The sequence below is a fragment of the Bowmanella dokdonensis genome, assembly GCF_017254865.1.
Lineage (GTDB): Bacteria > Pseudomonadota > Gammaproteobacteria > Enterobacterales > Alteromonadaceae > Bowmanella > Bowmanella dokdonensis.
Window position 1 is genome coordinate 1 of sequence record NZ_JAFKCV010000007.1, and the last position, 115,343, is coordinate 115,343.

General features: G+C 55.1%; 98 protein-coding genes (1 of these 98 running past the window's edge). 54 read left to right on the top strand and 44 right to left on the bottom strand.

The features are described 5' to 3' along the window. The first annotated feature begins 66 nt into the window (after positions 1–66). Positions 67–2,046 (top strand): hypothetical protein, encoded by a 1,980-nt coding sequence (locus J0A66_RS12940; protein WP_206574251.1) that lies wholly within the window; start codon positions 67–69, stop codon positions 2,044–2,046. 184 nt (positions 2,047–2,230) lie between these two features. After that, a complete protein-coding gene (locus J0A66_RS12945; RefSeq protein ID WP_206574252.1) occupies positions 2,231–3,199 on the top strand; it encodes a 3'-5' exonuclease in 969 nt (322 codons plus the stop codon). Between the two features lie 291 nt (positions 3,200–3,490). On the opposite strand, the gene J0A66_RS12950 is transcribed toward J0A66_RS12945, so the two are convergent. The 3 genes from J0A66_RS12950 to J0A66_RS12960 form a co-directional block, all read right to left on the bottom strand. Then, positions 3,491–3,865 carry a VapC50 family PIN domain-containing toxin gene (locus tag J0A66_RS12950; protein WP_206574253.1) on the bottom strand — a complete coding sequence of 125 codons (375 nt, stop codon included), beginning with the start codon at positions 3,863–3,865 and terminating at the stop codon, positions 3,491–3,493. 350 nt (positions 3,866–4,215) lie between these two features. Continuing rightward, positions 4,216–4,782: a VapC50 family PIN domain-containing toxin gene (locus J0A66_RS12955; protein ID WP_206574254.1), complete on the bottom strand. Its 567-nt coding sequence runs from the start codon at positions 4,780–4,782 to the stop codon at positions 4,216–4,218. Beyond that, positions 4,782–5,255 carry a helix-turn-helix domain-containing protein gene (locus J0A66_RS12960; protein ID WP_206574255.1) on the bottom strand — a complete coding sequence of 158 codons (474 nt, stop codon included), beginning with the start codon at positions 5,253–5,255 and terminating at the stop codon, positions 4,782–4,784. Before J0A66_RS12960 ends, J0A66_RS12955 begins: the two co-directional genes overlap by 1 nt. A gap of 507 nt (positions 5,256–5,762) precedes the next feature. Here J0A66_RS12960 and J0A66_RS12965 point away from each other — a divergent pair. The 4 genes from J0A66_RS12965 (at position 5,763) to J0A66_RS12980 (ending at position 10,337) form a co-directional block, all read left to right on the top strand. Continuing rightward, positions 5,763–6,746 carry a CPBP family intramembrane glutamic endopeptidase gene (locus J0A66_RS12965; protein ID WP_206574256.1) on the top strand — a complete coding sequence of 328 codons (984 nt, stop codon included), beginning with the start codon at positions 5,763–5,765 and terminating at the stop codon, positions 6,744–6,746. A 445-nt stretch (positions 6,747–7,191) separates the two neighbouring features. Continuing rightward, on the top strand, positions 7,192–8,463 hold the full coding sequence (locus J0A66_RS12970) for a hypothetical protein (RefSeq protein WP_206574257.1): 1,272 nt from the start codon (positions 7,192–7,194) through the stop codon (positions 8,461–8,463). 9 nt (positions 8,464–8,472) lie between these two features. After that, entirely contained in the window at positions 8,473–9,606 is a 1,134-nt protein-coding gene (locus J0A66_RS12975) for a cytochrome-c peroxidase (RefSeq protein ID WP_206574258.1), read from the top strand. Continuing rightward, positions 9,606–10,337 carry an MbnP family protein gene (locus J0A66_RS12980; RefSeq protein ID WP_206574259.1) on the top strand — a complete coding sequence of 244 codons (732 nt, stop codon included), beginning with the start codon at positions 9,606–9,608 and terminating at the stop codon, positions 10,335–10,337. The genes J0A66_RS12975 and J0A66_RS12980 overlap by 1 nt, the downstream gene beginning before the upstream one ends. Before the next feature lie 55 nt (positions 10,338–10,392). On the opposite strand, the gene J0A66_RS12985 is transcribed toward J0A66_RS12980, so the two are convergent. Then, positions 10,393–12,456, bottom strand: coding sequence for a winged helix-turn-helix domain-containing protein (locus tag J0A66_RS12985; RefSeq protein ID WP_206574260.1), 2,064 nt, complete (start codon positions 12,454–12,456; stop codon positions 10,393–10,395). Positions 12,457–12,635: 179 nt separating this feature from the next. Here J0A66_RS12985 and J0A66_RS12990 point away from each other — a divergent pair, with 179 nt between their 5' ends. Then, the gene (locus tag J0A66_RS12990) at positions 12,636–13,400 is read left to right on the top strand and encodes a hypothetical protein (protein WP_206574261.1); all 765 of its coding nucleotides are present in this window, start codon (positions 12,636–12,638) and stop codon (positions 13,398–13,400) included. Positions 13,401–13,446: 46 nt separating this feature from the next. On the opposite strand, the gene J0A66_RS12995 is transcribed toward J0A66_RS12990, so the two are convergent. The 3 genes from J0A66_RS12995 to J0A66_RS13005 form a co-directional block, all read right to left on the bottom strand. Next, complete coding sequence (locus J0A66_RS12995; RefSeq protein WP_206574262.1) at positions 13,447–13,923, bottom strand: nuclear transport factor 2 family protein; 477 nt, start codon at positions 13,921–13,923, stop codon at positions 13,447–13,449. A gap of 40 nt (positions 13,924–13,963) precedes the next feature. Further along, a complete protein-coding gene (locus J0A66_RS13000; RefSeq protein WP_206574263.1) occupies positions 13,964–15,526 on the bottom strand; it encodes a 2Fe-2S iron-sulfur cluster-binding protein in 1,563 nt (520 codons plus the stop codon). 80 nt (positions 15,527–15,606) lie between these two features. Further along, positions 15,607–16,161, bottom strand: coding sequence for a carboxymuconolactone decarboxylase family protein (locus tag J0A66_RS13005; protein ID WP_206574264.1), 555 nt, complete (start codon positions 16,159–16,161; stop codon positions 15,607–15,609). 158 nt (positions 16,162–16,319) lie between these two features. Here J0A66_RS13005 and J0A66_RS13010 point away from each other — a divergent pair, with 158 nt between their 5' ends. Both J0A66_RS13010 and J0A66_RS13015 read left to right on the top strand, forming a co-directional pair. Next, positions 16,320–17,231 carry a LysR family transcriptional regulator gene (locus J0A66_RS13010; protein WP_206574265.1) on the top strand — a complete coding sequence of 304 codons (912 nt, stop codon included), beginning with the start codon at positions 16,320–16,322 and terminating at the stop codon, positions 17,229–17,231. 111 nt (positions 17,232–17,342) lie between these two features. Continuing rightward, the gene (locus tag J0A66_RS13015) at positions 17,343–18,710 is read left to right on the top strand and encodes a dicarboxylate/amino acid:cation symporter (RefSeq protein WP_206574266.1); all 1,368 of its coding nucleotides are present in this window, start codon (positions 17,343–17,345) and stop codon (positions 18,708–18,710) included. Positions 18,711–18,915: 205 nt separating this feature from the next. Here J0A66_RS13015 and J0A66_RS13020 read toward each other — a convergent pair whose 3' ends face one another. After that, entirely contained in the window at positions 18,916–20,697 is a 1,782-nt protein-coding gene (locus J0A66_RS13020) for a DUF885 domain-containing protein (protein ID WP_338143893.1), read from the bottom strand. A gap of 216 nt (positions 20,698–20,913) precedes the next feature. On the opposite strand from J0A66_RS13020, the gene J0A66_RS13025 reads away from it, so the two are divergent. Then, a complete protein-coding gene (locus J0A66_RS13025; RefSeq protein WP_206574268.1) occupies positions 20,914–22,230 on the top strand; it encodes a glycoside hydrolase family 2 TIM barrel-domain containing protein in 1,317 nt (438 codons plus the stop codon). A 97-nt stretch (positions 22,231–22,327) separates the two neighbouring features. Here J0A66_RS13025 and J0A66_RS13030 read toward each other — a convergent pair whose 3' ends face one another. Then, the gene (locus J0A66_RS13030) at positions 22,328–22,777 is read right to left on the bottom strand and encodes a hypothetical protein (RefSeq protein WP_206574269.1); all 450 of its coding nucleotides are present in this window, start codon (positions 22,775–22,777) and stop codon (positions 22,328–22,330) included. 3 nt (positions 22,778–22,780) lie between these two features. Next, complete coding sequence (locus J0A66_RS13035; RefSeq protein WP_206574270.1) at positions 22,781–24,061, bottom strand: alpha/beta hydrolase; 1,281 nt, start codon at positions 24,059–24,061, stop codon at positions 22,781–22,783. 219 nt (positions 24,062–24,280) lie between these two features. Between J0A66_RS13035 and J0A66_RS13040 the strand changes: the two genes are divergently transcribed. The 7 genes from J0A66_RS13040 to J0A66_RS13070 all read left to right on the top strand — a co-directional run bounded on the left by J0A66_RS13040 (position 24,281) and on the right by J0A66_RS13070 (position 29,707). Next, on the top strand, positions 24,281–26,326 hold the full coding sequence (locus J0A66_RS13040; RefSeq protein WP_206574271.1) for a winged helix-turn-helix domain-containing protein: 2,046 nt from the start codon (positions 24,281–24,283) through the stop codon (positions 26,324–26,326). Between the two features lie 339 nt (positions 26,327–26,665). Next, complete coding sequence (locus tag J0A66_RS13045; protein WP_241264190.1) at positions 26,666–27,361, top strand: crotonase/enoyl-CoA hydratase family protein; 696 nt, start codon at positions 26,666–26,668, stop codon at positions 27,359–27,361. Between the two features lie 451 nt (positions 27,362–27,812). Next, positions 27,813–28,238 (top strand): hypothetical protein, encoded by a 426-nt coding sequence (locus J0A66_RS13050; protein ID WP_206574272.1) that lies wholly within the window; start codon positions 27,813–27,815, stop codon positions 28,236–28,238. 29 nt (positions 28,239–28,267) lie between these two features. Continuing rightward, a complete protein-coding gene (locus tag J0A66_RS13055; RefSeq protein WP_206574273.1) occupies positions 28,268–28,690 on the top strand; it encodes a hypothetical protein in 423 nt (140 codons plus the stop codon). A gap of 117 nt (positions 28,691–28,807) precedes the next feature. After that, positions 28,808–29,080 carry a DUF4242 domain-containing protein gene (locus J0A66_RS13060; protein WP_206574274.1) on the top strand — a complete coding sequence of 91 codons (273 nt, stop codon included), beginning with the start codon at positions 28,808–28,810 and terminating at the stop codon, positions 29,078–29,080. A 94-nt stretch (positions 29,081–29,174) separates the two neighbouring features. Next, the gene (locus J0A66_RS13065) at positions 29,175–29,411 is read left to right on the top strand and encodes a type II toxin-antitoxin system CcdA family antitoxin (protein WP_206574275.1); all 237 of its coding nucleotides are present in this window, start codon (positions 29,175–29,177) and stop codon (positions 29,409–29,411) included. Beyond that, the gene (locus J0A66_RS13070) at positions 29,408–29,707 is read left to right on the top strand and encodes a putative type II toxin-antitoxin system PemK/MazF family toxin (RefSeq protein WP_206574276.1); all 300 of its coding nucleotides are present in this window, start codon (positions 29,408–29,410) and stop codon (positions 29,705–29,707) included. The genes J0A66_RS13065 and J0A66_RS13070 overlap by 4 nt, the downstream gene beginning before the upstream one ends. Before the next feature lie 11 nt (positions 29,708–29,718). Here the strand turns inward: J0A66_RS13070 and J0A66_RS13075 are convergent, their stop codons facing one another. Further along, positions 29,719–30,519, bottom strand: a complete 801-nt coding sequence (locus J0A66_RS13075; RefSeq protein ID WP_206574277.1) for a PhnD/SsuA/transferrin family substrate-binding protein — start codon at positions 30,517–30,519, stop codon at positions 29,719–29,721. A gap of 401 nt (positions 30,520–30,920) precedes the next feature. Here J0A66_RS13075 and J0A66_RS13080 point away from each other — a divergent pair, with 401 nt between their 5' ends. Further along, complete coding sequence (locus J0A66_RS13080) at positions 30,921–32,414, top strand: dipeptidase (protein WP_206574278.1); 1,494 nt, start codon at positions 30,921–30,923, stop codon at positions 32,412–32,414. Between the two features lie 13 nt (positions 32,415–32,427). Here the strand turns inward: J0A66_RS13080 and J0A66_RS13085 are convergent, their stop codons facing one another. Continuing rightward, the gene (locus J0A66_RS13085) at positions 32,428–33,531 is read right to left on the bottom strand and encodes a c-type cytochrome (RefSeq protein WP_206574279.1); all 1,104 of its coding nucleotides are present in this window, start codon (positions 33,529–33,531) and stop codon (positions 32,428–32,430) included. 228 nt (positions 33,532–33,759) lie between these two features. Between J0A66_RS13085 and J0A66_RS13090 the strand changes: the two genes are divergently transcribed. Further along, positions 33,760–34,752: a catalase family peroxidase gene (locus J0A66_RS13090; protein ID WP_206574280.1), complete on the top strand. Its 993-nt coding sequence runs from the start codon at positions 33,760–33,762 to the stop codon at positions 34,750–34,752. A gap of 5 nt (positions 34,753–34,757) precedes the next feature. Here the strand turns inward: J0A66_RS13090 and J0A66_RS13095 are convergent, their stop codons facing one another. Together J0A66_RS13095 and J0A66_RS13100 are read right to left on the bottom strand one after the other, a co-directional pair. Further along, positions 34,758–36,053, bottom strand: a complete 1,296-nt coding sequence (locus J0A66_RS13095; RefSeq protein ID WP_206574281.1) for a M20/M25/M40 family metallo-hydrolase — start codon at positions 36,051–36,053, stop codon at positions 34,758–34,760. A gap of 64 nt (positions 36,054–36,117) precedes the next feature. After that, positions 36,118–37,278, bottom strand: a complete 1,161-nt coding sequence (locus tag J0A66_RS13100; protein WP_206574282.1) for an FAD-dependent oxidoreductase — start codon at positions 37,276–37,278, stop codon at positions 36,118–36,120. 156 nt (positions 37,279–37,434) lie between these two features. Here J0A66_RS13100 and J0A66_RS13105 point away from each other — a divergent pair, with 156 nt between their 5' ends. From J0A66_RS13105 to J0A66_RS13135, 7 genes are all read left to right on the top strand, one after another. After that, complete coding sequence (locus J0A66_RS13105; RefSeq protein ID WP_206574283.1) at positions 37,435–37,902, top strand: DUF3010 family protein; 468 nt, start codon at positions 37,435–37,437, stop codon at positions 37,900–37,902. A 167-nt stretch (positions 37,903–38,069) separates the two neighbouring features. Continuing rightward, a complete protein-coding gene (locus J0A66_RS13110; RefSeq protein ID WP_206574284.1) occupies positions 38,070–39,491 on the top strand; it encodes an amidohydrolase family protein in 1,422 nt (473 codons plus the stop codon). An 18-nt stretch (positions 39,492–39,509) separates the two neighbouring features. Beyond that, a complete protein-coding gene (locus J0A66_RS13115) occupies positions 39,510–39,791 on the top strand; it encodes a superinfection immunity protein (protein WP_206574285.1) in 282 nt (93 codons plus the stop codon). Between the two features lie 46 nt (positions 39,792–39,837). Continuing rightward, positions 39,838–40,419 (top strand): acyl carrier protein phosphodiesterase, encoded by a 582-nt coding sequence (locus J0A66_RS13120; RefSeq protein WP_206574286.1) that lies wholly within the window; start codon positions 39,838–39,840, stop codon positions 40,417–40,419. 108 nt (positions 40,420–40,527) lie between these two features. After that, positions 40,528–41,562 (top strand): DUF2157 domain-containing protein, encoded by a 1,035-nt coding sequence (locus J0A66_RS13125; RefSeq protein WP_206574287.1) that lies wholly within the window; start codon positions 40,528–40,530, stop codon positions 41,560–41,562. Between the two features lie 311 nt (positions 41,563–41,873). Further along, positions 41,874–42,383, top strand: a complete 510-nt coding sequence (locus tag J0A66_RS13130) for a hypothetical protein (protein WP_206574288.1) — start codon at positions 41,874–41,876, stop codon at positions 42,381–42,383. 15 nt (positions 42,384–42,398) lie between these two features. Next, positions 42,399–42,788, top strand: a complete 390-nt coding sequence (locus J0A66_RS13135) for a Fis family transcriptional regulator (RefSeq protein ID WP_439098872.1) — start codon at positions 42,399–42,401, stop codon at positions 42,786–42,788. 68 nt (positions 42,789–42,856) lie between these two features. Here J0A66_RS13135 and J0A66_RS13140 read toward each other — a convergent pair whose 3' ends face one another. From J0A66_RS13140 to J0A66_RS13155, 4 genes are all read right to left on the bottom strand, one after another. Next, positions 42,857–44,134, bottom strand: coding sequence for a pectin acetylesterase-family hydrolase (locus J0A66_RS13140; RefSeq protein WP_206574289.1), 1,278 nt, complete (start codon positions 44,132–44,134; stop codon positions 42,857–42,859). 551 nt (positions 44,135–44,685) lie between these two features. Continuing rightward, complete coding sequence (locus J0A66_RS13145) at positions 44,686–45,072, bottom strand: hypothetical protein (RefSeq protein ID WP_206574290.1); 387 nt, start codon at positions 45,070–45,072, stop codon at positions 44,686–44,688. A gap of 139 nt (positions 45,073–45,211) precedes the next feature. Continuing rightward, positions 45,212–45,649 carry a GNAT family N-acetyltransferase gene (locus tag J0A66_RS13150; protein ID WP_206574291.1) on the bottom strand — a complete coding sequence of 146 codons (438 nt, stop codon included), beginning with the start codon at positions 45,647–45,649 and terminating at the stop codon, positions 45,212–45,214. Positions 45,650–45,669: 20 nt separating this feature from the next. Next, entirely contained in the window at positions 45,670–46,602 is a 933-nt protein-coding gene (locus tag J0A66_RS13155; RefSeq protein WP_206574292.1) for a LysR family transcriptional regulator, read from the bottom strand. Positions 46,603–46,872: 270 nt separating this feature from the next. On the opposite strand from J0A66_RS13155, the gene J0A66_RS13160 reads away from it, so the two are divergent. The 7 genes from J0A66_RS13160 (at position 46,873) to J0A66_RS13190 (ending at position 55,289) form a co-directional block, all read left to right on the top strand. Next, on the top strand, positions 46,873–47,496 hold the full coding sequence (locus J0A66_RS13160; protein ID WP_206574293.1) for a class I SAM-dependent methyltransferase: 624 nt from the start codon (positions 46,873–46,875) through the stop codon (positions 47,494–47,496). 157 nt (positions 47,497–47,653) lie between these two features. Further along, complete coding sequence (locus tag J0A66_RS13165; protein ID WP_206574294.1) at positions 47,654–49,924, top strand: TonB-dependent receptor; 2,271 nt, start codon at positions 47,654–47,656, stop codon at positions 49,922–49,924. A gap of 2 nt (positions 49,925–49,926) precedes the next feature. Further along, on the top strand, positions 49,927–50,868 hold the full coding sequence (locus J0A66_RS13170; protein WP_206574295.1) for an alpha/beta hydrolase: 942 nt from the start codon (positions 49,927–49,929) through the stop codon (positions 50,866–50,868). A 22-nt stretch (positions 50,869–50,890) separates the two neighbouring features. After that, positions 50,891–52,147: an esterase/lipase family protein gene (locus J0A66_RS13175; RefSeq protein ID WP_241264191.1), complete on the top strand. Its 1,257-nt coding sequence runs from the start codon at positions 50,891–50,893 to the stop codon at positions 52,145–52,147. Positions 52,148–52,291: 144 nt separating this feature from the next. Further along, positions 52,292–53,287 carry an AraC family transcriptional regulator gene (locus J0A66_RS13180; protein ID WP_206574296.1) on the top strand — a complete coding sequence of 332 codons (996 nt, stop codon included), beginning with the start codon at positions 52,292–52,294 and terminating at the stop codon, positions 53,285–53,287. Positions 53,288–53,380: 93 nt separating this feature from the next. Further along, positions 53,381–54,295 carry an ABC transporter ATP-binding protein gene (locus tag J0A66_RS13185; protein ID WP_206574297.1) on the top strand — a complete coding sequence of 305 codons (915 nt, stop codon included), beginning with the start codon at positions 53,381–53,383 and terminating at the stop codon, positions 54,293–54,295. Further along, positions 54,288–55,289 (top strand): ABC transporter permease, encoded by a 1,002-nt coding sequence (locus tag J0A66_RS13190; protein WP_206574298.1) that lies wholly within the window; start codon positions 54,288–54,290, stop codon positions 55,287–55,289. Before J0A66_RS13185 ends, J0A66_RS13190 begins: the two co-directional genes overlap by 8 nt. A gap of 52 nt (positions 55,290–55,341) precedes the next feature. Here the strand turns inward: J0A66_RS13190 and J0A66_RS13195 are convergent, their stop codons facing one another. Further along, positions 55,342–56,676: a methyl-accepting chemotaxis protein gene (locus J0A66_RS13195; RefSeq protein WP_206574299.1), complete on the bottom strand. Its 1,335-nt coding sequence runs from the start codon at positions 56,674–56,676 to the stop codon at positions 55,342–55,344. 227 nt (positions 56,677–56,903) lie between these two features. On the opposite strand from J0A66_RS13195, the gene J0A66_RS13200 reads away from it, so the two are divergent. Next, complete coding sequence (locus tag J0A66_RS13200; RefSeq protein WP_206574300.1) at positions 56,904–58,268, top strand: M28 family metallopeptidase; 1,365 nt, start codon at positions 56,904–56,906, stop codon at positions 58,266–58,268. A gap of 575 nt (positions 58,269–58,843) precedes the next feature. After that, entirely contained in the window at positions 58,844–59,248 is a 405-nt protein-coding gene (locus tag J0A66_RS13205; RefSeq protein WP_206574301.1) for a hypothetical protein, read from the top strand. 98 nt (positions 59,249–59,346) lie between these two features. Here the strand turns inward: J0A66_RS13205 and J0A66_RS13210 are convergent, their stop codons facing one another. Next, positions 59,347–60,180: a class II glutamine amidotransferase gene (locus J0A66_RS13210; protein ID WP_206574302.1), complete on the bottom strand. Its 834-nt coding sequence runs from the start codon at positions 60,178–60,180 to the stop codon at positions 59,347–59,349. Beyond that, complete coding sequence (locus J0A66_RS13215; protein WP_206574303.1) at positions 60,165–61,118, bottom strand: ATP-grasp domain-containing protein; 954 nt, start codon at positions 61,116–61,118, stop codon at positions 60,165–60,167. The genes J0A66_RS13210 and J0A66_RS13215 overlap by 16 nt, the downstream gene beginning before the upstream one ends. Before the next feature lie 205 nt (positions 61,119–61,323). On the opposite strand from J0A66_RS13215, the gene J0A66_RS13220 reads away from it, so the two are divergent. After that, positions 61,324–63,090, top strand: coding sequence for an N-acetylglutaminylglutamine amidotransferase (locus J0A66_RS13220; protein WP_206574304.1), 1,767 nt, complete (start codon positions 61,324–61,326; stop codon positions 63,088–63,090). A 15-nt stretch (positions 63,091–63,105) separates the two neighbouring features. On the opposite strand, the gene cyoD is transcribed toward J0A66_RS13220, so the two are convergent. The 5 genes from cyoD to J0A66_RS13245 all read right to left on the bottom strand — a co-directional run bounded on the left by cyoD (position 63,106) and on the right by J0A66_RS13245 (position 67,443). Continuing rightward, positions 63,106–63,417 (bottom strand): cytochrome o ubiquinol oxidase subunit IV, encoded by a 312-nt coding sequence (gene cyoD / locus J0A66_RS13225; RefSeq protein ID WP_206574305.1) that lies wholly within the window; start codon positions 63,415–63,417, stop codon positions 63,106–63,108. Further along, a complete protein-coding gene (locus J0A66_RS13230) occupies positions 63,414–64,022 on the bottom strand; it encodes a cytochrome c oxidase subunit 3 (protein ID WP_206574306.1) in 609 nt (202 codons plus the stop codon). Before J0A66_RS13230 ends, cyoD begins: the two co-directional genes overlap by 4 nt. Next, positions 64,015–66,042: a cbb3-type cytochrome c oxidase subunit I gene (locus J0A66_RS13235; RefSeq protein WP_206574307.1), complete on the bottom strand. Its 2,028-nt coding sequence runs from the start codon at positions 66,040–66,042 to the stop codon at positions 64,015–64,017. The genes J0A66_RS13230 and J0A66_RS13235 overlap by 8 nt, the downstream gene beginning before the upstream one ends. After that, on the bottom strand, positions 66,039–66,899 hold the full coding sequence (gene cyoA / locus J0A66_RS13240) for a ubiquinol oxidase subunit II (protein ID WP_206574308.1): 861 nt from the start codon (positions 66,897–66,899) through the stop codon (positions 66,039–66,041). Before cyoA ends, J0A66_RS13235 begins: the two co-directional genes overlap by 4 nt. 94 nt (positions 66,900–66,993) lie before the next feature. Continuing rightward, positions 66,994–67,443 (bottom strand): ferritin-like domain-containing protein, encoded by a 450-nt coding sequence (locus J0A66_RS13245; RefSeq protein ID WP_206574309.1) that lies wholly within the window; start codon positions 67,441–67,443, stop codon positions 66,994–66,996. Between the two features lie 306 nt (positions 67,444–67,749). Here J0A66_RS13245 and J0A66_RS13250 point away from each other — a divergent pair, with 306 nt between their 5' ends. Continuing rightward, the gene (locus J0A66_RS13250; RefSeq protein WP_206574310.1) at positions 67,750–69,429 is read left to right on the top strand and encodes an amidohydrolase; all 1,680 of its coding nucleotides are present in this window, start codon (positions 67,750–67,752) and stop codon (positions 69,427–69,429) included. A 9-nt stretch (positions 69,430–69,438) separates the two neighbouring features. Here the strand turns inward: J0A66_RS13250 and J0A66_RS13255 are convergent, their stop codons facing one another. From J0A66_RS13255 to J0A66_RS13265, 3 genes are all read right to left on the bottom strand, one after another. Then, a complete protein-coding gene (locus tag J0A66_RS13255; protein ID WP_206574311.1) occupies positions 69,439–73,686 on the bottom strand; it encodes a hypothetical protein in 4,248 nt (1,415 codons plus the stop codon). Between the two features lie 88 nt (positions 73,687–73,774). Continuing rightward, positions 73,775–75,328: a PH domain-containing protein gene (locus J0A66_RS13260; protein ID WP_206574312.1), complete on the bottom strand. Its 1,554-nt coding sequence runs from the start codon at positions 75,326–75,328 to the stop codon at positions 73,775–73,777. After that, positions 75,321–75,860, bottom strand: coding sequence for a PH domain-containing protein (locus J0A66_RS13265; RefSeq protein WP_206574313.1), 540 nt, complete (start codon positions 75,858–75,860; stop codon positions 75,321–75,323). The genes J0A66_RS13260 and J0A66_RS13265 overlap by 8 nt, the downstream gene beginning before the upstream one ends. A gap of 136 nt (positions 75,861–75,996) precedes the next feature. On the opposite strand from J0A66_RS13265, the gene J0A66_RS13270 reads away from it, so the two are divergent. From J0A66_RS13270 to J0A66_RS13295, 6 genes are all read left to right on the top strand, one after another. Further along, positions 75,997–77,940, top strand: a complete 1,944-nt coding sequence (locus J0A66_RS13270; protein WP_206574314.1) for a methyl-accepting chemotaxis protein — start codon at positions 75,997–75,999, stop codon at positions 77,938–77,940. Between the two features lie 159 nt (positions 77,941–78,099). Continuing rightward, positions 78,100–79,521 (top strand): cytochrome c oxidase subunit II, encoded by a 1,422-nt coding sequence (locus J0A66_RS13275; RefSeq protein WP_206574315.1) that lies wholly within the window; start codon positions 78,100–78,102, stop codon positions 79,519–79,521. Beyond that, complete coding sequence (gene ctaD / locus J0A66_RS13280; RefSeq protein ID WP_206574316.1) at positions 79,514–81,247, top strand: cytochrome c oxidase subunit I; 1,734 nt, start codon at positions 79,514–79,516, stop codon at positions 81,245–81,247. The genes J0A66_RS13275 and ctaD overlap by 8 nt, the downstream gene beginning before the upstream one ends. Then, on the top strand, positions 81,244–81,900 hold the full coding sequence (locus J0A66_RS13285; protein WP_206574317.1) for a cytochrome c oxidase subunit 3: 657 nt from the start codon (positions 81,244–81,246) through the stop codon (positions 81,898–81,900). Before ctaD ends, J0A66_RS13285 begins: the two co-directional genes overlap by 4 nt. A gap of 3 nt (positions 81,901–81,903) precedes the next feature. Further along, positions 81,904–82,572, top strand: coding sequence for a heme-copper oxidase subunit III family protein (locus tag J0A66_RS13290; protein WP_206574318.1), 669 nt, complete (start codon positions 81,904–81,906; stop codon positions 82,570–82,572). A gap of 71 nt (positions 82,573–82,643) precedes the next feature. After that, complete coding sequence (locus tag J0A66_RS13295) at positions 82,644–82,964, top strand: cytochrome C oxidase subunit IV family protein (protein ID WP_206574319.1); 321 nt, start codon at positions 82,644–82,646, stop codon at positions 82,962–82,964. Between the two features lie 50 nt (positions 82,965–83,014). Here J0A66_RS13295 and J0A66_RS13300 read toward each other — a convergent pair whose 3' ends face one another. The 3 genes from J0A66_RS13300 to J0A66_RS13310 all read right to left on the bottom strand — a co-directional run bounded on the left by J0A66_RS13300 (position 83,015) and on the right by J0A66_RS13310 (position 85,499). Beyond that, positions 83,015–83,572 carry an NAD/FAD-utilizing enzyme gene (locus J0A66_RS13300; RefSeq protein ID WP_206574320.1) on the bottom strand — a complete coding sequence of 186 codons (558 nt, stop codon included), beginning with the start codon at positions 83,570–83,572 and terminating at the stop codon, positions 83,015–83,017. 135 nt (positions 83,573–83,707) lie between these two features. After that, the gene (gene cyoE, locus J0A66_RS13305) at positions 83,708–84,610 is read right to left on the bottom strand and encodes a heme o synthase (RefSeq protein WP_206574321.1); all 903 of its coding nucleotides are present in this window, start codon (positions 84,608–84,610) and stop codon (positions 83,708–83,710) included. Positions 84,611–84,674: 64 nt separating this feature from the next. Further along, positions 84,675–85,499, bottom strand: coding sequence for an HDOD domain-containing protein (locus tag J0A66_RS13310; RefSeq protein ID WP_206574322.1), 825 nt, complete (start codon positions 85,497–85,499; stop codon positions 84,675–84,677). A 548-nt stretch (positions 85,500–86,047) separates the two neighbouring features. Here J0A66_RS13310 and J0A66_RS13315 point away from each other — a divergent pair. From J0A66_RS13315 to J0A66_RS13335, 5 genes are all read left to right on the top strand, one after another. Then, complete coding sequence (locus J0A66_RS13315) at positions 86,048–86,575, top strand: acyloxyacyl hydrolase (protein WP_206574323.1); 528 nt, start codon at positions 86,048–86,050, stop codon at positions 86,573–86,575. 178 nt (positions 86,576–86,753) lie between these two features. After that, on the top strand, positions 86,754–90,428 hold the full coding sequence (locus J0A66_RS13320) for an ATP-binding protein (protein WP_206574324.1): 3,675 nt from the start codon (positions 86,754–86,756) through the stop codon (positions 90,426–90,428). Then, entirely contained in the window at positions 90,425–91,060 is a 636-nt protein-coding gene (locus tag J0A66_RS13325) for a condensin complex protein MksE (RefSeq protein ID WP_206574325.1), read from the top strand. The genes J0A66_RS13320 and J0A66_RS13325 overlap by 4 nt, the downstream gene beginning before the upstream one ends. After that, entirely contained in the window at positions 91,057–92,277 is a 1,221-nt protein-coding gene (locus J0A66_RS13330) for a phosphoenolpyruvate carboxylase (RefSeq protein ID WP_206574326.1), read from the top strand. The genes J0A66_RS13325 and J0A66_RS13330 overlap by 4 nt, the downstream gene beginning before the upstream one ends. A 10-nt stretch (positions 92,278–92,287) precedes the next feature. Next, positions 92,288–93,142, top strand: a complete 855-nt coding sequence (locus J0A66_RS13335; RefSeq protein ID WP_206574327.1) for a DUF7281 domain-containing protein — start codon at positions 92,288–92,290, stop codon at positions 93,140–93,142. A gap of 48 nt (positions 93,143–93,190) precedes the next feature. On the opposite strand, the gene J0A66_RS13340 is transcribed toward J0A66_RS13335, so the two are convergent. The 3 genes from J0A66_RS13340 to J0A66_RS13350 all read right to left on the bottom strand — a co-directional run bounded on the left by J0A66_RS13340 (position 93,191) and on the right by J0A66_RS13350 (position 97,670). Then, positions 93,191–94,003, bottom strand: a complete 813-nt coding sequence (locus tag J0A66_RS13340) for a class I SAM-dependent methyltransferase (RefSeq protein ID WP_206574328.1) — start codon at positions 94,001–94,003, stop codon at positions 93,191–93,193. Between the two features lie 148 nt (positions 94,004–94,151). Next, positions 94,152–95,645 (bottom strand): dGTPase, encoded by a 1,494-nt coding sequence (dgt, locus tag J0A66_RS13345; protein WP_206574329.1) that lies wholly within the window; start codon positions 95,643–95,645, stop codon positions 94,152–94,154. 90 nt (positions 95,646–95,735) lie between these two features. Beyond that, on the bottom strand, positions 95,736–97,670 hold the full coding sequence (locus J0A66_RS13350; protein ID WP_206574330.1) for an alpha/beta hydrolase family protein: 1,935 nt from the start codon (positions 97,668–97,670) through the stop codon (positions 95,736–95,738). A 123-nt stretch (positions 97,671–97,793) separates the two neighbouring features. Between J0A66_RS13350 and J0A66_RS13355 the strand changes: the two genes are divergently transcribed. Continuing rightward, entirely contained in the window at positions 97,794–99,545 is a 1,752-nt protein-coding gene (locus tag J0A66_RS13355) for a monovalent cation:proton antiporter-2 (CPA2) family protein (RefSeq protein WP_206574331.1), read from the top strand. Here J0A66_RS13355 and J0A66_RS13360 read toward each other — a convergent pair. The 9 genes from J0A66_RS13360 to J0A66_RS13400 form a co-directional block, all read right to left on the bottom strand. Then, complete coding sequence (locus tag J0A66_RS13360) at positions 99,542–100,162, bottom strand: GntR family transcriptional regulator (protein ID WP_206574332.1); 621 nt, start codon at positions 100,160–100,162, stop codon at positions 99,542–99,544. The two genes, J0A66_RS13355 and J0A66_RS13360, sit on opposite strands and share 4 nt — an antisense overlap. A 1-nt stretch (position 100,163) precedes the next feature. After that, positions 100,164–101,327, bottom strand: coding sequence for a benzoate/H(+) symporter BenE family transporter (locus J0A66_RS13365; protein WP_206574333.1), 1,164 nt, complete (start codon positions 101,325–101,327; stop codon positions 100,164–100,166). A gap of 82 nt (positions 101,328–101,409) precedes the next feature. Beyond that, positions 101,410–101,796, bottom strand: a complete 387-nt coding sequence (locus J0A66_RS13370; RefSeq protein WP_206574334.1) for a PAS domain-containing protein — start codon at positions 101,794–101,796, stop codon at positions 101,410–101,412. 81 nt (positions 101,797–101,877) lie between these two features. Further along, positions 101,878–102,480, bottom strand: a complete 603-nt coding sequence (locus tag J0A66_RS13375; RefSeq protein ID WP_206574335.1) for a LysE family translocator — start codon at positions 102,478–102,480, stop codon at positions 101,878–101,880. A gap of 20 nt (positions 102,481–102,500) precedes the next feature. Continuing rightward, positions 102,501–103,079 (bottom strand): thymidine kinase, encoded by a 579-nt coding sequence (locus tag J0A66_RS13380; RefSeq protein WP_206574336.1) that lies wholly within the window; start codon positions 103,077–103,079, stop codon positions 102,501–102,503. A gap of 121 nt (positions 103,080–103,200) precedes the next feature. Then, on the bottom strand, positions 103,201–104,436 hold the full coding sequence (locus J0A66_RS13385; protein ID WP_206574337.1) for an efflux RND transporter periplasmic adaptor subunit: 1,236 nt from the start codon (positions 104,434–104,436) through the stop codon (positions 103,201–103,203). 4 nt (positions 104,437–104,440) lie between these two features. Next, positions 104,441–106,804 (bottom strand): ABC transporter permease, encoded by a 2,364-nt coding sequence (locus J0A66_RS13390; protein WP_206574338.1) that lies wholly within the window; start codon positions 106,802–106,804, stop codon positions 104,441–104,443. Between the two features lie 7 nt (positions 106,805–106,811). Next, a complete protein-coding gene (locus tag J0A66_RS13395; RefSeq protein ID WP_206574339.1) occupies positions 106,812–107,537 on the bottom strand; it encodes an ABC transporter ATP-binding protein in 726 nt (241 codons plus the stop codon). A gap of 490 nt (positions 107,538–108,027) precedes the next feature. Then, positions 108,028–108,195 carry a hypothetical protein gene (locus J0A66_RS13400; RefSeq protein ID WP_206574340.1) on the bottom strand — a complete coding sequence of 56 codons (168 nt, stop codon included), beginning with the start codon at positions 108,193–108,195 and terminating at the stop codon, positions 108,028–108,030. A gap of 512 nt (positions 108,196–108,707) precedes the next feature. Here J0A66_RS13400 and J0A66_RS13405 point away from each other — a divergent pair. From J0A66_RS13405 to J0A66_RS13425, 5 genes are all read left to right on the top strand, one after another. Next, positions 108,708–110,552 (top strand): hypothetical protein, encoded by a 1,845-nt coding sequence (locus J0A66_RS13405; protein WP_206574341.1) that lies wholly within the window; start codon positions 108,708–108,710, stop codon positions 110,550–110,552. A gap of 158 nt (positions 110,553–110,710) precedes the next feature. Then, the gene (locus tag J0A66_RS13410) at positions 110,711–111,529 is read left to right on the top strand and encodes a TetR/AcrR family transcriptional regulator (protein ID WP_206574342.1); all 819 of its coding nucleotides are present in this window, start codon (positions 110,711–110,713) and stop codon (positions 111,527–111,529) included. After that, complete coding sequence (locus J0A66_RS13415) at positions 111,526–113,856, top strand: efflux RND transporter permease subunit (RefSeq protein WP_206574343.1); 2,331 nt, start codon at positions 111,526–111,528, stop codon at positions 113,854–113,856. Before J0A66_RS13410 ends, J0A66_RS13415 begins: the two co-directional genes overlap by 4 nt. Next, positions 113,825–114,628 carry an outer membrane lipoprotein-sorting protein gene (locus J0A66_RS13420; RefSeq protein WP_206574344.1) on the top strand — a complete coding sequence of 268 codons (804 nt, stop codon included), beginning with the start codon at positions 113,825–113,827 and terminating at the stop codon, positions 114,626–114,628. The genes J0A66_RS13415 and J0A66_RS13420 overlap by 32 nt, the downstream gene beginning before the upstream one ends. Positions 114,629–114,638: 10 nt before the next feature. Then, positions 114,639–115,343, top strand: partial view of a hypothetical protein gene (locus J0A66_RS13425; RefSeq protein WP_241264192.1) — the 5' portion only. It continues 480 nt past the right edge of the window; 705 of the gene's 1,185 nt are visible here — the first part of the coding sequence; the start codon lies at positions 114,639–114,641; its stop codon lies off the right edge, out of view.

Here is a 115,343-nt window from a genome sequence, read left to right on the forward strand (position 1 = left end):
TCATGCTGCTTAATGGCCTTGATGATTTGTTCTTCGGTATAACGTTTTTTCATTCTGAGATCTCCATTGGCTCCAGTTTATTGGAAATCTCATCAAAGTCATGGTGTTAAATCTGGGGAGAAGGTCACACACAAGAGCATCAATGTAATGCTTCAGTTTACAGGACGTTTTACAAGGACGACAAAAAATGTAGGTGATGCTAAGTTTATTGCCAATATTGCAAACCCTAATGTAAATGAAAGTCTAGAAGAGCTTTATAAGGAAGATTCTGATTGGAACAATGTCATCAGTAGTATTAGTTCTAAAAAAATCAAAGGTGAAAAAGCCTATCAAGAGTTCAGAGAAGAGTTTTCTGAGCCGAGCAAGCTTTTAGATCTGGGCCTGACGCCAAGTATTAGTACTACAGTATATAGAATGCGTATTGCCAAATGGAGCCCAGAAAGGTTCATTAGATTTGGAAGCAAACAGTTTCAGATCGTTGATTCTGTAATTAATGATGAAAAAGATACATTGGTTTTTTCGATTAAGTCCTATCTTCCTGTAGGGTGGACTAGTTCTAGGGAGCTTTTTGATGAATCTTGGGACTTATATATTGCGTTCTATGACAAAGAAAATGATTTGTTATTTATTCATTCTTCTGCAAAGGATGGCCTAGTGAAAAGGCTAGTTAAGTTGATTGCTGAGGATGCTACTCAAGTTAAGGGCGAATATGTATTCCGAGCGTTAGCGGGACTCAAGCGTTTGAAGTTGCAAAATGTCGGTCTCAATAAAAACAAAAAGGGTCTGCGATACTCTATGCACACTGGTACAGAGATTAATGAACAAATACCTGATATTGAAGCCAATAGAGCTAAAAAATCTAACATCTTTGGCAAGGGCTTTGAAAATGGAAAGCTAGTAAGTATTGGTTGTTCTCATAAAGGTAAAGTTTGGGCAATGGATAGCGACTCTTTAGATCAATGGATAGCCTGGTGTAAAGGGGTTGGTAAAAAGATATTGGACGACAGAATTGATACAAATGAAGTTATGAAAACCGCCATGCAAACCGAAGAGCTTGATGAGTTTCCAAATATACCTGCGCTCGCTATTGATTGGCCTATTGAAATACTTAGAAAAAATGAAATGAAAATTTCAATTAAGTCTGCCACATGGGAAGAAACACTAATAAATTGTGAATTATTGCTAAGTGATCTACCTGTCACTGATCCTAAAGAAATTAAATTTATCCTCAATAATGAATACGGTAAGCACAATATATCGATGAGGATTAAAGGTGGCGAAGAAGTTGCTATCAGCTTGGAAAGTAATTTAGACATTAAAATTGGGGAGCAGACCACCTCGCTCGCTGAGTTCTTTGAGGAGCATCCCCCCACAATATTTTTAAGCGACACATCATTAATAGATGGTGCATTTAGATATTACCCTAATGAAGATTACGCTTATAAATACGATGTGAATAATATAGAAGATTGGGATTGGAATGGTGTTGATATATCAGTTGAATCACAGACGGCTAATAAGTTGGCTAATTCAGTTCAATACTATACGATTCATAAAATTTTAAATGAGTATGATTTGATTTTTGACGATGATGGAGCTGGGGAAATTGCAGATGTTGTCGCGATAAAAAACATAGATAACAATAGGCTGGTGGTAGATTTATTTCATTGCAAATATTGCTCTAAAAAAGGTGGGGTGGCGACTCCGGGAGCAAGAGTCGATGACGTTTATCAAGTCGTAGGTCAAGCTGAGAAAAGTGTTAAGTGGTTTTCTGACAAAGAAAAATTGATCCTGCGACTGATGGAGAGAGAGCGTGGAAGGCTCAAAAATGGAAGAACCTCTCGAATAGAAAAAGGCACATTTGAAGACCTAGCAAATCTAGCGAGAATATCTCGATATGCTGACTTTAAATTAGGTGTCTCGATAGTTCAGCCTGCTATCTCTAAAGCAAAAGTTTCTGATGATCAGCTAACTGTAATAGGTGCGACAGCAGCATACATAGATGAGATAAGTGGAGTAAAACTTAGGGTCATTATTAATAAGTAATGTCTACCTTTAAGAAGCGGGATCAAAGGGTCCTACTGATTAATGGATGACCCCGCAGCGCTCACTCCATGCCGTCGCCGGCACGGTCGCTATTTTAACGAGTCGTTGGCAGAGTATGGTGATATTCTGGTAATCAGCCTGACAGGTTCATAGTCTGGCTTGATGCGTTCCGTAGGATGAATTGATGAATTCTCTTCCCGTTGCTATCGCGCTTTTAGTTATCGTCCTTGTAATCTGGCTTGGATACTATTTCAAGCCCCCAAGTAAAGGCACTTCCAGCCAAAAGGCCAAGCCACTTCAGATACACGAGGATCCCGTCCAGCAGAACGGCCCTATCGATCTGCGCGACTATATTGTCCTAGATACAGAGACCACTGGGCTGTCGGAGGGCTATGAAGCGATTGAAATTGCTGTTGTGGATTGCAATGGCCAGGTGCTGTTCAACCAGCGAGTAAGACCGACGATTGAGATCGAGCCTCGCGCAGTGGAAGTGCACAAAATCACAAGCTCACAACTGACAACCTGCCCGACTTTTGATTCGGTGAGCGTGTCACTGAGTCAGGTTTTGCAAGGCAAAACTATTGCGGCTTACAACTTACCCTATGACATTAACGCGCTACTCAATAGCGCCTTGGCAACCAAAGCCGAGCTATCTATCAATGGTCCCAGTGTCTGTATCATGGAGTTTGCAACCAGACTTTTTAAACGGGAACGCAACCTTAAGCTGACGGCCCTGATTGAGGGGTTTGGCATCAAGGTGGTCGATGCGCACAGTGCACTGGGCGATGCAAGGATGGCCATGGAGGTATTTAAGATCCTGGCACACCTTGATGATAGCCATCCGGATGGGTTTATGCCGGGATTTGAGAATATCGATCCTGCTGTCTTGTGGGGGTGCCGTGACAATGAAGAGCTTAAATACTGGGAGTCACCGGACAAAGATAGAGCAGGGTTGTTCACCGGATGGTCAGCCGGAGGGAGCGGTAAAGTTGCCATGCTGACACAGGAATTTCATCGCCAGGTCATGGCGCAGGAAGCATCCGGAAAAACGGCAGTATTCACCGTTCGTTACAGCAATGGTATCCCGATCGTGCATCTCAATATGTTAACTCAGGAAGGAATAAAAGGGGTCAGATCCACTTTAAAGGAATAAAAGGGGTGAATAAAAGGGGTCAGATCCACTTTAAATCGCATCGGCCTTCTTCCTCCATCCAACCCGTCTACCCCGTTTTCCTTCCCGTAGCCTTTTACCTGTTAGAGTCTCAACTTCTTTAGCAAAGCGTTCACTGCCCAGTACCAGCCCTTTGTTGGCTGCTTTGCGGATATCCTCGGATCAAAGGGTTGATCAAAGGGTCAGAGTTGTTGAAACGAATGTTCAAGGGCTCAGCCCATTAGAGCGCGGCTATCCAGCCGACTTGCATAGTGAATGGCCAATCGCGAAAGGCTACAAATTCTCAGCATATCCTCGGAGGATTTCAGCGCTGACAACCAGGCCACAAGCTTCCAATGTGTCCAGGTAATCAGCAATGGATTTTGGTGGCTTTCTTAACGATTCCCGGTGTCTCTTGATCACCTGACATACCAGTGCTGGATTCAGATCAAACTGGTTTTGGACAAATACATCTGGGGGGATGGCCTCAATACCGTACTTGTCGAGCTCTTCTGCAGGAAAATCTTTCAGGTTGAATGTCACAATTGCCTGGGCGCCACAGGCAATGGCCGCAGCCAGTACGTGCCGATCATCCTCATCAGGCAACTTTACAAATGGCTCAAAGGCCTCATAGCCGGTGACCAGACAGCCCCGGACATGCTTGTTCATCAGTTCCCGGGTTCGCTGCAACTGCTCAGGTTTTAGGTCTGGCCGATTCCTAAGGACATTGCGTATCCATTCCTCGTGTGAATAAAAGGGGTCAGATCCACTTTAAATCGCATCGGCCTTCTTCCTCCATCCAACCCGTCTACCCCGTTTTCCTTCCCGTAGCCTCTTACCTGTTAGAGCCTCAACTTCTTTAGCAAAGCGTTCACTGCCAGTACCAGCCATTTGTTGGCTGCTTTGCGGATATCCTCGGATCAAAGGGTCAGAGTTGTTGAAACGAATGTTCAAGGGCTCAGCCCATTAGAGCGCGGCTATCCAGCCGACTTGCTTAGTGAATGGCCAATCGCGAAAGGCTACAAATTCTCAGCATATCCTCGGAGGATTTCAGCGCTGACAACCAGGCCACAAGCTTCTAAAGTGTCCAGGTAATCAGCAATGGATTTTGGTGGTTTTCTTAACGATTCCCGGTGTCTCTTGATCACCTGACATACCAGTGCTGGATTCAGGTCAAACTGGTTTTGGACAAATACATCTGGGGGGATGGCCTCAATACCGTACTTGTCGAGCTCTTCTGCAGGAAAATCTTTCAGGTTGAATGTCACAATTGCCTGGGCGCCACAGGCAATAGCCGCAGCCAGTACGTGCCGATCATCCTCATCAGGCAACTTTACAAATGGCTCAAAGGCCTCATAGCCGGTGACCAGACAGCCCCGGACATGCTTGTTCATCAGTTCCCGGGTTCGCTGCAACTGCTCAGGTTTTAGGTCTGGCCGATTCCTAAGGACATTGCGTATCCATTCCTCGTGGATCCTCTCTGTCCATCGGGCTGCATAGAGATCTCTGAGCGCCAGATGCATCAACAAATCCCGCAAGGGAGCGGGATAAAGTACATTGGCATCCAGTATGGCGACAAATTTCATCAATAACCCATGTCCAGCTCTTGCGCCTGCTCTGAAAGATCATCCAACACCTTCAGCCTCTGTTCATCAATGCGGGCCTTGTATTCCTGTACATCTTTGAACAGTACGCGACGATGGGTCCCCTTCATCGAAAACGGGATTTCCTTCTCCTCCAAAAGCTTCACAAGATAGGGGCGGGATACATTTAAAATATCTGCTGCCTGCTGTGTCGTCAGTTCTGCATGGATGGGAACCAGGGTAACCGCATTGCCCTGCGCCATCTGCACCAGGATACTTTTCAATAATTCCAGCACAGCACTGGGCAAAACGACCTCTTCGCCCTTCTCATCCTTAAACTGGATGCGCTCTTCAAACTGTGCTTCTTTCTTATGTCTTCCCAAAATCTGGGAAATCACAGATGCACTGGCTCTGGCCAGATCAACATCATGCTCCGACGGACTATATATACGCCCATATTGACTTGCACTCGCCATAACTGCCTCCTGATAAATACTACGAGCTGTAGGATGCGAGTAACGCCATCCCTGAAGAGAAAATAAACGAAATAACCGAAACGGGCAATAAACGAAATATCCGAAACTGATTTGCCCTGTCAATCTCCTTTGACGGCCTGCCTCATAACTGCTGTTGGCGTTGTCCAGAATAAAAAGGGTCGGGATCAAAGGGTCAGAGTTGTTGAATCCGTTCTTTCGGCAGCTACAGTTCCAGTACGCATTCAAAAAAACGGGTCGGGGAAATTGGGTCGTAGTTAATTAAGCAAACATACACGCTCAAGGCGCAAAGCGACTGAGCCTTATTGGCCGGCAACGCCCTCAAACCCCTTGGCCAGCAAGCGGTATTAACGCATCATTTCAGCAAGCTGTTCGGTAACTGAGCCTTCGCCGTTACCAGGTAACGACTGCTAACATTTTTCCCCTTGCCAAGTTGTATGACCTGCTTGGATGATGCCTTTACCCAGGGCATTACAAGTACAGGTCCATATGAACAAACAGAATCTGCTGGCAGATCCGCGACCTTCGCTTTCGCACGACGCACAGGAATCATCTTCTGAAAATGCCAGTGCAGATCCTCAGCCAAAGCCAAGCGGTACTCAACCTGGTGCCAAACGCCACCTGAGCATTCTCAAAGCCATACTGGTTGAATTGTTGCTTGGCGGGGCGGCAGTCATTGGCGCCATAGTGGTCTATCGACAGGGCTTGCTGCCAATACTTGATGCTGCCTTGCAACTGGATCCTGAACTGCTTAGCGCATTGAGGCGTATGGGCATTCCTCTGGTGGCCGTGCTGGGTTATTGGGCCTATGTTCGCTGGTTTGAAAAACGCGACGTCACCGAACTGCGGTTGCAGCCGTTCAACCTGCTGCTCGGCGGCCTCAGCGGTGCCCTGCTGGTCGTATTGCCCATTACATTACTCTTTGCGCTTGGCGCCTACGAACTGATGCAGTTTCGCGGCTTTTCGTCGGCGCTATTGGGCGTAGGCGTGTTGATTGTGGTCGCTGCCACCCTTGAGGAACTGATTTACCGATGTTTGTTGTTCCGGGTGCTTGAACGGGGCTGGGGCACAGGGATTGCACTGATAGCGCAGTCCCTGGTATTCGCTCTGATGCATATGGGAAACCTGGCGCAAGGCGAGGTCAGCGATGTGGCGACGATGTTAGTGTCGGTCACCTTACTGGGCCTGCTGTGGTCAGGGGTATACGTGCTGACCCGCAATCTTTGGGTAGCAGTGGCCAATCACGCTTGCTGGAACTTCACCATACTATTGTGCGGTGTGCCTCTGTCCGGCAATGAGGACTGGCGTGCGTTGGCGCCATTCGAAAGCCGTTATGCCGGGCCAGACTGGCTGACCGGCGGCATGTTCGGTCCGGAGAATTCCCTGCTGGTGATTCTGACCGTCTCGGTCGCCACAGGGGTATTGCTACGCACGGCGAAACGAAGAGGGGCCTTCCTTAAACCCAGGATCTAAGCAAGGGGAAAAAGGGGGCGTAGTGAATTAGCACCAGCCAACCCCTTGCGCCCACAGCCCCACTACCGAACAGCGCCAGTCCATACTAACCAGTAATTCATCCGTACCCTCTGTGTCTCTGTGGTTTACCTCCCGCGGACAACTACCCGGCGAAAGCAAAGAGCCGGGGTTATAACCCCAACTGGATCAGTCCCGGATGACCTTTAGGTCTTAGGTAGGTGGGCCAGTGGATGAGATGGCCGCCGGCACCTGGTCTTTGGTGGAAATATTTCCGCCAGGAAAACTCTTAAGGCTAATCTGCCAGTATCTTGCCCTGAAAGGTTAAACCACCCTGATAAGGGTTAACACTTGTTCAATAAGTGACCTATCTTAATTGATCACACCCTTTATGATCAGAGTCATCATGACCATCACGAAATTCATACCCTGCGTTGCATGTTTAAGTTTGTTGCTTGCTTGTTCACAAGCCCCGGAACCTGCTGTAGCTGACTTCAATAGTGAAAAGACTCAGGGGCTGGTACTGCTCAGTGGATTGCCCGCCCTGGGCACCAAAGATAGCCTTGCCATTGTTGAGCTGGACCCCGAGTCAGCCAAGTTTGGCGAAATCCTCTACGAATACGAACTCCCCGAATTTGATGCCCCGCTGCATCATCTCTACTACAGTCCCAGCGGCCGGCTCTACGCCACTGGCCTGGGGACTCAGTGCAGTCTGGCCGAGGTTAAGTTGGTCAGGAGCGCATCGGGTGCGCCAGCCGTAAATGACGTGGATTGCCTCAACACCCATGGGCAGGTAGTGGGTGAAGACATCATGTGGCACGCTGTCGATGGCACCCAGTACATGTTTGTTACCTTTATGGGCGGCACCGGATTGGATCAGGCTGACGGGGGCTCTGTCGGCGTGTTTAATTCGCAGAATAATGAGCTGGTCACCATCATCGAGGCGCGCAAGTCAGTGGTCGGTGAAGGTCAGCCCTACATCATGTACCCCCACGGTATTTCAGCGTATGAGGATCGCATGGTGGTGTCGTCCACCGTGCATCCCGATTTGGCCACCGGCGTGGGCAACGCGGTGACGGTAATAGACCTCAATACCTTCGAGCCGATTGAAAACATCATCACCGAAGAAGCCAAGCCTGTTGGCTTTCCAAGTTCGCCGGTGGAAGTGTTATTCGTACGTCCAAGCATCGTAGCAGGGGCGCAACCGGCGGTGCTGGTGAATACGATGTTTGGCTTTGAAACCTGGAAAATCCCCTATAACGCTGAGGCAAAAACCTTTGGCACACCCGAGAAGCTTTATGACGGTGCCGCCGCTGGTACCGGTGTGCCACTGGAGTTCTACGGCAATGAGGAAGAGCTGTTTATCAGCCATGCTATCCCCGGGGTGGTCAAACGGTACAGCCTGAAAGACTTACCCGACTTGGTCTCCAGTGGTGAAGATATACAGGCGGAGCTGGGGGCTCACCATATGATCTTCTTCGAAACTGCATCCGGCAGAAAACTCATCGCAATTCAGAACAATCTGCTGAATTTGGGTAATGCACAGGATAACGATCCCACGGATGTCGACTTTATCGCCAAGCTGAATGATCACTCCGTCACTGTGCATGACCTGATCACGGGGGAGCGCCTTGGCGCCGTGAATTTCAAAGCCAAATTCAATAAAGGCATTGATAATATTGAAGCGCTGTTTGGCTCCGGGTTTGTTCATCATCATTGATGCAAGGCAATGAGCAAACGACAGGTTGTGCTGCTCGCCACCGCTTTTGCAGCGGTGGCGGTCTTTTCGACTCTGTCCTTCCTCCTGGTCAATACGGCTCCACAGGGCAAGCCGCTTAAAAACTTTACCGCGCCTTTTGTCTATGGTCGCTTTGCGATCCCGCCAGATAACCCGCTGACCGAAGAGGGGGTGGAACTCGGCAGAAGGCTGTTTTACGACCCGCGATTGTCATCCAACAATCAGGTGTCTTGCAGTACCTGCCACCAACAGAGTCTGGCATTTACCGATGGGTTAACCGGCTCCGTGGGCGTATCCGGTAAACCACTGGCTTTCAACAGCATGAGTCTGGCTAACCTCCTCTGGGGCCCCCAGTTTTTTTTCTGGAATGGCCGCTCAGACTCGCTGGAGCAGCAAGCCCTGATCCCCCTCCAGCACCCCGATGAAATGGGCCAGGATCTTGACGAACTTGTCCAGGAGCTCGAACAGGACACCACTTACCGGCAGCTGTTTAGAATTGCCTACGGGGGAATCTCGGCCGAGACTATCGCCAAAGCCCTGGCCAGCTTTCAGCGCACTCTGGTATCAGCTAACTCCCGCTATGATCAGTTTCTGCGCGGGGAAATCCAGTTAACCGAGCAGGAAGAGTGGGGAAGAAAGCTGTTTATGGCCCACCCCGACACTAAGGCCAGCCTGCGCGGCGGAAACTGCATCGATTGTCATAGTCAGTTTCTGACCAGCGGCTTTAACACCAAATTTGATGGGTTTATCAATAACGGACTGGACGATGAAGCCAATCTGTCACCGGGTCTGGCAGAAGTCACCGGTAACGAGGCACATAGAGGCGTTTTTAAAACGCCTACCTTGCGGAACATTGCCGTTACCGCGCCCTATATGCATGACGGACGATTTCAGACTCTGGAGCAGGTGTTGAAGCACTACAACGGCGGCATCAAGCCAAGCAAAACCCTGAGTCCGCTTATTGCTGAAGCCGACAACCTCGGTAATTTCAGTGACGGTAAAATCAGCCTTAACCTGAGGGAAGAAGAAGCACAGGCGATTATCGCCTTTTTACATACGCTGACCGATGAAACCTTTCTGACCGATCCGAGATTTTCCAATCCCTTTAGCGACAAGGCCAAATAATGAAAACCCGCAGAGACAGTGTGAAGAGTATATTGCTGGCGATGGCTTTTTTTATGGTTACGGCGTGTCAGTGGTGGCAGGCCAAACCATCAACGCTGGTATTGCGTTTTTATCCCTTTGTCGGTGACAGTCCGCTGGCGCTCAGCTCTGGCCTCTACCCTAATCCAGGAGGGGAGGGCAGCTACAGCATCCGGGATTTTCAGTTTTTTATCAGTAACCTGAAGTTCAAGGGCAAGGAAGCAGAGCACAGGGTACCGCAAAGCTACCACCTGGCCCGTTTTGATAATCAACAGGGTATTTACGAATTAGCGATAACCCTACCCGGGGGGCAAGAGTTTGATCTGATGGAACTGGGGATAGGGGTTGACCCTGAGGCCAATGGCACCATTACCGTTGCTGGCGATTTGGACCCTAATGGTCGCATGGCCTGGAGCTGGGATGTTGGCTATAAGTTCATCCTGTTGGAAGGCCGGCTCAATCAGGGTGACAAACTGCTGCCGCTGGTCTATCACGTGGGCTTTGATGAAAACTACACGACCACAGCATTTTCCCTCCCTGGCGATACTGACGTGCTTAACCTCAAAGTGGACATCGCCCGACTCTTCACAGCGAATACCCCAGTTGACTTGGCCAGCCTGCCCACCGTGAAGTTCGACCGTGCAGACGCTGCCCGTATTGGGGAGGGATTAAACACAATGCTCAGTATGTGTAAGGATGAGTGCGCTGAGTAATGCCGGTAAGCAACATTCTCCTCAATACCTACCTCTGCGCCCAAAGCGTCGGGACCTAATCACTCACACTCAGCTCAACCAGCTCGCGTCTGCCGCCGATGAATTTGGTGGCCAGCATTTGGTCGGACTTTACGTCGCTTATATAGATAACGTCTTTGTGGACCTGGGCGATAGTTTCGAATTTATCCGTTGCCAATTCATATCGCCACAGCTGATTGTCGCGGTCCAGGCCATAGAGGTGGCCGTCTTTGAGCACGGCCCGTTTTCCGTAAAGCTTGCCTTGGAGCGCCGTTAGCGGCTCTTTTTTGGCCTGGGACCATAGCCAGAAGTGCTTTTGGTTGTCGCTGTAAATAATTCGATTGTCATCCGTATAAGCCGCCCACATAACATCCTTTAATTTCAAATCTGTGGTTGCCCCGGTATTTACGTCAATGCTAAACAACTGATCCTTGTCTGACTGATTGGCTGTTACCAATAAGTAGTCCGGATTGGTCCAGGGCATTAAGACATTGACGGCGATGGGGGAGTCGATGCTTTGATGACGCCCGTCGAGGTTGACCATGACAACCTTATTGTTTGCGTTTACCGCCAGTGCCTCCCCGCTTGGTGCCCAGCTGTAGAGTAGCCCCCGCATACCATCTTCAAAACGGGTGAGCTGATAGGTCGTCTCGCCATCTGTGATCCATAGCTGGCTGTCGCCTGAGCGGTACGAAGCAAAGGAAATCAGATTTCCGCCGGGTTGAAACTGGGAGTTGATATCCACTTCTGTTGAGCGGGAAAACACCTCTACATCAGCCATGCCCTGCAATGTGGTAAGAAATCCCACATCGAAGTCTTTGCTTCCCTGGGTTGCGGCAATTTTTGTCTGGTTTGGGTGATAGACGGCGTTTGATAAGCCGCTGAAACCGGCAGTATGTAAAAGCTCTAAATCGCCATTGGGGCTTAGCCGGAAAATCTGCCCACCCACCTCGGTCAAAAAGTGCTCACCATCAGGAGAAAAAGTAATAGGGAAGTCCCGATACACAGAATGCTGGGGCAATCGCTTGATGGTGGCTTCTGAGAGTATCTGGCCGTCTGTAGTGAAGGTTCGCAGTATATGGTTATTGCCTTCCACTGTGCTGGTGCTGGCGAATATGTCTTTGGCTCTTGAATAAGCCAATGAATACAACTGGCCACCATGATCCATCGGCACTTTGGTTACCTGTTCAGATCTTGCGTCATGAATAATCAGTGCCGGGTGCTTATGATTGGCGTCGCTATATTGAAGGAGCGCAATCCGCCCGTCGTTTAACCACAGCGGATGAGTGGTTGGCGTTTGCTCGCAATCGAATCTTATCAGGCTGTTTGCCTCGCCTTTCCATGCCTGCGCAAAATCCAGCGTCTGTAACTGCCAGCACTGCTGCACCTGCTCGTTGGCATCCTCGCAGCTCGACTGCAGCACCAAGGCGATGCTGGAACCGTCTGCCGACCAAGCCAGGCCATCATAGTGGCCGGGCGCATCGCTTAGACGAACCTCCTGATTGTTAGTGAGATCCTTTGCCCATAAATGACTGATGCATTGGCCGACATAGCGGTTAAAGACCAGATATTTGCCGTCGGGGGAATAGGAGGCGTTAAATTCCTGCTCATCACTGGCCGTTAAGGGTGTCAGTTGGTCATACAACTCAGATTGGGGTTTCTTGCCTGCCCATAAGGCGCCAACAGCCAGTATGACGACCACTGCAACAATCCATACGCCTTTGTTCGCCTTTGGTTTCGTTGCCGCTGGTGCACTATCTGCCTGCAAGGGCTGGGTTTTACTCTCCTCCCACCGGACATTCGCTTCGAGGCTGTAACCTTTTTTGGCATGGGTCTTGATAAAGGCTTGCTGTTTGCTGTCATCACCAAAGGCTTTTCTGAGTTGAGCGATGGCCCGTTGCAGGGTGTTTGGGCCCACAACACTTTTTCCCCACACCAATTCCATGAGTTCGTCGAGACTCACCACGTCGCCTGCACGGGATGCCAATACTTCCAGGACTTTTAAGGCTTTAGGAGGGAGTTGGGTGGCCTGTTGTTGATGCCGTATTTGATTGCGACTGATATCAACAAAGTAGTTGTTAACCCAGAAATGTTGCGCCATAGGAAAAAGGAATCATGCAAAAGACTTATGCCGAGCTTACTGCAAGGTTCATTGCCGGATAAAGCTTAAAGCTGATAAATCAGCGAAACGTCAGTTTTTTTTCATGTCCTTCAGGCCACGGTGGGCTTCAATAGGCCACGAAATGTCAACTCCAACAACAACAGCAGGTAAGCAAATCCATGAAGATCCGTTCTCCCTTTAAAAAAATGGCGGTTGCAATGAGTATGGCGGCATTGTTGGTCGCCGCTTTTCTGATCCATGCGTTGGCTGGGTTGGGGGCTAGCCCCATCGTCTTTGCCGATCCCCCTTCGTTAGTTCAGCAGCATGCAATGACACTGAGTGATACCGGGCAGGCCATTGCTGCAGACATACCCGACAGGCTCAACAAGGGTGATGCCTCTTCTGGGGCGAAAAAGATAACCGAAGACATTGCCGCAGAAAAAGCACTGGTTCACAGGGTGTTCTTTGACGGTGAGTCACCGGATTTACTTTTTCAGTTGTTTGCCCACCCGGACAAATCACAACGGGTGAAAATTGCGGCAGCATTTTCTGCTATCAATGTTGAATTTACCCACGACGAGGAAAGTGGTTTTCCCAAAAAAAGGGAGGCGTTCTGGAAAGATGCCGAAGGGCATCTTGCCAATATGCGCAACGCACTGTTCGAAGCGCTTATTACCTCCGCGGAAGAAAACACAGTAAACCAAATTCCCTACACCTTGGCCTGGATGCCCGGCCAAGGCCAGGAAACCGTCGAAGTGTTGGCGTGGGCTGCAAAACATCATCCGAACTGGTGGATAAGGCGGTTTTCAGTGTTTTTCGTCGCGGAGTTTGGGCAGAACGAACCCTTGGCCGAAGCCATACTCAGCAGTCAGACTCACGATCCTGATTACCGGGTTCGCAGAGAAGTATTGGATCAGCGCATGAGTAAAATCCTGGGGAGTTAACAGGATAATTTTCCTCCCGATAGCCTGATATCAGCCAAAGCTGGGGTTATAACCCCAGCTCGCTCAGGCCTGGATGGTCTTCTGGTCTTGGCCCTGTGGGCCAGCGGAATTTGCGTTCAGATTCGGTGATGGCCAAATCATTGATGCTGGCATGGCGATAGGCCATCAGGCCCTGGTCGTTGAATTGCCAGTTTTCATTGCCGTAGGAGCGAAACCACTGTCCGGCCTGGTTATGCCATTCGTAGGCGAAGCGCACGGCGATGCGGTTACCGGTATGGCACCAGATTTCCTTGATCAAGCGGTAATCCTGCTCTTTGGCCCATTTTTCCTGCAGGAAGCTGATGATGGCCGCACGGCCCTGCAGGAAGCGGTCACGGTTGCGCCACACTGAATCTGCTGTGTAGGCCAGAGCAACGGCCTGCGGGTTCTGCCCGTTCCAGGCATCCTCGGCTTTACGTACCTTGATGATGGCGTGCTCCAGGCTGAATGGAGGCAGGGGTGGCCTGGCAATATTGTCTGTCATAGGAACCTCGTTAGTTTGCCGCTTTGGCGGCTTGGTGTGATTAAAGTGTCAGGGTCAGGCTGGGACTGCTGGCCCGCGAGACACAGGGGCAGATCAGCGTCTTGCGCTCCTCTTGCGTCAGTACTCTATCGCGATGATCCGGAGTGCCGTCCGAATAGCCGACGGCGCACTGTTTGCACTGGCCTGTTTGGCAACTGAAAGGGGCGTCGATGCCGTTTTCCAGCAGCGCATCGAGCAGGCTGGTTTGTGCCGGCACCTGAATCTCCCGGCCGGATTCTGCCAGTTTCAGCAGTACCGGCTGATCATCCTCTGACGGCTCAAAGCCGAAACGCTCCATGCGGATTTGCGATGCCGGAATGGCAAGTCGGGTGGCCAGGACCTGTACCTCCCGCAGCAGGCGCTCGGGCCCGCAGACAAAAAACACCGTCTGTCTGTCGGCCTGCTTCATCAGCTCTGGTAAATTCAGTCGCCGGTCCTGGTCGCCGGCGTAGAGGCGCGTAATGGGGCCGGGCACCCCTTGCAGCTCATCGGCAAAGGCCATTGCTTTGCGTTGTTTGCCCGCGTAATGCAGCTCGGTGGGATGTCCCCGAGTCGGCAGGGCATGGGCCAGTGCTTTGACCGGCGTAATACCTATGCCTCCGGCAATCAGCATCACCGGCTGACCCGGTTGCAGCGACAGGTCAAAGTAATTGGACGGCGTTTCGCAGTGCAGGGTTACGCCCAGTTGGTAGGTCTGGTGAATAGCGGCAGAGCCGCCCTTGCCATTGGCCTGATTCAGTACGGCGATTTCATAGCGATCCGTTCTGGTAGGATCGGAGCACAGCGAATAGTGCCTGAGATCCCGGGTGCCATCCGGCAGTATCACCGGCACTTTAATATGGGCGCCGGGGCTGAATGGTGGCAGGGGTTGGTGGTCTTTGGATCGAAGTTCATAGGCGCGGATATTTTCACTGAGCTGGCGGATGCCGCTGATTTCCAGTGCCAACGGACCGTCGCCAAGTACCACTGGCTCGGCGCCAGAGGTTGACGAGGGGGCTTGCCCGGCCAGTCGACGGGCGAGGATCTGCTCCACCTCCTGTTCGCTGAATCTGGGGGTAATGTGTTGAGGACAGTTCCAGTCAAACGCCTCCACATGAATGATAAAACCCCGTTCCACCTTGGCCCGGTAGCGCTGCGGCTTTAGCGAGGCAAGCCTCTCTGGCTGGTCCGGGCCGACCTGTTCCACCCGGCCCAGCAGTTTCAGGCGTCGGCGATTGGGGTAGTCCATAAATATCAGAGACACCCGGTCGTTGACGCTGACATTGCCGGTACTGATGTACTGGCGGTTACCGCTGAAATCGGCAAAGCCCAGGGTACGGGCGTCCAGCACCCGCATAAAGCCCGCCGGGCCGCCGCGATGCTGCACATAAGGCCAACCGGTTTCACTGACGCTGGCCATATAAAAGCTGTCGCGTTGTGCAATAAAGTCTGCTTCCACGTTGCTAAGCAGGTAGTTGACGTCTTCGCCCTGCTCCATGCGCTCGTAATTGCTGCGGCTGCGCTGCTGGCGCTGAATGTCCTTGACGCTGTCGGTGAACATCAGCTTGGCGTATTGGTGACTCATGACAATCTCCCTTGGTATCCGGCCGCCGGCGTCTAAGCCGGGGGCCGGAAAAAGTGCCGGTGCAACCGGCAGGGTGCTGTTCAGGCGGCGTTGGCCCTCAGTGCCAGGTCGACTTTGGGAAAATCAATGTCTACCTGACTGGCTTTGCCGAGAATGTTGGTCAGTGCATTCATGCCCACATGGGTAATGATCTCGACGATGTCGGCGTCACTGTATCCAGCCTGGCGCACCTCAGCCAGTTCCTCGTCGGTGACCTCACCGCTGTGTTCGGCCAGCGCCTTGGCAAATTTTACCGCCACGGCGGCTTTGGCGTCCTGGCTGCTGCCGGCACGGTTGGCGGCGATTTCATCGCCGTTTAATCCGGCATGACGGCCAATGGCGGTGTGGGCAGACACGCAATACTGACATTCATTCTGCTGGGCGATGGCCAGGGCAATGCGCTCCCTTGTGGGCGCCTCCAGGCTGCCTTCACCGGCGATGCCGTGCAGCCCCAGGAAGGCTCGCAGGGCAGCAGGGGAGTTGGCAAAGACTTTCAAAAAATTGGGCACCATGCCCAGTTTGGTCTCAATGGCTTCAAACAGGGCCTGTTGTTCCTGGTTGGCATTGGATTTTTCAATCATTGCGATACGGTTCATGGACTTTCCTCTTGATATGGATGATGAGTAAACCTGGTCTCCGGGCAGACAGATGTCATTCCGGGTCAGTGATGTGACTATAGGAAGATTCGAAAAGAAGAAGAATATCCGTGAAATGCAATATATTATTGCGTTAAGTGGAATAATAGGGTCTGGCAATGGACAGGTTTCATCAACTGCGGGTGTATGTGGCGGTGGTCGAAGAACAGGGCTTTCAGGCCGCTGCCAGACGACTTAACCTGTCGCCCCCGGCGGTGACCCGGGCTGTGGCGGCCCTGGAAGCCGCTCTGGGTATCAAGTTGCTCAACCGGACCACCCGTCATGTACGAACCACCGAAGTGGGCTTGCACTATTTTGATGACGCCCGGCGCATCCTCAATGAGCTGGAGCAGGCCGATGAAGCGGCAGTCGGCATCAATGCCGAACCCCAGGGACATTTGGTGGTGACTGCACCCACCTTGTTCGGGCGCAACTTTGTGCTGGATTGCATTGTCGAGTATCTGCAGCGGTATCCAAAAATGCAGGTGGATGCACTGTTTCTGGATCGGATGGTGAATATGCTCGAAGAAGGCGTGGACGTCGGGGTTCGCATCGGTGACCTGCCCGATTCCACCCTGCGTGCCAGAAAAGTGGGCAGCGTACGTCTGGTCCTGTGCGCCTCACCGGCCTACCTGAAAAAAGCCGGCTTGCCTCAGCATCCTGAAGAGTTGAAAGCCCACAGTCTGATTGTCTCAAAAGCCGCCAGCAGCATGTACGACTGGCGCTTTACCCATGGGGATAAGAATCAGACTACCATCAAGATACCGCAACTCGCCCCCAGACTCACCGTCACCACCAATGATGCGGCTATTCATGCCGCCAAGCAGGGTTTTGGTATTACCCGGGTGTTGTCTTATCAGATAGCGGACGAGCTCGCCCGCGGGCAACTCAAAATTTTGTTGGAGAACTTTGAGCCCAGCCCCCGGCCGGTGAACATCATTCACCGGGAAGGCCGTTATGCCAGTCCCAAAGTGCGGGTGTTTATGGACTTACTGGCCGAGAAACTATCGGTCCTTGGAATTTTGAACTAAAACCGGCCGGATGCCTGACTTGCGACAGATCAAACAAAGTTTGCCCTGCCGGGAAACCTCACTCTTCATGCCCTAGACTGGTTGGCAATCTTGCTACCTGGAAGGATGCCCATGCACAGTCTGCCGCTTTTTCTGCAACCCCTGGTGACCCTGACGTCTCAGTTCGACAAGCTGATCCGGGACCGGTTATGGCTGAAGGTGCTGATTGCTCTGTTCTTAGGCGTGGTCTGTGGCATTCTACTGGGGCCGGATCTGCGCTTAGTATCAGCCGGTACGGTGAAAGTGATTACCGCCTGGTTGGCACTGCCCGGCCAGTTGTTTTTAGCCATTATTCAGATGATTGTGGTGCCGCTGGTACTGGCCTCTGTAGTGCGCGGGCTGGCGGCCAATAACAACCCGGCAGCCCTGAAACAAAACGGCCTGATTGCGCTGGTGTTTATCGTCGCCTCCACCGCCATTGCAGCAGCCATTGGCATTGTACTGGCATTGAATATCCAGCCCGGCGCCTATATTGAGGCCGGTATTCTGGCCGATGCCCAGACCGCGCCGCTGACCAGTGTGGTGGCCAGGGGCTTTCCCGAGCTGGCGGACCTACCCAATAAAGTTTCGGCGCTGATCCCGAAGAATCCGCTGGCCTCCATGGCCTCTGGTGAAATGCTGCAGGTGATCCTGTTTGCCGCAGTATTAGGGGCGGCGCTGCTATCCATTCCCGCCCAGCAATCCAAACCCTTGTTTGACCTGTTAGGTGCCTTGCAGGAGGTAAGCCTGCGCATTGTCTCCTGGGCCATGATGCTGGCGCCCTTTGCCGTATTTGGCCTGATTACCAAGCTGGTGGCCAATCTGGGCATTGAGGTATTAACGGGCATGCTGATCTATGTGGCCACCGTGGTGCTGGGCTTGGTGCTGCTGGGGATACTCTACTTTGTGGTGGCCAAGCTGACCTGGCCGGGTCCACTGCGCGAGTTTATCCGGCATAGCCGCGAATTGTTGTTGCTGGCCTTTTCTACCAGCAGTTCGGCGGCGGTGATGCCCATCACCCTGGATGTGACGGAGAACAAACTGGGCATTAAGGGGGATATCGCCCGTTTTCTGGTACCCTTGGGGGCCACCATCAATATGACCGGTACGGCGCTGTACCAGGGGGTGGCCACGGTATTTCTGGCCCAGGTGTTTGCGGTGGACCTGAGCCTGACCAGCTACCTTTTTATCGTGACCATGGCGGTGGCCGCTTCTATCGGCTCACCGGCGACGCCGGGGGCCGGGATTATTATTCTGAGCATGGTGCTCGAAGGCGTGGGTATTCCCGCGGCGGGTATCGCCCTGATCCTGGGCGTGGATCGGATTCTGGATATGTGCCGTACCGCGGTCAATGTACTGGGGGATGTGGTGTCCTGCACCACAGTGCAATACTTTACCGGCGGCAAGGCTGCGCCTGTGATAGAGGACAAGCTCTCAAGCCTGAACGAGCAGCAAAGCTGATTTCACCCCCGGATTTTGCCAATACTCGGAGGCTCAGGTCGCTTGCTGTTACGAATGTGCAGACTATGGGAAAAAGGTAGTAGTAAATGCGCATCATTTTCCCGTCCAGCTGTCCGCTGACACGTTTATATCGAGTGCCTTTGCCTGACAGCGGCAATTTGGAAAGACCCGCTAGAGGCCGGATCCCCGGATCCGGCCTGGGATGTTATTCAGCGCCAGATTTGTGGTTTTCAATATACGCCTGGATCTGTGCATCCAGCAGTTCCAGCGGCAAAGCACCATTACCCAGCAAGGTGTCGTGGAATTCTCGTATATCAAAATCTTTGCCTAAGGCCTCCTCGGCCCGGGCACGCAGCTGGCGGATCTTGATTTCCCCCATTTTGTAAGACAAAGCCTGACCCGGCCAGGAGATATAGCGGTCCACTTCGGCTCTAACGTTGGCCTGTGACAATGACGTATTGTCAGCTAGAAAATCCAGTGCCTGCTGGCGGCTCCAGCCCTGAGAGTGAATGCCGGTGTCGATGACCAGCCGGCAAGCCCGCCACATTTCATAGCTCAGACGACCGAAATGCTGATAGGGAGTATCATACAAGCCCATCTCCACGCCCAGACGCTCGGAGTACAGCCCCCAACCTTCACCGAAAGCACTTAAATAGAGTGTGCGACGAAAGTGCGGGACATTTTCCAGCTCTTTGGATAAGGCGCTTTGCAGATGATGGCCGGGCACGCCTTCATGCAAGGACAGGGCTACCAGTTCATACAGCGGACGCTGGTCAAGGGCGTAAGTATTCAGCCAGTAGGCACCGCCACGGGTGCCACCCACGGGGGCCGGGTTATACGAGGCCGTCGTGTAATTGGGGGCAATTTCATCGGGAACCGGTACGATGCCATAAGGCTGGCGGGGCAGTTTGCCAAAGAACTCTGGCAGCCGGTAGTCGGTACGCTTGGCAATGTAAGCGGCTTCTTTTAGCAGCTGCTCGGCGCTGGTGGCATAAAACTGGGGGTCAGTGCGTAAAAATTCAGTGAAGGCTTTAAAATCCCCCTCAAAACCGCTTTTTTCAATCAGACTGTCCATTTCAGAGCGGATGCGTTTTACTTCACTCAGGCCCAGGCTGTGGATCTCATCGGCCGTCATATCCTGGGTAACATAAGTGCGAATGGCGTGCCGGTAATAGGCCTTGCCGCCGGGCAGTTGTTCGGCCCCCAGGGTATCGCTGGCAGCGGTCATATACTCACCTTCCAGGAAGGTGGCGACACGGTCAAGGGCGGGCAGGGCGACATCACGTATTGCCGCAGTACCTTCTTTGACAAGTCGCTCGCGTTCAGATGCAGAAAAAGACGCCGGCAGATTGGCAAAAGGCTCATACAGGCTGCTCTGCTCTGGTGTATTACTGGCAAGGGCGCGCACTGTTGGCGCAATACCTTTGACCACAATTTTGGGCAATACAAAGCGATCTTGAATGCCGACCCGCATATTGGCCAGATGTTGGTCAACGTACCGCCCAAAATCCTGAATACGGCTGATGTAATCTTCATAATCCGCCACCGTATTCATGCTCAGGCCTTTACTGGCATTGAGGGCCGTATTCCAGAAGGCATAAAAGGTGTTTACCGGAATGCGGTCAAGATACAGCTCATTGGCTTCAATGCTGTTTTTCAGCACCCATCTGAGCATGGCGTGATTAACCTGATTATCGTCTGACAGCTCCTTTACCTGGATATTCTCCAGGCGCTTCAGAAACTGTTTTTCGGCGGCCAGTCGCCGCGCACGGTCTTTGTCAGCCACTGCCGGCAGGCGGTCACTGAAACCGGCTTCGCCCATGCGGCTGGCAGTAATGGGATCTTCGGCCAGGCTGTATTGCCAGTGATCCTCAATGATCTTTGCCAGGGCGTTGTCAGCGCTTTGGGCCGCGGCACTAACCGGTAAGGCCAAGGCCAACAGCAGACTCAGAAAAACAGACACAGGGAATGGATTTTTAATAGTCACCTTGGTCTCCACAGACATTTTTGAATTTGGCCGACTTTAGCATTAGCCTGTCCCAAGCGGGACAAAATTCGGCAGATGCCCTGTCAGTGCGGTTAAGCCTTTGATATGGCAATGATAAGGACGCAGATGGGATAACTTTAATCTTGCCACAGGCGTATGCATCCCCCTAGAGTATGTAAGCGCTATCACATTGATTTATAAGCAAAGGGTTGTTTTATGTTGTTATCTGCTACTGGGAGAATGCTTGCTTGTTGGCTGTTAGCACAGGCCCTGGCGGGCTGTAATGATCAGCCTTCAACTGAGTCGGCCAGTTCCTCTTTGGCGCAAGTGGAACTGGTGCAGCGGGATGGAAACTGGATCATTTTGCGTGACGGCGAGCCTTACTTTATCAAAGGGGCAGGGGGCAGCCGGCGACTGGATTTGCTGGCGCAAAGCGGCGGTAACTCCGTCCGTACCTGGAGCACCGATGAGGCCGAGCGGATACTGGATGAAGCTCATCAGCAGGGCCTGACCGTCATGCTGGGCCTGCGCCTGGGCAAGGAGCGCCACGGCTTTGACTATAACGATCAGCAGGCCGTAGCCGAGCAGAAGGAGCGAATTCGGCAGACCGTCCTCAAGTACAAAGATCATCCGGCGCTGCTGGCCTGGGGCATCGGCAACGAGGTGGACCTTTTCTATACCAACACGGATGTCTGGTATGCGGTAGAGGACATTGCCGCCATGATTCAGGCGCTGGACCCCAACCATCTGGTGACCACGGTGACTGCCGGCATCGATAAGCCCAAGGCCGATCTTATTGCCGAGCGGGTGCCCAGCATCGACTATCTGAGTATTAATATCTACGGCGGACTGGAAAACCTGCCGCAGCGGTTGACGGATATCGGCTACCAGGGGCCTTATGTGGTCACCGAATGGGGTCCAACCGGCCACTGGGAAGTGCCCAAAACCGACTGGGGAGTACCCATCGAGCAGACCAGTACCGAAAAAGCGGCCATTTACCGTCACCGATACGAACAGGGGATTGCTGGTGCACCGGGCCGGGCGCTGGGCTCCTATGCCTTTTTATGGGGCCAGAAGCAGGAGACCACCCCTACCTGGTACGGGGTATTTACCGAAGCGGGCAAGCCCAGCGAGGTGGTGGACAGCCTGACCTATCTGTGGACAGGGCAATGGCCGGCCAGCCGCGCCCCCTCCGTCGAAGCTTTTACTCTTAACGGTAAGACAGCGAAGCAGAGCGTGCATCTAAGTCCCGGGCAAACCGTTGAGGTGGCCTTGGATTACCAACCCGGCACAGGCGACAGCGCAATAGTTCGCTGGGAAGTCTTGCCGGAAAGCACCGATATCAAATCCGGCGGCGACCCCGAAGCCCGTCCGGGAGCGATGGATCTGACCTTTACCACTGGCAGCCAGCCAGGCCGGATGCAGTTTGCCGCTCCCACCAAGCCCGGCCCCTACCGGTTGTTTGCCTACGTGGAAAATGACTCAGGTAAGGTGGCCACGGCCAATGTGCCTTTTATGGTGGATACGCCCTGAGCTTTGGGGGCTTATTCCAAGCTGCTTAGTTTTTCGCAGTCACGGATTATCGGTTGTGCACTTTGCTCGCTGCAGTATGGGTAAAGAAGCGCTGCCTCTACCAATACTCAACGATGCGACTGACCTTATCGCCGGTAAACTCCAGTAAGGTCAGGCGCAGCTCCACACCGTTCTTACCCTGATACGCTCGCTGCACCGCCGCGGCCTGTTTACCCGGAATAATGCTGACCAGTTTGTAGCTGTCGGGGGCGTCGTCCCGGTAGCGCCCCTGTTTAAAAAACGCCACCGAGTTGTTGTACAGATGCTCCCTGCTGTAAATGCCGCCGTAGCCCTCATGCTGATAAACATAGTCATCAGTGTACAGGGCGAACAGGTCGTTGATGGCCTGTAGCGAGGAGAGGTGACTATAGGCGATGCGCTGGGCGCCAAGCACCTTGTTGGTCAGGGCAACAATCTGTCGTTGCTCGTCGCTTAACGGTGGTGTCACAGGTTCAGCCTGGATGGAGCCGCTCAGCAGTAATGTCAGAATCAGCAGTAGTGTTGGCATGAGTTAGTCCTGGTTGGGATTTGCAAGTTCTGTCGCCATCTGCTGGTAATGAGCCAGTAAGGGATCCTGATTGGCCTTGGCCAACGGGATGGCCCTGGCCATCAGGTCTTCGGCCATAGATAACTGTCCGGCGGCCTGGTAAGTGGCGGCAAGGGCCGCCAGCGCTTTGGCCGAAGACGGTTGCAGCTCCACCCAGCGCTTGCCCAGGGCCAAGGCTTCCTCGTAACGCTGTTCCTGGCGAAGCATCATGGCTGCTGCGCGCAAGCTGTCGGAATTTCTTGGGATATCGGCATTCGGCCAAACCTTAAATCCTACCAGCCTGCTTAGAAATGCATAATGACGGTCGATTTGCTCCAGCATCGTGCCGCCCTCAGGATTGGCGCGAAAAGCGTTAAAGTTGAGACCGATATCAAAGTGCTCCCTCGGAAACACCAGATCCAGCGCAGACAACAGCGCCGGAGCAGCCATGGGGTAGTGGCCAAAGCCATCGATTTGCTCGGTCCGCACCCGATACTGCCCGAACGCAGCCAAGCGGTTCTTAAGCCCCTGCAGTATTGCGGGCTGGCTTGGAGCTTCCTCTGCGTCGCTGCCGGCCGATGCCACATACAGATATCCTTTATGTTCCGGACGCTTGGCCAGGGTGTTTACCAGGCTGTCTGTCAGACTGGAGTCAGGGGTATAGCCCATGCCCACCACACTGGCGGCGGCGAACAGGAAGTGGGCGTCAAACAGATCCGGTTTCTGGATCAAGCTGTGTAAGGCGAAGGCGGCGGTGGGAGACATGCCGATTAGCACCCGGAATTCATGAGTACGAAACCGTTTATCCACCTCGGGCAATAACTCGTCCTGCAGGAATGCCAGGTACTTGTCCGCATCCTCACCCCAGAAAGTCTGATCCTCGGCGTTGCCTGGCAAACCGCTTTGGCTCTTGTAGAGTTTGGGCGCAATCCTCAGGTCTCCCTCGCTATACAGAGCCACGACGATGGATTTGGGCATGGACGCGGTATTGCCCAGATGCCGGGTCATGCCCGAGACCAATTCGGCCAGGGTCCAACTGTCCAGGGTATAAATCACCGGATAGCGAATGTGCTGCGCATCCAGATAATAGCCTTTCGGCAGATAGACATCTGCGGTCAGGGTCTGATTCAGGTGGGTGGAATGCAGCGAGAGGTGGATGCTGTTGTCCTCTCCCTGGCCGCTAATATTGGTGTTGGTCTCGGCATGGGTCCAGGGGCAATGCAACAAGATTGCGAGCAACAGCAATAAAGATGACATGCTGATCATTAAGAGATTTCCTTTTACTTGGAATTGGCAGGCCAGCCTAAACAAGCTGTCCAAGAATGCTTGATGGCGCTATGATTTATCACTGATTTATTTCTGATTTCTAGGATAATCAATTAGTTAAGTCATGGCTTCGGCCTGCATGGCAGGCCTTGAAGACGGCAGTGCCGGACAGGCTCTGTGTTACTATCCTTGGCCAGGGCAGGAGTATGGAACGCGAAAATGAATAAACAGTTCCGACTGGGCGAGGCCGCTGTCGACCTCACTCGCAATCAAATCCATTTGGCAGGCCGGGACATCACCCTGCAGCCCAAGGTGATGGCGGTACTGGCCGAACTGGTCCGCGCCAGGGGCCAGGTTGTCTCTCAGGAGCAACTGATGCAGCAGATCTGGGCCGGTACCATTGTCTCGCCCAATACCTTGCAGCGCTGCATTGCTCAGCTCAGAAAGGCTCTGGGTGATGACAGTAGGCAACAACGGGTAATCAGGACACACGCCAAGCAGGGTTACAGCCTGGAGTTACCGGTCTGCTTTGACCGGCAAGACAAGGAGCGGAGCAGGAGTTCATCCAGAAAACGCAGGTCGAGCAGGCGCTACCTGGCTCTGACGGCGTTGCTGCCCCTGTTGCTCGCACTCTCTTCCATTGGTTTCTACTCTTCGCAAGATCCGGCAGGCCGCTATGGCAAACTCAGCTATCTGACCACCACTGAGGGCAAGGAAAGTTTTGCCAGCTATTCTCCAGACGGCCGCTATATGGTCTTTCACCGCTATGAGGGATTGTGTGAGAACCACCTGTGGAGCAAGGATTTGGCCAGCCAGGAAGAAACTCGCCTGACCGGGGCTGCGGAATACTTTCAACAACATAGCTTCGCGCCGGGCGGTGACAGGTTGGCGTTTGTGGGCAAAAACCTGTGTGGCAAAGACGGGGTACCCGAGTGCTGGGAACTCAAGACCCTGGATTTTGCTGCAGCCCTGAACGGGCCGCAACAGCCGCAGACTCGCGTCAGTTGCGACGAAGGTATGCTGTACGGGGCGCAATGGATGAACAACGGCAGTATCGCCATGCTCAAGCGCCCCGAGGACGGGCACTGGCGGCTGATTACCTACCATCTTCGTGACGAGACCGAGCAAACCCTGTTTGCCCCGCCCGACCAGCGCCTGTACAACCTCGCCTATTCGCCTGGACTGGACAGGCTGGCTACCCTGGGCAAAACGACCAACGGCCGAAACCAGCTTACACTGCTGTCCAGTAAGGGCAAGGTGCTCAATACCATGACGCTGGTTTTGCCCGTGGCTCTTTCCCGCTATGAACTGCTGGAATTGAGCTTTCATCCCGCCGAGGAGAAACTGCTGATATACGGCCCCATCCACCAATTCGAAGTGGATCTGAACGGTCAGGTGACCCGCATCGACACTCAAGCCGCCGAGGCTATTGATTCACTGGTCTATGCTCCCCACGCCGACAGACTGCTGGGCACCTACGGGGTGATTGACTGGGACTTCTATCCCCATGCGCTACCGGGGCAGGCAGAGGACCCCATGACAATGCCGGAACCACTGGACTCCACCTTTGTGGACAAAGAGGCCAGGTTTCAGCCGCAAGGATCGCATATCGCCTTCGTGTCCAATCGTTCTGGCGTCGATCAGGTCTGGCTGGTGGCGCAGCAGCGAGTCTGGCAGCTCAGCCGATTTGAAAGCGGCGCGATTGCGGGTCTGGCCTGGTCGCCCTCGGGACAGCAGTTGTTGGTTAATCATAACGACGGCCTGTCTTTACTGGACCTGGACGGTGGCATCCGGCAACTCGACCAACCTTTTGCCGTTAAACAGCTTTATCAGTGGACGGGCGACGGTCATGTCCTGTTTTCCAGTGAGGTTGACTGGCAGCAGCAAGCCGTTGCCTACCACCTGGCTTCGGGCCAGTGGCGACGACTGGATGTCGGGGACAGTATCTGGATGCAGGCAGATGCAAAGGGGCAATTCTACAGCCTGGACAAGCACGGCCAGATCCGGCGCCTTGCTTCGGAAGACGGGGCACAATCCGCATTAGTGCTGGATGATATTGCCAAGCGTTTTGTCCTGGGCAATGACCTGTTATTGGCCGTGGATAAGCAAAATAATCTGGTCAGCTATGATCTGGCCCGTCAACAGCCACTCGACAGCCAGGCGCTTGCGCTGCCAAGCTTGTATGTGGACGACAGCAATGGCCGTCAGGCGCTGATCGCCCGCATCAGCGCGGCCCGACAGGACATAGTCGAACTGCGACGATAGCATCATTGCCAGCCGGCAACTCCATTACTCCTGGGTTAGCTCCGTACAATCAGGATTGAGCTTCCCTTGGCGGTTTTACGGCATCGGCGCGAGCTATTTTTGCTCTGCAGCGAGGTCGATCAGGACGTTCGCGCAAAATAACGTAGAACCACAGCGAGAGAGAACCTTTAGCTATTACTTTTCTTAGCGTCTTGGCGATCTCTGCGCGAGAGAATCCGGTCAGTAAGCCTGCTGGGAGAAGGGCATGCACCAAGCACCTACAGGCACAGAGAAAGTACAGATCCAATCTAAACCTGCACTGGCACTTTTCTATTGCTTATGGGATTCTGGTAGGACCACTTGAAAAAGTTGCTAGAGCCGATGGGACAGGACAACACAAACCGGGTATTGCTGGAAAAACAGGGGGCTATTGCTATCGTCACCCTAAACCGGCCGGACAAGCATAACGGCCTGGATGAGGCTATGTTTGTGCAGTTGCTGGATACGGCAAAACGGCTTAAGAAAGACCGGTCGGTGCGCTGCGTGATCCTGCAGGGCGCCGGGCCGTCTTTTTGCGCTGGGCTGGACTTTGCCTCGGTCTCCAAAAAACCGTCCATGATAGTGCGCTTTTTCTTAAAACTGCCCTGGTCCAAAGACAACCGCTTTCAGCGCCTGGCCCATTGCTGGCGCGATCTGCCCATGCCGGTGATTGCCGTGGTGCACGGCAACTGCTTTGGCGGCGGCATGCAGATCGCCCTTGGCTGTGATTACCGGATTGCCGCCCCTGACGCCAAACTGTCCATTATGGAAATCAAGTGGGGCATTATCCCGGATATGAGCGGCACCGTGACCCTGTCACGCCTGACAAGGGTGGATATCGCCCAGGAATTGACCATGACAGGGCGTATCTTCAGCGGCAGCGACGGGGCCGAATACGGTCTTGTCAGCAAACTCAGCGACCAGCCGCTGCAGGCGGCCATGGAACTGGCGACCACCATCAGCCAGAAAAGCCCGGATGCCATCGCCGCTGCCAAGGCCTTGTTTAAAAAGACCTGAAAAAAAGATACCCGCGGCGCCCTGTTCTGGGAGCGGTTGATTCAGTTGCGCCTGTTGGGTCGCAGGAATCAGCGCATCGCCATGCAAAACGGCCTGGCCAAAGACAAGGCACCTAAGCCTTTTAGCGACAGAACATCCTTCTAGTCTTGGGCCTGCACGCTGTAGCAGTGTGACGGGAAGTGGCCTCTCCCTGCAAAGGAGGCGGGCCACTGTCGGATGTTGTTGTAATCACAATCTAATAAAGCCAGTTTATATAGCCTAATATAATAACAACTCCGCCTGGGCCAGCTAGCATTGATCGCTGGGCACGGGGTGACTTCTATCCATCCCTTTGCGATGTCTCCATTGATAGTTCCTGTGTTGTATAGCACTTTGCGGACAACCAATGAAAACGCTTCTGTTATTGAGTTTGAGCTAGACAATTCTGCTGTTGGTATTGTCAGTACGACTCTTGTTCTCCACGCCACCGGCAACTCAGGTATCCGGCCACGACAGTGCTGTTCCTCAACCTGTTGAGCTCCCCCGGCCTGAAATCGTCACAGCTTTCTCCAAGGTGCCTGCACCGCCTGCAGATTTGACTGACCTGCGTAAGATCATCCGTGAAGAAATCGCAGTATTGGGACAGGTTCTCATAGCTCAGGCACAAGGTCCTGTGGCTCTTGCGGAAGAATCTCTTAGTGAAGAGGAGCCCCGCGAACAACAAAAGGTATTGGTTGAGCAGCGTCTGTTGGGGCATATCGCCGATGGTTATATCTCGGATGCGGATATGACGCGGCTTCAACAAAAAATTGCGCAACTCGATGTCAGGAGTCGCAAGGAAATGCTCGGCCGTTTGGCCCGGGCGTTACAATCTGGTGAGTTGGAAGGCCGTTTTTAGTTCCACACTCTATTAACGAGGAATAATAAATGAAAACCTTATCCACCGCTGTACTGATGGCTCTAGTTGTAAGCTCTGCCGGCGCTTTTGCCGGTACCACTCAACCTGCTCCCGTGGAAGTGGATCTCGATCTGATGTTTGCTCACGGGGACATGGAGTCGGCGAGGTGGGCCAAAGGCGATGATCTGATCGGTTGCGGTATCCGAACTTTTGATAATGGTGCAGGCGGGGTCGTCAACATTGGCTTCTGTCAGGCGCAAGATGGGGATGGTGACAGCGCAATTTGCACCACCGACAGAATGGATCTGCTCGAAACTATGTATGCTCTTAATGACGATTCATACATTCGTTTTTCCTGGGACATGGATGGAAACTGCACGGTATTGGGCTTTTCCACCCAGTCCTTGTATCACAATAAGGATAACCCCTCTTTTATCAACAAGAAGAACTGAACAGATGGCCGCTTGGTAGCAAGCGGCCATAGTTTCTTAGCTCCCCGGACCCGATGGAGCCATCATTGGAGGGGAGAATGTTAAGTAAGCATGGGTTTATAAGTCAGGAGACGCAAAATGCCAAAGTATGTGATTGAACGGGAGATTCCAGGTGCCGGCAAGCTGTCGGCCGAGGAACTTAAAGGGATTTCGCAGACCTCCTGCGGTGTATTAAGCGAGATGGGGCCGGAGATCCAGTGGCTGCAAAGCTACGTGACAGGCGACAAGATCTATTGCCTGTATATCGCTCCCAATGAACAGATGGTGCGGGAGCATGCCGAACGCGGCGGATTTCCGGCCAATCGGGTGTCTCAGGTGAGGTCGGTGATCGATCCCACCACAGCCGAGTAGCGTCTTTATTCCTATTTACAATCCATGCGCAAACTGTCTGCGCATGGATTGTGAGCTAAGCTGCTTGGCAACATGATTTTCTGACTCAATCCTGATGTCTGTTACCTCGACAAAGTCTGCTTGTAATACTTCCATCGATACTGAACTGCTGGCACAAGCCAGAGAGCTGAGTATCAGTCCCTCAGCCGTATTAGAAAGGGCACTGTACAAAGAGGTAAAGGCGGCCCGGGCCCGGCAGTGGCGCGAACAAAACACGGAGGCGATAGCCGAATACAATCTGGAACTGGAAAAGCAAGGTGGCACTTTTGCTGAGCGTATAGGCCAGCTATGAAGTTCGAACACTTTGATCTGGGGAAGATAGGTGAGCAAAGGGTGGTGCTGCTGACCAACCCCCTATTCCATGAGATCGATGCCTTGTTGGTTGCTACCCTTAAGCCACACACAGGAAGAAAATTGATCACCGGCCTGCAAATTCCCGTTGTCGTAGGTGACGAGGCATTGTTCGTAGACCTGCTGGATATGGGCTCTGTCTCCAGCAGCCGGATTAAGAGCGTGGCATTTACCTCATTGGCATCTTATCGAAGAGAGATAAAGTCCGGCCTGGATTTGCTGGTGGATGGTTTTTAACCGCCGCCCTTTTAGTGACTATGAGCATCTTTTATCATCAGTTCTATAAAAGGTTGATACGTTTGCGCATCTACTGCTTTGAACTGAGTTGTACCGCCAAATTCCGGCCACCCCCTGTTTAAACCTTCCATTACCGATGGTGGCAGGGTTTCTTTGCTTAACAGGGCGGCGCTTACCCGGTCGCATACCTCAGTTGCCAGGCGGCACAATACCGGGCCTACCGGGATAGGGGGAGAGCGCCACAGCTCCTGTACCCTGGTGGTTAGGCTGCTGTCTGCAGCCAGCGCCAGGTCATATACGCCGGAAGCCAGGCCGGCCAGATCGGTTTTGCCTGTCAGCACCGCCTGTAGCGCCTGATCGTGGCTGCCACTGTAGATAACCCTGGCGAATGCCGAAGCCAGGTTATTGAATCCCAGCTCCGCAAGATACCGGCGCGGCATCAACCCACCCGAGGTGGAATCCCGCCAGACCAGGGCCAGACGAAGCTCATGAGTGTCCCTTATCCATGCCTGCTGGCCGGCCACCTTCGGGGACGCGATCAACACTGATCGGTAGCCGTTTCCGGTGTCCGGTGACACGTCCGGCACCGCTGCGGTTGCCACGGGCAGGTCAAGGCTGGCGGCCTGCAGGTAACCAAGCAGATTGGGAACGGCAATATCGACTTTACCCTGGCCGATCATATTGATCAGGTCGCTTGGGGAGTCAAACAGCATCAACCGGGTCTGCCGGTCAAGGGTGGTTCCCAGATAGTCGGCCAGGGGTTTGATCGCCGCTGTGCGGTCCACTTTCGCATAGGCATAAGTTGCTATCACAAGGGGCGTTGGCTGGCTTGCCTGGACCGTAAATGGGCCGCCTGTTGTGATTAGAAGCCAACACAGCATTGTCTGCCAGAGCTTTGTCCGCCCTGATAAGCCGTTCAGTGTTTCCCGCATAACATTATTCCCGATATTTAGAGGCCCTGGCTGAGGTGCAGTATGCCCAGGCCAGCCAGCAATAACTGAATTTACAACAAGTTATTACTGATAACGTAACAACGGTCATCAAGATGCCAGTGCGCCGAAAACTTTTTAACTGATAGGGACAGGGAAAATCGCGTTACTGGTTTTTGCCTGTGCACTTGCATAAGCCAGCCTTATCCGACACTTAAGATCTAACTGTTTGTTTTGCAAAGGGTGGCTTGCTAGATTCTTGCTCCTTAATTAAGGAGCAAGTCATGTTTAAAGTCCTTCCCCTGATCCCTTTGCTTTTTTCGCCCCTGCTGTTTGCCAAAGAGCCTGGCGAGTTGGCCAAAGCCACGGCCGAGTACGCCGTTACCACTTACCAACAGGCCATGGTCGACAGCCTTAAAAGCCTGGTCAGGCACAATACGGTGGCGGTGGAGGGAGTCCCTTCGCCGGATAATCCGGTGCATCAGGCCTTTAAGCAGGACCTGATTCAGCAGGCCGGCGAGCTGGGCCTGGACTATCAGGACTATGGCTATGTGGTTGTCATCGGTCTGGGAGAGGGCCCGGAGCGGATTGGTCTGGTCACCCACGGCGATATCCAGCCGGTGAATCCAGATAAGTGGGCAAAATCGCCTTTTGAACTGGACATGACCACGGAGCCTGGCAAGCTGCTTGGCCGGGGTACCGAGGACGACAAGGGGCCAATTTCCACTGCCTTGTACGCCATGAAAGCCATAAAGGACCAGCAGATCCCGCTGACCAAGCGGATTGAGCTCTATGTTTATATGGCCGAAGAGTCAGACTGGGCGCCCCTCCAGGCGTTTATCAAAACCCATGAGCTGCCTGAGCTGAATATCACCATCGATACGGAATATCCGGTAGTGACGGCAGAAAAAGGCTACGGCACTCTGAGTATGACCTTTCCCCACCATAGCCTGAGCTCAGAGTCACCCTACCTGGAAAGCTTCGAGGGCGGCTTTTTCGGCAGTCAGATCCCTGAGGATGCCAGAGCCGTCATTGCCAATGCCTCACAGGCACTGCTTGAGCGCATTAAGCAAAAAGCCGCGGCGCAAACGGGCATGCAATACGACTATCAATGGCGGGACGACAGCCTGATTGTGACGGCGCTGGGCCGCTCGGCCCACTCTTCCAAGCCGGAAAACGGCGTTAACGCTATCACCCATCTGGCTGAGGCCCTGGATGTGCAAAGCTGGCCGACCAATGCGGCCGGGGCTTTGGTGACTTTTATCAATGAGCAACTGGGCACCGGACTGTACGGCAAAAAGTTTGGTGATATTGCCTACGAGGATGCGTTTATGGGTCCCATGACAGTGTCGCCCACCGTTATTAAGCAGCTCGACGCCGGTATTCAACTGAATATCAATATCCGCCGGCCCCGGGGTAAAACGGCTGAGCAACTGGAGCAGGAAATCAATCAGGCCGTCGACAACTGGCAGGTCAGCAGCGGCGTCATCCTGCTGGATCGCAACAATCGCATCGATGATCCCTTTGTGCAGACCGATGCGCCCCATGTCGGCACCTTACTCTCGGTTTTTTCCCATTATTCCGGCATGGAAGATGCCCAACCCGTATCAATCGGCGGCGCCAGCAATTCCAGGTTGTTTCCCACCGCCGTAGGGTTTGGCCCGTCCATGCCCGGCGAGGAGTACACCGGCCACTCTGAACACGAATTTATCAGCCTGGAGCAGTTTGTGCTGAACCTCAAAATGTACACTGCCGTGCTGGTGGAGCTCGCCCACTAGTTGGCAGCGGCGCTTAGTGCGCCGCTTCGTCTTCATCCTTGTCCGAAATACCCTCTGCCCGGGTCACCGGGTAGCCCAGGTTCATCCAGCCGAAGATACCCTCCCAGAGTACTGCGGTTTTGGTATAACCCTTATCGCGCAACTGGCGGATCACATGCTCGGTGGCGGCCCTGGGACAGGAGCAATAGCCGACGATCTGCACGTCTTTTGGCAGATCTGCCAGCTTGTCATCCAGATCGCTGTAGTAGGGAAAGGGAATGGAGCCTTCGATATGAGCGCGCTGCCATACCGAGGGCACCCGGGTATCCAGCAGAATCATCCGGTTTTTGGCCTGCAGGGCCTGATGCAGGTCGGCAGAGGACACATACATATCGTCCGTCAGGGTAAAATCCGGATCCTCGCCCTGGGGATTCACCACATATTGGTCCGGGGTGGGCAAGGTCTTTAGCACCGTCTTTTGTTCGTTAAAATCCCGAGCTTTGCTGCGGATAAAGGCGGTGACATTGTCGATATCCTGTTCGGAAAGAATACCGTCAAAGGACTGCATTGGCGTGCCGTCGCGACCATTGACAATGGCATAGCGGATAAACTCGTCCTTGTTGTGGGCCAGGGCCGATGGGTTGGCCAGGGCCGGCGCATTGACCCCTTCGCCATTCTTGCCATGGCAACCGGTGCAGTGTTGCTCAAATACCGCTTCTCCCCGGGTGATATCTCCTTCCACCGGGTTTTCCGTCAGCCTGACCCGCTCGGCGCCAGATTGCCAGAACAGCCAGTAGGTCAGATCCCAGACCTCATCAAGGTTCATCGGTCCTCCCACTTCATCCAGATAGCCGGCCATGGCAGTGCCTTCACGGCCATAGGACAGCGGTCGTAAAATCGAATGGGGTACGCCGGACTCGAACAGGCTTTTGCTGCGCAGGGAAGGGGCGTGGTCATTGGCGTAGCCTTCCCGGTCAGCCCCGTGACACAAGGTGCAGTATTTCTGGTAGTTGGCCGCAGCCCGGGCGGCCTGTTCTTCGGTGAGCTCCCGTGGCGGGTCCTGTTTTTCATAGACGGGTCTGGCTGCCAGCGGGACCGCAAGGGCCAGACAGCCCAGGGTCAATATTATTCTGTTCATGGGGTTCCTTGTTGTGCCTGCCTGCTCCGGTGAAACACAAGACGCAGACGCTGATATTCTGACCTTACCCGTTTTTACGAGATGTGTTCAATCTCTGCGCCAGACAACTTTTTTTAAGGATTAACGGAGGATGACCGGCAGGCTGAATAATCACGCCTTAGTGAAAGCTCAGTGGCGTCCTCTCGGTCTTTACTGGTTCTGAGCATAAGGATCAAGGAAACCAATACAATGAAGCAATCCAAATACGGGATACTGGGAGTCTGTCTGCTGGGCCTTATTCCTGCGACGTCCGGCCTGGCCCAGGAAAGAATACAGGCTCAGGACATGGTCGCCCTGTTTGAAAAATTGTCCGGTCCGCAGCCAGGGCACCGCAAGGCCCATGCCCGCGGACTGTGCGCCACAGGCACCTTCGCACCGGTTAAGCTTGCGACCGGGGAACCGTTTGCCGGCGCGGCGCTGTTAAGCAGCGGCGGGTTGCCGGTACTGATGCGGTTTTCCATCGGCGGCGGCAACCCCGATGCCGATGAGCGCATGCCTGGCACCCGTGGGCTGGGACTGCAGATTGCTCTGCCCAATGGGGGCCTGCACAACTTTACCGGTAATAACTTCCCGGTCTTTGCCGGTAAGGATGTGGAAACCTTCCACGGCTTTTTATCCACCCTGCTGCCCGATGAGCAGGGTAAACGGGATCCGCAGCGCACCCTGGACTTTGCCGATGCCAATCCCAGTGTGAAGGACCATATGGTCTGGCAAAAAAGCGCACAGACGGCAGCCTCCTTTGCCAATACCGAGTTCTACGGCCTGCATACCTTCTACTTTGATGGTGCCGACCAGCCGCGGGTAAAATTCCGCTGGCACTTAAGTCCGGATTTGGGGGTGAAGACCTTAACGGCCGACCAGGCCCAGGCCAAACCGGCGGCGTTTCTGGCCCAGTCCCTGGCAGGACAACTGGAACAGGGCCCGGTTAGCTTTAGCCTGATGGCCAGCCTTGGAGCGCCGGAGGATAGTGACACCGACCCGTCCAGCCAGTGGCCGGCCCACAGGCCTCAGGTGAAGCTGGGTACCCTTACCCTGCAGCAAAGTGGCGGCGATCAGTGCACGGGCAAGAACTTCGATCCCAATGTGCTTTCGGCGGGGTTTTCCGGCAGTGACGATCCGGTACTGAAGATGCGCTCCCCGGCCTATGCCATCTCCTTTGGTAAACGGTTGAGCGGCCAATAGCCGCTTTATCGCTGTGTCAGGCGGTGCATCAGTAACGCTGCCCGCTTGGCCTGTGCGGGCAGGGCATCCAGATGGCCTTTTTCTTCTACCGTGTGGCCGCCGGTGCCTTTTAAGCCCAGGCCATCGATGGCCATGTCCACATGGGCGGCGGCAAAGGAAACATCGGCCGCGCCGGCATTAAGCGGATTGACCGGCGTCACCTGTCCCTGATCCAGATCCTGGCTGACCTGGCTTAGCAGACTAAGCAGCTTTTTGTTGCCCTCAGTGGGCGCCATGGGCGGATAGCCTTCGCCGATTTCAATCACGGCCTGGGTTTGTGGCAGATGCTGGCCGACGATAAAGCGCATTTTGTCTTTGACCCGTTCGAGCTGCTGTGGAGAAACAGCCCGGATATCGCCTGTGACCAGCGCGTGTTCGGCCACCACATTGTTTTTGCCAAAGGCGCTGCCGCTGTTGTCTGCCGGATTATGCTCCACTGCTGTGCCGCCCAGGATGCGGCCGGGGTTAAAGGTCAGCAGGCTCTCGCTGCGCAGCTCGGTATAAAAGCTGTTCAGGATCCGGGATGCCTCATAAATAGCGCCGGCGCCGACGTCCTCTGAGAATACCTGCGAGGAATGGGCAGGATTGCCCTTGATCCGCAAGGTCCAGTCCACCGAGCCGCGGCGGGAAATATTGGCCGTTGCCGGGTTGCCGTCGCCGTCTTCAAAGCCGATGGCAATATCGGCCCATTTGGCCGCATCAAGCAGCGCTTTTTTGGACAGGTCCAGGGGCCGGCCACTGAGTTCCTCGTCGCCGGTGATCACCACACGGATATTCATCTTGTCCAGTTCGCCTGCCGCTTTCAATGCGCGCAGGGCTTGCAGCATAATCACATTGCCGCCTTTCATATCGCTGATGCCGGGACCCCTGGCGATATTCTCATCGACCATTTCAAATTTTTGGAAGGGACTGTCCGGCTCAAATACCGTATCCAGGTGGCCGATCAGCATGATCTTTGCGCCAGCGCCGCCGTTGAGTTCGGCCACCAGGTGTCCGGCGCGGTTAAAGGCGCTGCCATCTTCGAAACGCACATTAAAGCCCAGGGCTTCAAATTCCGGTGCCAGCCTGTCGGCCACCTTGCGCACGCCGGCAAAGTTCATGGTGCCGCTGTTGATATTGACCAGTTCCTCCAGCAGTTTGACTGCCTGCTCCTGGGTCTGATCGATATGGGCAGCCATCTGCATTTCGGCGTCGGATAAATCCGCCTGCACGGTCTGGCTGAGCATCGCGGAAAAGCTCAGGGCGAGTAGCGTTCTTATCATCGTATTCTGGTTTTATTTGCGGGATAGGGGCCATTACTATTACAAATTTAGGGGGGTATTGCGACTATGTCAGCATTGCCATTTTTTTGAGTATTCTCCGGCGAACCGGAGGCACGGCCATCGCCATATTGGCCAGGCTCAGCACCAGTCGGATCATCCTGCCCTGTCGCCACAACAGGATCCGGGTAAGCTTGTCGGTAAACCGGTTGACGCCGCTTTGAATCTCGTCCCGGCGGGACTGCGCGTAATGATGCAGCGGCGCATCGGTCCCTTTGTCCAGGGCGGCCAGGATGGCCGGGCCAAGCAAAGAAGCATCTATTATGCCGGCATTCATCCCCTGGCCCCCTACCGGACTGTTGAGGTGTGCGGCATCTCCGGCCAGCACAATGGCCCCTTGGGAAAACAAGGTGCTAAGCCGCTGGTGCAACCTGAATTCGCTTTGCCAGACGTTGTGATAGGGCTTGCCGAACAGGCTTTGTACTGCTTCTTCGATTCGCTGGTCCAAAGGGATGGAGTCGCCCGGGGCAAAGGGCAGGATCAGACGCCATCGGTTATCTGTCATACGGATGCCGATAGCAAGGGCAGGGCTCGTGGTGAGTCGGGGAAAGGGCAGATGTGCGCTGTCTTCTATGTCCACATCGGCCAGTGCCGCCTGGGCCTGGTAGGTTTTGCCTTCCAGGGCGGCGCCAATTTGCTCACGCACCAGACTCTTACCACCGTCACAGCCCACTGCGATCCGGCATTGAGCACGGCGGCGGCCCTCAGGTGCTGTGTAGCTTAGCTGTACACCCTGTTGCTGCTGGGAAACGGACTCCACCTTGCAGTTAAACCGGAGCCTGGCGGTGGGCTGCTGCAACAGCGCGTCCCGAAGTATGGCTTCAGTGTCTGACTGGGGTAACACCAGCAGTTGCGGGTAGGAGGTGATGTCAGACAACTGTGCCAGAGGGGCACAGAACAAGGTGCGTTGTTTATCCACGTCCTGCAACGACAGTCGAGGTACAGTGATGGCTTGTTGCAGAAATTGGTCGATAACCCCCAGATCGGCAAGGATTTCCTGGGTGGCGGGCCAGATGGCCGGGGCCCGCGAATGTTCAGCGGTGTCAGGGTTTTTTTCCAGCAGCAGCACCTCGGTGCCCTGCCGGGCAAGCCCTAAACCCAGGCATAGCCCCACCGGACCTGCTCCGACTATGGTGACCAGGCAATCATCCCTGTGAGTATTTTCCATGCTTCCCCTGCCAGCATTCCTACTGAGGAAAACTCTAGCCGCCCTGAGCCTGATTCTCCAGTCAGGTCGTGCCGCGGATGACATTCAGCGGTGTTTTGTCAGATTAAAACAACAATTAGGTTTATAATCCCGGCTTTACGCAAAATGGGAGTGAATATGAAAGTCTGTGGTGTTGAACTGAAAGGCAACGAAGCCAATATCTGTCTGTTGTCTCTCAAAGACGGCCTGTTTCATATTCCCGACTGCCGGGCCCGCAAACTGACTTTAAACGATGCCGGCGCTGCGGGTTTGAAGCACTTCCAGGCCACCTTTGCCAAACTGATGCAGGATTACAAAGTAGAGAAGGTGATCATTCGCGAGAGGCCGATGAAGGGCAAATTTGCCGGCGGTGCCGTGGGATTTAAAATGGAGGCGGCCATCGAGTTGATTGATAACCTGGAAGTGCAGACTTTCGGTCCCACCGAAATCAAGGCCTCGTTAAAGCGCAATCCCCTGTCCATCGATTTTGCCGGTACCGGGCTCAAGCAGTTCCAGGAGCCGGCCTTTAGTACCGCCTATGCCTGGCTGATGCAGGAAAAACACAGTCCCAAGGCTGTTGAACCTGACAGCCCCTGGGCCCGGTAACTGCCGGGCCAATAAGCGGCCGCCACCTCAGTTACCTGCCAGACACCCTGTTTTGCCGGTGTCTGTTGCCCAACAGAAAAATATTTTGCGGCTTGTTGTAATCTTTCTTAACTAGCCAGGACTACCTCCAGTGAACTCGGAAATTATCTGAATCCACTGGAGAAAAAATGACAACAGCAAGATGGACCATACTGGCCCTGGGGCTTATAAGCACCTTCTCTGTTTCGGCAGTAGAAGATTATCTGCTCCATAACGCCAACCTCATCGACCCCTATAGTGAAACACACACAGCCGACGGCTGGATCCAGGTAAAGGGCGACCAAATCGTTGCACTGGGCAGGGGAACACCACCTGATGCCGCTACCCCTATCGACCTGCAAGGGGCGTATCTGCTGCCCGGGCTGGTGGACGGTCATCTTCATCTGACTGCCGGTCCGCTGCAGGTCAGTATTGAGGACGGCGCCCCCAAAATCAGTATGAAGAGTGACGACGAGGTAACGAGGTTTCACGCCCTGGCAGCGCTTTCTTCCGGCATTACCTCGGCCTTCAGTCCCGCTGGCGATCCTATTGCCAACCAGGCATACCGGGACAAACAACAAGAAGGCCAGTGGCGCGGCCCGACTCTGACTTACGCCGGTCTGACCTTCGATCCTACGCCTATTGAGGGTGGCTCTGTATACCCAGCGAATGTACAGGACTGGCGGAATGAAATCGCCCGCCAGAAAGCCCTTGGGGTTACTCATATCAAGCTTTACCAGGGGTTGTCAGAAACAGAGCTGGCCCGGGGGATTGAGCTGGCCCATGAGGCAGGACTTAAAGCAATCGCTCATCTGGACAAAGTCAGCTGGCAGGTGGCGGTGGATGCCGGCGTGGATGCGCTGACCCATGCGCTGCCCACCTCAGCCGATCTGCTGCCGCAAACCAGCCGCGCTGCTTTTGAATCTTCCCTGGACCCGCTCAGCAGTAAGCACCTGTATCACTGGTTTGAGCTGGTGGACTTTGACGCGCCTCCCGTGCAGAGGCTGATTCGGGATCTGGCAGACAAGCAGGTTCGGGTGGACCTGACTCTGGTGGTGAACGAGATGATGTATTTCTATCCCGGCCTGGATGAGCGCTATCCGCACAACGGCTGGCAACAACACCCCAAAGTGGCGGCCAGTTGGCAGTCAAATCTGGGGGCCTCTTTGTATAACTGGAGCGAGCAGGATTATCAGCGGGCGCAGGCAGTGTTTCCCAAGGTGCTGGAGCTGATGACCCGGCTGCACCAGGCAGGGGTGCCGCTGTTGATTGGCTCAGACAGTTATTCTGGGGGGCCTTGGTTCTGGCGCGAACTGGCATTGCATCAGCAGGCCGGGCTGGACAACTGGAGCATATTGCAGGCCGTGACCAGCGAAGCGGCAAGCAAACTGGAACTGGGTAATGTGGGCCGGTTGAAGCCAGGCTACCAGGCCGATTTCGTTATCCTGCCCGCCAACCCACTGGACGATATCAGTGCCATCAGCGGCCTGACACAGGTGGTGCAAAAGGGCATCCGTTATGACGTGCAGCAACTTCGCCACGAACTTTCACAAACAACTGAACAAGACTAAATCAAAGAGGAACACAAGATGACTGAGTTTATCAATAACTTTTCCCAGGCCTGGCAGGACAGCAGTGTGGGCGCCTTAATCCTGTTCGGATTGTTCTTCCTGCTGGTGTATTTTCTGCCAAGCCTGCTGGCGGTGTTTTTTAACCGCCGCAACCTGCTGACCATTGCCGTGCTGAATATTCCGGCAGGCTTCTCGCTGATTGCCTGGGGCGCCCTGATTGTCTGGGCCTGCACCGGAAAAGCCGGGCGCTATATACAGACCAAGCTGGCGCAGCGTGGCCAGGCCGCCGGAGTGCAGTAGCAAGCTGGCACTTTGAGGGCCAGGGGATTCGGGCTAACCTAAAGCCATGAACTACCTGGCCCATCTCTATCTTGCCAAGCCTGACGCGGATTCCCTGACGGGCAATCTGTTGGGGGATTTCTGCCGCGGCGTGGATACCCTTCAGTATTCAACCAAAGTCCGGGCCGGGCTGGAAAACCACCGGCTGGTGGACCGTTTTACCGACCACCATCCCAATGTCAGGGCTGCCAAACAACGCTTCAGCCGGACCCGCCGCCGTTTTGCCGGTATCGCCCTGGATGTGCTGTTCGATTATTTCCTCATCCAGCACTGGGACCGCTTTGCCGATGAACCTTTTGAGGCATTCTGCGCCAGAGCTTACCAAAGGCTGGCGTCCCGCCTGCCGATTATGCCGCCGCGCATGCAACAGGTAGTGGGCAGCATGATACAAAGTCATTGGCTGGCCCATTACCAAAGCCTGGACGGGGTGGCCCACGCGCTGGACAGGATTGCCGGCCGTATCCGCTTTAGCAACCAGTTTGCCGGCAGCATTGTGGAAATTCGCGCTAATCTTGGTGAGTTCGAGCATTGCTTCGAGCAGTTTTTTCCTGCTCTGGTCACTCATGTTGACCGGCATGGACCCGAATAGTCCAGATGCCGGTGCTTGTGTTGCCCTTCGGCGTAGGGCATCTTGATAACCAGGTCCTGGCCGCTGCGGCCAGGCACAGATAATTAAGTTTGATTCAGGAAACCTCATTTGAACATCAGCAAAGTTCAGTTGCAGCAGGCGGTGGAGCAGGGCATTTTATCCCAGCAGCAGGCCAGTCAACTGGTAGAGTTTGTTCATAGCCATCCGGCCGGCAGTCCCCGTTTCGATTTTTCCCATCTGCTCTACTATCTGGGCGGATTGATAGCCATAGGCGCCATGACCCTGTTTATGAACCTGGGCTGGGAGCGCTTCGGCGGCTGGGGTGTGTTTTTTATCTCGCTGCTTTACGCCGGTATTGGCCTGAGGCTGTGCCAGGGTTTTGCCGCCCGGGGCTACGCCGTGCCGGCGGCTGTCTGCGCCACTTTTGTGGTGGCTGTGACGCCGCTGGCCATCTTCGGTCTGCAACAAGGGCTGGGCCTGTGGCCGGACGATCAGTTGTACCGGGACTACCATCGCCATATCGCCTGGCAGTGGCTGTATATGGAACTGGGCACCCTGGCAGTGGGGCTGATCATGGTCTGGCGATTGAAGTATGCCTTTCTGGTCATGCCCATTGCGGTGACCCTGTGGTATCTGTCCATGGATGTGGCAGCCCTGCTGACCGGCGGCTGGGTGGAGTGGGAGTTGCGGATGCTGGTCTCACTCTATATGGGGCTGCTGATTATCGCTCTGGCCTTCTGGGTGGATATGCGTTCGGTTAACCAGGCCGATTATGCCTTCTGGCTGTATCTGTTCGGCGCCCTGGCCTTCTGGTGTGGCCTGTCATTCCAGCATTCCGACAGCGAATGGTCGAAGCTTCTTTATTGCCTGCTGAATCTTGGCCTGATGGGCGTGGGTATGTTGCTGGTGCGGCGGATCTTTTTGGTGTTGGGGGCCCTGGGCGTTTGTCTCTACCTGGGGCACCTGGCCTCCAACCTGTTCCGGGACAGCTGGCTGTTTCCCATCGCTCTGACGGCCATTGGGCTGCTGGTGGTCTACCTGGGCATTCTCTGGCAAAAACATGAGTCTTCTATCACACAGCGCGTGCGTGGTGTATTGCCGGAGCCGCTGCGCCGGTTACTGGCCTCCCGCCTGCCGGCATAGGATCTTCAAATCTGCCACACCGTATTGACATCTGTCCTTCACGCTCTAATATTGGCGCCTCAGGTGGCAGAGACGCCTGTCCGCAGAAGATGAATTCACTCTGATCAACACTTTATCTGTCCCGGTTCAATTTGAACCTAAGTTGGCTTTGCGGAACGCCAAATATGCTTAGGAGAATTGAATTGTGAAACTTGCTTTTCCCTCGTCGCCTGCCTTCCCGAATTGTCCGCAATTATGGGCTCTGCCATTGATATCGCTTACCGGCCTGATTGCCAGATCTGTTTTTGCATCTTTTGTGCAGGAGGTGGCAAATGCAACTGGCCGTTAATGAACTAAAGATCCGGGCCAAACTGCTGTTAAAAGCACTCAGGTCGGGTCACAGGCCAGACTGGCTGAGCGGCTCGCAGAGCCTTCGCGACGAGTGGCAACTGAAGGATTGCCAGACGCTGCTGGCCCAGAAGAGTGGCTTTCGCGACTGGCATCATGCCCGGCTTATTCTCAGTGGCGAAGCGACCAGGGACGTGAGCCCGGACTTTGGTGAACTCTGGTATGCGCGCGCCTGTGGTGTTCTGATTAACCAGTGGTTTGCCGATTATGCCCCGGCGAGGCAGGCCCTGCTGGCCGAAGGGGGAAGCTGCCTGTTGCCCTACAAACGGCAGTTTGTAGTGGCCGCGCCTTTGTACACTGAGCTGCTGGGGTTGTCTGAGCAAACCCTGGCCTGGCATTCCCTGAACCATGATCTTATCGACGGCTATGGGACTCCGGCCTGGGATCTGTTGGCCCTGGCTTGTCTGTGCCATAAACTGGATAGTCTGAAATAACCCAGGGGCAGCGGTATGGCCGCTGCCCTGACCAACCCGCATCAGGTCCCTATGAACAAAACCATCAAGAAGCTGGATGACAATGTGGTCAAGGCATTGACTCTGGTCTGCGAAGACGCCAAAAGCTGGGCGCCGGGTTTCCTCTGGCTGACCCATACGGCCAGTTATGATCGTTTCCCCGGTTCGCTGGTGGTGACCTGTGTATTTGCCACCCAGATTCAACTGCAGGCAGCGTTCGATGACGAACTGGATAAGCGATTGCGTCGCGAAGTTCAGGGAAGGCTGTTGCGGGCCGGTATCCGGTTAAAAGACATTCGTCGTAATGTGCGCCTGGACAGCGAAGAAGCCTGCCAGGCACAGGATGACGGTAACTGGCAAAAGCGCTTGCAGCGCTTTGCCGGATAGCCACAGTGAGGATCGGGAGGACCGGTCCGGGAGCATGCCATCACCGGACCGGTCGGTTTTTTATCCCATTAACGTCGGTAGCTTAGGCTCATCTCCTGAAAACGCCTGGCATTGACGAATCGGTCCAGCCAGTCGGTAAAGGCCACACCTTGGGCACTGTCCTGCTGATAAAAGGGATGGGGGAGTTCTTCGGTGGCATAGGTGTCTGTGAGGACCGTATGGACAGTGCCTGCTCCGATATAGTACTGGTAGTTGTGTGTAGTGGCTGACAGGTAGGTCAGCGATAATTCCATTCTCAGGTTCCATTCCCAGAAATACAAAAAGTCAGTGGGCTGCAGGCCCCAACTGAAGGGATCCATATTCCCCCTGTCCAACTGGTGCATGATTTTCAGGAACTGTACCTGCACTGCGTCCCGGGCCGTGCTGTATTGAGCAAACCTGTGCTCGGGATAGGCCCTGCGCAACAGATCGAAGATCTCTACGTTCAGACCCAGGGCGGAATAAGTGCCCAGGCGATTCAGGAAAAGGGGTGCCAGGCTGTGTTCCAGATTCCAGGCCTTGCCCAGCGAAAACACGTTTTGGATGAAGCCATGGGTTACCACGGCGGCCGAGGCATCTGCCAGCAAAGCGGCGCGACTATGGGGAAAGATCTGCTCCAGGTAAGGAAAATTGAGGGTAGCCCCATAGCCTCCGGCACTGGAACCGGTCACCAGCAGTTTCTCGACATTGTCGTTGTCCAGGGCGAAATGTCCTTTCAGCCACTCCCTGACCGCCAGGAAGTTGTCAAAGCCCCTGTGTCTGACCAGGACAGGGGCACCGGGTGTGCCGGTGATGCTGCCGTCCTGGTCTGTATAAGGCACGTCATTGGAGCCTACATGGATATCCCCGGTGCAATAGGGGATAAATACCTGGCTCCAGTTTCTGAAGGGGTTGTCCGGGTTGTCATGGTCAAACACTCCGCCCGCTCCGACGGGGGTGTTTTCTATGGCCATGGAGGGGTTGTAGGCGGGCCTGGCCCCTGGTACATCTGACAACGCCAAGGAGGCCACGCAACCGGCATCTTCCCAGCATGAGCCCCCGCCATTGAAGAAGATCAGCAGGTTGTCGCTGGTGCCCTGCTTGAAATAAAAGCGAAAGCTGTTATCCATCGGCGTACCCTCAACCGGATCCATAACAGTCTCCAGGGCGCAGGCGGGCTCTATGACTCTGCTGCGGCCGTCCTCCTCGGTGATAGTCAACTGGGGAGCCACCTGAATGGTTTGCCACTGAGGCGCTTGTTGAGCTTGTACCTTGGCGGCCCCGCAAAGGGGGAGTAACAGTGCGATGTATAAGTGTGGAAGTTTCATTGTGTCTTTCCTTGTTAAATGAGGCGTGTGGGTTCAAATCCTTGGATTTGCTCTCAGCCTTGGGACTTCCTGGTTCTTCCTTGAAACCGAAAATCGGCCTGGGAAAACCATCCCAATGCCTGCACTGACATGGTGTATGTCAGGGCCTAAATACAATAGCCTGAAACAGGGGGGACTGAAACCAGGGGCGAGCAAACAAATCACCAGGGCTTGTTTATCTTTCATATTGACGCTCTGCTGGAGGCCATTTTTTTGCCCAGCAAGGAAGAAGGAGTGCAATTTAGTGGGCCTAAATAAGCGACTGATAAAGCTGCTGGACGGAAAAAATGCCCGGAGCATTTTCTTACAGCTTGGCTGGCCGCTTGTCGGCGAGTATCAGGGATGATACGAGTTAAAATGGCCCCAGCCCGAAGGATTGAGGCTAAAAATCCCTCACTCCGCGTTGCTCCCAACTTGTTTAGATGGCTAAACGGCGTTACTCGCGCCTTGATTGAGTGGTTTTTAGCTCTCAATAGAGGCCAATATGAAAGATAAACACGCCCCAGGGCCGGTCAGTCGCCACCCAGCAGTTTTCTCAGCTTTTGTTCTGCCAACTCAGCCGGGGTCAGGGTTTTGTCCTGTTGGCCAGGCTCGGTTGGGACAGGCTCCTCATCGCCAAACAATGCAGCCAGCCTGGCTTTGGCGGCCTGTGACTTATCCTGATATCCGCCGCCATAGGCGTTGGAACGGGGCTTAAAGTAGTCGCAGAAGTTGGCTTTTTCTTTGTCAGTGGGCGGTTCGGCGCGTTGCTCAGTGCAATGGCGTCCGTCGAACTCTGTGCAGAGCTTGCACACATGCTGGTCGGCCCCGCAGTGAACGCACGCTTCCCGTCTGGACATGGGAAGGATCAGATCCTTCAGCGTTTCGCCGCAGTGCCAGCAGACTATTTGTTCACCCATAGTATTCTCCCCGTTAGGCGTCATGCTACCAGCATAGCAAGGTAAAGGTCACAGACGCAGACGTTTGTGCGATGGCCGCCGCCGGTATTGCCAACCCTGCTTTGATGCTCAAGTACTGGCTAGCCACTTTGTCGTCGGGTTATTGGCTGAGAGTATGGCGGATAAAGCGGCACATACCTTTGCCAAGAGGTTCGCCGTTTCGTTCCAGATAGCCGTAGCGCCTGTAAAAGCCTTCTTTGCCCCTGGCTGCGAACAGTCCTACTGTGGCACCTGGTTTAGCGGTCTTGGCCAGATAACTTTCTATGCTATCCATCAGCCTGCTTGCGATGCCCTGGCCCTGATACTTCGGGTCGACGACCACGTCCTGAACATAAAAGTACAGGTATCCATCGCCCACTACTCTGGCCATGCCGATTAGACGCACGCCCTCACGGATCACCACATGATAGAGGGAGTGCTCGAGGCTGGATTTGGCCAGTACCAGGTCAAGGCTGCCCCAGCCAACCTTTTCTCTGAGACTGTTGAACTCGGCTGCATCAGGAGCTTTCTCGTCAATCTTGTATGGAAGTTGCGACATATTCCTGTCCACAAATCGGATTAATTATTAAGGTTCCCGGACAATCCAACTGTGCCGGATTTGGGTGATGAGCTGAGTGATTCGGCCAGAAAATCAAATACCAGTTTAAGACGCTTACTGGTGTGCAGCTCTCTGTGCACCACCAGCCACAGTTCCACCTCAAAGGCGGCAAAATCTGCCAGCACTCTTTCCACCAATGGCTCGGCATCGCCGATATCCTGGGTCATAAAGCCGATACCGACTCCGGCCTTGACCAGTTCCCACTGCACCAGGTGGTTGGCGATGGTGACGGGAAAATTCTTCTGCGTCAGGTTGAAGCCGCGCTTATTCAACTCGTCCTGAATGACGCTGGTATGGTCGAAGCAGAGAAAATCGGCGCCATTAAAATCTGCCGGGCAGCTGCGTTTGCTAAGCCGGCTCAGATAGCTGGTGGCGCCATACAGATGGGCGCGCAGGTCCTGCAGCTTGCGGGTGATCAGCTCCGGCTGGGTGGGACGATAGGCTCGGATGGCGATATCCGCTTCACGGCGGATCAGGTCGCTGCTGTCGTTGGTGGCAATCAGTTCGATTTCGATACCGGGGGCCTGCTGGCGGAGCCTGGCCAGAATAGGTGGCAGTACGAAGGCGGCGGTGGCCTCGGAAGCGCTGATACTGACCTTTCCGGCCACCGTCTGGGTGTGACCTGTGGCGGCCAGGGAGAAACGGTTGGCTGCATCGGCCATGCCTTTAACATATTCAAGCAGGTCGACGCCGCTGGGTGTCAGGGTCAGGCCCCGGGCCGAACGTTCAAACAGGGTCACCCCCAGCTCGTTTTCCAGCGCGCAGACCTGCCTGCCCAGAGTCGGCTGGGTCATATCCAGGGCACGGGCGGCAGCCGAAAATGAGCCCTCCTCGGCAGTGACCAAAAAGGCACGGGCCCGGTTCCAGTCAAAATTGATGGATCGCCAGCTCATAAATATCCGTATAGCTGAGGTACATTCTTAGGGCGTGTTTATCTCTCATATTGACGCTATGCTGGACCCAGCCCGAAGGGTTGAGGCTACAAACCCCTCACTCATCGTTGCTCCCAACTTGTTTAGATGGCTAAACGGCATTACTCGCGCCTTGATTGAGGGGTTTTTAGCTCTCAACAGAGGCCAATATGAGGGTTAAACACGCCCTGGCCATTCTAACTAATTTTTTGCATGGCTATGATGGTTTTTATTTCACCGAAGGAGTTTGAAATGCAGGAAAGCGCCAGATTCTGGGACAAAAATGCGCAACGCTATGCCAGGAGCCCCATTGCCGATATGCCCTCCTACGAGCATAAGCTTGAGATGACACGTCGGTATTTTCGCCCTGACACCCGGATACTGGAACTGGGCTGCGGCACCGGCTCCACGGCCCTGCTGCATGCCCCCCATGTGAAGGATATCCTGGCCACCGATATTTCAGAGGAGATGCTGGCGATTGCCAGGCAAAAAGCCAGGGATCAGGGGATAGATAACATTCGTTTCGAAAAGGCGGAGGTGTTGCAGGTGCAGCCACCTGAACCCCTGGATATGGTGATGGCCATGAGCCTGTTGCACTTGCTGGCCGACAAGGATGCCTTGATTACCAAGGTGTATGGCTGGTTGAAACCGGGTGGCCTGTTTGTGACCAGTACGGTCTGTCTGGCCGACAGCAACTGGAAATATATCAGGTATATCGCGCCTCTGGCCCGGCGGTTGGGTCTGATGCCCCTGCTCAGGATCTTCTCCGAGGAGGAACTCAAACAGAGCATGATCCGAGCAGGTTTTGATATTGATTATGCCTGGAAACCGCACAAGGGCATGGCGGTGTTCCTGGTGGGGAAAAAACCGGAATAGGCCGCCCTTGCCTGAATCACGCAAAGCAGTCGTGAGGGGCTCTGGACCCTTGTGAGCTAATTTGTCCTGTCAAACTGACTGCTTTTGTCCTGTTCGCTTCCTTAACAACTTGTTATCAATTAACCAACCACAGAATAACAAGCAACAAGAGGCGAAGATGTTGAGGTGTCAATTTGCGAAAGCTTCCGCCGGCAGGTGGCGCTTTTCATACAGCCGGCTGAATCTGGTACTGCTGTCGGCCCTGAGTTGCGCCGCGGTGGCGCAGCAGGAAGCGTCCGGTGGAACCAAAGCCGAACGCAGTGTGGAGGTGATAAAAGTCACCGCTACACGGCAGACCGAAAACCTGCAGGACGTTCCTATCGCCATCACGGCCTTGTCGGCCAATGAGCTGGCCAAATTGCAGGTGCAGGATCTCGGCGACCTGAAGTCTCATGTGCCCAACCTGACCCTTCACTCCGGCGATGCCTCCAATGCGGTGATCTACATTCGCGGCGTCGGACAGATAGATTCCATCTCTTTTAACGATCCCGGTGTGGGGGTCTATCTGGACGATGTCTATATGGGGCGGGTGCAGGGCTCGTTTCTGGATGTGGTGGATCCGCAGCAGATTGAGGTATTGCGGGGCCCCCAGGGCACTCTCTATGGTCGTAATACCATAGGCGGTGCGGTGAAATTTACCAGTGCCAAACCCACAGCCGAGACACAGGGATATGTGGATGCAGGATTGGGCAACTATGGATATCGCAGCCTCAAGGGCACGCTCAGCGGCGCGGTGGCGGGGGATAGTCTGCTGGGTCGCCTGTCGGTGGCCAGGCAGCAACGTGATGGTTATGCCACTAACCTTGCCGACGGGTCTGAGGACTATGACAAGGATACGTTCGCCTGGCGTGGCAGCCTGCTGTACGAGCCGGGAGAGGCGTTTTCCGCCTATCTGGTGCTGGACGGCTCCCGTAACCATCCGGATGCATCCCGAACGCCCCACCGTGAGACACCCATATACTCGGTCTCGCAAGGTGCATTTCGTCCGGCCCGGGACGATCCCTTCGAGGTCAATGTGACCTACAATGACCTGGAACGGCTTGATACCGAAGGGGTGGCGCTGACCCTGAGCTACCAGGTGGGCGACTCCACCTTGAAGTCCATCAGTTCCTACCGGGAAATGGAATACCGCACGCACCTGGATCTGGACGCCAGTCCGGACGAATCTTTCGGCATCTATAATTTTGAGGACCAGAGTCAGTTCAGTCAGGAGCTGCAGTGGCTGTACCGGGCCGAAGGGTTTTCCCTGGTATCCGGACTCTACTATTTTGACGAGGACGACTGGAGCTTCGGTGGCGCCATCGCACCGGCGTTTTTTGTCCCGCTGGCGGCCGACGTGTTTTTCCCCTATCCCATCATCAATGCCGGCGAACGGGTGCAGGACAACCGCAGCAGCGCTGCTTACCTGAATCTGACCTATGCCTTGTCCGAACGGCTGAATCTGACCCTTGGGGCGCGCTACACCCGCGAACAGAAAGAGGTGGTCAACCGCGGGGAGGAATTCTTCGGCACCGGCATCACCACCGCCGAGCAGATGGAAGCGGTGTTCGGCACCGGGGTAGGGTACGGCCAGACAGGTTACCAAGCGTCCGAAAAATGGAATGCCTTTACTCCCAAACTGGTACTGGATTACCAGTACTCGGATTCCACCTTATGGTATGCCAGCGCCAGCAAAGGCTTTAAGAGCGGCGGTTTCAATGGTCGTCTGACGTCCTTTGCTCAGCCTTTTGACCCTGAAACCCTGTGGAGCTACGAAATCGGCAGCAAGTCCATGCTGATGGGCAATGACGTGCGCCTCAACTCCGCCCTGTTTTATAACGATTATCAGAACTTCCAGCTCAGCCGCTTTTCCATCGATCCGGACACCGGTGCCTTCTTGTCGCTGTTTGAGAACGCCGGTGAGGCCAGCATCTACGGTGCAGAACTGGAGCTGGATGCGGTGTTGAGCGACAGCCTCGAGCTGAGTGTCAACCTGGGTTATCTGGGCGGGGGTTACGATGAGCTAATCGGAGATTTTGAGCAGGAAATCAGTGACCAGCGTGAACTGGTCAATGCGCCCAGATGGACTGGGCGGGCCGATCTGGAATACTTTTTCGAACTGGAGAATGGCGGCTCCCTGTCGCTGCGGGGCGGGCTGTCTTTTCGTAGCAAGACGTACCTGACGGTGAGCAGCAGCGAAGTGCTTGCCCAGGGAGGGTACGGTCTGCTCGATCTGGCGTTGCACTACGAAACCCTGGATGGGGACTGGCTGGTCAGCCTGTACGGCAAGAATCTGACCGACAGGCTTTACCGCGAACACGGCTTCGACTTATCTGCCTCTCCCGGCGTGCAACTGGGTTATTACGGTGCACCGCGCACCTTTGGTGTCAACGTCAAATACAGGTTCTAATCATGATGCTGGATAAACATAGCGCCGGGCTGTTGGCGCAATTCAATCAAAACACCCCTGACCTTCACGATGTGGAGATCAGTATCGAAACCTCCAGGGAAGGGGCCAGAGCCATGTTCCTGTCCCTGGCCGGCGAGGTGGCCTCCCACTGTGAGGTACAGGACCTGACAGTGGCGACGGGGCAGCACGACATTCCGGTACGGGTCTATCGTCCGAACTCAGGCAAGTCGCCCCGGCCGGTGGTGGTATTTGCCCATGGCGGTGGCTGGTCGCTGGGTGATCTGGACTGTTATGACGCCCTGGTCCGCGATTTGTGTCAGCAAAGCGGCGCCCTGTTTATCAGCGTAGGTTACCGGCTGGCGCCGGAGCATAAGTTTCCCGCGGGTCTGGAGGATGTCATCAGCGTGAGCCGCTGGGCGGTGAGCCAGGCGCAGGAGCTGGGGGGCGATGCCGCCCGTATCGCCCTGATGGGGGACAGCGCGGGCGGCAATCTGGTCCTCTCGGCCAGCCATCGCCTGCAAGGAAAGCTGCCACTGGCCGGATTGTATCTGATCTATCCGGTACTGGACTCCCATCGCCCCCACCATACCTATTTGTCCCGGGTCCGGTTTGGAGACGGCGACTTTCTGCTTACCCGGGAGGCTATCAGCGATACCTGTAGCTGGTACCTGGACAAGGAAACCCCCAGCGATCATCCCGAAGTGTCGCCGCTGTTCCTGCCACATTTCGGCAACCTGCCGCCGACCTCATTGCTGCTGGCCGGCCATGATCCCCTCTACGACGAAGGCCGGCTATTGGCCGACAAGCTACGCCAGGCAGGAGTACTGAGGCGATTGCACTGTTTTGAAAGCACCATCCATGCCTTTGTTTCCTTTGGTGTTTTGCCGATTGCGCAGGAAGCGCGGGCCGCCTTGGCTCAGCAGTTGAGAACGGATCTGTTTTAAATCCTCACAGGAGGAGTCTGATATGTGGTTATTGCAAGTCTCGTTTTACAGTAAAACGGCCTGGGCGAAGTTCACCCAGCGAACCCTGCTCTGCTGGCTGGTCTTTGTGCTTCCGGTTATGGCGGGAACCAGTCTGGAAGCCAGTTTCAGCAGCGGTATCGCCAACGGCTGGGTCAAGGTGGAGCGCTGGCGCGACACCTCGGGCAACATCGGCGCGGAAACCTATCCGGCCGACGGCCGGGGCGATCAGTCCGGGCAGCGGGCTACTTTCTTTGGTACGGGCCAGCCGCATCCCTCACGCTTTTTGCTTTATCATGCGCCCGGCTGGAACAGCAATACCAAGCCGGTGCCTGTGTTGTTGATCCACGGCGCCAACCAGGACGCGGATATTGCCTGGGCCAACCCCAACGAGGCAGGCAACTACGGCTGTGGCCGGCAAAGCTGTCCGGGCAGCGGCCTGATGCAGATTTTATCGGGTAACAACTTTAAAGTCTTTGCGCTGTCGCTGGCGCATAAAAACGGCGACGGCTACATTTGGAGCCAGCAGATCGCCAATGCCATTGCCCTGGTGAAGAGCAAGACCGGCGCCAGCAAAGTGGATCTGGTGACCTGGTCCAAGAGTGCATTCAATGCGCGTATGTATGTCTCGTCCCTGACCCAGTCCTGGGGACAATCCTACGCGTCGGATGTCAGGAGGCTGATCATGCTTGGGGCGCCCAACAATGGCATTGACTGGTCATTCCGTCATGGCTGGAACCACACTTTTGCGGTATACCCTGGATGTGGTGGCGTGATTAACGGTCCCACCGCCCACGATGAAATTTATTGCTACTGGCTGTGGCGAAGCGGTCCCCAGTGGACTTATGCCTCGAGCTATTTCCCGGGGGCCAGCCAGATGCTCAAACGCTGGGACGGACAATATAGCCTGCCGGTGGCCGAGCAGGACTGGTACACCACCTACTATGGGGGGCAGGGATATTACACTTACGGCCAGGGAATCGACGCCTTTACTCCCTATTCGCTGGTGGATATGGTTCGGCAGGCCGGCACCGATGCCGACGTGGAAGTCTTCAATCTGTGCGGTAATCAGGCGGATATTGCCCTGATCCACAACGAGCATACCGGTCCGTCAGATGGCGTGGTGTTTGTGCAAAGTTGTCTGGATGGGACAGGGATCAGCAATTATGCCGGCTCAGCTACCATCGCCGTCAATCATCTTGAACTGGGCTGGACAAATGCGGGGACCAGCCAGATCCAGGCCTGGCTCAACGCTCCCTGAGTCCAATTGCCGCTGCACTGAAGGCTGCAGCGGCGCCATCCCCTTAAAGGTCAATATTTGCTTTACCCGACAGCTTCATTACACTGGCCCACAGGTTCCTGTTTGTATGGCGACGCTATGGCCGAGCAAGTCCTGAGGACTGACATGAAGTCGGTATCTTCCCGGCATGGAGAGATGCTGGAATTGATGTTGGCCGAAGCCGGACTGAGCTGGGGGCCCATCGCCAGGGAGTTGGAACTGGACGACTTCAGTGAATTGAACAGCGTCGACTATCTGCGTATTCTGGGGCGCTGCGCCCTGGCATTGCGGGACGAGTCGTTTCACCTGGCCAGTCGTCGCCTGTTGCCCGGCACCAACGAATTTGTCTTGAAGAATATCGGCCAGAGCCTGTCGGTGAAGGCGGCGCTGCAAACCATCGCCAACTCCTACAATATTATTCACGGCGGCACCTATAATCGGGTAGAGGTCGGCGAACGGCATATTGCCTACATAATCGACGACCAGCAGTTTCCCTATTCTGCCCAGACCCGGGACGACTACATTCAGTTTATCCTGGACAATATGCTGGTGTTTATTCACGGCGTGCTGTCCACCCTGTTGTGCCGATCGCTGCAGCCTTATCTGTTCAAACTGGTAAGCAGGTCGCCCTCTGACTCCATCCTGGCTTCTACGTTCGGGGAGGTGCCGGTACGACAGGGGGGAGCCCATTATGGGTTGTATTATCATCTGGCCCTGCAGGACCTGCCCATACCCGAGTCCGTTGTGATGCTCAGTGCCGAGTTGGTCTATCAGACCCTGCATAAACATCTGAGCAGCCAGACTCAACCCAAGCTGGTCGTCAGGGTGCTGGAGTTACTGCACCAAGGCATTCACCGGCAGGAAGAGCTGGCGGCCAGAATGAACCTCAGCGTGGCGACGCTGAAGAGAAAACTGGCTGCCCACCACACCAGCTTTCGCCAACTCAGGGAGCAGAGTTTAAATCAACGGGCACAACAGCAGTTGTTGCAGGGCCTGGCCATGGACGATGTCGCCCTCAATCTTGGATTCTCCGATGCGCGAAGCTTTACGCGGGCCTTCAAGGGTTGGAATGGACTGACACCCGCCGCCTTCCTGCAGTCCCGTACCCCACTGGCCTGTTGATACAGGCTTCCGCTATTGGGCAGGCTGATCTCAGGACTTTGCCAATTGGACCGGCTCGGGCATCATAGGCCTTTGCCAACGGAAGGAGTCGGTATGTCGGCCTTTATCCAGGTCAGGAAGCTGACCAAGTCGTTCAAGAGCCTGCAGGCGGTGAAGGGGATCGATTTCGAAGTGCCCCGGGGAATTTGCTTTGGCCTGCTGGGACCTAACGGGGCGGGCAAGACCACCACTATTGAGATGATGGAGGGTATCGTCAGTATCGATAGTGGCGAGATCCTGTATGACGGTCTGCCCCTCAATCAGGGTATGAACCAGCGGATAGGCATCCAGTTTCAGAATACCGCCTTACAGGATCACCTGACTGGCCGTGAATGCCTGCAAATGTTTGCCAGCTTCTATCAAAAGGGTCTGCCGCCCCATGAGCTGATTAACTTGTGTCAGCTTGGGGATTTTGCCGATCAGGATCATCGCAAACTCTCGGGCGGGCAAAAGCAACGGTTGTTGCTGGCCATTGCCCTGGTCAACGATCCGCAGATCCTGTTTTTGGATGAACCCACCACCGGCCTCGATCCTCATGCCAGGCGCAACTTCTGGTCGTTGATCAACCGTATCAAGGCCCTGGGCAAAACCATAGTGCTGACCACCCATTACATGGATGAGGCAGAAACCCTGTGTGATGACATTGCGATAATGGACAAAGGGCAGATTATTGCCCGCGGCGCGCCAAGAGACTTGCTCAGCGAACATTTTCGTGGCGTGTTGATTCGTCTGCCCGAACAGACGCTGCCTAACGCTGTCATGCTAGAGTGCCAGCCGAAGCTTGAGCGTGGACACTGGTATGTCAACACGGACAAGGTGGAACACACCTTGAAGCTGCTGGTAGAGCAACAGGTCAATCTGGAGGGGCTGCATGTGAAATCGGCCAATCTGGACGATTTGTTCCTGAAACTGACCGGGCATGGTCTGCAGGAGCAGACCGAAGTAGTTAAGGAATCAGCCCATGTTTAAACGTTTCTGGGCGGTGTTTAAGGCCCGTAACCTGGAGTTTTTCCGCGACCGCTCGTCACTGGGCTGGAATATTGCCTTCCCGTTGTTGTTGGTGGTCGGTTTTGCCTTTATCTTCAGCGGTGACGGCCGCGCTGTCTATAAGATCGGCCTGATGGGCGAGGGTGCCGACAACGGTTTTTTCCAGCTTGAACATGTGGAGTATGTGCCTTATCAGGACCAGGAACTGGCCCTGCGCAAACTGCAACAGCACCAGTTGGATATTCTGGTGGACCCGGCGAGGTCCACTTACTGGATCAATAAATCCTCCCCCAGTGGCTATTTTACCGAGCAGTTACTGCTCGGCCAGTTGCCGGACTATGAGCGGGAGGTGCTGGAAGGACGGGAGATCCGTTATCTGGACTGGGTCATGCCGGGTATCCTGGGCATGAACATGATGTTCAGTTGTCTGTTCGGGGTAGGTTATGTGATTGTGCGCTACCGTAAATCCATGGTGCTCAAACGCCTTAAGGCCACACCGTTGAGGGCAGTGGAATTTATCGCCGCACAAATCCTGTCGCGTCTGTTTATTGTGTTGTTGATCACCGGCTTTGTGTTTGTGGCCTGCGACTGGATGTTCGACTTCTATATGCTGGGCAGCTATCTGGATCTCTTTATCGTCACGGTGCTGGGGGCTGCGGCCATGATTGCCATGGGCCTGTTGATGGCCAGTCGCAGCCAGAGCGAGGAACTGACCGGCGGTCTGCTCAATCTTATCAGCTGGCCGATGATGATGCTCTCCGGGGTGTGGTTCTCTCTGGAAGGGGCCCCCCAGGCCGTCCAGCAGGCCGCCAATCTGCTGCCGCTGACCCATCTGCTTGATGCGGCCCGCGCCATTATGAACGATGGCGCCGGGCTGCTGGATATCCAAATCCATCTTTGGACCCTGCTGGGTATGACGCTGCTGTTTATGGGCCTGGGCGCCGGCCTGTTCCGCTGGCACGGTGAGGGACGTTAAATATGAGCCAGTTACGGGACCGGCCGTTCAGGGAGTTTCAGACAAGCACAGTTCAGGCTTGCGGATGGTTTCCACCGATTTTACCTGGCTGCGTATTTGACAGATTAGCCACAGTGTCGGAAACATTTTCTGCACCCTGGCTGATCTCCTGAATGATACGTGCCACATCATCGATCAAGTCGAGGCTGGCTTGTGCACTTTGCAGCACAGACGCCACCCTGCCGGTAACCTGGCTGGTGATGTCGATATTTTCCTTTACCACCTCGCCAATTTGGTTGGTGGAAAGGTTCGTGCGGGCAGCCAGTTGCCTCACCTCATCGGCCACTACCGCAAAACCCCTGCCCAAATCTCCGGCCCTCGCTGCTTCGATGGCAGCGTTAAGCGCCAGTAGGTTGGTCTGATCGGCAATACCGGTAATAGTGGAGACTATCGCGCCAATCTGACCTGATTGATTGTTAAGCCTTTCAATCAGCCTGGCGGATTCCTCTACCTGGTTTCTCATTTGTATGGACGCTTCAATGGCTTGTTGGAGTGTGTCACTGCCTTGGACGGCAATTTGCGCAGTTTCCACCGCGGTGGAATAAGCAATTTCAGCCGCTTGTGAAACGCTACGGGCTTCTTCCACCCTGGCGCTGATATCCGCGGCAAACTTGATCACCTTACAAACCTTGCCATTGTTGTCGTAAATTGGGTTGTAAGTTGCTTCCAGCCAGACGGTACTCCCATTGAGGGCAACACGTTCGAATTGTCCGGACTTGTGTTGTCCCTGTGCCAGCTCAGACCAGAATTGCGGGTGGTTCCGGTAAAACTCTTCCGTACAGAAGAGTTTGTGGTGCCGGCCCTGAATCTCTCTCTGGGAGCAGTGCATTACATGCAGAAAATTCTGGTTCGCCGTGAGTATGGTGCCGTCAGGTTTGAATTCAATGATGGCCATCGCCTTGTCGAGTGCGTCTGATATGGCAACTTGACTTCTGAGCGACAGGTGCTCCCGGGTGACATCGGTAGCAATCTTAATCACTTTTTCCACCTGACCATTTCTGCTTACCGGGATGTATGTCGCGTCCAGCCAAATCTCCTGTCCGCTGCGATGTATACGGCATACCGTACCGGATTGGCCACGGCTTTGCCTTAACTCCTGCCAGAACTTTTCATAAGCCGGACTGCGGCTGTAATTAGGCGTGCAGAATAAGCTATGGTGCTGTCCCAGCAAGAATTGCTTGTCATATCCCATGGTTTGGGTGAACAGGTGGTTCACATCCCTGATCTCTCCATCGGGCGTAAATTCAATACAGGCGACATGGGACTTAATGGAGTCGAATATGGCCCTTTGCACTTCCAGATTAGACTGAAGGGTCTTGATGGTCGTTTTTAGCTTGCTATTGAACATGGGTTAACCTGTGATTGAGAATTACGTCAAAAAACTTCCCTGTCCGATATGCAACCCAATCTTTACTATGTCCGAATCATTTCGGATCACTTGCTCAGAGATCTTGTGTATCCCGTCGGTTAAACAGGTTGTTTGACTCGCATCCACAGCGACCCGTCCCGCCTGGTCTCGGTCACCTGCCTGAAAGGTGTTAGCTTGATAAAGATAAAAATACATGGGGGACAACAATGTTTTCAGTTAACCGACTGCTATTGATCGCAAGTTTTTTGGTATTGCCTGCTTCAGCGCAGGAGCCTGGTGATGAGCAGAAGCTTTATCAGATTGCCGAGGCTGTGTCGGCAAAGCGTATCGAACAGGATATCCGCAAATTGGTCAGTTTCGGCACTCGCCATACCCTCTCCGAAACCGAATCAGAAACCCGCGGTATCGGTGCGGCCAGACGGTGGATCAAGGCTGAGTTTGAACGTATTTCTGCCGAATGTGGCGGCTGCCTGGAAGTGTATTTTCAATCCGGGGTCATTGAGGGAGAAAAACGTATCCCCGAGGCCACCGAGGTAGTGAGCGTTATCGCGGTGCAAAAGGGCAAAACCGACCCGTCCCGTTACGTGATCATGTCCGGCGATATCGATTCCAGGGTCTCTGATGTGATGGATGCAGTCTCCGATTCACCCGGCGCCAATGACAATGCATCCGGGGTGGCAGGGGTACTGGAAGCGGCACGGGTCCTCAGTAAGCATCAGTTCCATGGCTCCGTGGTCTATGCTGCCCTGGCTGGCGAAGAGCAGGGCCTGTTTGGCGGCAACATCATGGCCGAACAGGCGCTTAAGGATGACTGGCGGGTCAAGGCGGTGCTGAACAACGATATGATCGGCAATATCGGCGGTATAAACGGAGTGATCAACAACACCACTGCCAGACTGTTTTCCGAGGGGACCCGGGTGGTGGAAACCAGTGAAGAGGCACGCAAGCGCCGCTTTACCGGTGGCGAGGTGGACTCACCGTCCCGTAACCTGGCCCGCTACATTGACCGTATCGCCGATCAATACATTACTAACCTGGATACCATGATGGTATACCGGCTGGACAGATTTGGCCGCGGCGGACATCATCGGCCCTTTAATGATGCAGGCTACCCGGCTATTCGTATTATGGAAACCAATGAGCATTATCATCGCCAGCATCAGGATCTGAGGACTGAGAATGGCTTTGAATACGGCGATACCCTGGATGGCGTGGATTTTGACTATGCGGCTAAATTAACCGCTCTGAATGCCGTGTCCCTGGCCAGCATGGCCTGGGCGCCGAGTCCGCCGGCCAAAGTGGAAATACGTGGCGCAGTTGAGCCCAGCACTACCTTGAGTTGGGCGCCGGCCTCCGCAGCGGAGCAGGCTCTGGTCAAAGGCTATAAAATCTACTGGCGCTATACGGATCAGCCACAGTGGCAGTTCAGCAGATTTGTGGGCAAGGTCAATACATTCACTCTGGAAAATGTGGTCATTGACAACTATTTCTTCGGTGTAGCCAGTGTCAGCCAAAGCGGTATTGAAAGTCCGGTGGTCTTTCCCGGTCCGGCCGGCGCCTTTGGTGAGTAACGACTTTTGAACAGGGCCAGGTTTGTTTAGCCCTGTTCTGTTATATCTGGCTTTAACCTTGTCTTAGAATGAGCAAGTTGGCACCGGCTCCGGTTCAGGTACAGGGCCGGGAGTAGGCACCGGTTCTGGTGCGGGAACTGGTGCAGGATCCGGATCTGAGCCTGTATCGTCTCCCTCGTCAGGGGTAGGGGAGGGACTGCCTCCGTCTGTAACCGGAGGGGTCGTGGGGTTAGAAGGGGAGGTGACACCCTCTCCTCCGCCACAGGCGCAAAGCATTACCATACTCATCACAACCAACCAGTTCTTCATTCTCGTCAACGACTACTACCTCTAACTCTGGTGAATCATTTTCTCAGGGGGCGGCATTTTAATTCCTGGCTGTACAAAAAAGAAGCAGCCGGGAGTATTTGTGCGTATGTAAAATAATACGAACGTATAGAGGAGAGGGGGTGAAACGGGAAACAGTGGCAGGCTAGGATTGCAGTCAAAACGCAGTCATTTTAACCAGAACTTGGCATCTACGGCCAGACTGAGCTATTTATCTTATGAATCCTGTCATCATTAGGGAGAATGAGATGAAATACGTAATTGGATTGCTTCTGCCATTTTTGCTTATCGCTTGTGTCGCCAATGACCATTGGGAAGGCTTTTCCACTGCTGAAGTTATGCGCTGGAAAGAGCTTGGCCTTCAGGAGCGTACTGCCCAGAAATACCAGGCCAATGGCCTGTCCGCGATGGAAGTCCAGGCCTGGATGAACCAGGGATTTGTCGATCAGGACAATGTTATCCTCTGGTCAAAGTCCCGTTTTAACCCAGTGGAAGCCAAAATATGGCGGGATGCCGGTTTTGATCTGGATGAGGCAAAAGCCTGGGCCTCAGAAAATTTCACCGCCATGGAAGCCACAAACTGGAAAATGCAGGACTTTACCCTTACCCAGGCAGTCAGGGAAAGAGCCAAGGGATTGTCGCCCACGCGTTAGACAGCTGCCTATACCGGGTCTCTCTTCACGGAGAGCCCGGTCTTTCAATGCATAGGCGTTTAGGTTACCAAGGGTAAACCGCAAAGCTGAGCCCAAGCTCAGCCATCCCAGAAGGTTTCGATCTCCACCTGGCTGTCATGAATACTGGTAAAGGTGTTGTTGGCTATTTCTGTCCATTTGTCACCAAAGGTATCCAGCGGTTCTGAGACGACCACGGTGCTGTTGGTGGGCATCTGGCAGTTTTCGGCTTCCAGGTCTTCCAGGCAGGCGGAGTGGGTGGAATAGAACTGGGTCATAGGGGCTTCGCCGTGTGAAAAACGCAGGGTGTAGAGATTTTTACCATCTGAAATAGCGCAGGACAGATTCAGTACCCCGTCCTTGTCAACTTTAAGCAAAGATTCCAGTATTCGGGCGACCATTTTCTGCAAGGCCTGTTTGGGTTTTTCCATCAGGCCGTAGGTCAGAGCCAACAGGAAAAACGTCTCGCTGTCTGTGCTGCCTCTGAGCTCACTGAACAGTTCCGGGGCGATGCATAGCTGTAATTCCCGCCTGATTTTGGAAAAATGACTGACATGGCCGTTGTGCTGGAACAGCCAGTTCTGGTAGGCAAAGGGGTGGCAGTTGGTGCGCTGGATGTCCCCTGTGGTGGTGGCCCGCACATGAGCCATAAAGGTATGCGCCTTAACCTGATGACAGAGGCTCTGCAGGTTGTTGTTGTGCCAGGCGGGCAGATCGTCCTTGAACACCCCAGGTTCATACCGGCTGTCGTACCAGCCGATACCGAAGCCGTCACCGTTGGTGCTGAGCAATTGTCCCGAATTGGTGAAGTTCATCTTGCTGTTAAGGCTCTGCACCACCAGGGAATGGTCCGGTTTGGTCACCAGTCTGTCCAGGTAAATGGGCTCACCGGTGTAGGCTATCCATCGGCACATAGACTGACCCCTTGAGTTTCCAGCACCCTGTCGGGGGCGGGATGTTCAGTTTTGAAGGCCCTGGCCTGCGCCACTGCATGGCGGACAATGGCTCTGGCAACATCCACGCCCGTGACGCTTTCGATGCCCTGTTCTCCGGTAAAGTCGGGTGAGACATTGATTTCAAGCAGCAAAGGGCCGTTATCGGAGCGGACAAAATCCACTCCGGCTACATTGATGCCGATGGACTCGGTGGCGGACAACACAATACTGTGCTCCTCATCGGTCAGATCGCAGGAGCAGGAGTGCCCCCCCAACGACACATTGGCGCGAAAGTCTCCATCCTGAGCATTCCGGCACATGGCAGCGACGACTTCACCACCCACTACGAAGGCCCTGACATCAGTACCGGCCGCTTCCTTAACAAACTGCTGGATCACATATGAGGCACCAAGCATATTGAAAGTCTTGACGAGATTGTCCATTTCCTTAAGGGTGTGGACGAGGAATATGCCTGTACCCTCGGTGCTTTCAATCAGCTTCACTACCATGGGCGTACCGATATGTTCGGCCAAAGGTCTGAATCCCTGTGGCGAGAATGCGATGCCGGTAGTAGGAAAGGGCAGTCCCCGTGCCAGCAGATATTGCAATGACTTCAGCTTGTCACGACCCAGTCTCAATGCCTCAGGTGATTCGCTGACGTAAGTGTCGGTACACATAAACTGTTGCAACACATTGGTACCGTAGTCGGTAAAGCTGACATTCAGTCGCGGGATAACCACATCGAAATGATCGGTAATCTCTTTATCCTTGTAGTAAATGGTGGGCTGATTTGGCATTAATGCCATGCTGATATCCCGGATATTATAAAGTTTTGTGTTGTGCCCCTCAGCCTGGGCTACCTCCAGTAAACGTGCATCATCTTGTACCTGGTCCGTGGACAATATGCAGATGTTCAAAATCTATCCTCCTGATTGGAATTTCCCTGTTCTGACTTTCCTTGAGTGTAGCACAGGCTTATAAGGCTGCAGGCTAGGTCAATTCTGAGCTGTAAAGACTTGGTCAGGTTGGAAAATCTGTCCTCTACGTTGAGATCTTCGTGCCAACTGCTATTAGTTAACCGATGGAAATATGATCTCAACAGACAAGGAGGCAAGCGGTAAAATGTGTGGAATAGCCGGTGAAATTAGTTTCTCTGGGAGGGCCGCGCCCAATCAGGTCAACAACATGTTGGAGATGCTGCAACCCCGTGGACCAGACGGAGCAGGAGTATGGGCGCAGGGCAATGTCTGCCTTGGCCATCGGCGACTGAATATTATCGATCTCAGTGCCAGGGGCAATCAGCCCATGCATGACCCCCATCTGGGTCTGACCATTGTCTTCAACGGCTGTATCTATAACTACAAATCCCTCCGTCAGGAGCTTGAAAAGCTGGGGCATCATTTCTTTTCCACCAGCGATACGGAAGTCGTACTTAAGGCCTACGCTCAGTGGCAGGAAAACTGCCTGCAATGGTTTAACGGTATGTTCGCCTTTGCTATCTGGCAGCGCGAGGACAATACGGTCTTTCTGGCGCGGGACAGGCTTGGCATTAAACCACTTTATTATCACCAGAATGACAATGGGCTGCGGTTTTCCTCCACCCTGCCGTCTCTGCTCAAATGTACCGGCGTCCCAACCCAGATTAACGAGCGTGCCTTACACCACTATATGGCCTTCAGGGCCATTATCGAGTCAGATACCCTGTTTCATGATGTGCATAAGCTGAAGCCTGGCCACTGGATGAAAGTCAGCCAGGATGGCGAGGTGAACATCCGCCGGTTCTGGAAGCTACAGTCCGACCCGGATGACGGCGAACGCCATGAACAGGACTGGCAGGAGGAATTGGAAAAGGCCCTTTTTACCAGCGCCAGACGAAGGCTGGAGGCCGATGTGCCGGTGGGGGTATTGTTGTCCGGCGGACTGGATTCTTCGCTGGTGGTGGGCCTGCTCAGTGAGTTGGGGCAGAAGCAGATCCATACCTTTTCCATCGGCTTTGACAATGTGGCCGAGCAGGAGGGAAACGAGTTCCGTTACTCCGATATCATCGCCGAGCATTACGATACCCGACATCAGAAAATCTTTGCCGAGCATAGCGAGTTACTTGCACAATTGCGTCCTTGTATCAGAGCCATGTCCGAACCCATGGTCAGCCATGACGTGATAGGTTTCTATCTGTTGTCCAGGGAAGTCAGCAAGCATGTCAAGGTGGTGCAGAGCGGGCAGGGAGCGGATGAAGTCTTCGCCGGCTATCACTGGTACCCGCCTATGTTGGAGGCCAGTGACGAGAAAGCCTTTCAGGTATATGCGGATGCCTATTTCTCCTGGGACTTCGAACAACTGTCCAAAGCCCTGGCGCCCAGATACCGCGAACATAACCTTGCCCTGCAATATGTTCAGGATTATTTCAAACTCTGTCCCGCCAAATTGCCCGTGGACAAAGCGTTGCTGCTGGATACGGCGGTAATGCTGGTGGATGATCCGGTCAAGCGGGTGGACAATATGACCATGGCTTTTGGTCTGGAGGCCAGGGTGCCGTTTCTGGACCACGAACTGGTGGAACTGGCTTTTCGCATACCCCATCGGCTCAAGATGAAGGACGGCGGCAAATACCTGTTGAAACAGGTGGCCAGGCAGATTATCCCTAATCAGGTCATCGATCGGCCAAAAGGTTATTTCCCGGTGCCAGCCCTGCGTCAGATGCAGGGAGAGTACCTGGATTTGGCCAGGGAGGTTTTCAGCCGGCAAGTAGCCAGGGAACGTGATATTTTCGAGATGAACTATATCGATCAGATGCTGGCCCGGCCGCAGGATTTTACCGGCCCCTTTGGTTCCAAACTCTGGCAGGTAACCCTGCTGGAGTTGTGGCTCCAGGAGCATAATATAGGTTGAAGAGGCAGGGGGCGTTTAATGTCCCATCATGCGATCGGTCAAATCCCACATGATCCACAGGCTGCCGCCGACCATCAGGCCGATTAACAGGAGGGTGAAGACAAGCAGCCAGAATCGCTCTTTAGCCTCAGACAGGCGAAGATGCAGAAAATAACGCAGATGCACGAGGACCTGCAGTACGGCGCAGATACCTATAGTGGCCATTGTGGGGAACCGATCCAGCCATTGATAATGGACGCATGCGAAAGGCACCAGACTCAACAGCAACGCCAGTACAAAGCCCAGCAAATAGCCACGGAGTCGTTCTTGTTGAGCCGGCGCCATCATGGCATGGCTCCAGGTAGATAGACCGCAGAAATAATCACTATCCAGACTACGTCCAGAAGATGCCAGTAGCTGCCCAGACGCTGCAGGCGTGAAGCGACTTCGGCGTCCAGACCCCGCAGCAGCAGTTGGCAGATCATGAACAGCCCCCAGAGCATTCCCAGACACACATGCAGACCATGGGTGCCAACCAGTACAAAGAAAGCGGACAGAAAGCCGCTACGGGAAGGGCCAGCGTCCTGCTCCAGCAGGTGGCGCAGCTCCTGCAGTTCCAGATAGAGAAAACCGCCGCCGCACACTAATGTCATCCCCAGCCAGAGAATTAGCGGATAACGGACTTTGCCGGATTGCCAGAACAGGGAGGCTATACCCATGGTCAGGGTAGAGGTCAGCAGCAGCAGGGTTTCCAGCAAGGGGCGCCTGAGTTCCAGCAATTCCTCCGCCGATGGACCGCCAGCCACCCGGTCAGCCATTACCCCGTAGGTGGCAAACAACAGGGCGAAGATAACCAGATCGCTCATGAGGAACAGCCAGAAGCCAAGCTCCCGCTCAGCAAGTCGGCTCGGCAGTTCTGGTGAGGGGCGGGGCGAGCGGATAATATCAGTCAACTTTATTCTCCCACCTGAAGCCTTCGTTCAGCGCGTGATGTCCGGCGAGCTTCTGCAACTGCTGGTGACGTTTTCTGTCGTACTGATATAAGTTTTCGGCGGAAATCCGTTTCTCACTGTCCCGCTGGAAGCTTCGCCTGGCCAGACATCCCGCACTCCCAAGCAGGGTAAGAATGGCCAGCCACCACAGATGCCAGACCAATGCAAAGCCCAGCCAGAAAGACAACACGCCCAGCACAAAAGGCAGACCATTGTTGCGTGGTAGTTCGATGTCCTGATAATCCTTCCTGGCTGGCAGAGGGTATGCGTGTCCTTTGCCCTTTTCGGCGGCAAAAGGATCCCGTTCATCTACATTGGGTATGACGGAGAAATTCCACTCCGGTGGCGGGGAGGCGATGGTCCACTCCAGCGTGCGGGCATCCCAGGGATCGCCTGTCCGGTCAGCCAGGGTCCGGCGTCGCCTGATACTGACAATGAGTTGAATCAACTGACACAGAGCGCCCAACAGGATGATCAGCGCACCTGCGCCGGCAACAATTAATAGAGGCTGCCACTCCGGCTGGTCGTATTGCTGCAGGCGACGGGGCATGCCCATCAACCCCAACAGATACAAAGGCATAAATGCCAGGTAAAAGCCCACCAGCCAACCATAGAAGCCCAGCCGTCCCCAATATTCATCTAGCCGGAAGCCGGTGGCCTTGGGAAACCAGTAAGTGTATCCGGCCATCATGCCGAACAGGGTGCCGGGTATCAGCATGTTATGGAAATGGGCCACCAGAAAGGCGGAGTTATGGACAACATAATCGAAAGGCGGAATGGCCAGCAGCACACCGCTTACTCCGCCCAGGACAAAAGTCATGATAAAGGCCAGGGCATAGAGCATGGGCACGCTGAAACGGATACGGCCCCGGTACAGGGTGAAGATCCAGTCATAGATTTTAACGCCGGTGGGCACGGCAATGACCATGGTCATGATACCGAAGAAAGCGTTTACCGATGCGCTGGAGCCCATGGTAAAGAAATGATGCAGCCAGACGGTAAAACTGAGCAGGGTGATCACTACAGTGGCGTAAACCAAGGAGCGATAACCAAACAAGGTCTTGCTGCTGAAGGTGGCGATGACTTCGGAAAAGACCCCGAAAGCAGGCAGGATCAGGATATAGACCTCAGGATGGCCCCAGAGCCAGAACAGATTGACGTAATGCATCATGTTGCCGCCCAGATCATTGGTGAAAAAATGCATGTCCAAAGTGCGGTCCAGAGCCAGCAGCAGGGTGGCGACGCTCAGGGAGGGAAAGGCGAAAATGATCAGAATGCTGGAGCAGGCGGTCGTCCAGACAAACAGGGGCAGACGCATCCAGCCCATGCCTGGGCAACGCCGTTTGGTGATGGTGACAAGGAAGTTGATCCCCGACAAGGTGGTGCTGATGCTGGACAGGGCCAGTGCCCAGATCCAGTAATCCACGCCAGTGCCGGGACTGAAGTCGATGCCCGTGTATGGCGGATATCCTGACCAGCCACCCGTTGAGAATCGTCCCAATAACAACGACATAATCACCAGACCCGCTCCTGAAGCCGTCAGCCAGAGACTGACTGCATTAAGCCAGGGAAAGGCCATGTCCCGTGCGCCTATCTGCAGCGGCAGTACCTTATTGATAAGGCCGGTGATGAAAGGCATGAGGACAAAAAAGATCATGACGGTGCCGTGGGTACTGAACAACTGATGAAAATGCTCGGCGTCCACAAAACCCGGATTATTCAGTGCCACCGCTTGCTGCGCTCTCATCAGCATCGCTTCGAGCAGGGCTCTCAACATCATCACAAAGGCGATGATAATGTACATAATGCCAATGCGTTTATGGCTCAGGCTGGTTAGCCATTCACGCCACAGATAGCCCCACTTCCCCGTCCAGGTAAGGTACGCCACCGTCATGACAATCAGGCTCAGAACCAGCACTGCTGCAAAGGTGACAATAGCGCCGTAGGTCGGCAGCGCCTCCCAGCTCAGGCGGCCGGTCATGGTTGCCCCTCCCTGGATTGCGGGACGACCACTTCCTGTTGATAGCGGCTGATGACCTGCCCGAACAATCCGGGTTGTACCTGATGATACTGATGTCGGGTCGATCCGGATGAGGGCAGGGCCAACTGCCGGTAGCGGACATTGGTCAGAGGTGGCGAGCCCTCTTGCACACTCCCCTGCCAGTCCTGGAACTCACTTTCCTCCACCACCTTGACATTGAAGTGTTGGCTGGAAAATCCCCGCCCGCTGAACTGGGTATTACGCCCCCATAGGCTGGCTGGTTTTGTCGCTTTCAGGTTAAGTTCCGTGCGCATGCCGGCCATGGCAAAGATCTGGCTGCCCAATCCCGGAATAAAAAAGGCATTCATCACGGTATCCGAAGTAATCAAAAAGCGCACCGGCACGTCGACCGGCAGGACCAGTTCATTGACAGTGGCAATGTCGGCGTCCGGATAGATAAACAGCCATTTCCAATCCAGCGCAATGACCTGGATCTCAAGGGGATTGCGGCCCAGGGCCTTGTAGGGATCCAGTGAGTGTGTCCTGGTCCACTGCAGGAAACCAATTACCAGTACAATCAGAGCCGGCACCAGCCAGATGACCAGCTCTATCGGCAGGGAGTAAGACCAGTCGGGGCGAAAGCGACTGGCTCTGTTACTTGCGCGGTAACGCCAGGCAAAGCAGATTGTCAGGATGAATACCGGTACCACCACGATCAGCATAATCAGGACGGCGCTGATTAATAACTCGTATTGTCCCTCGGCTACCGGACCGTTGGGATTGAGTATGGGAATCTGTGCACTGGCAGGACAAATGATCCCTGCAAGGCTGAAGAACAGCAAGCCGTTTCTGTTCATTGATCCTTCCTGTTTTGTTATTGCTCCTTTGGCCGCTGGTAAAGCAAAAACGGCCCGATGGGCCGTTGGCTGCTTGCAGGCAGGGTCTTACATTTCATGAACTGGACTTTTGCAATGACCTCATCTCGTCATGGCATTGCTGCATGGTCTGCAGAGACTGCCGCAACGCCGTCTCCACGGCCGGAGGCTGCTCCTTGTCCAGAGCCGTTTTGATTTCTTCCAACGTCTTGTCTTCTACTTCCTCCAACTGATCGATGTAGGTGTGGTTTTTGTCGGAAGACATTGAGCCGATGACCTCAGTGTAGACTTTGCGGGCTTCTACGGCGAAGGATGAACCGGTCTCCTTTTCCCCCTGTTTGCCGCGGAGGAAGGGTTGCAGGCGTTCTCTGGTCAGCTTTCGCGCAGCAATCATACGGTCAAAGAATTGCGCAACACTGCCATCCTTGACCTTTTCTTTCGCTTCAGAATAAAAATCAATACCGCTGTTGAGAACCTGAACAATATCGCTGACATGATGACTTTGGGTAGTGCCGGGATTTTCCATCTTGGATGCTCCTTTCTGGTATAAAAAAGTACGGCCGACTCTGCGGCGGTCTGCAGACAGTCTGAGACTGCAAAAGAACCGATGCAGTATGCAGACCAGTTTGGACTGATGAGATACCAACTTCTAATCCTCTGACAAATAAGGTTTTTTTCCTTTGTCGGCAATGGTTGGCACCTCCGACTGGCCTTGGTCAGGCAGATTTACCCGATCCCCATGTAGTTTTTTACGTCTGGGAGACAACCGGTTGGCAAATTCCCGGTAAAGGCTCTAGTTTTACAACTGTCTGAAAATTAAAGGGTAAAAATAATGGACATCGATTTGAGGGGCTGGGGCTGCCGGGGTTTGTCTGTGCTTGTCCTGGGCTTGCTACTGACGGCTTGCGGACAGAAACCGGCAGAGCAGGCAGATCTGATTATCCACCAGGCCAGAATCTGGACAGCTAATCCCCAACAGCCCTGGGCTGAGGCCCTGGCCGTCCGCGGTGAACAGATTCTTGCGGTTGGCACCAACGAGGAAATACTGGTCTATCAGGGCGGGCAAACCCGGATGATCAGTGTGCCACAGGGCATGGTGATCCCCGGCTTTATTGACAGCCATGTGCACTTCCTGACCGGCGGCTTCGGTTTGTCCTCGGTGCAACTCCGTGACGCTAAAAGCCCGGAAGAGTTCATCCGGCGAATCGCCGACTACGCCCGGACCCTTGAGCCAGGCGAGTGGATTCTAAACGGTGACTGGGATCATGAAAACTGGGGCGGACAGTTACCCAGCCGAGAATGGATAGATGAGGTCACCGCGGATAATCCTGTGCTCATCAATCGGCTGGATGGTCATATGGTCCTGGCCAACTCCAGGGCCCTGGAACTGGCTGCCATCGACCGTGCGACCCCTGAAGTGGAGGGCGGCGAGATTGTCCGGGATGACACGGGCAATCCCACCGGCGTGCTTAAAGATAACGCCATGCAACTGGTGTACGGGGTAGTGCCGGAGCCGACCGGTGATATGCGGGACCGGGCCCTGCAGGCCGCCAGTGATTATGTGGCCTCGGAGGGCGTCACCAGCGTTCACGATATGGGCGACTGGCAGAGTCTGGACACCTACCGGCGAGCCCGGGAGAAGAACCAACTCAATACCCGTATCTATTCGGTAATGCCACTTGCCGACTGGCAGCGTCTGGCGGCCGAGGTGGCCGCGCAGGGCAGAGGTGATGAATGGTTGCGCATAGGCGGGTTAAAAGGCTTTATGGACGGCTCACTTGGCTCCCATACGGCGGCTTTTTTCGAACCCTACACCGACCAGCCCGACGACAGGGGCTTCTTCATCAACCCGCCCGAGCGGATGCGTGAGTGGGCTTTGGCGGCGGATAAAGCCGGCTTGCACCTGATGATTCATGCCATCGGCGATCGGGCCATTCATAACCTGCTGAATATCTATCAGGAGATTGACCGGCATCAGGGCCCGGCGGACAGGCGCTTTCGCGTTGAGCATGCCCAGCATATTGCCCCGGATGATATTCCGCGTTTTGCTGAGCTGGAGATCATTGCCAGTATGCAGCCTTATCATGCCATTGATGACGGTCGCTGGGCCGACAGGGTCATCGGGCAGGAGCGGGCCAACACCACCTATGCGTTTGCGGACTTAATGAATAGCGATGCCCGGGTGGCTTTTGGCAGCGACTGGTTTGTGGCACCCGCTTCCCCCCTGATGGGTATTTACGCTGCCGTTACCCGCCGGACCCTGGACGGGGCTAATCCGGACGGCTGGGTGCCCGGGCAGAAGATCACCGTAGAGCAGGCCTTGACCGCTTACACCCTCAATGCCGCCTATGCGTCGTTTGAGGAGAATATCAAGGGATCGCTGGTGCCTGGTAAGCTAGCCGATCTGGTGATTCTGAGTGAGGATTTGACCCGTATCCCGGTTGAGAAAATCGCCGATACCCGGGTGTTACATACCCTGGTTGGAGGTAAAACCGCCTATCAGCGGGAATAGGTTACCGGGCTATTTCAAATGATTTTTGAAGGTCGAGGCACTGCCAAACAGATTACCCAGGGTGGTCAAAAGACCGGTGACGGCACCGGCAATCATTAACAGGGACTGACCGGAGGTGGCGGCCAGACCGACCACCAGCAGTAACACGATGGCGCCTATGGGTAGCTTGTAGTCCTGCCAAATGCCGGCTGCCCCCTGGCTTTCAAGAAGAGCCAGGGTTTCCTCGGTTTCTGCCGTAAGAATGAATCGGACCAGACTCTGATTGGTAATGCGCAACCTTTGTTGGTCCGGCATGGCCATGCCACTGAACACCAGTTTCTCCATCAGTTCCTGATTCAATGGGTTCAGGTTCTGGTCCATGGCGAGGTGGTAAAGGGCCAGCTTTTCCCTGTTCGAGCAGGTCTCCCACTTGAAGCGATACAGTGCATCTGCGTGCAGTAATATCCAGGTCAGGGTCAGGTTAGTCCGCTCGTCGTCCCTAAGCCAGATCGCCTCAGTTTGTGGCTGGGCCTCCGTCAGCGGTGGCAGCAGTTGGGCCAACTGTGGTAGGTCCCTGCACTCTGATTCAATCAGCCTCCTGTCCAGGCCGGCACTGAAATCGCCACTGGTCACCAGGTGAAAATCTATCAGGCACTCTGACCAGGACAGAAAGGCATCGGGTGCGCATTCCCCTTTACCTGGCTGACTGGACAGACGTGCCTTGGTCCGGATCATGTGCAGGCTGTTCGCTTCCATAAACAGTGTCAGCCGGGCAACAGTTTGTAACTGTACCAGGGCTTTCAATTCAATTATAAGCGACAGTAACTGATGGCGGTGCGTCTCGTGACAGAGACTGGTTTCGATGTCCCAGAGGGCGACTTCTGCCGATTCGCTGATATTGATTTTCACATTGGGCAGCGTTACCTGGCCCGGATCTGCCCGGTGCAAGCTGGGTAGTTTGTTGCGCAAGTTATTAAATAATGCCTGCAGGCCGTCAGTCGCGTCTTCCTGAGTTTGCTGACTCAAGGCGTTGAGCACCGTCAGATCAGTTCCCCCTGTTTGATGGGGAGCCAGCTTCAGCAATAGTTTGTGTTGCGGTGCCTGAGGGGCGGGCCCGCTGGGAGCAATCTTCGCATTTTTCTGTGGCGGGGTGCTGCCGGTGTCCCGGACAACGCCTTGTAACGCCTTCAGGAGCCTGATGGTTGAAGGATGGTAGTAAAGCCTCAACAACAGGATCTTGTGGTAAAACAGATACCAGATGAGCAGCAAAGCCGGCAACAGCCAGAAATATCCCCAGTGCTGCCAATAAGGCTGCCTTTGGGCCTGCTGCAGCTTTTGCAAAGGCTGCTGCAAGGCTTCGCCCGGCGGTTGCTGGATCCACTTCCACAAAAAATCTAGACCAAGCAAAGAGTTAAGTCGTGGATAGTCGGCAGAGTCGACCTCCGTCGGGTACTGCTCACAGGAGTAAGCGTTAATTGCGGCAGGTTGGCTAATCCAGTGGGTCTGATCCGGCAACAAGCTGAAAGGATCCCGTCGCAAACCGGTAATGCTGTTGGGGAAATTGTTTAGTGCCACACTCTGCATCTCGGCCCGTTCCTGATTGACCGAGTTACAGTAGGTATTGCGATAATGTTCAAGCAGCACGCCCAGTGGCCGGGATTCCAACCACCAAAGCGCCAGACTTAACAGCAAAACACTTATCGCCGCCGGCCAGAAGACGGAACCTGTCCTTGGGGTTACCAAGGGCAGACTGATGCTTGATCGCCTGTGCCACAGAGCCAGACCTACCCCGATAAGAGGGATTAATAGGATCAGCAGCATGATCAGCAGGTAGTCCGGGTGCAGGAAAGACTGATAGAGTCTGAGCCAGCTCCAGATCCAGGTGACGGCCACCAGCAGCATTGACCCCAGCAGCAAGTCTGCCCGGAACTGGTGATGGTCCTTGTCCGCTAGAGGGGAGCCCCAGAGGCCTTGTGGCTTGCCGGCATACAGCCAGCGAAGCAATGCGAGCAGCAGATGAGCCATCAGCAACAGGCCCAGCAACAACAGGAAATGCGTGAACTTAAGGGCCTGGAGGCTTTCATAGGGGTAAAAGACCACCACTGCCCAGTCGGGTACCGGCGTGCTCAAGCCGAGGAAGCGACCTTCCTGACCATGATAGGTACCGTCAAAGCTGGCCTCCAATCGCGGCATTGACTTGTCCAGCCCTGCCCGGAGCCAGGTTGTGATGTCAGTGGTTCCATCACCGGCCTGGAACAGGTTCTCGACCATGGCCCTGGCGGTATCAGTATGAAACAATACTCCCCCGTCATTGCGGTCCACCACCATAGTGACAAAATCCTGCAGTCCGGGGCGGCGCAGGCTGATACGGGGCAGCAATACATCGGCGGCAAGCACATAACTGTCCCTGACGCTCCGCGGTGCCGGATCCCCGTCGACAGGATTGAACTGTAATAAACGGGGTGTTTCTTCCAGGGGCATGGACAAGGTGGTGCCCCGGGTTCCCACGCCGATGTTAAGCAAGCGTTGGATAAACACATTGTCGAAGCGGCGCTCGGCGTAGCGGCTGCCATCTTCTGCTGTCCTGGCCAGTGACAGTGTCAGACCCTTGAAATCCCGAACCTGTTTAAAGTATTCCCGGTGCGACAGGTTGAAGTTGTTGGGCTGACCGTTGTCCTCAATAAAATACAGACTGGGCAATTCCATCCGGCCGCTGTTGTCGATGACGAAGACATTTTTCAGGTATTCAAGGTGATGGGGGGCTGTTACATAACTGTCTGTCACACAGATCCTGCCCCCCGGTGCATCTACCACCTGGATGCTGTTGGCGTAGATGTCGGCCAGCTTTGTGCTTCTTGCAGTATAGGGATAGACATGCAGATAGAAACGGGATTCATTATGTAGCAAGTTAGCCTGATGGTCCGGAGACACAGTGCCGAGCGGGGAAAGAGGTGGCGATTGTGGGGCCATCCATTGTTGGTACGCGGACAGCATCGCACCGGCTCCGGCTGGAAGGGTGGCTTGTGGATAGTAATTTGCCAGCCAGGGCCGCACCTGCTTTTCGATGTCGGCCTGGTGAAGGTTGACCCTGCATTCATTCCAGCCACGCCTATGTCCCTGGCCGGTATTCTCGCCCAAGGGGGTTTTCATTGCCTCCCTTATCCGTTTTTCCTGCGGTCCATAGTCCGACACCAGATGCCTGAAGAAAGGACGGTGGGACGCCAGGGCCGTGAAGGCCTCATAGAGATCCCGCTCTATGTCCCGGACCAGCTCCCTTGCAGTCAGTCTGGCATCGGCTTTTTTCAGTGAGCCGAGCAAGCTGTCCTGCATGGCCGCAATCAGATAAGACATGGTCACCAGATAAAATACATAGGCAATAAGCTGGCAGCCGACGCGTTTACCGCGGCTGATGGCCCGGTTGTCGGGGAGCAGGAATAGCCAGAGTAAAGTGAGGGAAAAGAACAACACGCTGAACAGAATGATCAACCAGGAGGGCGTCCACAATCCCCCCTCCAGTTTGTCCAGTTCGTGCATGGGTAGCAGCCCGACCAGATAGAGCTGGTCCAGTGCTGTATCGTCCTCAATATTCTTGGCGGTTTGCATCTTTTCGCCGGGTTTGATTTGCAACTCGGCCCGAAAAGGATAGATAAAAATACGGTATTCACCGTAGGACAGTGGCATGTCCAGATGGCGGCTCAGGCTGGGCAGCTGCACCTTGGTCTCTTTGTCGGTTTGTTGTTGACGGAAGAACTGCCACCCTTGAGTTTGTGTTTGCATGGCTTTGGCAATACTGGTCAGATCCACCACAGAAATCGTGCTTTCGACGCCGCTGCTGGCCAGCACTATGCCATCCTGGTTGGCAAACAGGTACTGGCTGAATCCATATTGGGGTAAGGGCAGTATGTCACGGACTTCAATGCTGTCATTTCTGCCGTCCTGATGGATGGTCAGTTCATGCCAGTCCAGTGAGTAACTCAGTGGGATATGCTCACCGCCGCTGTTGTTCCAGTCTTTACTGTAACTGGGAAACTGGGAGGTGATGGAGGGAATACTGGCGTCATAGGCGAACAGACTGTCCAGCTTGAACAGGTTCTCGTTAAATTTGTTCGCGGCTTCAGAGAGGATGCGGTAATAGTTGCGGTTAAGCAGCCGGTCCTGGGACTCGGCATACTGGTAGTAAAAATAGCCCGCTGCGATCAGGATAAAGATCGTGGAGTAGAGCCATTTCTTCCACTTTACGGGCACGGCATGGGAGCCCGAGCTTTCGTCGGTTGCCATATTCTTGTCCCTGAAGTTGCAACTAAGTAAGGGACAGGAACGGAAAAATTGCAAATAAACCGCTGCGTCAGCTCTGCTGTCAGGGGTTTTACATCCAGGATGCCTTCAGGCGCTCCAACTGATACAGGCTGATATCTATCAGGCGGCGACCGTCGATTTCAGGGAGAAAAGGAATGGTTTGCCCGCCGCTGGCCAGCACCAGGGTGACAGAGCAAAGCCGGGCCGGTTTCATCCAAATACTCTGCCGGAACTTGGTCTGTTGTACTTTTGGGAAGGGAAAACAATAATAGTCGACACCCAGCAGGCCTTTGCGCAGATAGACGAATTCTTCATCCACGGCCCATCCCCAGCGCCGCCAGCGTTGCCATATCAGCGCCAATGTCAGCAGATATGCCGATGCGCAAACAGCCATGGCCTGGCTTTCTCCCTTAAACAGCAGGATTCCTGTCAGTCCTGCGAAGGGCAGCAGGGCAAGCAGGCCGTTACGCAGGATAAAGCGTCGGCTGATACCCTGGTAGCGTATCTGTGCCATCTGATTAGAGGGGTAGATGTCGTCGATCAGCGCCTGGCACTGGACCTCGTCAATGGATGGCACCATCAGCTTGCCGCTGACGGCCACCGCCCCGGTATGCTCAATATTGGCATTGAGCTGTTCAAATTTGAGGTTGATGCGTCCTATCAGGCGGTCAAGCCAGTCCTGTTTACGCACGATGACCTGTAGTCTCGACAATTTCATGGACACTTCATGGCGGGTCAGCAGACCGCTGCGGCGGATATATCTGTCATCGCTCCTGGTCAGCCGGTAGCCGTAAAATGCGATGAGGGATCCGGCAATCGACAGCAGTGTCAGCAAGGCCATCAGGATAAAAACCAGGCTTACCACATAGAGTCCGAACTGCCACCAGGCCTGTCCGGCGGGATTCAGCAGGCCGTCCAGGTCCAGACCCAGGCGGCTTAGTTGCTCGTCGGCCAGTGCAAAAAGGTTGTCGAAGAAAGGCGCCAGTCCGCCGAGAAAAATCCAAATCCGGTTACTGGTGATACCATGCACCACCAGATCTGGAACGGAGCGGCTTATCAGCAGTTTTTCCTGTTCCGTAACGGCGGGGTCAGCCTCTTTGTCCGCTTGCTGCCCCTCAGTGGTCCCACCCTGGCGGAGGATTTCTCTTTTCAGTCTTTCCGCAAAATCCTGTGCCAGAGCGTATATTCTGGCTTCCTGCTTATGGGAACCGGCGCTGTCCAGCAACATGCAGACATGTCGGCTGTAGCGGTAGTAAAGAGGCTGCTCCAGCTTGATGTTCTGAATTCGCTCGAAGGGTAAATCCAGATGCTTTTTGTGCAGGACCCCTGAGCGAATCTGCAGATGTCCCTTATACAAACGGTAACGATAATAGTGAAAGGATAACCAGGCAAAAAGACCCACCAGCGTTAACAGCGCGGATAGGACCGGCAGCCACAGGCCCGGATTGTCGCGGATTTGCGCGTAACCCACCAGCAGCGCCGGCAACAAGTAAATAAACTGACTGGCCAGTTGACGGATCAGGCGCTCTGCGAAGTACAGGATGGCAATAGGTGAGAGCTTCTGCCATTTGCCTGGTTCGGAGGCGAGCAGTATCCAGGGGGTATCGGCGGGATCCTTATCCATCCCGACCCACATCCCCGTGGCTGAGAATGAACTGGCGAAGCTGTTTGGCGGTCTGTTCTGGCAGGCCCGGGATGGCAAAGGTATGCAGGGTCCCCCCCGCACTGTATACCTCAAGGGTCCCCAGCCCGGCCCGTCGCTCTACCGGTCCCCGCTTGAGCTCCACATGCTGGACCCGCAATATGGGCTGGGTGACGATACGTTCAAACAAAAGACCGCTCTTGAAACTCAGATCCTGCTCGCGCAGGGCGTAGCCCTTGCGTTTGTCTGCCAGGTACCAATAGGTGGGCAGGCAAATACCCAACAGAAGCAGAGTACCCAGCAGATAAGGAAAAGGCGCATCCAGCCATTGCGGTACAGCGAACCAGGGCTGCCAGCGGATGGCGCAGGCCAGCAGCATCAAAACAAGGAAAAAGCTTAGATTGCACAGCAGGTTGAGCGGCGCATAACGGCGTCCCAGCGGCATAAACTGCAAGGTGCTGATGGTGGGTAACCTGTCGTGGCTGAGATTGGTATTGGTAAAAAGGGTATCCATTTAAATGTTCCCTGCTAAGTCCCAGGAAAGTTCCGCTGGGGAACGGTGCTGGCTTGACAAAAAGGTTTAAAAATCAGCGCCTTCATTAAAAACTCGACTAAGCTTAGTCCCAGCCTTGGCACACCTGACTAACAACATGATAAAACTGAACAATTTCAAGCTGAAGACCCTGCTGGCCGGGGCCATGGTATTGGCCCTGTTCCTGACAACCCTGATCAGCTCACTGATCAGCATCAGCCAGTTTTCTTCTATGTTTTACGGGGTCACAGAAAAAGAACATTTGCCCAATGTAGCGGCCAGGGCGACATCCCAAATCAAGGCGGAACTGCAATCGCCGATCTCCCTGTCGCGCAGTATCGCGCAGAACTACTTTGTTCAGCAATGGCTGCTTAATGGTGAAGACCCTGGGAGACTGAATGAGGTTATCGCGTACTTTAACGGTTTTATCCGGGAAAATGGGGCCGAGTCGGTGTTCTGGGTCTCCAGTCTGAGCAACCGTTATTACAATCAGGAGGGGCTGTTCAAGCAGGTATCCCCTGAGGTTGAGCGCGACCGCTGGTTCTTTGACTTCATTCGTTCCAACAGGCCACTGGAGCTGGCCCTGGATGTGGATGAGACCAGCGGTACCCTGACCGTCTTCGTTAATGTGCTGGCCAAGTCACCGGATGGCAGGGTACTGGGAGTCACTGGCCTGGGTTTCGATGTGTCGGATATTATCAGGCTGGTACAGGAGTATCGGGTCGGAGAGCAAGGCTACATGTTTCTGCTTAATGCCGATGGTCAGATTGCGGCGCACCCGGACAAATCCTTGCTGGACAAGAATATTCGCGAGATCCCCCAATACAGTGCTGTGGCCGGCAATATTACCGCCAGCGCGGGGGAGTTCAGCCTGTTCGAACCCCAACTGGCGGACCAGAGCGTGTATCTGGCGGTAACAGACCTGCCTGAAGTGGGCTGGAAGCTGGTAACGGTAATGCCCAAAGATGAAATTACCGACAAGGTCAACGCTGTGGTGCAACTTTCCGTGCTGACCAGTGTGATCGTGGCGGCAATCTTTATTCTGCTTTCCCTGTATATCGCCAAGCGTGTCAGTGGCGCCATTACCCAGGTTGGGGACAAGTTGCTGGGCATGTCTGCCAATGGCGGCGACCTGACCGGCAGGCTGGACGAAAGTGCCGATAATGAGTTGGGTCACCTGGCCAGGGCATTCAACGCCATACTGGCCCGATTTGCCGATCTGGTGGGTGAAATCCAGCAGGCCGAAGCGGCCATTAATGCCGGCGTCGAGAGACTGCAAAGTACCTCGTCTGAGGCTTTGCGTTACTCTGAAGATCAACGGGGGCAGACCGAGCAGGTAGCTACCGCCATGACCCAGATGGGGCAGACTATCGGCGAGGTGTCGTCAGTGGCGCACAAGACGGCATCGGATACCAGCTCGGCGGTCAAGGACACCCACCAGACCAACGAGGTGATGATGCATGTGGCCAGCACCATGGAGATCCTGGCCGAGTCCATGAAACAAACCGAAGCCGCCATCAGCGAGCTGGCCGCTAAGGCTGAGTCGATTAATTCTGTGGTGGATGTCATCAACAGTATTTCGGAACAGACCAATCTGCTGGCCCTCAACGCTGCCATTGAAGCGGCCCGTGCCGGTGAGCAGGGGCGGGGTTTTGCGGTGGTGGCGGACGAAGTCAGGACATTGGCCAGCCGCACACAGGATTCCACCCAGGAGATCCGCGGGCAGATCGAAACCCTGCAGCATTCTGCCACTCAGTGTCTGACGGCCATCAAAGAAGGCACCCGGAACAGCCTGGAACTGGCGGACCAGGCCCAGCAGGCCAGTGGTTCCCTGAGCGCCATCCGAGAGCGCTTCGACAGTATCAGCGATGGCAACCATCAGGTGGCTTCTGCGACTGAAGAGCAGGCCTCTGTGGTGGAACATATCAATGAATCGGCGCAGCACATTGCCACCCTTGCGGCCAACATCCATACCAGTGCCGAAAGCCAGTTGCAGGAAATCGAAACCCTGACCGCCCGCGCCGAGCGGATGCGCAGCATTGTGAGCCAGTTCAGGATCTGATTTTTAAACACTGGCAGCCTGGAGCCGCTTATCTGGCATGGAAGCCCGGACCTATTCGCACAATTTGAATTCCCTGCCTACACTTGTCACAAACGGTTAATAAATAACCAGTTTGGCGGTTTCTGCCATCTCTGGTAAGCAGCAAAAAGGGTTGGGACTATGGGATTCGCACTGGTGCTGATTATCCTGGTCGTTGGCTCGGTGTTGTTTCACTTTCTTTCCCCCTGGACCATGACGCCGTTGGCTTCCAACTGGGGAAGCATCGATATCACCCTGGCTATCACCCTGATCATTACCGGGGTGGTGTTTATCGCCATCAACTTTTTTATCGCCTATGCGGTGATTAAGTTCCGTCACCAACCGGATCGCAAGGCGGACTACCAACCGGAAAACAAGAAGCTGGAGTGGTGGCTGACCCTGGGCACCAGCCTGGGCATCATTGCCATGCTGGCGCCCGGACTGATTGTTTATGCGGACTTTGTCAATGTGCCGGAAGAGGCCTATGAACTGGAGATTGTCGGTCAGCAATGGTCCTGGGGATTCCGGTTCCCCGGTGAAGATGGCCGGTTTGGCAAATCCGATATCCGCCATATTGCTGTGGACAACCCTTTTGGGATCAATCCGCTGGATGAAGCAGGCCAGGACGACAGATTGATCAGCAGCAACCAGATCCTGCTGCCGGTGGACAGACCGGTCAAAATGCTGATGCGCTCAAAGGATGTGCTGCATGATTTCTATATCCCGCACTTTCGCGTGAAGATGGATATGGTGCCGGGTCATGTCTCGCAGATGTGGCTGACTCCGACCCGTACCGGCGATTTCGAGATCCTCTGTGCCGAGTTCTGCGGGGTGGGCCATTTTAATATGCGTGGCTACCTCAAAGTAGTGGAGCAACAGGAATTCGACAGTTGGCTGGCTAATCAAACCACTTTCAGTCAGAGCCTGGACAAGGAAAAATCCCTGCCCCTAAGTGTGCAGGCCAAGGAAGGGCAGCAACTGGCACAGTCCAAAGGTTGCCTGGCCTGCCACGGCTTTACCGACAGCCAGGTGGGGCCAGGCTGGCAGAACCTTTACGGCGCCACGCGCACCATGGCGGATGGTGAGCAGGTTAAAGTGGATGACAGCTATCTTAGCCAGTCCATCCTGCAGCCTTCGGCCCGGGTGGTTCAGGGGTATGCGCCAATCATGCCCAAACTGGAACTCAGTGAACTGGAAGTGCAATCCATTATTGCCTATATCCGGGAGAGAGGTACTGATAAACCCGCGCAGCAGGGCGGAGGTAAGACGGGTCAGGACCTGGCCCAAGGCAAGGGATGTCTGGCCTGTCACAGCATCGATGGTACCCCGGGAGTGGGACCGACCTGGCAGGGCCTCTACGGTAAGGAAGTGCAACTGGCCAGCGGTGAAACGGTGCAGGCCGACCGGGAATACCTCAAAGAGTCCATCTTCCAGCCCAACGCCAGAGTTGTTGCAGGATTCCAGCCCGTCATGCCCCCAATGCCGGTCAGCGAGGCAGAAGCCGGGGCCATTATCGACTATATCCAATCCTTGCCCAAGCCGGAGGGAGAGCGCCATGAATGAGCATGACCAGCATCAACCTGGCAGTTTTTTTACCCGTTATATCTGGAGTCAGGATCACAAGGTTATTGCCATCCAGTATTCCATCACCGCCATTTTTGTCGGCTTGATTGCACTGGGGCTCTCGGCCCTGATGAGGCTGCAACTGGGGTTCCCCGGCACCTTCGATTTTATCGATGCCAGTTCCTATTACCAGTATGTGACCATGCACGGCATGATCATGGTCATCTACCTGCTAACTGCATTGTTCCTGGGGGGCTTTGGCAATTATCTGATTCCGCTGATGGTCGGCGCCAGGGATATGGTGTTTCCGTACGTCAACATGCTCAGTTACTGGGTTTATCTGCTGGCGGTCATTGTGCTGCTGGCCAGCTTTTTTGTCCCCGGTGGACCTACCGGGGCGGGCTGGACCCTTTATCCGCCCCAGGCCATCCTGCAGGGCACACCGGGAGCGGACTGGGGCATAGTGCTAATGCTTATTTCCCTGGCCATCTTTATCGTGGCGGCGACCATGGGCGGACTCAACTATGTTACCACCGTCCTGCAGGCCAGGGCCCGGGGCATGACCATGATGCGTATGCCCCTGACGGTTTGGGGTATCTTCATGGCTACTATCCTCGCGCTGCTGGCTTTTCCGGCTCTGTTTGTCAGCGCCATCATGATGCTGTTCGACAAGCTGGCCGGAACCAGTTTCTTTATGCCGGCCATCCTCTCTATGGGCCAGCCGCTGGACCATGAGGGCGGCAGTCCGATCCTGTTCCAGCACTTGTTCTGGTTTTTTGGCCACCCTGAAGTGTATATCGTGGCGTTGCCGGCTTTTGGCATTGTTTCGGATCTCATCAGTACCCATGCACGCAAGAATATTTTCGGTTACCGAATGATGGTATGGGCCATAGTGATTATCGGCGTGCTCAGCTTTGTGGTCTGGGCTCATCATATGTATGTCAGTGGCATGAATCCCTATTTCGGCTATTTCTTCGCCACGACCACGCTGATCATCGCCGTCCCCACCGCCATCAAAGTCTATAACTGGGTGCTGACTCTCTGGCGCGGCAACATCCACCTGACCCTGCCCATGTTGTTTGCCCTGGCTTTCGTGGCTACCTTCACTGTAGGGGGACTGACAGGGTTGTTTCTGGGTAACGTGGTGGTGGACCTGCCCCTGTCCGACACCTACTTTGTGGTGGCGCACTTTCATATGGTTATGGGGGTCTCGCCCATATTGGTGATTTTTGGGGGTATCTACCACTGGTATCCGAAAATCACCGGCCGGATGCTAAATGAAAGACTGGGCCAATGGCATTTCTGGGGCACCTTCCTGGGCACTTACGCCATCTATTTCCCCATGCACTACCTGGGGGTTCTTGGTGTGCCGAGACGCTATTATGCCTTTGAAAACTATGATTTTATTCCGGAATCGGCACAGGCGCTGAACGTTTTCATCACGGTCGCCGCCATCCTGGTGGCCCTGATACAACTCTTGTTCATCTTCAATCTGGTCTGGAGTCTGTTCCGGGGCCGCGAAGCGGGCAGTAACCCCTGGCAGGCCACGACATTGGAATGGCAGACCGAGACAACCCCGCCGGGGCATGGCAACTGGGGCAGGGAGCTGCCTGTTTGCTATCGCTGGGCTTACGACTACAGCGTACCGGGGTATGAGCAGGATTTTCTGCCGCAGAACATGCCCGGTACCCATAGTGCCGGTGAGCCGGCAGGAGTCAGGGTATGAGCCTGTTACAAGTTCTTCGGGAAAAGCCCTGGCAGGCACAGGCCGTCTCTGCCTCCACGTCCGGTGGCAATGTAGGGCGGACCGGACTGAAAATACTGCTAGGCGTGATTTCGGTATTGTTTCTGCTGTTCTTCGTCGCTTTCTTGATGCGTTCACAGTATCCGGACTGGCAACCTCTGGCCGAGGAGCCGGGGCAGCCCCTGTATAACAAATCGGCACTCTGGCTGAACACTATCTACCTGGGCGTGGCCAGCCTGATGTTTCAGTGGGCGAGCCGCAGCGCAGGGCGGAGCAACTGGCGCACTGCGCGGGTGGGTATGTTGCTGGGAGGCTTGTTTGCCGCCGCCTTTGTGGGCGGGCAGTGGATGTTCTGGCAGGAATTACAGTCTCAGGGGTTTCTGGTCAATGACAGCCCGGCCCTGAGCTTCTTCTATTTGCTGACCGGGTTGCATGCGGTGCATGTCTTGGCCGGCCTGCTGGTCTGGCTGCTGTCCATGCTGGGACTGGCAGGCAGGCTGCATCGAACTGATTTTGTGCGCCTGTGTACCCTCTACTGGCACTTCCTGCTGCTCTTGTGGCTGGTCCTGTTCGGTTTTCTTGTCAGCAAGCCTGAAACTTATGATGCCATCGCGGCTTTTTGTGGATTGGGGTGAGCCATGAGCCAGACTGACAGTAAGGCCGAGGGTCTCAAAGGCCTCATTGAAGACTGGGCTTCGGACCAGCGCGCGTTCCGAGTTCCCTGGGGCAAGGCCATGATGTGGATTTTTTTGCTCAGCGATACCTTTGTCTTCAGTTGTTTTCTGGTGGGCTATATGGTGGTTCGCATCTCGGTAACCGAGCCCTGGCCCCTGCCCACTGAAGTGTTTGCCCTGACTATAAGCGGCCAGTCCATTCCCCTGGTGCTGATCGCCATCATGACCTTTATCCTTATTACTTCCAGCGGCACCATGGCCATGGCTGTCAATTACGGATATCGGCAGGACAAAATCAGGGCGGCCTGTCTTATGCTGGTCACTGCCTTGCTGGGGGCTACTTTTGTCGGCATGCAGGCCTTCGAGTGGAGCAAATTAATCGAGGACGGCGTCAGGCCCTGGGGCAATCCCTGGGGGGCGGCTCAGTTTGGCGCAGCCTTTTTTATGATTACCGGCTTTCACGGTCTGCACGTGTCCATAGGGGTCATCTATCTGAGCATCGTGGCGCTGAAGATCCTGGCCGGCCATTATGAAAAAGCCGGCAACTACCAGATAGTCGAGATTGCCGGGCTCTACTGGCACTTCGTCGATCTGGTGTGGGTCTTTATTTTCGCGTTCTTTTATCTGTGGTAGGCATGTTTATGGCTGGTTTTAGGTTGTCAGCAGAACAGCTATATGGGGGATAGTTCCGCCCGGGAGGCAATATGCAACAGGCACAATCTCAAGGTCAGCAGCATCCCATTGGCCTGTATCTTAAAATCTGGGCATTACTTTTCGTGCTCAGCACCTTGTCCTATCTGGTGGACTATTTCCACCTTGAAGGGGCCCTGCGCTGGTCCCTGATCCTGATTTTTATGTTCCTCAAGGCGGGCCTGATCGTGGCAGTCTTCATGCATATGATGTGGGAGCGAATGGCCCTGATTACCGCCATTCTGGTGCCGCCCCTTTGTTTACTGGTACTGATTATGCTGATGGCCTCGGAATCCTGGTGGACCTTCCTGACCCGGCTGGATTTTTTCGGCTGATTTGAACGTCCAGAGGACGGAGGCGTGAATTCTCCTCACGCCTCACTCCGTTAAGGCATGGTTTTCATAAAGTCATTGAATTTTTCCTGCCCTTTGACCACCCACTTGGGCGTGGCCTCTCCGGTACCGGCCAGTTTGAGTCTGGGGTGGTGCTCAACTATTTCACTCACTACGGCTTCCTGCTCCTGGTCGAGGTCCACAAAGAGCACATGTTTGCCTTGCTTCAACAACTTCTGAAAGCGCTTGAACTGATAGTTGGGAACCTGGATGCCAATCAGACCCCCTTCCCAGGTACAAAACCCCAGAATCACCACGGCCAGAAAGACAAAGGGCACCCAACCTGCGGCTGTCTCGGTCCAGCCCAGATAATAGGCCAGCACCAGTACCAGCACGGCCCCAATCACGCCGAATACCGCACCGACCTCGGTGGAATGGACCACATCCTTTTTCAGCACATCCTCGATGGCATGCAGATGGTGTTTTTCCACTTCCGCGTCCTTTTCACTCAATACATGGATTTGGGGCTTGCTCAGCCCTCTGCTTTCCATTTCATCCTCGATCGCTTTCAAGTCACCCAGGTCATCGCTGATATAGTAATGGCGTATCATGATTCGCTCCTTACCCGCCGCGAGACGGATTGTTAATTGATTGTAAACAATCACTGGAAGTATAGCGTTGTTTGAAAAATACCGCTTAATTCAGGACATTGACTGTTTCTACGCGCACAGGACCAGAGTGGATCCTTACCCCTGCCACAGGACATCTGCCCACAGGGCCAGCAGTACCAGGCTCAGATAAAGGAGGCTGACCAGAAACAATTGCCTGGCTCTGTTACGACTGAAGCAATTGAACAACTGGCAGGCCCGCCAGACCATCAGCGAGCCACATGCCAGTGCTGTGGTCAGGTACAGTTTTCCCCCCAGTCCCAGTACAGGTGCCAGCAGGCTGATCACCAGCAAGGCGATACTGAACACCAGGATAATGCTGCGTGTGGCCAGGCTCCGGTCCGGGCGATCCGGCAACAGTTTGAAACCACCGCGCCGGTAGTCCTGTTCGTACAGACAGGCCAGGGACAGGAAATGAGGGATCTGCCAGAGGTACAGCAGGCAACCCAACACCCAGGCGGGCAGGCCTAGCTGACCATTCAGGGCCACCCAGCCCATCATAGGGGGCAGGGCGCCGGTCAGCGCGCCGGCCAGCACCGCCAGGCTGGTGCGGGTTTTCATCGGGGTGTAGACAAACAAATAGCTGTACCAGGTAAACAGGCCCAGGGCCGCCGCCATAAGATGCAAAGAACCCAGCAATCCCAGTCCGGTGGCGGACCAAAGGAGGCAGGCGGTCAGGGCAGTTTGCCGCGCCAACTGACCGGTAGTCAGGGGCCTTGCACGGGTTCTGAGCATCCTGGCGTCACGGTCTGCTTCCCACCATTGGTTAAGGCCGTTGGCCCCCATGGCAAGTAGCTGGCTGCCAAGCAACAGGCACAGGCCCCGCAGGGAAAACAGACTGCCCCCGGCCAGTACGAAACCCGTGAGGGCAGAAAAGGTCACCATGGCCGACAGCCTGGCTTTACCCAACTGCAGATACAGGCAAGTTCGTGTTTTGAGGTGGTGGGTAAGGGGCGGTGTCGCCCCGATTGCTCGGTTCATAGGCTCAAGCTTAGGAGACCCAAATGAGGTTGCAAGGGTGGTCCCGGATGCCTGGGGGTTGATCTCAGGGAATCAGAAAGAGTTCCGGATTCATGATCACCAGAATATTGTAGGCTTCCACCCTGGCATAGCGGATGGCTTCCTCCACTTCAGCTTCGGTGATTTTCAGGCTGTTGAGGAGCGGCTCATGAATCATCTGCGCGTAGCGAAATCTGTCCTTGTAAACAATCAACTGCGCAATACGCACGGACAAATAAACAATGGCAACGTCCGTCTGCGTGAGGGCCAGGGGCAGATTGTGCTGGTTGCTGATGGGAGTGAAAAGGCTGGATGGCAAGTTCCACAGCATCAGAATCTCGCCGCTGCACTCGGCGTAGGTAAAGCCCAGGACGCGCTTTTGCTGATCCCAGGGTAACTGGGTTTCTCCAAAGGCCTCACATTGTGCTGCCAGTGCCGGCGAGCGACTGGCTACCGCCAATTCGCCGAAGTTGTGCAGCAGGCCGAGCAGGAAGAACCGTTCCTGATCCCTGAGGCCCAATTCCTCGGCCAGTTGTTTGGCGACCAGACCGGCAAACACGCTTTGCTGCCAAAAGCGTTCCAGATCGATGGCATTGTTTTCGAAGTGCTTATAGGCGGTGCGGGCCGTTTCTGTCATCACCAGGTTATACAACGCCTTGGCGCCAATCACATTGACCGCCCGGCTGATGGTGCTGACTTCGGACGGGAAGCTGTACAGGGCGCTGTTGGCCAGTTTGAGCAATTTGACGCTCAGAGAGGGATCCAGGGACACCACATTGGCAATGTCTTCGGCGCTGGAGTTACCGTCCTCCAGCAACTCCTTGATCCTGGTACAGGCATCCGGCAGAGCAAAGGAATCTGTTACTGCCATCGCATAGTCAGTTGCATGCATAATCTTCAGTACTCAATGGGCTTACCGTCACATTCTATTTGAGAATAGCCGAAAGCAACCAGGTTTAAACCAAAAAGAACGCTAAATTATGCAATCCTGACATGAGGTTGTCTTCTTTTTCGCTCACCTGACACAGAGGATAGCGTCCCTTGCTCCTTAGGCTGCGCCCCGTCAATGTCTGACAGCCCGGGAAGGACATGGGCGCTGGCAAGGACAAAAGCATTTGAGGCCCTGACCAGACAAGGATGCCAAGCCGGAGGGGGAAAGCGGTTGACTGTATTAGGAGCAGCAGGGTAGGCATTCGATCCATAGCGGGTTCTCTGCTGGAACAGGAACTGGACAAGATCCTGTAGATCAGGGCGCTCTGGCTAGACGACTGGGTTTTCACCTGTCAGGTAAATCGGGACGGGGTTCCCCTTTTGCCCTTAGTTCAACTTTTCAGAAACACTGAATCGATTTTTCGCAATTATCCTTGGGCTGTTTCATCACTAGAATGCAACCAATAGTTTTTAGTGATGAAATTATCAATGAAGCATATATTAATTTTATTGTTTTTACTGACGGCCGTACTTCCTTCCTCCACTCAGGCCGATCAGGCCGTCGCCTTGGATCTGTTGCTCGGAGAGGGAGATTTGACCGGCCTGAGGCTGGCTTATCGTCCTTATCACTTGCCGGTGGGCAGTATCGACTGGCTGGGTGAGGTGGAGGTCTATTTCGAATTCAGCGCCAACTTCTGGGAGTATGGTGCCGACAATCACCATGACACCAATCTGGCACTGGCGCTCTCGCCGGTGATTTCCCAGCAATTTACGACGCTTTACGGCCGTCCGCTGAAATGGGAATTCGGCATCGGCGTCTCGCTGGTGGAAGACACCCGCTTCGCCGGTAAGGATATCGGCTCCCACTATCAGTTTGAGGACAGGCTGGGCCTGGTTCTGGTGCTCGAAGACCAAGAATCGGTGACCATGCGCTATATGCACTATTCCAACGGAGGCCTTAATGACAACAACCCCGGGATGGATTTTCTTAACCTGTCCTATGCGCTGAGGTTCTGATTTGCGTGGAGTCGCCTCACCGGCGAACCGGTTCAGCCGGTGAGGCATACTTTTGTATCCCTTTGAGCCCTCTTCAAACGTACCAATCCGTCGCTATTGTGGGTAAAATCCAGGCTTTGTTTTCAATCCAGCCAGTCGAAGGCTGGCAGTGGCCAGGCCACCATAATAAAGGAATCCCATGCCAGGATTAGTCCGCCTTATTCTGATCGATACCCACCTGCCCGGGGTGGTGGAACTCAAGCTCGACGGCCACACCAACATCTGTGGCACCAATGCCTCCGGCAAAACCACCCTTCAGCGTCTGATCCCGGTGTTTTACGGCGAGTACCCCAGCCGGGTGGTACCGGCCACACGTGACAGTTTCGAACGCTGGTATCTGCCCCGTGAATCCAGCTTTATTATCTATGAATACCTTACGGGCGAGGAGGAGCTGGCGCAACTGGTGCTGACCTCCGGCGGTAACGGCGTTAACTACCGCTTTCTTGCCAAGGGCTTCGAGCTGGAAGACTATCTGTTTAAGAACAAAAACGGCAGCCACGCCAGCCTGCCGGCAGTGGAGCAGGCCCGTTCCCTGGCCCGTAACGGCTATACGGTCAGCAAGCAGCTCAACACCAAGGAGTTTCGGGCTGTTCTGCAAAACGACAGGACGGTGATCAACGGCTCCACCAACGGCCGGGAACTACTTGGTTATGCACGACTCTTTGCCCTGTGCAGCGCTCAGCAGAGCCTGCGTCACATTGAAAAACTGGCCAAGGCGGTGCATTCCCGTGAAGGCAAGATGGAAACCATCAAAGCCATGATTGCGGCCATTCTTGAAGAAGACGGCGTCCAGCCGCCCAGTTCCAGCCTGAGTCGCAACAAGGTGGAAGACTGGATCCGTGAGTGTCACCTGATCAAGGAGTTCGATGCCATTCGACCCCAGTTCACCCGTCTTGAGCAGGCCAATCATGAACTGAGCGGCAACGAAATCCGCCTGGCACAGCTCAAACAACAGTTTTCTGTCGATCTCAGCCATCTGGCGGCCACCATCCTCGAGCAGGAAGGCAGGCTGGAAGAAAACATCCTGGCCATTCGCAAACAGGAGAGTGACTGGGCCCTCACCCGGGATAACCTGAACCAGAAGCTGTCCGAGGCCAAATCCGAAGTGCGCACCTATGAATCCGATCTGGAGCGGGTCGAGGAGGAATATCAAAACTGGCAGGACAAGGACATCGAAATACTGCAGAGCAACCTGCACAAGCTGCCCCAGTGGCAAAGCCAGTTGGACGGGGCCCAGTCCCGCTACAGCCTGCTGACCGATCAGCACCAGGACGTGGAGTCCAGCTTCAACAGACAGGTTGCCGCCATCAGCGAAAAGCTCAACCAGGAGCAGGAGTTGTATGGCGAAAAGCAGCAGGATCTGAAGGAAAAACTGGCCGATGCCCGCACCGATGAACAGCGCAAACTGGCCGAACTGCGCCAGGATTACCAACAGCAGCAGTCAGAGGTCAGGCAGGATTACCAGCAGCGTCTTCAGGAGCTAAAGGTTCAGCATGCGGATTATTCCAGCGCCCTGAGAAACAGTGGCTTCAACGAGTTCGAGCAAAGCCAGGTGGCCCTGCTGGAGGAGAGTATCAGCGAGGCGGCCGCCCTGGAAGATGCCGGCCGTGACCAGCAACGCCGTCTGCAACAGGAACTGGGCCAGGCACAAAAAGCCCGCAGCCATGCTGTGACTGAGCTGGAGCAAAGCAGAAAGCACCACGCCAGAACCCAGCAGCAGGTAGACAAGGTTGAAAGCCTGTTATATCCGGGTCAGGGCAGTCTGCTTGAATTTGTGCGTCGCGAATTGCCCCACTGGCCGGAGGATCTGGGCAAGGTAATCAATGCCGAGCTGTTGTCCCGCACCGACCTCAAACCAGCCCTGGCGGATAAGACTGATTCCCTGTTCGGACTGCACCTTGAGCTGGCCAGCCTCGCCACGCCGGATTATGCCCAGAGCGAGCAGCAATTGCAGCAGCAACTGGCAATGGCCCAGCAGCAGCAGGCCGAAGCCGTGGCCCAGCAAAACCAGGCCGAACAGAAGCTGGCCCAGACCAGTGAACAGGTGCGCAACCAGGAACTGAAGCTGGCCCAGGCCGACAGCGAACAGCGCACCCTGGAAGCCAATCGCAAGCGCCTGCAACAGGACAAGGAACAGCTGCTGCAGGAATATCGCGCCGCCCTGGCTGAGCGTAAGCAGCAGAACAAGGACAGGCTGAAGGATAACGAAAAGCGCCAACAGCAGTTAGAGGCCCAGCAGAAACAGGCCCTGGAAGAGATCCACGACCAGCAGCGTGATGCCGAAACCGAATTACAATTCCACTGGCAGCAGGTCACCGATGAGCTGCGTAGCCAGATTGGCCAGGTGGAACTGCATCTCAAGCAGTCTCGTCAGCAGGCTGCCAACGACAAGCAGCAGGCCCAGACCTGGCTGCAGAACGAACTGGCCAAGCGCGGCGTGGATGTGGATGAGATCGCAGCGTTGCGTAAACAAATTGAAACCCTCAAGGCCGATATCCTGCGTACCGAGAATCATCGTAGTCTGGTCAAGGACTATGAGCACTGGCACGCAACCGTATATTTGCAGCATAAGGTCACCTGGCAGCAGGGGCTGGCCAGGGCCAGGAAAGTGCTGGCCGAATCTGAGCGGGAACTGGCTAAACAGGAAGGGCAGTACAAGGAACGGCGCGGCCAGCTTAGGGATCAGCAGACCCGCGCCGAACAGTTGCTCAAAACGGCCAGGGAACAGGACATGGACGTGCAGGCGATTCACCGTCAACTGGCGAAACTCAGCCTGCCTCACACCGAACCCGGGGCGGATAAAAACAGTATCGTCCAGCGCCTGGGCGAAGGTCAGCAATTGCTGCAAAGCCGCGAGAAATTGCTGGCGGACATCAAGGCCTACGTGGAGCATTTCGATTCCCTGATTGCCAGCCAGGCTGGCACCGGTCTGGCCGATACCTGGGAACGCTCCCGGGAGGAGTGCGCCCTGATCAATGCCCAGGGTGTGCGCACCGTGGATCATCGTCGTCTGGTCAGCCATCTGGATCAGTTGCTCAATGTGCTGATACCGCAGAAGATCCAGGGCCTGCGTGACCTGGGCCGGACCTTTGGCGCCGATCTCAGCCAGTACTACAAGGTCCTGGAGGATATCGACAAGCGTATCGTCAGCCAGAGTCGTCGCATCAGCCAGGAAGTGGAAGAAGAGCTGTTCCTGGATGGGGTATCGGACTCAGCGGTACGCATCCGGTCGCGCATCAGTGAGCTGGAGTTCTGGCCCGAGCTGTCCCAGTTCAACCAGTTGTACCAGGAATGGCTGGAAGACGGTGCCAGCGAGCTGCCCAGTGACGACTACGCCACCAGCATGCGCCGGGTCATGGATATCCTCGGTCGGGCGGCCCTGTCAGGGGGAATAGGTAAGTTGCTGGACATCGAGCTCAAACTGCGCGAGGGCAAGAGCGATTTGGTCATTCGTACCGACCGGCAGCTTAACGAATCATCCAGTCATGGTATGGCCTATCTCATTCTGTGCAAGTTTTTGCTGGCCTTTACCCGATTGTTGCGCGGCAAGGCGGAGGCGGTCATCCACTGGCCCATCGATGAGCTGGGCACCCTGCACCAGAGCAATGTGAAAAAGATTTTCGATGCCTGCCAGAACAATAATATCTGCGTGGTGGGTGCCTTCCCCAATCCGGAGTCCGAGGTACTGACCCTCTTTGACAACCGCTATCTTATCGACAAGGCCAGCCGTAAGCTGCAGATAGTACAACCCAAGGTCAGCATTATCGGGGAGCGCCTGCGTCAACGGGCCGAGCAACAGGAGAAAAGCGCATGATCAGTGAACAGGGTCGTATTCTTGAGCGCCTGCTGGGAGGCGATTTTATCTGCGAAATCAGTGATGAGGACGCCTGGCGCTATCTGCAGCAGCCCGGTCATTTCGAGGCGGTGGATCAATACCTGGCCACCCTGAATCGCAGTCTGTCTACGGCTGCCGAAGGGCAGGTGTTTTTCGCCGCCTACCGCACCCTTGGCGACAACGAGCGCAAGGTACTGTCCACTCAGTTCCAGGAAATTGCCGCCGGCCTGATGCCGCTGGTGGAATGGCTGCTACTGATACAACAAAGCAGCGGATCGGACGTGCCGGTGACCCAGGGCAGTACCATTCGCTCCAATGAACTGCAGACAACCATCGAGGATACCCCGGCCTTTAAGGAGCAACTGGCCAAGATTGCCCGCTACCGCTTATTCAATTCCAACAGCACTGAAGTGGTGGGGCAGCTTAACCTGGTCTTCAAACGTCTGACGGAGCTTGGCTATCTGTTGCGGCCTAATCCCGACAAGCAGATTTATATTGCCACCGGCAAAGTGGAATATCTTTATGAGGTGTTGCGCTTTATCGATGAGACAGAAGCCCTGTCCCTGTCCGAACAGGCCGAATCGGCCATTGCCCAGGGCAGTCTGCTATGAGCCAGAGTTTGCATCAGGCCGGGGTTAAGCTGCTTAATGCCTTGTCCCGCAACGCCGACCTGATTATGCAGGTTTACCTGAGCGGTTCTTTGCATGAAGCCGAGGCCACCCCCGGGGTAGTGGAAAACCTCAAGAAGCTGGGCATACTGTGGCGTCCGGAGCCCGGCGCGCCACTGCGTCTGAAAAAAGCCATCCGCACCCTGCTCGAAGGCAGCCTGCATGACGAGCGAAACCGCCAGATTGACGCCAATATCGGCTCGGCCCTGGCCAGTCTCAAAACCCTTGCTCAGCATTACAAGGAAGCCCTGCACCACCATCGTTATGCCGAAGGTCAGGCCCATCTGAACGATCTGACCGAGCATGTGTACGCCCTGACGGAATCCCTTGGCAATAACGTGCGGGTGTTGTTCAGCCGTATCAACAACGAATTCGGCTACGTAGCTTCCATCGACGCCAAGATCCGCGAGAACGAACTGGCCCAGAACCAGGTGTCCGAGCTGCTCAGTCAACTGGAACTGTTTCGTTTCGATGAACTGTCCGACGTGGCGGGCAGCAACCGGGAGCTTCGTCATCTGCTGGTGGTGGCCCTGCAACAGAGCTTTTCCCGTTGCACCCAGGAACTGAGCATTGCCCAGTCCCGGCTGCTGGAACTGCTGGGGCGGTTCCGTGAATTCCGTGGCAGGACCAGGTTGCTCAAAGGCTTTGTGTTGCATATGGAGCAGCAGCCGGACTTTATGCCGGCCAATTATGCCAATCACAGTCAGGTTCCCCTGTTGTTCAATCAGGCCAGGCCATTGCTGCAACCGGCAGCAGTGGATGTGAACCGGGTCGATCACGAAGCCGAGCTGCTCGAACTGGTGGGGCGTATCAAAGCCCTGCATCGCGCCGACAAACCCAGGGACGAACAGCGTGCGGCCCAGAGTATCGATGTGGAGCAGCAGGGCCAGGTGGAGCTGGACGATCAGGCTATCCATCAGGCGGTGGAAAGCTACTTTTGCGAGATTATCGACACGGGAAAAAGGCTTACAGCCCTGGAATACCTGGGCCAGCAGCAACTGGAGTTCGATCCGGAAGTGTGGATTTACCAGGTTATCGGCGGATATCAGGGCCTCAACGATGAGGAACGCCAGTACTTCGAGCTGGCCACTGAGATAGAGGACCATCCCATCTTCGACGGCAACAAAATTGTCCGCGATGTGGAGCTTGGTCTGAGGTAAGGGGACAGACATGGAACTGAACCGGCGTGACGTCAATACCCTGAGCCGTTTTATGCAGGACAGGGACAGACTGAGCAAAAAGTTCAATGACAGCCTGAGGAACTGGCTGGTTGAGCACTACGGTGATCTGTTCCGCCTCGACGGGCAGCGATGCCGTTTTACCGCCGATCAGAAACGTCGTCTCAAAGAGGAGTTGCACAAAGACTATCCACGCTTCAACTGGCTACAGGGTCTGACCAGCGGTATGGAGCGGCTGGCGATGGCCTCCCTGTTAAACCAGGAGAAGCTTGCCGATATACGCCCTGACGATCAATATGTGCTGGTCCGCCAGGTAGCGGGCGATTTCTCCCGGGCGGGAGTGAAGGCCGGGCTGCCGCCACAGATCTCCCTGCGCCTGCCCGTGGATATGCTGCTTAAGGCCAACCCCGATACCCTGGTGGTAGTGGAAAATCTCGATGTGTTCGACCAGTGGCAACAGGCCAATGTCGGCGCAGAGATTCTCGACAGCCTGGTGCTGTACCGCGGCCACAACAGTATGACCCGTGGCGTTAAAAGCCTGCTTCAGCAAGTCCCCCCGCAGACCCGTGTCGTCCTCTTTTGCGACCTGGATCCCAAAGGCCTGGAAATGGGTTTTACCACGCCGGGCAATCCACAGTTGCTGCTACCCGTGACATTGGATGAAGCACTGGCACTGCGCAGCAATGGCGGGATATTCAAGAAACAGGCAAGAGCCCGGGCATTTTTGCAAAGACAATCTGCAGGGGCATGGAAACCCTGGATAGACTGGGTAGTAAAAGAGCATCGGGCGGTGATGCAGCAGCACCTGCTGGAAATGCAGGTGCCGCTTGAGGCCGTAACCTGCTGAGCGGAGCTCAGGCAGGTTCTGGTGGCTGTTATTTAATCATACCGGGCGCTAGGGTTTGACAAATTTCAGGGTCATGCGGTCACTCTCGCCGATGGCCTGGTATTTATCCTTGTTTTCTTCCTTGAGTGCCAGGCTTGGTGGCAGGGTCCAGACGCCCTTGGGATGATCGGCGGTGTCTTTGGGATTCGCGTTGATATCCGAGCTGGCTGCCAGTTTAAAGCCGGCTTTTTCGGCCGCCTTGATGACCACTTCTTCATGCATATAACCGCTGGCTTCCTGATCCCTGGCGGGTTTGTCAGCGGGCAGGCGGTGATCCACCACGCCCAGCACTCCGCCTGGCTTCAACACTTCGAAGAAGGCATTGAAGGCCCTGGCCAGATTTTCCTCACCACCCCCGCGCATATACCAGTTATGCACATTGCGGAAGGTCAGCACCATATCCGCGCTACCGTCCTCGGCGATGTCCACTCTGTCGGGGAGCTGGAATATGGTCACCTTTACCTTATCAAAGACGTCCGGGTTGGCGGCCAGCTTATCGACAAAACGGGCGGCATTTTTGCGGAAGTATTCCACGTCTGAGCCCGGATCATAGCCCGCAGCAATCAGTTGGCCCTGCTCGCGCAGGTAGGGAGCGAGGATCTCCGTATACCAGCCGCCGCCGGGAGAGATTTCAACCACTGTCATATCCGGTTCGATACCGAAAAACTTCAGGGTCTCAACAGGGTGACGGTATTCGTTGCGGGCTTTATTGGCTTCGCTGCGGTGATCGCCAGTGGCGGCTTGTTCAAGGCTCATTGCCTGGGCCGTCTGTAATCCGGCCAGCATAACTCCTGCTGCCATTAACCAGTTCAACTTTTTCATTTTTTGTCCTTTTCCTTGTTTGTCATGGGGAATTTGCATGGATACCACATTTGCCATGCTAGCAGTCAGAAGACCTGCTTGTCTGCTGCGGTCTTCCCTGGCATGGGGCAAAGTGCCGGAGTTTTCCGGTCAACAGCGGCCCCGAGGGTCAGGGTGCCAGGGCCATCAGTTCCTGGTATTCATCCAGGGCATACTGATCCGTCATACCGCTGAGCATATCCTGAATCAGACGGCAGCGATAATAGGCCTCCCACAGGGTTTCCTCTGGCTGACCTTTGTATTTGTCCGTGGCCAGCCGGTAAGCGCTGACATGTTTGTTGGGCAGACGCCTGGCCAGACGGGACTCAATCAGCAGATCCCGGTGTCCCCCGCTGATGACCTGGGCAAAATCATCCGCAGTCAGTTCCAACAGTGGCCGGTACTGGTTGAGCAATTCAGAAATGATCCGGTAACCTTGCAGTTCCAGGGTTTCCACCTCGGCCACACTGAAAATATGCCGGATGGCCACCCTTTTGAAGGTTTCGATCAGGCGGTGACACAAAGAATCGTCTTCTAAAAGTGCGCGGTTGAGCCGGCCCCGGCAGATGGTGTCGTAGTTGTCGATAAAGCTCTCGGCAGCATGCTGAACCAACGGATGGATAAGGTTGACCCGCAGTTTCATAAAATACTGGTGAGCCTTGTTCAGGGGCTCTTTGTCCGCCCGTTGGGTGACCGCCTCAATAACCTGCCTGAAGCTGCGAAGATCCTGACGGTTGCCGTTGTGAGGCAGAAACGCCACCCCCGCAAGCCCCTGGTCGCCGTCAAATTCGGCAATCAGCAGCTCGGTGAGACGGCGATAGCTGAGCAGGCCTTTCTCCACCCCGTCTTCAATATCGGCCAGACAATAGGAGATGTCATCGGCTGCTTCCATCAGATAGCTCAGCGGATAGCGGCAATAGGCTTCAAGCCCCAGCTTGTCCTGCAAGCGGGTAACGAATTCTGCCTCGGACAGATAGTAGCCTGGCTTCTTGCGCAGATAGCTCAGTGGCGCGTCCTTGTCCGGTCTGGCCTCATAGGCCGGACGGGTGTACTTGAGTACGCAGGCGCTTTGTACATAAGTGAGATTCAGGCCGAGCAGGGAGTGCAGCAGACGGATGGCCTGAGCATTGCCCTCAAAGCTGGACAGGTCAGCTGCCAGTCGGCCGGCCAGCTCCCCCTGGCCGGACGCAAGCAGGGGCAGCGTGGGCAGATGCTGCCGGAACCATTTGGTGATGGCCGCTTCGCCGAAGTGGCCAAAGGGAGGGTTGCCGATATCGTGCATCAGGCAGGCCATCTCCACCAGAGTTTCCAATATCCGCTCAAGACCGGTCAGCCCGTAATCACCGACCTTATCGCCGAGCTTATCGAAGATGGTGCGGACAATAAAGCGGCCGGTCTGCTGGACTTCCAGCGAGTGGGTCAGGCGCGATCGCACTGCCGCATTTCGCTCCAGCGGAAACACCTGGGTTTTCTGCTGCAGACGGCGGATGGCGGCGGAGTTAATAATCCTGCCCCGGTCACTTTCCAGCGCCCGCTCCAGTTGGCGGATATCCAGTGGTCCGTTGTCGGCATAACGCTGATAGGGGCGGGCGGCGGTGAGCAAAGAGTCAAATCGGATGGGCATGCCTTGGCGCAGGTTAGGAGGTTTTTCCTATGCTAACCCAGGCGCCTTGGCAGCTGTCAATTTTTGTTGGCGTGCAGACGGGCGAGACCTCTATAGGTGGGCGGCCAAAAAGGCTTCCAGCTCTCTCAGCGTGGTCAGGCGATTGTGCTGCAGCTCCAGGTAATGGTTGCCTTTTTCCAACTCCACATACCTGACCTGTTTTTCCAGATCCTGGAGTTCCTCAGCCATTTCACGGCTGTGATAAACCGAGACAACCCGGTCTTCCTCGCCGTGGATCAGCAGCACAGGTGCACTGATCTGCCCGGCCAGATACAGTGGAGAGGTGGTTTCCAGCTCATCCCAGTCGTCGCCCAGCTGTTTCCTGACCACTTTGGCATTGGTGTAACGGCGGGATTCATGCAGGATACGGGTAAGATCGGTGACGCCGTTGATGCTGGCGGCACAACTGAAGGTGTCACCCTGGGTGGCCAAGCCCATCAGGGCCGCGTATCCCCCGTAACTGGCGCCCACCAGACAGATTCGTCCCGGTATTGCCAGTTTTTGCTCAACCAGCCAATGTGCTGCATCCTGCAGATCCTGTTGCATTTCCTTGCCCCAGCCTTTGACGGAGGCCTGCTCGAAGTCGAATCCGTAGCCGGACGAGCCGCGAAAGTTGGGCTGTAAAACCAGATAACCCCGGCTGGCCAGAAACTCCGCCAGCCAGTCAAATCCGCCGTAATCCCTGGCCATGGGACCTCCGTGTGGCAGCACGACTGCCGGGATGGGATGATCTTGCGGTTTATTTCTGGGCAGGGTGAGATAGGCTTCTATGGTCAGGCCGTCTCTGGCCTGGTAACGGACTTTCTGATTGCCTGACAGGTTGGTCTCATCCAGCAGGGGATATTGTGAGCCCAGCGGATTCAGGGTGCTGTTGTCCCGATCACCGATATAGTAGTAGCCAGGGGCATCCTCCAGATAGGTGAGCAATACATAGCGCCGCTCGTCATCGCTCATGCTGATGATAATGTTGGCGGAATCCGGCAAGGCGTGGTCCAGGGCCTCCTGAAAGGCCATATACTCCTTGTCCCAGTAGATGCGGCCATTGTCAGCTTCACCATGGGACACACCCACCACCTCACCGGATTTAGGCGAATAGATAAGCCGGCCCTCAATATCGTAATGGGGATCGGCGTAGACCAGTTCCTGTGTCAGCGCCTCGTTGGCCAGGTTTACCCTGAAGATGGCGTAGCGTCCCTTGTGCAGGGCCCGGATATAAAGAATATCCGGGTTCTTGTCGAAGCCCATGATATCGATATCCGGGGCATCGAATATTTCGTATTCCCACAGGGTGCGCCATTCATTGGTCTTCCAGTCTTTGTGCAGATAGAAGATTTTCGTATCGTCCAGCCCTTCACCCAGCCTGACGCGGCCCTGCCGGTCCGCATGCCAGTGACGGATGTCCCGTCTGGAGCGTTGGAGTATGCTTCTGCCTAAGTCATTGAGGCTGAGCCTGTAAACATTGGGCCGGTTGGCTGAGTCCAGATCCACGGACAGCAGGAAGTGATCTTTTTCTGCCGGCAGCAGGCTGATGACATTGTCCTGGAACTGACTGAAATGGTCCCCGGCTATCTTGGATCGGCGGGGTCTAAAGGCCGGCTCAAGGCTGTCTTCCTTATGGATACTGACTTTCAGCAGCCGGGTCTCTGTTGTGTTCACACCGTAGCGCTTTGCCGGGTAGCGCGCGCCGATTAGAATGTATTCGTTGTTGGCCCACTGATACCAGTTGAACTTGATTTCTTTATTGTCGCTGACCGCCAGCACCCTGGACGACATCTTATCCAGGTTCACCCCTAATAAAATGGTCTGGCCCCCCTCATTACGCAGGGCAGCCAGGTGTTTGCCGTCCGGCGAAAGTTTGACGTTAGTGAGAGCGGGCAGGTTGCCAAATGCTTCGACGGGCAGTTTGTCCTGCTCAGTCGAAGCTAAAGCATTGATTGAAGTGAAGACACAAAAACAGAAAAAAAGGTACGAACTGACTATACGCATAAGTCATCCCTGGCTTGAATTATTTTGAATCCCTTTGTGGCGGGATTCTAAACAAATTGTCAGTGCCGCGCACTACTGGTATCAATGTTTGCTCACAGCGTGCTTTAAGGAAGTTGTCCTCCTATGTTGATTTCGGCCCTGATTTTTCTGCTTGCAGCGGTGATTGCCGTGCCCTTGTTCAAACGACTGAAATTGGGGGCCATCCTCGGCTATCTGGTGGCCGGCGTGTTGATCGGTCCCTCGGCTATGGAACTGATTCAGGATCCAGACCATGTGCTGCATGTGGCAGAGCTGGGCGTGGTGTTACTGCTGTTTGTGATTGGTCTGGAGCTGGAGCCGCAAAAATTGTGGAAGATGCGCCAGCAGGTGTTGCTGACAGGGGGAGGGCAACTGTTGTTCACCAGTTTGGTGCTGGTGGGCGCCCTGGTATTGCTGGTCGGTCAACGCTGGCCGACGGCGCTGGTGATTGGCCTTGCCCTGGCCCTGTCCTCCACCGCCTTTGCCATTCAGTTGATGGCCGAGCAGGGGATCCTTAAAACGGCTCCCGGGCAGAAAGGCTTTGCCGTGCTGCTGATGCAGGATCTGGCGGTGATCCCTATTCTGTTGCTGGTGGAAACCCTGGCTGGCGGCAATGGCGAGGCGGCGCCGCCCTGGTGGCTGAGTCTGATGGCCATCTTATCTGTACTCTTTGTTGGCCGCTATCTGCTTAATCCCTGCCTGCGTATGCTGTCACGCTATGGCAATGAAGAGGTGATGACCGCTGCGGCCCTGCTGATTGTGGTCGCCACGGCCCTGGTGATGGAACATGCCGGGCTGTCCATGGGCATGGGCGCATTTCTGGCCGGTATGCTGCTGGCCAATTCCAGTTTTCGCCACCAGTTGGAAACCGAGATAGAGCCGTTCAAAGGGTTGTTGCTGGGCCTGTTCTTCATCGCCATTGGCATGAACCTGGACCTGAACCTGCTGGTTGCCCGGCCTGGTCTGATTGTCGGCGCTGCGCTGGCGCTGGTGATCTGTAAAGCTCTGATCATCGCTGGGTTGCTCAGGCTCAGTGGTGAGAAAAGCGCCGACGCCATGCGAGTGGCGCTGATGCTGTCCCAGGGAGGGGAATTCGCCTTTGTGGTGATGACCACGGCCGCCGGCAATGGCCTGCTGGAGACCACCCTGGCCAGTCAGGTCAGCCTGATAGTCGGTCTCTCCATGGCCCTGACCTCACCTGTGGTCATCCTCTACAGTCGCTGGTTCAACAGCCGCCAGTGCCCGCCTGTCTATGATACGGTGGCCCATGAGGACGAACCGCAGGTGGTGATTGCCGGATTTGGTCGTTTCGGACAGATGAGTGGCAGGATCCTCACTGCTAAAGGCATTCCCTTTACCGCGCTGGACAAGGATGCGGAGCATATCGCCTTTGTGGAAAAATTCGGCAACAAGGTGTTTTACGGTGACGCCTGCCGGCTGGATTTGCTCAGGGCCGCCGGTATTGCGGGCGCCAAGGTGCTGCTGATTGCTGTGGACCGGGATGTGGAGGTCCTGAAAATTGCGGCTCTGGTTCGGGAGCATTATCCGCATATGCGTATCGTGGCAAGAGCGCGTAACCGCATGGTAATGCGTGAACTCAAACGCCTGGGGGTCACCGATGCCGTTCGTGAACTCAATGCCGGCAGCCTGGAGGCAGCAAACCTGCTGCTCCGGGCCTATGGCTTTTCCCATTCACGGGCCGACTATGTGGTCCAGGTGTTTCGTCATCACGACGAAGCCCTGCTGGCCGGTACCCTTGAGCAGGACGACGATCTGGATGGACTGATTGCCCGCAGCAAGGCGGGGCGGGACCAGCTTGAAGCGCTGTTTAAACAGGACAGCAAGGAACTGAGTTAAGCCTGTCGCAGGAAACTGACCAGGCCTTCGCCCGCCTCGACAATATGCGCCTGAAGCAGTTGCGCGGCCCGCTCCCCCTGACCTTGCTGCAGGGCATCGAGCAGGGCATGGTGCTCCTGCTGGCTGCGATCTTGGTAGTTCAGGCTCAATGACTGGTATCCGATGTAACGCTGGCATTGCAGGTGCAGGTGCTCCACCATGGCAAACAGGGTGGGGCGTCTGGCTGCCCGGTACAGGCAGGCATGAAATGCCCAGTTATGTTGGCCAATCTCGGCGGCCGTCAGATCTGAACGCTCATCCATGCTGCTCAGGATGTCCCTGGCCCGACCGAGAATTTCACTGTTCAGATGCTGCAGGGCGAGATTTTGCAGCAAGGGCTCAAGATGCTTGCGCATCAGATAGATATCTTCCACCTCAATGGGATCGAAGCCGGGCACGGCGATACCGCACTTGCCGTGAGTGACCAGCCAGCCTTCGCTTTTTAGTTTCTGTACCGCGTCACGCACCGGGATTCGGCTGACCCCATACTGCTCTGCCAGCTCACGCTGTTTGAGGACCTCACCGGGATTGAACCGGCCCTGCTGCAAATCCTGTTTGAGTCGCTGATACAGGGTCATGTCAGGGAGCCCGTCTGAAAATAAGCAGACAGAGCATACCCGAGAGTAATCCCCAGAAAGCCGCCCCTACGCCGAGAAATGACAGGCCGGAGGCGGTGACCAGAAAGGTGATGATAGCCGCCTCCCGTTCATCTGCCTGCATGGTGGCCACACTCAGGCTGTTGGCAATGGTTCCGAACAAGGCCAGTCCGGCCAGGCTGAAGATCAGGGCCTGGGGAAAGGCGCTGAACAGGGTGACTACGGTCGCTGCGCCAATGCCGGTCAGCAGGTAGAAGATACCTGCCCAGATCCCCGCCTGATAGCGTTTATCCGCATCGGGATGGGCTTCAGGTCCGGTACAGATGGCCGCAGTGATGGCGGCCAGATTCAGGGCAAAGCCCCCCAGGGGCGCCAGCAGAAGAGAGGCCAGGCCGGTTCCGCTGATCAGGGGCGATACCGGCACCCGCTCATAGCCGCTGGCCCGCAGCGTCGCGATGCCGGGGATATTCTGTGAGGTCATAGTGACAATAAACAGCGGCAGTCCCACGCCAAGCACAACCCCGAGATTGAATTCGGGCCAGACCCACACCGGCCGGCTTAAATGAAGCTCAAGGTGTTCAAACCGGATCAACTGGCCCTGCCAGGCCATCAGAAAGCCGGTGGCCAGGACCAATAAAATGGCATAGCGTGGCAGCCATCGCTTGCCCAGGATAAAAGCGATCAACATTGACCCCACCAGGGCAGGCTGTACCTGCAATGAGGTAAACACGGCCAGGCCAAACTGCACCAGAATACCAGCCAGCATGGCGCTGGCCAGGCTCAGCGGGATGCGGCGGATCAGCTTATCGAAAGTGCCGGTCAGGCCCACTGCCAGGATCAATACTGAACTGAACAGGAATGCGCCAATGGCCTGCTGGATGGGCACACCTATGAGGCTGGTGGCAAGCAGGGCGGCGCCAGGGGTCGACCATGCGGTAATGACCGGTGCCTTGTAATACCAGGAGAAACCGATGCAGGTCAGCCCCATCCCGATTCCCAGTGCCATGATCCAGGAGATAGTCATGGCTTCTGAAGCGCCTGCCGCCTGGGCGGCCTGAAAAACAATGGCCACCGAGCTGGCAAAACCCACCAGCACGGCCACAAAACCGGCGCTGAGGGTAGAGAGGTGCAAATTGAGACGAGGCATAAATGTATACTTTAATAAAAATGTATACATTTATTCTAGCGAAAGAAATACTGCAGACAAGCAAAAAAGTACACCAATCGGATTAATCCAGCTTGATAAAGAATACCTGGTAAATCGTGTCGTCATCCGGGTCAAGGACGCTGGTCAGCACTTTGTAGCGGAATTCCTCACCAGCCTTGTTGGTGATGCTGGTCTCCATGCTGAGATTCTTCTCGCCACGCTCCCTGGCCAGTTCGGATTCCAACTCCCACTGGCTGGTAACCACTTTCTGGTAGACGGGATCGGGGTAGGCATTTGACCACCAGTGCTTTTTATCCGGTATATCGCTGAGATCGTAGCCGAGATCCTGAATAAAGGCCGGATTGAGATAAAGAATCTTATGGTTCAGAGGCTCCTCACCGCCGGCCTGTGCCAGCAACGCAGGAAAGGGCAGTGTCTCCAGATACTGCTGATATTGTGCGAGCTCCATTTCAATATCCTTCTGGTTATTATTTGAGCAATATTAGCGGAGAAAATGCCCGCCTGGCAACCGCCAGCAAAAAACAGGCGTTCAACCCGACAGGTTATCAGTCAGAACCGGGATCAGGGAAGCGGCCAGTAATATGGCCATGGCGATATTAAAGCAACGCAGCCGTCCCGGTGTCCGCAGCAGACTTTGCATGCGCGAGCCCAACCACAGCCAGGTAAAGGTGCAGGGAGTGCCGAACAACAGGAAAAACAACGCGATAATCCCTACCTGAAGCTGATAATCCATTTGCGAGCTGGTGTAGGTCACCACCGCACCCAGCACCATCATCCAGGCCTTGGGGTTGACCCATTGGAAGAGGGCGGCCTGTACAAAGCTGAAGGGCTTACGGGCTTCTACCTGTATGCTGGTGACCGGGGAAGAAGCGATTTTCCAGGCCAGAAAAAGCAGATAACTCGCACCTGCCCATTTCAGTACCTGATGCAGCACCGGGTAGTTCTCGAAGAGGCCGGCCATGCCCAGTCCGACCGCCAGAACCATCAATGGGAAGCCGATATTGATGCCGATCATATGCGGCAGGCTGCGCAGGATGCCGTGATTGACCCCCGAGGTCAGCATCATCAGGTTGTTGGGCCCCGGCGTGATGGAGGCAGAAACCACAAACAGAAACAGAGCCAGCCATTCCATAGTTACCCTTGTCCCTTTCCTTAATCCCAGACCAGTTTCTTGAAATGAGCCCGGCACATGGAAACATACTTGTCGTTGCCGCCCACGTCCACCTGGGCCCCTTCCTTGACCGCCTGGCCAAACTCGTCCATACGCACGACAAAGTTGGCTTTACGGCCGCAGTGACAGACAGTTTTCAGCTCCACTAACTTGTCCGCCCAGGCCATCAGATAATGGCTGCCCTCGAAGGTCTCGCCGGCAAAATCGGTGCGCAGGCCATAGGCCAGCACGGGAATTTTCAACTCATCCACGACAAAGGTCAGTTGCCGCACCTGCTCTTTGGTCAGAAACTGAGCTTCGTCGATAAACACGCAATCGATGCGCTGTTTGCGGTTAAGCGTATTGATCTGTTCCAGCAGATGGCTACCCTGGTTAAACAGGTGAGCATCGGCTTTAAGGCCGATGCGGGAGGCGACCAGTCCGGTGCCGAACCTGTTATCCAAAGCAGCAGTAAACAGCTCCACGTGCATGCCCCTTTCCTTGTAGTTATAAGCGGATTGCAGCAGAGAGGTGGACTTGCCGGCGTTCATCGCCGAGTAGTAAAAATAGAGTTGCGCCATGGCTTGCCAACTGTCGGATTCCAGCCGGATATTGTGCCTTGCCCGAAGACGAATGAGAAGCTGAAATAGGCCAAGCCGCAACCGGACGGCAATACCAGAGCCTCAGCCTGAGGCCCCTTTGCTACTCAGTCTCTCGCCGGGCTACCTTGTCGCCGTCTTCCAGGCCCGGACCTGGGTACAGAACCACCTGCTGGCCGGCCTCGATGCCTTCGAGAATTTGCGCCTTCGTCCCGTTGTTATGGCCCACTTTGACCCTGGTCAGATGCGCCCGTCCCTCTTTGACCTTGAAGACGGCCCAATCCTGACCCTCGCGAAGCAGAGCGCTGGAAGGGGCAGCCAGGGTTTGACTGTTCTCCCACACCACTATCCGGGCTTCCACCCGGTATCCGTGCCCCAGCTTTTTGCGCTGTGCAGGGGGATCGGTAAAACGGATAATGGCATTGACCCGCTGTTCTTCCACCCCCAACGCCGAATACTTGGTAAAGCCCCAGGGCTCAATCCGTTCAACGGTGCCGTTGAGTGGCTGTAAGCCGCCCCAATTGTCGATCACCACCCTATCACCGGTATCGATTTTGACCGCATCGGTGGAGAGCAATTCGACAATCACTTCCAGATCATTGTCGGTGTCGCCTATTTCCAAAATGGGGGTGCCGGCGGTGAGGGTGGTTTCACTTTCCTGCATCACTTGTAGGATACGTCCCGATACCGGGGCGGTGAGCGGTACGGTATTACTGTCAACCCCTGCTGCAGTCTGACCGGCACTGCTCTGATCCTGGTCAAAACTGATCAATCTGGCCCTGGCATTGGCAAGCTCTGCCTCGCGCATGGAGATGGCGGCTTTGGCCGTGTCCAAGGCCGCGCCGGCGGAACGGGCTTCTCTCACTGCCTGATCCCGTTGCGACTTGGTGGCAATGCCCTGGACAAACAACTGCAGAATTCTTGTCTGGTCGGCATCGGCCAGTTCCTTGTCCGCCATCGCCCGGTTCAAATCGGCCCTGGCCATGCGCAGGGCGGCTTCGGCAGCGCCAATTGCGGCCCTGGCCTGCTCCCGGGTGCGGATATCCAGCAGCGAGGGGCTGATGGGAATGAGGCGTGCCAGCACAGTTTCCCCGCCAATTACTTCGTCCCCGGGCTCCGGCTCTACCCGCAGCAGGCGCCCGGCCACGGGGGCAGTGACCAGGTAGGCATCCCGCACCCGGGTACGGGCTTCCTCGTCGATGGTCACCAGCATGCTGGTTTCAGTGATTCGGCCCACATCCACCAGCGTGGGTCTGGGCCAGAAAGCATAAGCCACCAACAGCACAATCAGCAGTGCCGCAATGAGGGTAAGCCAGATTCGGGAACGTCGTTTCGCCATAAGGTCATTCTCGGGTCTTGAGGGCGGATACCAGATCCAGCCGGTTAATGTCTCGCTTTACCAGCGCCCCTGACAAGGTGGCGGCCAGCAGCACGGCCAGCGCAGCAGTGCCATAGCTGGCAGGGGAAAATTCTGTGGGCACCCGGTACAGATCCGTGCTGAAACCGGCGGCTACGGCCAGGGAAAAATAATAGCCAAGGGCCGCGCCCAGCGGCAGCGCCAGCAACGTTATCAGGCCCAGTTCCCCAAGTAGCACAAAGCCAGTCTCGGTGCGGGTCAGTCCGATCACGCGCAGACTGGCCAGATCCCTGGCCCGCTCGGCAAATGCGATACGGGCGCTGTTGTATACAATACCGAAGGTAATCACCGCCGCAATCAGGGCCATCACATAACGCATGGCGCCAGCCCCCGTGTCCATGACCTTTTTAAAGGCCCGGCGGCTGTCCTGTTGCAGACTGACGCCGGCCACCACCGGCATGTCCTTGAGCCGCCGGTACAGTTGCTGTCCCTGGCTGCTGTCAATTCGCAAATAGGCGCCGGACACCCGGTTTGGTTCCTTCATCAGCCGGTTGAGAGTCTCCAGTTGCATATAGGCCGGGGCTCCCATCAGGGTATCGGCCAGACCCGCCACGGATACTTCCAGTGTGGGGCGGCGACCTTCCCTGACATCCAGTATCATCTTCTGCCCGGCCTTCAGGTCGAGTTCGCCGGCCAGGGCGGTGGACAGTACTATGCCGTTTTCCGGCAGGGGGATGGCTTGCAAAGAGCTGTCCAGGGCACGAAACAGGCGCGGCTTTTCAGTCAGGGCCGTCACGGCTCCCCGGTAATGTTGGCGACCATTGTGCATGACGGCCGCCACAGTGCGAAAAGGCTCCACCTCTATGACACCCTTCATCCGCTTGAGTGCAAAAAGGGTCTTGTCGCCCAGGGGTTCCACAAATGTCACAGTGACATCGCTTCTGTCCAGCACCCCGAATGACAGATCGAGGGTCCTGTCAAATGCGCTCATCAGGCTGAGCATGGCCACAGACAACGCCATGCCCAGAGCGATACCCAGGATTGCCAGCAAGCCCCTAAGGGGCTGGCGAATCATATTGCGCAGTACCATCCGGGTAGGCTGGTCCAGCCATTTTCTCAGCCCGGGGCCAAAGGAAATGGTTTGGCTGAAGTTGGGAGGCGTGGGCGGACGCATGGCATCGGCCGGTGTCAGGGCAAAGACCCTGCGTAACACCAACACTCCACCGGCCGAGGCAGTCAGGACGCTGACGGTAAACCCTGTCACAAAGGCGGCAGGATCCACCCTGAACAACAGAAAAGGAAACTTGTAGTAAAGTTGGTAAAAGCCGCTCAGGCCCCGCCCGGCCAGCATACCAAGTGCGCAACCCAACAGGGCGCCGGTCAGGGCAATGACCAGCACGAATTTGAAATAGTGCAGGCCGACCTCCAGGCTGGTATAGCCGAAGGCCTTGAGCAGGCCTATTTGCTCCCGCTCGGCCTGAACCATTCTTGAGATCACTATGTATAACAAAAAGGCGGCGACCGAGAGAAAAATCGGCGGTACAGTGCGACTGGAGACCCTCAGCCCGGCGATTTCCTCGCTGATAAAGCGGTCGGACAAATGATCTTCCAGGCCATAGGCACCGGTCGCTCCATAAGGGGCAAGCAGCCGATCCAGTGAGTCGATAACGGCTTGCGGCCGGGCGTCTCTGGCGAGTGAGATCAGCGCTTCGTTAAAGGCGCCGTCCATATCGAAGGCCGCTGCCAGGGCCTCTTCGTTCATCCAGATGACGGCAAAACGGGCATCGTCCGGCACCAGTTCCCCCGGTGCTGTGGTATATAGGAACTCCGGCGCCTGTGCCAGACCCACAATATGGAATCGTCGTCTGGCCCCGTTCATCGTGGCAGAGAGGCTGTCACCCGGCTGCAGGTTATGTGCATGGGCAAAGGCTTCAAGCAGCAGGATTTCGTCCCGGTGGGACGGATTCAGAGGTCGGCCGGATGCCAGATAAAAGTCATTCAGTCTGGGGCTGCCGAACTCCGGCAAAGACACAGCCTGGGCCCGGACAGGAACGGCCTGGTCTGGCAAGCTGATCAGCGCCGCGCCGTTTATGCGGCCCTGCACCGCGCTGATGCCGGGTAGCTCGACGATTTCGTCCAGCACATGCCGGGGGGAGCGCTTAACCGGGGCAAACAAATCCGCCAGCCGGTAACGTTCATAATAGGTGCGTTTGGTTTCGCCCAGGGAATTGACCAGGCCATCCATCATCACCATCATCATGACGCCAAAAGCGATCACCAGCACTATGGCCAGTGCCTGGCCCTTGACCCGCCAGAGATCCCTGCCCAGCTTGCTGTCCAGCGGCTTCATGCTGCTGTTACCATTGAATCTCCTCGGCTTCTTTTACCTGCGGATTTTGTTCAATGTCGCGGATATCACCATCGGCAAAACGGATGATTCTGTGGGCCATGGCTGCGGTGGCCGCCGCGTGCGTGACGATCATCACAGTGGTATCCAGCTTGCGATTAACGTCCTGCAAGACCCGCAACACGGCGCGGCCTGTTTCGCTGTCCAGAGCCCCTGTGGGCTCATCGCAGAAAAGCACCGTGGGTTGCTTGGCAATGGCCCGGGCGATGGCTACGCGCTGTTGTTCACCGCCGGAAAGTTCAGACGGAAAATGATCCAGGCGCTTTCCCAGTCCGACAATGGACAGGGCCTCGGCGGCGTTCATCGGATTCTCGGCGATCTCCGTGACCAGCTCGACATTTTCCCTGGCGGTCAGGCTGGGCATCAGGTTGTAGAACTGGAAAACAAATCCCACATGATGTCGGCGGTAACGGGTCAGGCTGTCTTCGTCCTTGGCCGTGAGGTCCTGGTCGAAGAAATGCACCCGACCTTCGCTGGGCTGGTCCAGTCCACCAAGGATATTCAGCAGGGTGGATTTTCCGCTACCGGAAGGGCCGAGCAGCACCACCAGCTCACCTGCAGGTATTTCCACCGATACGCCGCGCAGGGCGTGCACAGCTGAGGGGCCTTCTCCATATACTTTGGTCAGTCCATGGGTACGAAAGGCAGGTAAACGCTTATCCAAGGGTCTGGACATTAAGATGTGTCTCGGCCGTGAGAACAAAGATTAATTCAAAGCATAACAACTCCCTTCAGGGACGAACATCCCTGTGGTTTGGTTGATTAGCCAAATACCGATGCAGATCAAGGAATACTGTCTGCAGCGCCCGTGAGAAAAAGGCGCGGGGAGATTAGATCAATTTGTTATCCTGGTCGCTGGTACAAAGTTTGCTGCTTTGGCAAGGGGGTTACGTGCTCCAGTCCAGGCCCCAAACAGGGCGATAAGCTTGGCCGTTTCCCCTGTAAAAGGCCCTCGGGCAGCCTTATTTACCCCTATGGCGCTCTTTTATATAGTAATACCAATCGGATTAATCTTTAGCGCCACTAGACCTTCATACGAGCGCCTTGGTATCGAACATTTTGTCTTTCGCTGAATGCACTGAAGATTAATCCGATTGGTATAAGGACACCCAAAGGCCGCTGAAGGTGGTGGCTGACCTTCCATGCCTTTTTTCCCATCGCCGGCTTCAGTTACTGCTGCGAAATACGCTTTGATACTCTGTTTTGCTGCCGGCAACAGCCAGCTTGGGCTGCAGCATATCCATCAGCTTCATGATGGTCTGGTAAGCGTTCTTGTTGGCCTTGCCCTGAGCGGCAATGGGCTCGATACGTTGTTTGCTTCTTTTCACTGACATAATAATTCTCTGATTGGTCCGGACCCGGATTTACCTCATTGACTGCATCATAATCCCATCGATGTCGCCAATAGGTATCGACCCTCTTGTATGGGTATTACACCCTGACAGGTCAGACGAGTGTGTCATTTACCAGCCAAGCCAGGTATGACAAGGCTTTTGCTGGTTCCGCGACGGTTTTTGCAAGAGGCGTCCATCTGGCTCTCAGGCTGTATTACCGACTTCATTGGTGTAAAGCCAAATTCGTGCCATGGCCTTTGGGCGGCTTCACGGCATCCGGAAATTTTTTCAACAAACTGCAGACCTTACCTGTCTTCAGCCTGGATACAACTGGGCTATCCCTTTCATAGTGGCGGGCTCCAGCAGTAAGAGTGGACAGGAAACTTGGTGCAGTTAATGCAGTACCTTTTTTGGAGAGAGTTTGAGTGAGGTAAGGCCGCCGTCTTTTGCAGTACCTGTAGTGGTTTTCGAATCAGGAAAAAGATGTTCGAAAAATACAGTCAGGAGGTGCTATGGAAGTCAACAGCTCCATACAGAACGGGCGCTTGAGCGCAGGTGCCCGTTTTTACGGAAATATCGCTAATCTCACCCGAACCCGCGCTGGCGAGCAGACATCCAGTGCGGTGACCGACAACCTCAGCCTGCCCAGGCCGTCGCAGAATGACGACGTCCGCTCTGCCCGACAGCAGCCCCAAAGCCTGTTACCGCAAGGCCTGCCGAGAAATATACCCGGCGTCGCCGATCAAGGGCAAGACCAACAGTCTGGGACCCGTCAATTGCCAGATGAGCAACCCCCTACCTTGCAACAGCGGCAACTGGACAGCATAGCCAGACAGGAAGCCGGGCAAGCTGAAAGACTGGCCGCTGCCCAGGCCAGTAATCAGACCAGAGTACGGACCGGTCCTGAGCAAAACCAGGCAGGCTCAGCCAATGGTCCGGCTTCGGTACAAATAGATGAGCAGCGCCTTGCCCGGTTGGAGAGAGAGCAGGCGCAGGCTCAGCAGAACCGGACTCAGCCGCCGGCTCGTCAAGCACAACCTGAGCGACCGGTCACTACAGCCGGTGAGCCAAATCCACCCGCAGGTGGCGCGGCCACCAGGGGACTGGAGGCGGATCGACCTGCTTCCGGCAACCTGACCCCGAGTGGCCGGAACGAGCCAGAACAAAGCAGCCTTCGGCAACCCGTGACGCCCGCTCAGCGGGAGGCGTTGCTTGAGGCCGAGCGACTGCAGCAGCAAACCCGTCGCCAGTCCCCCGCAGAGCGGCAACGGGAGAATATACGCCTGGTGCAACGGGAATTTGAGCAGAGCAGAACCCCGCAGCCCCCGGCGCCACGGCAGGACCAGCAACTCCAGCAGGCTGGACAGCGTGAACAGCGTCTTGATACCAGCGTGCAGGAAGTGCTGAACCAAGGGCAAACAAGGCCGCCACAACAGGCGAATGAACCACCTTCACCGCGCCGGAACGCCGGGACATCTGCAGATCCAGCAACAGGATCACCGGCCCGGGCTGACCAGCGACAGGCTGAAGCCACAGCACAAAACAGGAGCCAGGCCGCAGACCCCATTGAGCGGCAGGTAGCCCAGCGCGAGAGGCAACAGCAGCAACAGGCTGAACAAACAGAGCAGCAGGAACGTCGCCGCAATGAAAGGATAGCGGCAGCCACAGAGCAGCGTGAAGAACTGCAACAGCGTCAGGTGCAGCAGACCGAGCGGCGCGAAGACCAGCTCGAATCCAGAATCCGGGAGGAAGTCAGTGAGCGCGAAGCCAGGCAGCAGCGGCTGACCGATAGGGTGGAGCGGCAGGAAGACTTACAGGCTGAACGCCGGATAGCGCAGCGGGAAGAAATTGAAGCACAAAACCAGCAACAGGCCACAGCCAGTGTCCAGAGACGGGAGGCCCGTCAGGAGGACAGGCAGCAACAAGCCACAGCGGACCCGGCTCCGGCCCCTCAAGACGCTCCTGTCGAACAGGCCGAGATTACTGACAATGCCACCGATACAGATGAACCGAGCGGCCCTCCCATTCCTTCTGACAATCCTGTTTCGCCTTTGCTGCGCCAGGCTCTTGCCCAGGCTGAAAGAGAGGAACAACTGGTTCGGGAGCAGTCTGTGGCTGAAGCTCTCCAACAACAACGTGCCTTGGAACGGCAGCAGGAATTGAGACTGATCGCTGAAAGCTTGTTACAACAGGACTTGCTGGAACAACCTCAACCCCAGCAACAGGTGCCCCTGGTGGAGAGATTGGAGGCCATCCGGGAGACCCTGCAACAGGAAGTGGATCAGACCGCACGCACCATGCAAAACACCCAGCCCGCCTCGGCCAGACTGGGAAATTTCATCGACCAGTTGACCTGACATAAGCTCACCTAAGGCTACCCGGTCCCGCATCTTTGATGCGACGGACCGGTGGCTCCTCATCCCCTTTTCAGGCAGAAAGTGCCATTCTCCTGTTGCGCTAAGTAAAATTTCCACTAAAATGACGATTCGTCAACATGACGATTCGTCATTAAATTATGAATATCAGATTCGGATGCAAAAATTCAGGCCCGTCAGACGGTTGCCTGTTCAGGAAGATAAAGACCAAGCGCCAACTGGCCATTGCCGATCGTGAGCAGGAGCTGTTGTCCCTGGCTGAACGGCTTATGGCTGAAGAGGGTTTCAGCGGGCTGACCATGGACAAGCTGGTGGCAGCCTGTTCCTATTCAAAGGGCACGGTGTATAACCACTTTTCCAGCAAGGAAGATCTGCTTTGCGCCCTGTGCATCAAATGTATGGAGACGGAGCTGACCATGTTTTCCCAGGCGTTGACGTTTGAAGGCAACAGCCGCGAGAAGTTGCTGGCGGTCTGCTATGCGTACCGTTTACATGCTGTGCTCAATCCCACCTTGTTCTATTGTGTCCTGACCGCCAAGACCCCTGCCGTATCCGAAAAAGCCAAGCCTGAGCGCCTCCAACGTCAGCAAGAGCTTGAACAACAACTGGCCGACATCTGTAACCACTTGTTTGAACATGCCATGGCGGCAGGAGATCTGCAAAGTCCGCCTGCGGTACCACTGAGTCAACTGAGTTTTGCTGCCTGGGCCATGGCATTTGGCTCCAACGCGCTGTTGCTGGCGGCCGGTACGACACAACTGCTCAAAGAGCTGCAGGCGGAAAATGCGTTACTGTTCAACATTAACCTGTTGCTGGACGGCATGGGCTGGCAGCCCCTGTCCAGAGACTGGGACTATAAGGCAAGCTGGCAGAAAATCGGCCAGGAGGTCTTTAAACAGGAATTATCAACCTTCAGGGAGCAGGGCATGGCCCCGGGTCAACGAGGAAAACACCCATGAAAACCATCTGGCTTAACACCATACTGAATCGGCCCTGGCTGACGATGCTGACCGTCATGCTGGTGATCCTGGCGTCAGCCTTTGGCGCCAAGAATCTGTATTTCCGGGGCGACTACAAAATCTTCTTTGCTCAGGACAATCCGCAATTACAGGCCTACGAGAAAATGCAGACGGTGTTTTCCAAGAATGAAAATGCCAGCATTATCATTGCCCCCGAGTCCGGGCAAGTATTCAATCCCCAGACCCTGCAACTCATCAGTGAAATGACCGAAGCCGCCTGGCAGACCCCTTACTCCACCCGGGTGGACTCCATCGCCAATTTTCAGCATACCCGGGCCGAGGGGGATGATCTGATTGTCGAGGATCTGCTGTTCGATGTGCAGAATATGACGGCAGAGGAAATTGAACAGGCCAGAGAAGTGGCCGTGACGGAGCCCAATCTGGTGGGGCGGATGATCTCGCCCCAGGCTCATGTGGCCATGATCAATATCACGGTGCAGATGCCGGAAGAGGACAAGACCAATAAGGTGATGGAAACGGCAGACTATGTGCAGCAGCTGAGTGCGCAGTTTGCCGAGCGTTATCCGGGCCATGATTTCTACCATACCGGCGTGGTCTTTATGAACAACAGCTTCGCCAGCGAGGCTAAGCACGATGCCGAAACCCTGGTCCCGATAATGTTTCTGGTGATCATTCTGGTGATGTGGGGCCTGCTCAGGAGTTTTACTGCCACCCTGGCGACTTTGCTGGTGATAGTGACCGCCATCGCGGCCACCATGGGCATTTCAGGCTGGCTGGGCATCTTTCTGTCCACGGCGACGGTTAATGTGCCGACTCTGGTCATGACCCTGGCGGTGGCAGACTGCATCCATGTGATCTCGTCCATGTTTTACGGTCTGCGTGAAGGGCGAAGCAAGTCCGAGGCGCTGCACTATGCCATGCGCATCAACCTGATGCCTATTTTCATCACCAGCGCCACCACGGCCATAGGTTTTCTGACTCTGAACTTCTCCGATGTGCCTATCCTGAACGACCTGGGTAATCTGACGGCTATCGGTGTAATGCTTGCGTTCGCGCTGTCGGTGACCCTGCTGCCGGCACTTCTGCTGGTGTTGCCGATGCGGGTGGCCAGTCGCCAGCAGATGAAAAACGGCAGTATGGAAAAGCTTGGTGACTGGGTTATCCGCCATCACAAGCGCCTGCTGCCGATCAGTTTGGTGTTGGTCGTCATCTCTGTGGCCGCAATCTTCAACAACGAAGTCAACGACATCGCCACCGACTATTTCGACAAAACCACTGCATTCAGGCAATCCACCGAGTTCCAGGAAGCCAATCTAAGCGGCATGTCCACTATGGACTTTGCCCTTTATCTGGACGAGCCCACCGCCCTTAACAAGCCACAGAATCTGCAGTTGATTGCAGACTTCAGCACCTGGTTAAGGGAGCAGCCGGAAGTGGACCATGTGGCCAGCATCTCGGATACCTTCAAGCGGTTGAACAAAAATATGCACGGCGACAACCCTGAATACTACCGGCTACCGCAGGAGCGGGAACTGGCAGCCCAGTATTTGTTGCTGTATGAAATGTCGCTGCCCTTCGGCCTGGATCTGAACAACCAGATCAATCTGGATAAATCGGCCACCCGGATCAATGTGACCCTGGAAAACCTGGGCAGCAAACAGATCACAGCCTTTGAGCAGCGTGCACTGGATTGGATCGCCAGCCAGGGCAGACCCGAGGTAGCGGTTGAAGCGGCCAGCCCGTCCTTAATGTTTGGTCACATAGGCGAACGCAATATGTCCAGTATGATCGAAGGTACCCTCATCGCCCTGGTGCTGATCTCCGGACTGCTGGTTTTCGCCCTGCGCTCCTGGCGGATGGGGATGATCAGCCTGCTGCCCAACCTGCTGCCGGCCGCCATAGGTTTTGGCATCTGGGGACTTTACTCCGGGCAGATTAACATGGGGCTATCGGTGGTGCTGAGTATGGCGCTGGGTATCATAGTGGATGATACGGTACATTTTCTGAGCAAATACCGCCTGGCCAGAGGAGAAGGCAAGGACGCGGAACAAGCCGTGCGCTACGCTTTTTCCAGTGTGGGGCGGGCCCTGTGGATCACGACCCTGGTGCTGGTGACCGGATTCTCGGTACTGGCCATGTCGACTTTTGCTCTCAATGCGGACATGGGCCTGCTGACCGGCATCATTATTCTGGTGGCGCTGGCAGTGGACTTCCTGTTCCTGCCGCCTTTCCTGATGGTTTTTGATAAAAAGAGTACTAAAGAGGATAAAGCAGATGAAACGGACAAGAGCTTACAAGGGGCTTAATGCCCTGGTACTTCTGGTGCTGACCAGCCTGGTCATGCCCGCCCTGGCCCAGACTGCAGAAGAAAAGGGTCTGCAAATCGCCCAGGAGCGTAAATCCCGGGACGAAGGCTGGGGTGACTCCCAGGCCGAGGCCAGCATGATCCTGCGTACTGCAGACAGACAGGAGATCGAACGTAAAATGCGTCTGCTAAGTCTGGAAATGGAAAACGACGGTGACAAGGGCCTGACCATTTTCGACCAGCCGGCCGACGTCAAAGGGACGGCCTTCCTAAATTATTCCCATGCCATCGAGCCGGATGAGCAGTGGATGTACCTGCCGGCCCTTAAACGGGTCAAACGTATTGCCTCGCGCAGCAAATCCGGCCCCTTCATGGGCAGCGAGTTTGCCTTCGAGGATCTGAGCTCCTTCGAAGTGGAGAAGTATCAGTATCGGTATCTGCGTGATGAGAAGCTCAGCGGCATGGATACCTTTGTGGTGGAGCAGACTCCGGCCTATGAGCACTCGGGTTATACCAAGCTGCTGGTGTGGATAGACAAGCAGCACTACCGGGCTCACAAGATTGAATTTTACGACCGCAAGGACAGTTTGCTGAAAACCCTGACCATGCACGACTACCAGCAGTATCTGGACAAGTACTGGCGGCCCATGAAGCTGTCCATGGTTAATCACCAGACAGGTAAGAGTACCGATTTGATTACGCACGCGTTAAGCTTCCGTACCGGACTTACCGAAGATGACTTTAGCCAGGCCAGTCTGAAACGCGCCAGGTAAAGGAGGAACCTTGAGAAAGACGATTCTGGCCATGGGGATCCTGGCCAGCTTTGCCTCGGCGGCAGAGATACAGACCTATCTGAAGACAGCGCTGGAGCAACGCTTCTACTTTCAGGACGCAGCCTATGCCCAGCAGGAGAACAGTGATATTTCCCTGTTTGTGGAGCCTGAAATTTATTACAGCTTTAATGAGGGGGCTGACAGCGTCAATTTTAAGCCCTTTTTCCGTTACGACAGCCGCGACGACGAGCGCACCCATGCGGATATCCGCGAACTGAACTGGCTGCACGTGGGCGATGAATGGGAACTCAAAGCCGGTATCAGCAAAGTCTTCTGGGGTCAGACCGAGTCACAGCATCTGGTGGATGTGATCAACCAGACCGACTTTGTCGAGGCCATCGACGGTGAGGAAAAGCTCGGCCAGCCCATGGTGCAGTTATCCCTGCAAAAGGACTGGGGCACGGTGAGCCTGTTTGCCTTACCCTATTTTCGTGAGCGCACCTTTGCCGGCCTGGACGGGCGTTTTCGCGGCCCTCTGCGTATCGACACCGACAATCCCATCTACGAATCACAGGACGAGCAACAGAATCTGGATTGGGCGCTGCGTTACATGCACTATTTCGGCGATGTGGAAATAGGCTTGTCTTACTTCGACGGCACCAACCGGGAGCCGGGCTTTGTGCCCGATATGGACGGCACTGAACCTGTGCTCAGG

Bases quoted from the DNA above. Each gene is read 5' to 3' on its own strand.
- J0A66_RS12945 (WP_206574252.1), top strand. From the start codon at position 2,231: ATGAATTCTCTTCCCGTTGCTATCGCGCTTTTAGTTATCGTCCTTGTA.
- J0A66_RS12950 (WP_206574253.1), bottom strand. From the start codon at position 3,865: ATGAACAAGCATGTCCGGGGCTGTCTGGTCACCGGCTATGAGGCCTTT.
- J0A66_RS12955 (WP_206574254.1), bottom strand. From the start codon at position 4,782: ATGAAATTTGTCGCCATACTGGATGCCAATGTACTTTATCCCGCTCCC.
- J0A66_RS12960 (WP_206574255.1), bottom strand. From the start codon at position 5,255: ATGGCGAGTGCAAGTCAATATGGGCGTATATATAGTCCGTCGGAGCAT.
- J0A66_RS12965 (WP_206574256.1), top strand. From the start codon at position 5,763: ATGAACAAACAGAATCTGCTGGCAGATCCGCGACCTTCGCTTTCGCAC.
- J0A66_RS12975 (WP_206574258.1), top strand. From the start codon at position 8,473: ATGAGCAAACGACAGGTTGTGCTGCTCGCCACCGCTTTTGCAGCGGTG.
- J0A66_RS12980 (WP_206574259.1), top strand. From the start codon at position 9,606: ATGAAAACCCGCAGAGACAGTGTGAAGAGTATATTGCTGGCGATGGCT.
- J0A66_RS12985 (WP_206574260.1), bottom strand. From the start codon at position 12,456: ATGGCGCAACATTTCTGGGTTAACAACTACTTTGTTGATATCAGTCGC.
- J0A66_RS12990 (WP_206574261.1), top strand. From the start codon at position 12,636: ATGAAGATCCGTTCTCCCTTTAAAAAAATGGCGGTTGCAATGAGTATG.
- J0A66_RS12995 (WP_206574262.1), bottom strand. From the start codon at position 13,923: ATGACAGACAATATTGCCAGGCCACCCCTGCCTCCATTCAGCCTGGAG.
- J0A66_RS13000 (WP_206574263.1), bottom strand. From the start codon at position 15,526: ATGAGTCACCAATACGCCAAGCTGATGTTCACCGACAGCGTCAAGGAC.
- J0A66_RS13005 (WP_206574264.1), bottom strand. From the start codon at position 16,161: ATGAACCGTATCGCAATGATTGAAAAATCCAATGCCAACCAGGAACAA.
- J0A66_RS13010 (WP_206574265.1), top strand. From the start codon at position 16,320: ATGGACAGGTTTCATCAACTGCGGGTGTATGTGGCGGTGGTCGAAGAA.
- J0A66_RS13015 (WP_206574266.1), top strand. From the start codon at position 17,343: ATGCACAGTCTGCCGCTTTTTCTGCAACCCCTGGTGACCCTGACGTCT.
- J0A66_RS13025 (WP_206574268.1), top strand. From the start codon at position 20,914: ATGTTGTTATCTGCTACTGGGAGAATGCTTGCTTGTTGGCTGTTAGCA.
- J0A66_RS13030 (WP_206574269.1), bottom strand. From the start codon at position 22,777: ATGCCAACACTACTGCTGATTCTGACATTACTGCTGAGCGGCTCCATC.
- J0A66_RS13035 (WP_206574270.1), bottom strand. From the start codon at position 24,061: ATGATCAGCATGTCATCTTTATTGCTGTTGCTCGCAATCTTGTTGCAT.
- J0A66_RS13040 (WP_206574271.1), top strand. From the start codon at position 24,281: ATGAATAAACAGTTCCGACTGGGCGAGGCCGCTGTCGACCTCACTCGC.
- J0A66_RS13055 (WP_206574273.1), top strand. From the start codon at position 28,268: ATGAAAACCTTATCCACCGCTGTACTGATGGCTCTAGTTGTAAGCTCT.
- J0A66_RS13060 (WP_206574274.1), top strand. From the start codon at position 28,808: ATGCCAAAGTATGTGATTGAACGGGAGATTCCAGGTGCCGGCAAGCTG.
- J0A66_RS13065 (WP_206574275.1), top strand. From the start codon at position 29,175: ATGTCTGTTACCTCGACAAAGTCTGCTTGTAATACTTCCATCGATACT.
- J0A66_RS13070 (WP_206574276.1), top strand. From the start codon at position 29,408: ATGAAGTTCGAACACTTTGATCTGGGGAAGATAGGTGAGCAAAGGGTG.
- J0A66_RS13080 (WP_206574278.1), top strand. From the start codon at position 30,921: ATGTTTAAAGTCCTTCCCCTGATCCCTTTGCTTTTTTCGCCCCTGCTG.
- J0A66_RS13085 (WP_206574279.1), bottom strand. From the start codon at position 33,531: ATGAACAGAATAATATTGACCCTGGGCTGTCTGGCCCTTGCGGTCCCG.
- J0A66_RS13090 (WP_206574280.1), top strand. From the start codon at position 33,760: ATGAAGCAATCCAAATACGGGATACTGGGAGTCTGTCTGCTGGGCCTT.
- J0A66_RS13095 (WP_206574281.1), bottom strand. From the start codon at position 36,053: ATGATAAGAACGCTACTCGCCCTGAGCTTTTCCGCGATGCTCAGCCAG.
- J0A66_RS13100 (WP_206574282.1), bottom strand. From the start codon at position 37,278: ATGGAAAATACTCACAGGGATGATTGCCTGGTCACCATAGTCGGAGCA.
- J0A66_RS13105 (WP_206574283.1), top strand. From the start codon at position 37,435: ATGAAAGTCTGTGGTGTTGAACTGAAAGGCAACGAAGCCAATATCTGT.
- J0A66_RS13110 (WP_206574284.1), top strand. From the start codon at position 38,070: ATGACAACAGCAAGATGGACCATACTGGCCCTGGGGCTTATAAGCACC.
- J0A66_RS13115 (WP_206574285.1), top strand. From the start codon at position 39,510: ATGACTGAGTTTATCAATAACTTTTCCCAGGCCTGGCAGGACAGCAGT.
- J0A66_RS13120 (WP_206574286.1), top strand. From the start codon at position 39,838: ATGAACTACCTGGCCCATCTCTATCTTGCCAAGCCTGACGCGGATTCC.
- J0A66_RS13130 (WP_206574288.1), top strand. From the start codon at position 41,874: ATGCAACTGGCCGTTAATGAACTAAAGATCCGGGCCAAACTGCTGTTA.
- J0A66_RS13135 (WP_439098872.1), top strand. From the start codon at position 42,399: ATGGCCGCTGCCCTGACCAACCCGCATCAGGTCCCTATGAACAAAACC.
- J0A66_RS13140 (WP_206574289.1), bottom strand. From the start codon at position 44,134: ATGAAACTTCCACACTTATACATCGCACTGTTACTCCCCCTTTGCGGG.
- J0A66_RS13145 (WP_206574290.1), bottom strand. From the start codon at position 45,072: ATGGGTGAACAAATAGTCTGCTGGCACTGCGGCGAAACGCTGAAGGAT.
- J0A66_RS13150 (WP_206574291.1), bottom strand. From the start codon at position 45,649: ATGTCGCAACTTCCATACAAGATTGACGAGAAAGCTCCTGATGCAGCC.
- J0A66_RS13155 (WP_206574292.1), bottom strand. From the start codon at position 46,602: ATGAGCTGGCGATCCATCAATTTTGACTGGAACCGGGCCCGTGCCTTT.
- J0A66_RS13160 (WP_206574293.1), top strand. From the start codon at position 46,873: ATGCAGGAAAGCGCCAGATTCTGGGACAAAAATGCGCAACGCTATGCC.
- J0A66_RS13165 (WP_206574294.1), top strand. From the start codon at position 47,654: ATGTTGAGGTGTCAATTTGCGAAAGCTTCCGCCGGCAGGTGGCGCTTT.
- J0A66_RS13170 (WP_206574295.1), top strand. From the start codon at position 49,927: ATGATGCTGGATAAACATAGCGCCGGGCTGTTGGCGCAATTCAATCAA.
- J0A66_RS13175 (WP_241264191.1), top strand. From the start codon at position 50,891: ATGTGGTTATTGCAAGTCTCGTTTTACAGTAAAACGGCCTGGGCGAAG.
- J0A66_RS13180 (WP_206574296.1), top strand. From the start codon at position 52,292: ATGAAGTCGGTATCTTCCCGGCATGGAGAGATGCTGGAATTGATGTTG.
- J0A66_RS13185 (WP_206574297.1), top strand. From the start codon at position 53,381: ATGTCGGCCTTTATCCAGGTCAGGAAGCTGACCAAGTCGTTCAAGAGC.
- J0A66_RS13190 (WP_206574298.1), top strand. From the start codon at position 54,288: ATGTTTAAACGTTTCTGGGCGGTGTTTAAGGCCCGTAACCTGGAGTTT.
- J0A66_RS13195 (WP_206574299.1), bottom strand. From the start codon at position 56,676: ATGTTCAATAGCAAGCTAAAAACGACCATCAAGACCCTTCAGTCTAAT.
- J0A66_RS13200 (WP_206574300.1), top strand. From the start codon at position 56,904: ATGTTTTCAGTTAACCGACTGCTATTGATCGCAAGTTTTTTGGTATTG.
- J0A66_RS13205 (WP_206574301.1), top strand. From the start codon at position 58,844: ATGAAATACGTAATTGGATTGCTTCTGCCATTTTTGCTTATCGCTTGT.
- J0A66_RS13210 (WP_206574302.1), bottom strand. From the start codon at position 60,180: ATGTGCCGATGGATAGCCTACACCGGTGAGCCCATTTACCTGGACAGA.
- J0A66_RS13220 (WP_206574304.1), top strand. From the start codon at position 61,324: ATGTGTGGAATAGCCGGTGAAATTAGTTTCTCTGGGAGGGCCGCGCCC.
- cyoD (WP_206574305.1), bottom strand. From the start codon at position 63,417: ATGATGGCGCCGGCTCAACAAGAACGACTCCGTGGCTATTTGCTGGGC.
- J0A66_RS13235 (WP_206574307.1), bottom strand. From the start codon at position 66,042: ATGACCGGCCGCCTGAGCTGGGAGGCGCTGCCGACCTACGGCGCTATT.
- cyoA (WP_206574308.1), bottom strand. From the start codon at position 66,899: ATGAACAGAAACGGCTTGCTGTTCTTCAGCCTTGCAGGGATCATTTGT.
- J0A66_RS13245 (WP_206574309.1), bottom strand. From the start codon at position 67,443: ATGGAAAATCCCGGCACTACCCAAAGTCATCATGTCAGCGATATTGTT.
- J0A66_RS13250 (WP_206574310.1), top strand. From the start codon at position 67,750: ATGGACATCGATTTGAGGGGCTGGGGCTGCCGGGGTTTGTCTGTGCTT.
- J0A66_RS13255 (WP_206574311.1), bottom strand. From the start codon at position 73,686: ATGGCAACCGACGAAAGCTCGGGCTCCCATGCCGTGCCCGTAAAGTGG.
- J0A66_RS13260 (WP_206574312.1), bottom strand. From the start codon at position 75,328: ATGGATAAGGATCCCGCCGATACCCCCTGGATACTGCTCGCCTCCGAA.
- J0A66_RS13265 (WP_206574313.1), bottom strand. From the start codon at position 75,860: ATGGATACCCTTTTTACCAATACCAATCTCAGCCACGACAGGTTACCC.
- J0A66_RS13270 (WP_206574314.1), top strand. From the start codon at position 75,997: ATGATAAAACTGAACAATTTCAAGCTGAAGACCCTGCTGGCCGGGGCC.
- J0A66_RS13275 (WP_206574315.1), top strand. From the start codon at position 78,100: ATGGGATTCGCACTGGTGCTGATTATCCTGGTCGTTGGCTCGGTGTTG.
- ctaD (WP_206574316.1), top strand. From the start codon at position 79,514: ATGAATGAGCATGACCAGCATCAACCTGGCAGTTTTTTTACCCGTTAT.
- J0A66_RS13285 (WP_206574317.1), top strand. From the start codon at position 81,244: ATGAGCCTGTTACAAGTTCTTCGGGAAAAGCCCTGGCAGGCACAGGCC.
- J0A66_RS13290 (WP_206574318.1), top strand. From the start codon at position 81,904: ATGAGCCAGACTGACAGTAAGGCCGAGGGTCTCAAAGGCCTCATTGAA.
- J0A66_RS13295 (WP_206574319.1), top strand. From the start codon at position 82,644: ATGCAACAGGCACAATCTCAAGGTCAGCAGCATCCCATTGGCCTGTAT.
- J0A66_RS13300 (WP_206574320.1), bottom strand. From the start codon at position 83,572: ATGATACGCCATTACTATATCAGCGATGACCTGGGTGACTTGAAAGCG.
- cyoE (WP_206574321.1), bottom strand. From the start codon at position 84,610: ATGAACCGAGCAATCGGGGCGACACCGCCCCTTACCCACCACCTCAAA.
- J0A66_RS13310 (WP_206574322.1), bottom strand. From the start codon at position 85,499: ATGGCAGTAACAGATTCCTTTGCTCTGCCGGATGCCTGTACCAGGATC.
- J0A66_RS13315 (WP_206574323.1), top strand. From the start codon at position 86,048: ATGAAGCATATATTAATTTTATTGTTTTTACTGACGGCCGTACTTCCT.
- J0A66_RS13320 (WP_206574324.1), top strand. From the start codon at position 86,754: ATGCCAGGATTAGTCCGCCTTATTCTGATCGATACCCACCTGCCCGGG.
- J0A66_RS13325 (WP_206574325.1), top strand. From the start codon at position 90,425: ATGATCAGTGAACAGGGTCGTATTCTTGAGCGCCTGCTGGGAGGCGAT.
- J0A66_RS13330 (WP_206574326.1), top strand. From the start codon at position 91,057: ATGAGCCAGAGTTTGCATCAGGCCGGGGTTAAGCTGCTTAATGCCTTG.
- J0A66_RS13335 (WP_206574327.1), top strand. From the start codon at position 92,288: ATGGAACTGAACCGGCGTGACGTCAATACCCTGAGCCGTTTTATGCAG.
- J0A66_RS13340 (WP_206574328.1), bottom strand. From the start codon at position 94,003: ATGAAAAAGTTGAACTGGTTAATGGCAGCAGGAGTTATGCTGGCCGGA.
- dgt (WP_206574329.1), bottom strand. From the start codon at position 95,645: ATGCCCATCCGATTTGACTCTTTGCTCACCGCCGCCCGCCCCTATCAG.
- J0A66_RS13350 (WP_206574330.1), bottom strand. From the start codon at position 97,670: ATGCGTATAGTCAGTTCGTACCTTTTTTTCTGTTTTTGTGTCTTCACT.
- J0A66_RS13355 (WP_206574331.1), top strand. From the start codon at position 97,794: ATGTTGATTTCGGCCCTGATTTTTCTGCTTGCAGCGGTGATTGCCGTG.
- J0A66_RS13360 (WP_206574332.1), bottom strand. From the start codon at position 100,162: ATGACCCTGTATCAGCGACTCAAACAGGATTTGCAGCAGGGCCGGTTC.
- J0A66_RS13365 (WP_206574333.1), bottom strand. From the start codon at position 101,327: ATGCCTCGTCTCAATTTGCACCTCTCTACCCTCAGCGCCGGTTTTGTG.
- J0A66_RS13370 (WP_206574334.1), bottom strand. From the start codon at position 101,796: ATGGAGCTCGCACAATATCAGCAGTATCTGGAGACACTGCCCTTTCCT.
- J0A66_RS13375 (WP_206574335.1), bottom strand. From the start codon at position 102,480: ATGGAATGGCTGGCTCTGTTTCTGTTTGTGGTTTCTGCCTCCATCACG.
- J0A66_RS13380 (WP_206574336.1), bottom strand. From the start codon at position 103,079: ATGGCGCAACTCTATTTTTACTACTCGGCGATGAACGCCGGCAAGTCC.
- J0A66_RS13385 (WP_206574337.1), bottom strand. From the start codon at position 104,436: ATGGCGAAACGACGTTCCCGAATCTGGCTTACCCTCATTGCGGCACTG.
- J0A66_RS13390 (WP_206574338.1), bottom strand. From the start codon at position 106,804: ATGAAGCCGCTGGACAGCAAGCTGGGCAGGGATCTCTGGCGGGTCAAG.
- J0A66_RS13395 (WP_206574339.1), bottom strand. From the start codon at position 107,537: ATGTCCAGACCCTTGGATAAGCGTTTACCTGCCTTTCGTACCCATGGA.
- J0A66_RS13400 (WP_206574340.1), bottom strand. From the start codon at position 108,195: ATGTCAGTGAAAAGAAGCAAACAACGTATCGAGCCCATTGCCGCTCAG.
- J0A66_RS13405 (WP_206574341.1), top strand. From the start codon at position 108,708: ATGGAAGTCAACAGCTCCATACAGAACGGGCGCTTGAGCGCAGGTGCC.
- J0A66_RS13410 (WP_206574342.1), top strand. From the start codon at position 110,711: ATGAATATCAGATTCGGATGCAAAAATTCAGGCCCGTCAGACGGTTGC.
- J0A66_RS13415 (WP_206574343.1), top strand. From the start codon at position 111,526: ATGAAAACCATCTGGCTTAACACCATACTGAATCGGCCCTGGCTGACG.
- J0A66_RS13420 (WP_206574344.1), top strand. From the start codon at position 113,825: ATGAAACGGACAAGAGCTTACAAGGGGCTTAATGCCCTGGTACTTCTG.